Here is a 115,343-nt window from a genome sequence, read left to right on the forward strand (position 1 = left end):
ACCAGGCCTTCGGCGCGGTAGTGATGCCCGTTCTCTAGGATTAGCGTTCCATAGAGTTCTGGGTGGTAGCGACCCGGGCTGCATACCAGCGGGCCGTTTTCGTTGTCTAGCGGTACGGAAGTATCAAACCTGTTTGCGACTAGCTCTAGCGTCTTTGTTGGTGTCTTGACCCAATCGCCTTTGGTATTCACGTAACCGCTGGTCACTCCATATCGGCCTACGCGAGACATTATTTCGCCGCGGTGCGCGTCGTCTGTGCTGGTAGCGCTATGCGATATGCCGCGGGTTTCGTGGTCTGATGAAATGTTATTCACGTGGCGATCCTACATGAATACTCTTTTGAGCTTGGACATAGTTCAGATCAGTTTTGGCAACTTAATCTATATCTGCGCAAGTCATCGGCGGAATTGTTGCCTATGGCGAATGAATGATTGCAGACAATTGCTTGTTAGATGATTACATAACCGAACTATAGGAAATGAATCCGTTTTGTTTATAGGTTCACTAGACCTAAGTAATAGTTTTCCCTTGCTGCAACTGGTACTCAAGTTATATTTTCTGTCTGTCTAGCGGTGTACTCTGAATCTGCTGGATGACCCTCGCATCGCACCTGCAAAAGTGCCTAACAAGGGGGTTTCAGAAGAAGTTTTAGAGCGGAGCAAAATGAGTGAACTTGCAAACGAGGTGACGCAGCGCACAGACGTGACTGCGGTTCCAGACCTGGCTTTGGGCACGTCGAAAATCGGCCCAGTTCGCACGCAGATCCCGATTTACGTAGACCTGCTGCCACCTTGTAACAATGCCTGCCCCGCCGGCGAGAACATCCAAGAGTGGCTGCGCCTTATTAAAGAGGGCAAAGAAGAGGCCGCGTGGCGCCAGCTGGTGCGCGACAACCCCTTCCCGGCCATTCACGGACGCGTTTGCTACCACCCCTGCGAAACCGCGTGCAACCGTGCAGACCTCGATTCTTCGGTCTCTATCCATTCCGTCGAGCGCTATCTGGGAGACCTGGCCATCGAGCGTGGCTGGACGTTCCAGAAGCCTGTGACGCACACGGGTAAGCGAGTGATGGTCGTCGGTGCCGGCCCATCCGGTCTTTCGGCCGCCTACCACCTGGCCAGGCTCGGACACGAGGTCGAGATTTTCGACTCCGGTGAGAAGGTCGGTGGCATGATGCGTTACGGCATCCCGGCCTACCGTCTGCCTCGCGAGATTGTCGACGCCGAAGTCGAGCGCCTCAAGAACCTGGGCATCAAGATCCACCTGAACCACACCGTAACGGACCTGCAGGCCGAGCAGAGCGCGGGCGACTTCGACGCGTCGTTTATCGCGGTAGGTGCTCACCTGTCCAAGCGCGTCGATATTCCGAGCATGGATGCGGAAAAGATGGTGGACGCCGTCGACTTCCTGCGTGATGTGGCCAGTGGCGAGAAGCCCAGGATCGGTCGCCGGGTCGCCGTTTATGGTGGCGGTAACACCGCAATGGACGCCGCCCGCACCGCACGTCGCATGGGCGCTGAAGAGGCCGTCATCATCTACCGACGCAACGAAGAGCACATGCCCGCTCACCGCGAGGAGCTCGAGGAGGCCGAACGCGAGGGCGTCCAGGTGCACTGGTTACGAACCATCAGCGAGGTGGCCGACGACGTCATGGTCGAGGTCATGGAGCTCGACGAGGACGGCCGCCCGCACGGCACCGGCAAATTTGAGAAGCTGCCCGCGGACACCGTCATCATGGCGCTCGGACAGGTTTCCGACACTGCGTTCCTGCACAACATCGACGGCCTCGACTTCGACGGCGACACCCTAAAGGTGAACCCCGTCACACTTATGACCTCCGTGCCCGGCATCTTCGCCGGTGGCGACGCCGTCCCAAGTCAGCGAACCGTCACTGTTGGCACCGGCCACGGCAAGAAGGCCGCCAAGATGATTGACGCCTGGCTGAAGAACGAAGACCGCTACGTCAAAGTGAAGCACCCCGTCGTCGAATTCGATGACCTGCACCTGTGGTATTTCGGTGACCACCCGCGCACCATTCAGCCCGAGCTTGGCACTAAAGAACGCATGGGCTTCGGTGAGGTCGTCGGCAGCCTGACCGAGGAGCAGGCGCACTTCGAGGCCCGCCGCTGCCTTTCTTGCGGTAACTGCTTCGAGTGTGACGGCTGCCTCGGTTCCTGCCCCGAAGACGCCGTCATCAAGCTCGGCAAGGGTCACCGTTACCGCTTTGACTACGACAAATGTACTGGCTGCGCAACCTGCTACGAGCAGTGCCCGGTGCACGCCATCGAGATGATTCCGGAGAATTAAATGAGCGTAAAAAATTCTATTGGCCAAGAAGACCCGGACACCGGCCAGCCGGAGGTTGCCAGCGCGAACACTGATTACGTCATCATGGACGGCAACACCGCCACCGCTGACGTAGCGTTCCGCATCAACGAGCTCTGCTCCATCTACCCGATTACGCCTAGCTCGCCGATGGCAGAGCTGGCCGACGAGTGGTCGGCCAAGGACCGACCAAACATCTGGGGCCAGGTGCCGCACGTCATGGAGATGCAGTCCGAGGGCGGCGCCGCAGGTGCCTACCACGGCGCACTGCAGGCTGGCGCCATGGCTACGACGTTCACCGCGTCGCAGGGTCTGCTGCTGATGATCCCGAACACGTACAAGATCGCCGGCGAGCTGACATCAACCGTTATGCACGTAGCCGCGCGTTCGCTAGCGGCCCAGGGCCTGTCGATCTTCGGCGATCACCAAGACGTCATGGCCGTGCGCCAAACCGGTTGGGCGATGCTGGCCTCCAACTCGGTTCAGGAGTGCCACGACAATGCGCTGATCGCGCAGGCTGCCGCAATGCGTTCCCGCGTGCCGTTCCTGCACTTCTTCGACGGCTTCCGCACCAGCCACGAGCTGAACACCTGCATCAAGTTGAGCGACGAGCAGCTTGCCAAGCTGATCACCGACGACCTGGTGCGCGAACACCGCTCCCGTGCGTTGAGTCCGGCGCACCCGTTTATTAGGGGCACCGCGCAGAACGGTGACGTCTACTTCCAGGGCCGCGAAGCGTCCAACAAGTACTACATCGAAGCCGCGAAGATCGTCCAGGAGGTAATGGATGAGTTTGCCGAGATGACCGGACGCCAGTACCACCTGGTCGACTACATTGGCGATCCGAATGCCGAAGAGGTCGTCGTCATCATGGGTTCCGGCTCAGAAGTAGTGGAGCAGGCGGTCCAACGTCTCAACGAGTCCGGCCGCAAGACCGGCATGCTGATCGTGCGCCTGTTCCGTCCGTTCCCGAGTGAGCAAATCGTCGAAAAGCTGCCGAAGAGCGTCCGCAAAGTCGCCGTTCTCGACCGCACCAAGGAGCCCGGCTCCGAGGGCGAGCCGCTGTTTCTGGACGTCAACACCGCGCTTTCTCAAGCTGTCAGTGCGGGCGAGCGTGACCAGATGCCGCGCGTCATCGGCGGCCGCTACGGCTTGTCCAGCAAGGACTTCACCCCGGCAATGGCCGTCGGCATCTTCGACGAGCTGGCCAAGGAGAACCCGCGTCCGCGCTTCACCATCGGCATCAACGACGACGTGACGCTGCTCTCGCTGGATTACGACCCGAGCATCGACCTGGAAGACGCCGAGACCAAACGAGCAGTGTTCTACGGCATGGGTTCCGACGGCACCGTCGGCGCCAACAAGAACACCATCAAGATCCTCGGTTCCGAGCCGGGCACGTACGCGCAGGGCTACTTCGTCTACGACTCGAAGAAGTCTGGTTCGCGCACCACGAGCCACCTGCGGTTCGGGCCGGACCCGATCAAGGCGCCATACCTGGTTAATAAGGCGGGCTTCATCGGCTGCCACCACTGGAGCATTCTGGAGCGCATCGACGTGCTGGCTTTCGCCTGCAAAAACACGGTGCTGCTCATCAACTGCCCGTTCGACACCGACCAGGTTTGGGATCACCTGCCTGCTCCGATGCAGCGCAAGATCATCGACTTGGACATCGAGTTGTACGCGATCAACGCAAACGAGGTGGCCCGTTCGGTTGGCTTGGGTGGTCGCACGAACACCGTGCTGCAGACCTGCTACTTCGCGATTTCCGGCGTGCTCGAGCCCGATGTGGCGATCAAGAAGATCAAGGACTCGATCACCAAGACGTACCTGCGTAAGTCGCAGAAGATCGTCGACATGAACCACGCTGCCGTCGACAAGGCGCTTGAGCATCTGCACAAGATTGAGGTGCCTGCACAGGTGACGAGCGACAAGGGCTACCTGAAGCCGGTTCCCGACAACGCCCCTGACTTCGTCAAGGAAGTCACCGCCAAGATGCTCGTCGACGACGGCGATTCGCTGCCCGTCAGCGCGCTGCCGGTGGACGGCACTTATCCGTCCGGCACGACGCAGTACGAGAAGCGCAACGTCTCCGACATCATCGCGGTTTGGGACGAAGAGAACTGCATCCAGTGCGGTAACTGCGCGTTCGTCTGCCCGCACGGCGTGCTGCGCGCGAAGTACTACTCGCCCGAGAAGCTGGAGGGCGCGCCCGATAGCTTCGAGTCGATTCCGCTGAACGCCGCAGGCCTGCCCGACACTCGCTACACGCTGCAGGTTTACGCCGAGGACTGCACGGGTTGTGGCCTGTGCGTCGAGGCTTGCCCGGTTCGTCCCATCGGCAAGCCGGACCGCAAGGCGATCAACCTCGAGACCGTGCTGGAGCGCGACGAGCAGCGTGCGAACGTCAAGTTCTTCGAGTCGCTGCCCAGGCCGCGACGCAGCCGCGTGAACTTCGGTACCGTGCGCGGCACCCAGTTCCTGACCCCGCTGTTCGAATTCTCGGGTGCGTGCGCCGGCTGTGGCGAGACGCCGTATCTGAAGCTGCTCACCCAGCTGTTCGGCGACCGTCTGCAGGTGGCCAACGCCACCGGTTGTTCGTCGATTTATGGCGGCAACCTGCCCACCACGCCGTGGGCGAAGGGCGACGACGGGCGCGGCCCGGCCTGGAGCAACTCGTTGTTCGAGGACAACGCCGAATTCGGCCTGGGCATGAGGCTCGCCGCCGACCTGCACACCGACCTGGCTCGCACCAGGCTCGAGGAGGTTCGTGGTCTGATTAACGACGACCAGCTGGTCGACGAGCTGCTTTACGCGCCGCAGCGCACTATGCACGAGCTGCGCAACCAGTACCGTCGCGAACAGCGTCTGGTCAAGATGCTTGAAGAGCTGTCATGCAGCCCAGCGCTGGAAGAAGACACTCGTCGCAACCTCAAAGACCTGCTTTCCGTGGCAGACAACCTGCTGCGTCGATCCGTCTGGATCGTCGGTGGCGACGGTTGGGCATATGACATTGGTTCCGCCGGCGTCGACCACGTCCTGGCTAGCGGGCGTAACGTCAATATCCTGGTGCTCGACACCGAGGTCTACTCGAACACGGGTGGTCAGGCGTCCAAGTCCACGCCGACGGGCGCCGTCGCCAAGTTCGCAACCGCAGGCAAGACCACCGGCAAGAAAGACATGGCGATGCAGGCCGTCGCTTACGGGCACGTTTACGTGGCTCGAGTCGCGATGGGTGCTGACCCTGAGCAGACCTTGAAGGCGTTCCGCGAGGCGGAGGCCTACGACGGCCCGTCCCTGATCATCGCCTACAGCCACTGCATCAGCCACGGATACAACCTGCGCAAAGGCCTGGAGCAGCAACATAAGGCCGTCGCCTCGGGGCACTGGCCGCTGATGCGCTTCAATCCGGTGCTTCGCGAGGAAGGCAAGAACCCGTTCCTGCTCGACTCGATGCGTCCGAGCATTCCGCTGCGCGAATACCGCAAGACGGAGCTGCGCTTCAAGATGCTCGAGGCCTCCGACCCCGAAGAGGCGAACCGTCTGCTGGAGATCGCCCAAGAGCAGGTGATCCGTAGATACGCCGAATACGAGTCCGCTGCCCAGCGTCCGCCGGAGATGTTCTCCCGCGATGCCCGCAAATCAGCCGACACTGAATGATTAAGGAGACGATGATGGCATTCGATCCAGAGGCGCTAAAGGCCGCAATGGAATCTGCCAGGCGCAAGTCTGAACTGGGCGACAACACCACCGACCAGGTGCTGCCGGCTGAGCAGGTGCGGGAGCAGGCAGTCAAGCCGGACGTCGATCTGGCAACCAATTACATGGGCCTGGAGCTACCGGCACCGTTGGTAGCTTCGGCCGGCCCGCTGGGCCAGCACGTCGAGGACATCCAGGCGATGGCTGATGCGGGCGTCGGGGCAGTGGTGCTGTTCTCGCTGTTCGAGGAACAGGTCAAACTCGAGCAGGCTCGTGCGACTGCCGAGATGGAGGTGCACGCAGAGAGTTTTGCTGAGGCGCTTAGCTACTTCCCGACCGAGCCGTCAAACGAGTCCGGCTTGGTGCACAACTACCTAAAGCTGATTCAGCGGGCGTCTTCGGCGATCGACGTTCCGCTGATCGCCAGCCTGAACACCCCGATCTCGGGAGATTCCAGCGACATCAGCAAGCGCATGGTCGACGCCGGTGCCTCGGCAATCGAGCTGAACGTGTACTTCGTGCCGGGAAGCGTCCGCGACCCGCGCGAGGTCGAGGACGCTCAACTGCGCATCCTCGAATCGGTTAAGAACCAGGTTGACGTGCCCGTCGCCATGAAGATGATGCCGTATTTCTCGAGTTTCGGTCACCTCGCCAAGCGCCTGAGCGATGCCGGCGCGGACGGCCTAGTGCTGTTCAATCGCTGGCTCGGCCCGGACATTGAACTGGACAGGCTGGAATATCATCCTGGCTTCGAGCTGAGCACTCCGAACGAAGGCAAGCTGCCGAGGGCGTGGATCTCCGCGCTGCGCGGCGAGGTGGACTGCTCGCTTGCGGGCAGCGGCGGAGTCGAAACGTCCGACGACATCGTCAAGTACATCCTTTCCGGTGCGGACGTGGTGATGACCACCGCGGCGCTCGTGCGTCACGGCGTTGCCTACGCTAGCCAGCTCATCGAAGGTCTGGGGCGTTGGCTCGAGGTGCGCAGGGTAGATCTCGACACCGCTCGCGGGATGCTTTTGTCGCCGCACGGTGAAGAGGCGGACGCATACGCCCGTGCCGGATACGTCTCCGGCCTGGAGCAGGCAAAACGGGTGTACGGAAGGTAATTTTTTCCTTTTAAAAACCCGGTCGGGAAGGGCGTTCCCGACCGGGTTTTGCAGTTTTTGGCGGAAAGACTTTCCTAAAGCTGAAGTTATGTGTCATGCGTAGTCGTGAGGCGCTTATACTGTGAAAGGCATACTTTTGTAGCCTGTTGAGGCCAACTTAGGTATCGTTCATCTATAACCGCGGACTTACTCTTGTAGTCCTCGAGGCGGATCAATAGGCGATCAATCTCGAGGCGGAAAAGACTTAACCTGATAGGTGGTATCTATGGTATTTCAACCTGACATCGCACCGCTTGGCAGCCTTTGGCTTTCAGCGATAGTGGCACTGTTGCCGCTACTGGCAGTGTTCTTCCTACTTGGCGTGCTGCGTATGAAGGCGCACTGGGCTGGCCTGATTGGCGTGGGCGTTGCCCTGCTGGTTGCCGTCCTGGCATTCAAAATGCCCGCGGGCATGGCGATATCTTCGGCGTTCGAGGGCGGCATATTCGGCGTATTCCCGATCACCTGGATCGTGCTGTGCGCTATTTTCCTATTCGAGTTGACGGTTGCCTCCGGTCACCACGACGACCTGATGAAGACGTTCAATGTCATCTCGCCCGACCCGCGCGTGCTGGGCATATTCATCGCGTTCAGCTTCTGCGCGCTGCTCGAGGCCCTCGCGGGCTTCGGCGCCCCGGTTGCGATCTGTGGCGTCATGCTCGTCGCGGTGGGCTTCAAGCCTTGGAAGGCGGCGCTCACCGTCCTGGTCGGCAACACCTTTGCCGTTCCCTACGGCGCGATGGCGACTCCGCTGCTCACCGGTGCAAATCTCACCGACATGGCTGCCCAGCAGCTGTCCATCACAGTTAGCCGCCAGACCAGCGTCCTGGTCTGGATCGTTCCGCTGCTCCTGCTGATCATCATGGACGGCGCCAAGGGCTTGAAGCAGGTCTGGCCGCTGGCCCTCGTGGTCGGTCTGACCTACTCGGTTTGCACGCTGGGTGCCGCTCAGGTGCTGTCGCCCGGGCTGGTGAACATGGTTCCCGCGCTGATCAGCCTCGCCGCAGGCGTCCTGCTGCTGAAGTTCTGGAAGCCATCCGGCACAAACGAGGCCGCGTTGCGACTCACCGGCAGCGAACCTCCGGAAACCACTGAGAAGGTCACCGGCAAGCAGATCGGCTGGGCGCTGTTCCCGTACGTGCTGATCGTGGTGGTTTTCGTCGTCACCCAGATGGTTCCGGTAGTCAAGAACGCCCTTGCCGCGACCAACATCAAGATCAACTGGCCCCTGCTGTGGGATGGCGAGCAGAACCTCGTCATGACCGCGACCGGCACCCCGTCCTCGTCCACGACCTACTCGTTCACTTGGCTTAGTTCACCGGGCACGATCCTCCTGATCACCGCTATCGTCATCGGCCTTTGCTACCGCATGAGCCTCGGCGAAATCTTCAAGGTGTTCAGCACCCAGCTGTACAAGCTGCGCTGGACGTTCCTTACCATCGGCTCGGTGCTCGCGCTGGCCTACGTCATGAACCTGTCCGGCCAGACGCTGACCATCGGCACCTGGATCGCTGGCGCCGGCGCTGTCTTCCCGTTCCTGGCCCCGATCCTCGGCTGGATCGGCACCGCCGTCACCGGTTCGGGCACCTCGGCAACAGCGCTGTTTGCTAACCTGCAGCACACCGCTGCAACGCAGATCGGCGTCAACCCCGCTCTGCTCGTCGCCACCAACACCGTCGGCGGTGCTGTTGGCAAGATGATCAGCCCGCAAACCCTGGCCATCGCTACCGGCGGCGTGGACATGGTGGGCGAAGAGTCTGTCCTGTTGCGCAAGTCGCTTCCGTGGGCCATCGGCCTGCTCGTCGTGCTCTGCCTGCTTGCCGGGCTGCAGTCCCTGCCCGTCCTGGGCTGGATGATTCCTAATGTTGGTTAATTTTTGAAAAATATAGGGAGGTAAATGATGACAAGCACAGTGGGCGATACCGCACAGAAAACTGTTGCTATCTTCGCCACATGTGTCAGCGACATCATGTTCCCGAAGACCGTCGATAACATGGCAACCCTGCTCGAGCGGCTGGGCTGCCGGGTGGTCTTCCCCAAGGAACAGACCTGTTGTGGACAGATGTTTACAAACACCGGTTACTTCGACCGGGCACTGCCATCGGTGAAGACGTTCCTTGACGCATTCGAGGACTACGACTACATCGTCGGCCCGTCGGGCTCCTGCGTAGGTTCCGTACGCGAGCAGCACGAGATGCTGGCTCACGACGCCGGCGACGAACGCATGGCCGCGCGTGCTAAGGAACTGAGCAAGCGTGTCTACGACATAAGCGAGTTCATCGTCAACGAGCTGGGCACCACCGACGTCGGGGCATACTTCCCGCACAAGGTGACCTACCACGCATCCTGCCACTCGATGCGCATCGCTAAGGTGGGCGACGCCCCGCTCAAGCTGCTCAAGGGCGTTAAAGGCCTGGAGTACGTGGAGGTCGAGGACATGACCCAGTGCTGTGGCTTCGGCGGCACCTTCAGCCTGAAGAACCCGGACATCTCGATCGCCATGGCTAAAGACAAGGCCCGCCACGTTGTCGAGACCGGTGCAGAGTACGTCACCAGCCTGGACAACGCTTGTCTGCTGAACTTCGGTGGCGTCATGCACCGCGAAAAGATGCCGGTCAAGACAATCCACATGGTCGATCTGCTCGTGCAGAACGAGACCTCGGCCGCAGGGAGGACAGCATGACAAGCACAGAAGTTGAACGCCTAACCCCGGCTCCGCCGGAGGGCGATCTGATCGACTCGCCGGCCTTCCCGAAGGCCGCTGTTCGCGAGTTGAAGAACGACACCCAGCGCAAGAACCTGCACCACGCGACCCATACCATTCGAAACAAGCGAATCCGTGTGACCGGCGAGCTGGACAACTGGCAGGAGATCCGCCAGGCGGGTTCCGACATAAAGGACCGCGTGGCTCGTCACCTTGACAAGTACCTGCTGGAGTTTGAGAAGAACGCCACCGCGGCAGGCGCCACCGTCCACTGGGCACGCGACGCCGAAGAAGCCAACCGCATCGCCATCGACCTGGTTAAGGCAACCGGCGAGACCGAGGTCACCAAGGTTAAGTCCATGGTGACGCAGGAAACAGACCTCAACGAGGCGCTCGAGGCCGAACGCATCGCGGCTTGGGAGACGGACCTGGCGGAGCTGATCGTTCAGCTCGGCCACGACCGTCCCAGCCACGTTCTGGTTCCGGCTATCCACCGCAACCGCTCCGAGGTTCGCGAGATCTTCCTGCGCGAGATGGGCCAGTACGGCACGCCATGCCCGTCGGATGTCACCGACAATCCGGTCGAGCTGGCTAACGCAGCACGCGTCCACCTGCGCGAGAAGTTCATGCGCACCAAGGTCGGCATTTCCGGTGCCAACTTCGCGATCGCCGAGACTGGTTCGCTGGTCGTCGTCGAATCCGAGGGCAACGGCCGCATGAACCTGACCTTGCCCGAGACCCTGATCTCGCTGGTCGGCATCGAGAAGATCCTGCCGACGTTCCAGGACCTCGAGGTGTTCCTGCAGTCGCTGCCGCGTTCGTCCACCGGCGAGCGCATGGCACCGTACGGCACCGTTTGGACCGGCAGCAAGGAGGGCGACGGCCCGAAGGATGTGCACATCATCCTCATCGACAACGGCCGCACCAATGTCCTCAAGGATCCGCTGGGCCGCAAAGCGCTACGCTGCATCCGCTGCTCGGCCTGCCTGAACATCTGCCCGGTTTACGAGAAGGTCGGCGGCCACGCTTACGGTTCGGTTTACCCGGGCCCGATTGGCGCCATCCTCAACCCGCAGATCCGCGGCATGGAGTCCACCGTCGACCGTTCGCTGCCGTTCGCGTCCACGCTGTGTGGCGCCTGCAATGACGCCTGCCCGGTGAAGATTCCGTTCACCGACATCCTCGTTCACCTGCGCAAGAAGGTCGTCGACGTCAAGCGTTCCGAGCCCGGCTATGGAACCCACGTCGAGCCGAACCTGATGCGTGCAGGTGGCTGGGTGATGGGCAAGGGCTGGCGTCTCGGCCTGGCCGGCAAGCTGTCCGGCATGGCGGGCCACATCATGAGCCCCTTCTTCAAGAAGATCGGTAACTGGCCGATTCCGGGCGTCAGCCGTTGGCTGCGCGCCAGGGACGTCCCGATGCTGCCAAAGCGTTCGGCACGCACCATCTGGGATCAGCGCAAAAAAGGAGGCAAGTAATGAGCATCTCCGCTAAGGAAGAGATCCTGGGCCGCATCCGCAAGGCTCTCGTCGATGTTAAAGACGACAACCCCGAGGAAACCAAGATCGAGTGGCGCTACAAGCAGCCGACTCCGATCGAGGGCGACATGATCGACTACTTCCTCGAGCTGGTCGCCGACTACAAGGCCGACGTCGAGCGCGTGAAGAATGCCGATCTGCCCGCGACTCTTGTCAAGCACCTGAAGGATATCGACGCCAAGTCCGTCATCTTGCCTTCCGGCCTGGAGGAGTCTTGGCGCAAGGCGATCGTCGACGCTGGCTTCGATGTCCGCGAAGACGACAACCTGACCGCCCGTGAGTTGAACGAGATCGACGCCGTCGTGACCGCTGCCGCGGTTGGTGTCGCCAACACCGGAACGTTCGCCATGGATCACCGTCCAGACCAGGGCCGTCGCGCCTTGACGCTGGTTCCCGACGCCCACATCTGCGTGGTTCGCGCCGACCAGGTGGTCTCGAACACCCCGGAGGCGATAGCTCGTCTGAAGCCGTCCGTCGACGACGGTCAGCCGATCACCTTCGTTGCGGGCCCGTCCGCCACCTCCGACATCGAGTTGAGCCGAGTCGAGGGCGTCCACGGCCCCCGTACGCTCCACGTGATCGTCGCCGAATAATTTAATCAACAAATAGCGGTAGCCCAGTGGTTCTTAGACGAGCCGCTGGGCTATTTGCTTTCATTTTGAAAATAGTGGGAACCGAAAAGCTCGACTACGGATCTTTCGGTTCCCGATAAAATCTGACGGATTAACGAGGGCGAAAAAGTTCGTAGTCGGATCTTTTAGTTCCCATTGTCCTGGAAAAAATTAGTGGGAACCGAAAAGCTCGAGGACGGACTTTTCGGTTCCTGCTATTTTACGCAGAGCCTGCATGGACGAAAGTCACAGGGCACTTTGCTTTGCAGTAGTGCTCTAGCCACCTGCTTAGCGACCTGGCAAGGACGCCAGTTGCAGTCGTCCCAGCCGTAACGAAGCGTTACTTTGTTCAACAACTGGTGGTAATTATCGCGTTGCATATCTCGAAATGTGCCAGGTCCTTGATGACCAGCGCGTCCGTCTAATTCAACAATGAGTGGGCCGTAATCGTTGTCTAGTCGGTACAGCCCCCTCGCTTGGCGAGAAGCCGTTGGTAAGTTGTGAGCCTTTTCGACGCGTTCTAAATAGATCTTCTCAAGTTTCGATTCGACGCCAGACTCGTTATCGGAGATGACGTTTTCCAGCTCCTCTCGATGGGGAAAACGAGACCTTTCTGATAGCGCTTTGCGAATAGATTCAAGGGACAAATGTTTATTGACGTGTCGTCCTTGGCTCACCCAGTAGGCCGCTTTCTGCGGCTGAACAGCGCACAGGTCCAGGATCGTTTCGGGTAGGGTTGCAGGCGAAACCCGCTATAGGGATTGGGTAGATTCTTCCGCTTTCTAAAGACGACGCACCCATCGTTTCGCGCTCGCTTAGAGTAGGGAACGAGAATATCTACAGTTCCCGGCGGTTCATCCACCAGCCCCCATGCATGAGCGGCTGCCATGCCGCCCACGAAAGATTCGTCGCCGCCCTTCAGCAAGCCTGCCCATGCCCACGATCGCCAGGACGGATCCGTCCCAAGCAGATATGTGCCGGGCAAAAGTCGCGTCCAGCTTTCTTGACTTATCTTTCTTCTGATTGTGCTCGGTGGGACCCCAAAATTTAGTGCCTGCGGGCGGGAGACGACGCGTGCTTGTTCGGTAGCTAACGTGAGCAGGTCGTCGGGGATGATGGAAGTTGAGTGCATAGGTAAATTGTGGTGCCTAAATAGAGCATTTCAGCTTCCAGGGTTCCGAATCTGTGGATAACTCGGCCAGATATTTTCAGAAAACTTTTTTGGGAACCGAAAAGCTCGACTACGGATCTTTCGGTTCCCGATAAAATTTGACGGATTAACGAGGACGAAAAAGTTCGTAGTCGAACCTTTCTTGCCGCATTAATTTCGGTGACATGTTAAAAGTAAGAGGTTGTGGGAGTTCGGGTCTTTAAAGGAACATAAAGGCGTGGCGAGAGCGAGATCACCAAGCGCCTTTGCGCTTGGTGAGGAGCGGAGACACGTTGCCAGTGACGCAAAGACCCGAATCCCACAGCCTCCGGGAGCTGCCAGACTAACCACTAGTGGGAGCTTCCAGACCAACCACACCCGTACTGGAGAATGGCGGTCTAGTACAGCAGCGCCAGGCGCGGGTTCTCTAGGACTTCGCTGACGTCGGCTAGGAACTGTGAGCCCTGCTCGCCGTCGATCAGCTGGTGGTCGAAGCCGAGCGCCAGCGTTGTCACCCAGCGGGGGACGATCTGCTCGGTGGGGCCTTCACCAATCACCCACGCCTTACGCTTGATGGCGCCCATGGCCAGGATCGCGGACTCGGAACCGTTGATGATCGGGGTGCCCGTGTCGATGCCGAAGACACCCACGTTGGTGATGGTGAACGTGCCGCCAGTGTAGTCGGCGGGCTGTAGCCTGCCGGAACGCGAAATCTCTATGGTGTGCGTCAGCGCGCTCGCCAGCTGAACGAGCGTCATCTTGTCCGCGGCCTTAATGACCGGAACGAGCAGCCCGCGCGGGGTAGCGGCGGCGATGCCGAGGTTGACGTCGTCGTGATAAACGACCTCGCCGGAGGCCGCGTCCCAAGACGCATTCATCTCGGGGTGGTTGCGCATTGCTAGGCAAACCGCCTTGGCGTAGATCAACAGGCTAGAGACGTGCAGATCGCGGAACTCGCGGCGGGCACGAAGTGTGGTGACTAGCTCCTTGGTGGCCGAAACGTCGATGGTGTTGTACTCGGTGACATGAATGTGGCGCGTGATTGAATCGCGCAGGTTGGCGGCCGTGGCCTTGCGCACACCCTTGATTGGCACTCGACGCCCGTCAAGTATCGGCGCGCCCGACACCACACTCTGCGGCTCGGGGGCATAAAACTCGCTCTTGCCGATGCCTGCGGCCAGCTCGACGTCGGCGCGCGAAACCGAGCCGTGCGGGCCGGTGGGGTGGACGGTGAATAAGTCCACGCCGAGGTCGCGGGCGAGCCTGCGCACCAGCGGCTTGGCGAGCACCTTACCTGTCGGCGTAACGTTGACCTTGTGACTGGGTTCGTCTGGCGCCTCGGGAGTCTTCTTGACCTCCGGTTCTGGCTCTTTTTCCTCGGCGGGTCCAGCGCCGGTGTCGTCGTCGATTTCAACGATGACCGTGCCGACGTCAACAGTCTGGCCTACCTCGGCAAGCAGGCGAGAAATCTTTCCCTCGACGGGGCTGGGCAGCTCGACCAGGGATTTGGCGGTTTCGATCTCGACGAGAACGTCATTGACTTTAACCTCGTCGCCCTCCTTGACCAGCCACTGCGTGATGTCTGCTTCCTGCAGCCCCTCGCCGGGGTCGGGCAGTCTGAACTGAAACATGTGGGGCTCCTAGAAATTCATCGTCTCGTCGATAGCAGCCAAGATGCGCTGCGTGTTGGGCAGCCACTCACCCTCAACGTTACTCGGCGGGTAGGGCGTGTCGTAACCGGTGACCCGCAGAATCGGCGATTCCAGCGTGTAAAACAGGCGTTCCTGCAAGGTCGCGGCAAGCTCGGCGCCCGGCCCGTATGTGCGGTAGGCCTCGTGGACGACGATCGCCCGAGACGTCTTCTCGACGCTCGTGCAGATGGTGTGCAGGTCGAGCGGGGAGAGGCTGCGCAGGTTGAGCACTTCGACGCTGCGCCCATTCTCGGCCGCCTTGTCTGCGGCCTCCTGGCAGACGCTGACGGTTGGGCCCCAGGCAAGGAGCGTGACGTCGGTGCCTTCGCGGGAGACGTCCGCCTCCGTCATTTCTAGGCGCGGCGCCTCGGCGTCCACCTCGCCGCGTACGTGGTAGCGACGTTTCGGCTCCATGAAAATCACCGGGTCCGGCGACGCGATGGCCTGCTGGATCATCCAGTAGCCGTCGTCGGGTGTGGCGGGCGTCAGTACCTTGAGCCCGGGTGTATGCGCGAAGTAGCCCTCGACGGATTCGGAGTGATTCTCGATGCTGCCGATGTTGCCGCCGTACGGGAATCGAACGACGACGGGCAGATTCACCCTGCCTTGGCTGCGGAAGCGCAGCTTCGCCAGCTGCTGGGTGATCTGGTCAAAACCGGGGAAGACGAAACCATCGAACTGCAGCTCGACGACGGGCTTTAGGCCACGCATAGCCATGCCGATCGCCGTGCCGACCAAGCCGGCCTCCGAAAGCGGGGAATCCATGACGCGCTCGGCGCCGAATTCGGCCTGCAGGTGCTCGGTGACGCGGAACACGCCGCCCAGCTTGCCGATATCCTCGCCGTAAAGAAGAACTTTTTCGTCGTCGGTCATCGCCTTGCGCAGGCCCGCGTTGATGGCTTTCGCCAGGGTCAAGCGTTGAATGTTGCTCACTTGTCGACCTCCACATCGTCGGTTGCGCTGAGCGCGGTTTCGGCTTGCTGCGCGCGCAGATTTTCGGTCTGTTCGACGTAGACGCGGTCGAACATTTCGGGCAGCTTCGGCGCCTTGATTTCCAGGACGGCCTGGCGGACGGTTTCGGCGAACTCGTCGCAGCGGGCGTCGAGGCGCAGCTGGTCTTCGTCGCTCCAGGCGTTCTCGTGACGCAACCAAAGCTGCACTCTTTTAATCGGGTCTTTGGGCTCCCAGCTCTGGGAGTCCTCGTCAGTGCGGTATTTCGTCGGGTCATCGCTTGTGGTGTGCGCGCCCATGCGGTAGGTGTACGCTTCGATGAAGCTCGGCCCCTCGCCGGCGTGCGCCCTCGCCAGCGCCCAGTCTGTTGCGGTCTGCATGGCGAGCACGTCGTTGCCGTCGACGCGCACGCTCGGAATGCCGAAGCCCCACGCGCGCTGATAAAGCGGTGTGCGTGACTGCCTGGAGACCGGTTCGCTGATCGCCCACTGATTGTTGACGCACACGAAAACCGTCGGCGCCTTGTAGCTCGCGGCGAAGATGTACGCCTCGTTGACGTCGCCCTCGCTGATTGCTCCATCGCCGTGGAAGACGATCGACGCGCCAGGCGAGCCGGGGTTTTCTTTCGCCTGCGCCGTCGCGTACCCGACGCCGTGCAGCGTGTGCGCGCCGATGACCATCGAGTAGTAGTGGAAGCGCAACTCTTCGGCGTCCCAATCGCCCATCTCCGCGCCTTTGAAAATTGCTAGGACGCGCTCGACGGGCAGGCCCATCAGCATCCCGACGCCGTGTTCGCGGTGGCTTGGGAAAACGTGGTCCTTGTCGGTCAGCGCGGACCAAACTCCAACCTGGATCGCCTCTTGGCCCTGCAGGGGAGCCCATAGGCCGATCTGGCCTTTACGCTGAGCCGCGGTGGCCTCGAGGTCGAATCTACGGATCAGAGACATCTTCTCGAGCAGTTCTCTGGCCTGATCGAGGCTGCCGGCGTAGCCGATCTCTTGGTCGCTGTTGCGCTCGCCGTCGGCCGTCAGTAGCTGAAATAGCTCTGCCGATGCGCTTACCGCCTGCTCGGGTAGCTGCGGGCATGTTGTCGAAACCGTCACTAAAGCTCCTAGATGTAGCAACCTACTAAACCGTAGGTTACTTAACCGTAGCTTGTTAGTCGACTGCCTTAAGAAACAATGCTTCGGGCATCTAACTGTGGGGTGTCCACAAAACTAGTGGGGCATATCCACGAAACGGCTCAGGTGACCCTGGAAGCTGGTGACAATTGTGCTTGTGGGGCCGTTACGGTTCTTCGCCACGATCATGTCGGCCTCGCCGACGCGCGGCGAATCCCTGTCGTAGGCGTCCTCGCGGTGCAAAAGTAAGACGATGTCGGCATCCTGCTCCAAAGAACCAGACTCGCGCAGGTCGCTGAGCATCGGTTTGCGGTCTTGACGCATTTCCGGGCCACGGTTCAGCTGGCTGAGCGCGATGACCGGTATCTCTAGCTCTTTAGCGAGCAGTTTGATCTGACGGCTGAACTCCGAGACTTCAAGCTGACGGCTTTCGACGCGTCTGCCTGAGCTCATCAGCTGCATGTAGTCGATGATCACCAGTTTGAGGTCGTGGCGCTGCTTTAGGCGGCGCGCCTTCGCGCGGATCTCCATCATCGTCAGGTTTGGGGAGTCGTCGATGAAGAAGGGGGCGTCCTCGATTGCTCCGAGTTTGCGCTGCAGGCGATCCCAGTCCTCGTTGGTCATGCCGCCGTTGCGGATGCGCTTGAGCTGCACGCTGGCTTCGGCGGATAGCAGCCTCATGACGATCTCCATCTGGCTCATTTCGAGGCTGAAGAACGCGGTGGTCAGCTTGTTCTTGATTGCGGCAGACCTGGCGATGTCCAGCGCGAGCGTCGATTTACCCATTGCAGGGCGAGCGGCGATTATGATCATTTGACCCGCGTGTAGGCCGTTGGTCAGCTCGTCGAGTTCGGCGAAACCCGTGGGCACGCCCGTCATGACGTCGGAGTGTGAGTTGAGTGCCTCGATCTCGTCGAAGGTGGGCTCCAACAAATCTTTTAGCGGCTTGTAGTCTTCCGAACCTGTGCCGTCGGTGACCTTATAAATGGTCTGCTGGGCCTCGTCGACGATTTTGTCCACCTCGCCGGCGCCCTGGTAGCCCAGCTGGGCGATCTTGATGGACGCGTCGACCAGGCGACGAAGCACCGCCTTGTCGTGGACGATCTGGGCGTAGTAGCCTGCGTTGGCCGCCACGGAGATGCTCGCGAGTAGGTCTGCAAGGTACGTGTAGTCGCCAGCGCGGGTCAGCTCGCCCTTCTTCTCGAGCTCTGCGGCGACCGTGACGGCGTCTGCGGGCTCGCCGCGACTGTAAAGATCAATGATGGCGTCGAAAATTAGCTCGTGGGCCGGCTTGTAGAAGTCTCCTGGCTTGACCTTCTCGAGGACGTCGGCGATGGCGTCCTTGCTGGTTAGCATCGCGCCGAGGACTGCCTGCTCCGCTGTGTTGTCTTGGGGAGGGGTGCGCTCCAGGGCGGTTGCGGGTGGTTCCGCGCCCTGATCGGGGTACGCCTCGTCAACTGGCATCTCGTACATGCCCGCCCTCCTTCCGACTCGCAAAACCCATTCTGGCAGAAGGGGCCGACAAAAAAATGGCGGCCCGCGGACCAGCGGTTTTTTGAGTCTGAGCCACCGTAACGCCCAAATAAACAACTTTCAACACGAGTTATCCACAGGGGGTGTGGATAGCTGTGGGTGGTTGTGGAAGCCGCGCTCAAGCTTAAGTGGATAAACATGTGCACTGATAATCGAACAAAAGATTTTTTGGCACTGAAACCCGCTACGACTAGGCGTTATATGCGAGGTGGAAAAAATTTTCACCTTAAATTTCATAATTTGCCCGACACGCCGAGGAAGTGTCTCAGAAAGGGCTGAGGTGTCCAAAAAACCATCTTTTACCCAGGGGGTGTGGATAAGCGATCTAGGGGTGTGCTATAGGGCGACACCTCCTTGTGCTCATAGAAAAAGTTTCCCCGGCCTCTTGACCCCATACCCCCAGGGGGTATAGTTTTAAGTGTGGAAAATATAGCGAAACAAGACGCCTGCTGCGAAGACTGCAAGGTCGTGCCCGGCTATTCAGGCACCAAGGAAGCTCACCTCAAACGGCTCAAGCGCGTCCAAGGCCAGCTGAAGGGTCTCGAGCGCATGATTAACGAGGACAAATACTGCATCGACGTCTTGATTCAAATTTCCGCAGCAACCGGCGCGCTGCAATCGCTGGCGCTGGCCCTGCTTGACGACCACCTCAGCCACTGCGTCGTGAACGCGGCGAAAGAAGGCGGCGAAGAAGCGCAAATCAAGCTGGCCGAAGTTAACGACGCAATAGCGCGGCTCGTCCGTAGATGAAACGTCGGGTATTACCGCCCGGCGAAACGAAAGGAACCCAATGATCACCAACTACAAAATCACCGGCATGACCTGCGGCCACTGCGTCAACGCGGTCACCAGCGAGGTCTCCGAGATCGATGGCGTCACAGATGTGGACGTTCAGCTCGAAGGCGGCAAGATGGCCGTCACTTCCGAGTCCGAGATCGATTTCGAAGCAATCAAGGAAGCCGTTGACGAAGCCGGCGACTACACCGTCGAGCTCGCCTGAATAGGCGCGCGAACAGTTAAAACCAGGAGGATAAATGGCGGCGGAGGATTACAAGGTCATCGACCTTGAAGTCTCCGGCATGACGTGCGCATCTTGCGCGGCCCGGATTCAAAAGAAACTAAACAAAATGGATGGCGTCCAGGCGTCGGTCAACTACGCCACCGAGCGGGCGCACGTGGTGACGTCCGCGGGTGTTGGGGTCAACGACCTAATCGGCGTCGTGCAGAAAACCGGGTACGACGCGCGCATCCCCGATCCGCAGGCCAAGCCCGTCGATAGGGCTGCGCAAATCCGACGCCGCCTGATCGTCGCCGTGATGCTCGGCGTGCCGCTGATCGCCATCTCGATGGTGCCGGTGCTGCAGTTCCCCGGCTGGCAGTGGGCCGCGCTGGCGCTGGCGACGCCCGTCGTCTTCTGGTGCGGGCTCGGGTTTCACCGCTCCGCGCTGGTCAACTTGCGGCACGGCGCCACGACGATGGACACGCTGATTTCTCTGGGAACATTTTCGTCTTACCTGTTCTCGCTTTACGCGCTGGTCTTCGGCGGGGCCGGCATGATCGGCATGAAGCACGAGTGGACGCTCTCGCTCAGCCGTGACCACGCGCTGCAGAACATCTACTTCGAGGCGTCCGCGGCCATCATCATGTTCATCTTGCTCGGGCGATACATCGAGGCCCGCTCGCGTCAGGATGCGTCCGACGCGCTGCGCGCGCTGATGGACGTCGGCGCGAAGGCTGTGACGGTGGTACGCGACGGCAAGCAGGTGGTCGTGCCCATCGAAGCGCTCAACGTCGGCGACGAGTTCGTCGTCAAGCCCGGCGAGCAGGTGGCAACCGACGGTGAGGTCGTCTCCGGCGTTTCCGCAGTGGACAACTCGGTGATCACCGGCGAGTCCGTGCCCGTCGAGGTGCGGCCTGGCTCCAAGGTTGTCGGTTCTGCGGTCAACGCTTCCGGCAGGCTGGTCGTGCGGGCCACGGCCGTCGGTTCTGACACTCAGCTAGCCCAGATCGCCCACCTTGTAGAGGTTGCTCAGACGGGCAAGTCTGCCACGCAGGATCTGGCGAACAAGGTCTCTGGGGTGTTCGTCCCCATCGTGATCGGGCTTTCCCTGCTGACCCTGATCGTTTGGCTGCTGAATGGTGCGGACGCATCGTTCGCGATCGCGTCAGCCGTTTCCGTGCTGATTATTAGCTGCCCATGCGCTCTCGGTCTGGCTACCCCGACAGCGTTGCTGGCCGGTTCGCTGCGCGGCTCAAGGCTGGGCATTCTGATTCGGGGCCCGCAGGCGCTTGAAGAGGCCCGCAAGGTCACCACCATCGTGCTCGACAAGACCGGCACCATCACCACCGGCGTCATGGCCGTTTCGGGCGTGAGCGCCGCCGACGGCGTTGCTCAGTCCGAGCTGATGAAAATAGCCGGCGCGCTGGAGTCCGGTTCGAGTCACCCGATCGCCAAGGCGATCGTCGCCAAGGCCGGCGAGGGTAAACACGCCGACGAGCTGACCGACGTGCCGGGCAGGGGAGTGCGCGGCCTGGTTGATGGCAAGACTGCAGCCGCCGGCAACGCGGCTTTTATGTTCGACCTTGGACTGATTGCGGACGCTTCGCTTCAGGCGCAAGCCGACGAGTTTGCCCAGCGCGGCGCTTCGCTGGTTTTCGTGGCTCACGATTCCCGCGTGCTGGGTGTTATCGGCGTCTCGGACGAGGTCGCCGACGGCTCGGTGAAGGCCATCGATGAGCTGAAGCGGATGGGGTTGAAGACCGTCATGCTTACCGGCGACGGCCAGGCCACGGCCGAGCGGGTCGCGGGTGAGGTTGGCGTCGACGAGGTGCGCGCCCAGGTGCTGCCCGGCGACAAGTTCGACGTCATAAAGGCGCTGCAGGACTCCGGCGATCATGTGGCCATGGTCGGCGACGGCGTCAACGACGCGGCCGCCCTCGCCCAGGCCGACCTGGGTATCTCGATGGGTGGTGGAACCGATGCGGCGATTGCGGCCAGCGATTTGACGCTGATGCGTCACGACCTAGAGCTGGCCGTCGACGCGATAAAGCTGTCGCGGCGCACACAGCGCACGATCATCGGAAACCTGGTGTGGGCGTTCGGATATAACGTCCTGGCCATCCCGATCGCCGCGCTGGGCTACCTGAACCCGATGATCGCCGGCGCAGCCATGGCGTTCAGCTCGGTCTTCGTGGTGACGAACAGTCTGCGGCTGCGCGGGTTCAACCCGTCCAAGGCCTAAAAATTTAACGGGAACCAAAAGGCTCGACTACGAGCTTTTTGGTTCCCGTTATTTGTTTTTGGGTTAGTGGGAACCGGAAAGTCCGACTACGAGCTTTTGGGTTCCGGCTGTTTAGTGGTGGAGAAATGGCCATGTGAATAGTGGAGAAATCCATACCTTCGGGGTGGAGAAATCCGTACTATTTGGTATTGTTTGGGTTATGAAAAGCTACTTGCCGCGTGTTGCGGATAGCCTCGTCGAACAGGCCTTACGCAGCAGTGGCGCCGTTGAGATCCGCGGCACAAGAGCGTGTGGAAAGACCGAGACGGCACGTCAATTTGCGGCGTCGGAAATCCGTCTCGACGCTGGTGACGCAAGAGCCGCACTCGCCGCTACACAACCCGAGACGGCCTTGAGTGGCGATACTCCCAGGCTCATTGACGAGTGGCAGTTAGTTCAGGGGATATGGAACGCAGTCCGTCGCGAGGTTGATGAACGCAGGAGGCCTGGACAGTTTTTGCTGACCGGTTCTGCTGCTCCTGAAGATGATCCGTTCAGACATTCGGGGGCCGGCCGGTTCAGGCGCGTCCTGCTTAGAACGATGAGCTTTTTCGAGTCGGGCCACTCGAGTGGCCAGGTTGGTCTTGGTTCGCTTTTTAAAGACCAGAGCGTTCCCATAGCTGAATCTCAGCTGGGGTTTGGTGAGGTCGTAAACAGGATCGTCAGCGGAGGGTGGCCAGGATGGCTGGGTCTCGAAGCCTCCGATGCTCAAGCGCAGGCTGGCTCATATCTAGATGATATTGCAGAACACGATTTTCCTGATGTCGCCGGTATGCGCCGAGACCCGAGAAGATTTCGCGCTTACCTCAATGCTTTGGCTGGGTTGGTGGCTCAGCCGGCCAGTTTTTCAGCTATAAACCGTAGAATGCAGGACGAGTTTTCTGCGTCTGTTTCCGCGACGGCAGCGGGTGAACTGCACGATTTTGCGTCACGAATGTATCTGGTTGAAGACCAGCCGGCTTGGTCTCCGAAGTTGCGCTCTAAAACCACCGCGGCACAGGCGCCGGTGCGCCATCTGGCTGATCCATCGCTTGCTGCGGCACTGCTGAATGCTGGTACGGAGCGGTTGCTTCTCGATTTGAACACGCTTGGTTTCCTTTTCGAGTCTCAGGTGATTCACGATCTGCGTGTCTACGCGCAGGCTGCGGGGGCGCGTGGCGTCTTCCACTTTCGTGATACCAAGGGCAGGGACGAGATCGACGCCGTTGTCGAAAATGCTGACGGCAGATGGATCGGTTTTGAAGTGAAGCTTGGTGAAGAAAATGTTGATGCTGCCGCAGCTAACTTGCTCCGCGTGTCGGCAAAAATAGCTCGTCAGCCGAGTGCGCTTGTCGTCATTACCCCTATAGGCGTTTCGTATCGCCGCAGTGACGGTGTTCTGGTGGTTCCGCTGACTGTCCTTGGCCCATAAGAGTTGATTAACGGGAACCAAAAGGTTCGACTACGAGCTTTTTGGTTCCGGCTGATTTACGGGGCAGCGATCTGGGCGGCAAGGTGGCCTGCGCCGTAGCCGTTGTCTATGTTGACGACGCCGACGCCCGGCGCGCAGGCGTTCAGCATCGTCAATAGCGCGGAGACGCCGCCGAAGCTGGCGCCGTAACCAACCGACGTCGGCACGGCCACCACAGGGCAGGAAATCAGCCCCGCGATCAGTCCGGGTAGCGCGCCGTCCATGCCTGCGGCGACGACGATCGCCCCGGCCTTGCGGAAGACGTCCAGCTTCGAGAGTGTTCTGTGCAGCCCGGCGATGCCGATGTCCACCACCAGTTCGGCGGGACGCCCGAGGTGGCGGGCGGTCAGCAGGGCCTCGCGGGCAACCGGTAGGTCGGACGTGCCGGCACATGCCACAACCACCAGCTTGCCGGTGGGTTCGGGACGCCTAGGCGGCCAGGCCAAGAAACGCGCAACCTCATCGTGAAAGGCGTCGGGCAGCACCTCCTTGATGGCCTCGGCGCGTTCGTCGTCTGCTCGGGTGAAGATCGTCACCACGTCGGGCTTCTCGGCCACCCGCTGCGCGATCTCGCGAACCTGCTCGACAGATTTACCCTCGCAGTAGACGGCCTCGGGGTATCCCCGGCGATCGGCCCGCTGCCAGTCGAGGTCGGCGATATCGTCGTCGCTCATTTCTTCTCCCTCAAAATTTGCATGGAGAACGCCCCGCGCTGCATGCCCGAAAGGTCTAGCGTCACGTACCTGAACCCCGCTTTTTTGACGCCCTCGACGAGCCCCGCGCGAATCTTCTCGTCTGCGAGCAGGTGGAATTCGTCTAGGGACACCTCGACTCGCGCGATTTCCTCGTGGTGACGCACCCGGCAGTCGCTGAAACCGGCCGCGTAGACTGCCTCCTCTGCGGCCTCGATCCGGCGAAGTTTTTCTTCCGTGATCGGTGTGCCGTGTGGGATTCTCGTCGCCAGGCAGGGCGCCGACGGCTTGTCCGCAACGCTTAGCCCGATTGCCCTGGCCAGCCCGCGGACCCGCTCTTTGGTTAGCCCGGCGTCGGCTAGCGGACGCAGCACCTTGTGCTCGGCTGCAGCCCGCGCGCCCGGCCTGTCCGGGGCTAGCGTGTCGTCGGAGTTCTCGCCGTAGGCGACCGCGTCGAGGTCGAGCTTCGCCACTAGCTCGTCGTCGACGAGGGTGAACATGGCGTTCTTGCACACGTAGCAGCGGTCGGCGTCGTTGGCCACGAAATTGGGGTTGGCGAGCTCGTTGGTTTTGAATTCCACCATCCGAGCGCCGATCTGCTCGGCCGTGCGACGGGCGAGTTCCAGTTCGCTGCGGGGCAGCAGCCCCGAATCGGCGGTGACGGCCACCACGTTTTCGGCACCCAGCGCGTGCACAGCGATCGCCAGCAGCAGCGCCGAATCGACGCCACCGGAATAGGCCACGCCCAGCTTTTTGTAGCCGTTCAGCCTAGCCGTGACCGCCTCAGCGTCGGTGCGCTCGATGCTGCTCAGATGCCAGTTCAGTTTTTCGTTCAACGTTTCGATCACTTCGATTCTGGAACGGGGTTTCCCGCAACTAGCCCCGCCTCGACGATGCTCGCCTGCGCCAGTTGCGCCATCTCCGCCTGCGTTTTTCCGGACTTCCTAGCGGCTTCGGCGAGCGACTCGAACTCGGACGTGGTGTGCAGTATCTGGCCTGCTCTGCTTGCCACCTTGACCGAGATTTCTTGCCCGCCCACCTCGACGTCGTGCCACGAACGATCCAAGACAAAACGCTCCAGCTGGTTGAACCTGACGCCGAGCGTGGAGGTCTGGCTTAGCAGGACGTCGGAGATCGCCTCGGCGTCCGCGGGCCTGCAGAGCGCGTGGACGGTTTGCGCGGGCCGGCCCTTCTTCATCAAAATCGGGGTCAGCCAGGCGTCCAGCGCGCCGGCGTCGAAGAGCGCGTCCATGATGCCGGGCCAAAGCTGCGGGTTCTGATCGTCGACGTTCGCCGCCAGCTCGGTGACCTGCTCGCTCTGCGCGGCCTGGAAGGTCTCGCCGATCAGCACCCGAACGACGTTAGGGTGCCCGGCGAAGTCCTTGCCGCCGGCGCCGATGCCGATGGCGCTGGTCGTCATTAGTGGTAGCTTTTCGCAGCACTCGGCAAGCGCGCGGATCACCGCCAGACCGGTGGGCGTGGCCAGCTCTCCGACCGCGCCCGGAGTGGTAACCGGGGCCGGCTCGTCGTGCGGCAGATCGTGGTGATGAGAGTGCGTGTGTGAACCGTGAGAGTGCGTGTGCTCGTGGCTTTCGTGCTCGTCATGAGAATGATCGTGAGAGTGGCCGTCGTGCGAATGCCAACCTTCTCCGGACGGGCCAGCCGAGGAGGGCCAACCGAGCGCGAGCTGCGCGACGGCGGGTGCGGGGACCGGAATGTCGCCGTGGGCAACCAAAATTCTTCCGCTGCCAAGCGCCACCTCGGACGCGGAAACCTCGCTGACGCCCAGCAGCCGCAGCCCCTCGCAGACGCCGACGACGTCAGCGATGGAGTCCAGCGCGCCCACCTCGTGGAAGTGCACCTCGTCGGGGGAGACCCCGTGCACGTGCCCCTCTGCCTCGGCCAGTCGGGCGAAAACCTTCAGCGCCATCTCGCGGGTTGCCTCGGGGATCGTCGATTCGCTCAGCAGCTTCCTGATTGACGCCCAGCTTCTGTGCGGGGGATCCTCGGCGAGGCGCTCAACGGTGATCTTCAATGATCTCTGCCCGCCACGGTTTACCGTCGCCTGGCTGAACCTGACTGAATTCGGGATCAGCTCGTCGAGCACTTTCTGGATCTTGTCTAGGCTTACTCCAGCATCAATGAGGCTGCCCAGCAGCATGTCTCCGGCAACTCCGGCGGAAATATCGAACCATGCACGAGTCATGAATCAATTGTGCCGCGAAGCCGGTAATGGGCATCCGGTTGCACGGCTTTTCAGCGTTGCGTCGTGGAATAGGCTTGGAGTCATGCCTGAAGGACACGTGATTCACAAATTGGCCCGCGAGCTTACCGACAAATTCGGCGGTAAACAGGTGCGCGTGTCGTCCCCGCAGGGTCGTTTCGCAGACGCTGCAGCCATTCTCGACGGCACCGTTCTAGAGGACGCCGACGCCGTCGGCAAGCACCTGTTTATCAATTTCGAGGCGCGCCAGTGCGTGTGGATTCACCTGGGGCTGATCGGAAAATTCAGGTTCAAGCCGCTTTCGCAGATCGAAAACTACGACACTTTGCGGCTGCTCATCGCCGACTCCAAGATCGGTGCCGAGCTGCGCGGCCCGCAGTGGTGCAGGCTGATCACGCCGGAGGAGAAGCTCGCGGTAATTGCGAGATCCGGCCCCGACCCGCTGCGCGACGACGCAGATCCCGAGCGGGCCTGGAAGAAGGTGCACAACTCCAAGCGCACAATTGCCCAGCTCCTGATGGATCAGGGCGTGTTCGCCGGCGTTGGCAACATCTATCGCGCGGAGGTGCTGTTCCGTCACGGCGTCGACCCGAAACTGCCCGCTAACAAGCTGTCCCGCGAGGTCTTCGATTCGATTTGGGCCGACCTCGCTGCTCTAATGCGCGCAGACGTTCTCACCGGCCAGATCGACACCGTCGATCCCGAGCACTCTCCCGAGGAACAGCACAGGGATCCGCGCGTCGACGAACACGGCGGCGAGGTCTACGTCTACCGCAGGGCGGGGCAGGAGTGCCTGGTTTGCGGCGAACCCATCCAGCTCGAGCTGTATGCGGGTCGCAACTTGTACTGGTGCCCGAAGTGCCAGCCGCAGGCGAGCGGCGGCGAACCTCGCGCTAAACACGGCGGGGCTTGGCATAACTGTGCGCCCAAGGCCTAGTCTTTTATAGGCAAAAATCTTCTAACTAGTTGGTAGTAGCGATGCTGGAGCTCATCAGGGACCCAAAGCAGTGGACTTGGCGGCCTAACTCTCTCCTGCGACGAATCGTGTTGTGCTTCGTCGGCGTAATGATTGTCTCTTCGGGCACGGCCATTTGCCTGCACGGCAAGACGGGCGCGGACCCAGTCACGGCTCTACAGCAGAGTGTCACCGAGGTGACCGGCCTTTCACTGGCCGTGCTCTCTCCGATAATCAACCTGGTCATGCTGATATTGATCATTCCGTTCGACCGCAGAATCTTCGGCCTGGGCACGCTCATGAACGCCTTGCTTTTTGGGGTGTTCGTCACCGTTTTCCTGGACGTGCTGGAGGGCTTTTACACGTTCGAGTATTCGCTTGGTGGGATGCTCGTGCATCTGGTCATCGGCCTGACGCTGTATTGCCTGGGGCTGTCCATCTACATCAGCACGGACATCGGCCAAGGCGCTGCCGACGGGCTAGCCCCCGTGCTCACCAGGAAGTTCAAGAACGTCAGCTACCGCACGTTCCGGATCGGGCAGGACGTGATTTCCGCGCTTATTGCCCTGATCATCCTGCATTTCGATTTATCCCGCAGCTCCGTCGGCGTCGGGACGCTGATAATGAGCCTGTTCATCGGCGTGATCGTCGATTTCTTCAACAGGACGGTCTCCAACTGGTTGATTAGCTATCTGCGGCTATGAAGGTGGAGGAACGCAAGCGAAGTTACAACAAATTGCAAAAACTACACAACCAAGAAAATGTTGTAATTTGTGTGTAATTTTGTCACTTCTTTTTACAAAGTAGTTACAAAATGCCTATCGAGCATCTAATGCGTGGCTACTAGCGACATTTTGTTGTTACCCAGGCCGGGTTTTTAAGCTGGCTAGGTGGCCAAGATTTCTCTCATTTCAGCCTCGCTCAGGCGCACGCCGAAGATCGGCCCGCCCATCTCCAACATCCGGTTGTTGGCAAATGGTGTTACCACCGGGTCGAAGCCCATGTCGTCGACGAGTTCGCTGATAACTTCGGCGGCGTCCGGGAAGTCGGTGGCCACCACCATCGCGCGACGGTCCGGCGCGCCCTTGGGGCGAGGATCGGACGAATAGTCGTGGTAGCTGAGGTGGTTAATGGACTTCGCGATGTGCATCTTGGGGTTGCGCTCGGCCACAGTCTCGCTGGTGCCGCTTGCCACCCCTAGGCCCTCGGGGGCCCAATCGTTCATCGCGTCGAGCACGATCGTGTCGTCCAGCAGCTCATAGTTGAGCTTGCCGGACTGGCTAATGGGCAGAGCCAGCATGACCACGTCCGCCTGGTTTGCGAGGCCCGCGCAGGTGGACATCTTCGCCTGTGGAATCATGTTTTTCAGCATCATCTCGACGGAGATCGGGTCGGCGACGTCGTTAAAAATGACGTTCCAGCCGCCGTCCGCGGCAGCTTTGCCGACAGCCATGCCGAGCTTTCCGGCACCGATGATTCCGAGGGTTCTTGCCATATCTACCAATCCTTTTAGCCGTGCCCGTTCCAGAGTACCCAACTAAAACTTAGGCTCAATTAACTAACGACGCAGGGCGTTTCCTGCCCAGGTCAGGAGCGAGACCTCGCGCTCGCAGCGCTCAATCATGTCCTCGTCGTGGGTGATGACCAGCAGCGTCGAATCGGAGAGCTCGCGGAACAGGTCGTCGAGCAGCTTGGTGGCGGTCTCGTGGTCGAGGTGCTCGGTCGGTTCGTCCAGAATGACCAGCGACGCCTTAGGCTCGGCAACCAAAATCCTGGCAAGCGCTACGCGCTGCGCCTCGCCGCCGGATAGGGTAGCGCCCTCCTCTCCAACGATCCGCTTCGGGTCCAGGTCTAACCCCGCGCGTTCCAGCGCGGTTTTTACCTGTTCGTCGGTTGCGTCCCGGTTGCCGATTTTGACGTTTTCGGCCAGCGTGGTGGCAAAGATGTGTGAATCCTGCGCCAGGTACGAGATGCGTTCGGGTGCCTCGATGCTGCCCTCGTGAGCCGGAATCAGCCCCATGACGGTGGCGGCTAGGGTGGTCTTGCCCAGGCCCGACGGGCCCGTGATCGCCACCTTTTGGCCCGGTTCAATGGTCAGGTTGATGTCGGAAAGTAGCGTCGCGTCATCGGGCCAGCCCACGGCCAAATCGTTGAGTTTGAGGCCCTCTCGGTCGTCGTCGGAATCGAAGTCGCGGTCGCCGACACCAATGTTTTCTGCCTCCAAGACGTCCAACACGCGAGTCAACGAGTTCTTCGCTCGGGTCAGGGTCTGCCCGGCCTTCGCCAGGTCCGCGAACGACTCGTGCAGAGCAAGCGGTGTCAGCGCTAGAACCGCCAGATCGCGAGCCAGCAGTGTGCCGTCGGCGACGGCCTGCCCGCCAATCAGCAGCGCAGCCGCCACCGCGATGCCCGTGGCGAGCAACTGGAATCCTCCGGCGACGCCCTGCGTCCAGGCGCCTCGGCCCTCGGCCTCGGTCAGCTTGGCGTCCGAACGCTCGAGCTTCGCTAACGCCTCTTCGCCGCGTCCGTAAGCGGTCAAGTCTGCGGCGCAGCGAGCGATCTCTCGCACCTGGTTGCCCATCTCTCCGCGCATCGGCACGGCAGCCCTGTCTGCGGCAAGCGTTGCCCGCTGGGCGAGCCAAGGCACCACGATGCCGGAGAAGATCGAGCAAATCAGCAGCACTATGCCGAAAAGCGGGTTGAAAAGCCCCAGCGCGACGCTGGTTCCGATCAGCACGAACGAAGCCGAACAGAACGGTAGAGCCACTCGAACGATTAGGTCCATGATGGCCTCGACGTCCGCGGTGACGCGAACGAGCAGGTCGCCGTGGCGACCGCCGAGCGTGGTTGTGCGGGCGAGCTTGGAGTAGACGATCTGGCGCAGGCTACCCTGCATCCGAAGCGCTAGGTCGTGGCTGACCAGGCGCTCGATGTAGCGCAGCACGCCACGGGCGATTCCGAAGAACCTCACGCCGACGGCTGCCGCGAGCAGATACAGCACCGGCGGGTGCTCGGCCGCGCGGCTCAGCAGCCAGGCGGAAACCGCCATCAGCGAGATGGATGAGGCGGTGGCTCCCGCAGCCAGCATTAGGGCCAGCGCGAAGCGGCCGCGTCCCTTCGGGATCTTCTTAAGCAGGCCGGTGACGAACTGTAGGACGTTTTGTCCCGCAGAGTTTGTGGCGCTCATTTTGCCTCCGTCGCTTGCTTGAGCCCGACCTCAATCACCTGGTCGGCGAGATTCAAAATGGCGTCTCGGTGTGTGACGATCAGTGCGCCAACACCGCTGGAACGCAGCGAGTCGACAACCCTGGCTTCCGTCTTCTGGTCGAGGCCCGCGGTAGGTTCGTCCAGCACCAGCAGGTTCGCTCCGCCCAATTCGATGCGCAGCAGGGCTCTGGCCATCGCAACCCGTCGCCGCTCGCCCGCGGACAAACCTTCGGCGTCGTCACCGACATGGCGAGACAGATCGAGCAGCTCGCCCCCACTGCGGTCTAGCGCGGAACGCATCTGCTCTTCTGTTGCTTCGGGATCCCCGAGCCTGATGTTGTCGGCGATCGTGCCGTTGATCATTCCCGGCTCTTGGGCCACGTAAGCGATCTGCTCGCGCCAGGCGCCCAGGTTGAGCTGAGACAGGGGAGTGTCGTCAACTGTTATTTGTCCGGAAGTTGGCTGCTCGAAGCCTAATAAAAGCGAGAGCGTGGTGGTTTTGCCGCCTCCGGAGCGGCCGACCATGGCGGTCACCTCGCCAGGGCGAAGCGTCATGGAGAAGTTGGTGAGGGAATCCTCATCTGCATTTGGGTAGCGCATTGTGACCTCGTCAAAGACGATCTCCGCGCTAGTCAGGCTTCCGGGAGCCTCGGTGCCAGAGCCAAGCCCGCTTTCAGCGCGCTCTATGTAGTTGAGCGCCGCGTTGGCCGCTGCCGTGCCATTCGCCGAGTCGTGGAATAGCTGGCCTACCATGCGGACGGGCAAAAACACCTCGGGGGCCAGCACGAGGACGAATAGGGAAGTGGTGAGGTCTACGTGTCCGTAGACGACGCGGAAGCCGATGGTCACCGCCACCAGCGCCACCGATAGAGTGGCCAGCAGCTCCAGCACGCCCGACGATAGGAACGCCAGGCGGAGAGTCTTCATCGTCTCTTTTCTGCTGGCGTCTTCAGAGACCTTCAGGCCCTTGGCCTGTGCCTTGGCGCGCCCGAAGACCTGCAGCGTCTGCAGCCCGGAAACCAGATCGGCGAAATGGTTAGCCAAGCGCGACTGAACTTTGAAGCGGCGATTCACCTGGTCTTGAGTTTTCCAGCCGATCAGCGCCATCATGATCGGAATTAGCGGCACCGTGACGACGCAGATCACCGCGGACTGCCAGTCCGCCAGCAAAATGACCGCGACGACGATGATCGGGATGGTCGCAGCCTTGGCGAGCTGGGGGAGGTATTTGGCGAAGTAGCCGTCGAGCGCGTCCAGCTCCTTGGTCAGCAGCGTGATCAGGGTTCCGGATGGGGTGGACGAATCGGCCGGGCGGGAAAGCCGGGCCGCCATGATGTCTCGACGAAGCTGTGACTTCACTTTGGCGCTGGCTCGGTGGCCGAGCCAGGAGTCGAGCCAGGTCAGGGCGCCTCGTGCGGCGAAGACCAGAATCAGCAGGCCCGCGTACCTAGCGATGTCTGGGAGCATCCCCGGCAGGCCCTCTTGGGCTCGGTCGAATGAGCCGCCAACCGCTTTTGCGATCAGCCAGGCTTGAACAATTGCTAATAGCGATGTGCCGATGCCGGTAAGCACAACGGCGACCAGGAAATTCCTGGTCGCCGTTGCGCGTTGCACCAGCCGCTTGTCTAGTGGCGCAGGCATTATCCCGTTATTTTATCCTTTATTTGGATTTTTTAAATTGTGTTTAGAGGGCACGAGCGGGCTCATGGGCCTCTGTGCTTGGCTCCGGCGGCATATGTTCGACGCTGAGGCGCTTACGGAATACGTAGTACGTCCAGCAGATGTACGCCAGAACAATCGGAACCATGATCGCTGCGAAGATGCTCATGAGCTGCAGGGTCTTCGGGGAGCTAGCAGCCACCGTCAGATCCAGCGTGCCCTCGGCTCCCGAGATGAAGCCGAGAGTACCGTACATCTTCACGAAGACCATCGCGAACAGCGTCGCAGTGGTCAGGCCGGTGCAGGTGAATGCCCAGCCTTCGCGACGAGCCTTGTGGGCGAGCATTGCGCCAACCAGCGCCAGCACCGAGACGATGCCAACTGCCCAGCAAGCGATGGTGCCCCAGCCCTCAATCCACGGGTTGTCCGAGGCGGGGTAGAACACGTTGCCGCAGATGACGAACAGAGCCAGCAGCGCAACTGCCACCCAGCCCATCTTGTCGGTGTAGCCGACAGCCTTCTCGTGGACGATGCCCTTGGTCTTCAGCGACAGGAAGACCGCGCCGTGAATGGTGAACAGAACGACCAGCATGACACCGCCGAGCAGTGCGAACGGCGAGAACAGGCTGAGGAAGCTCTGCGTCATGTGCGGCGGGTTGCCAGCAACCGGCATGCCGATGAAGAAGTTGGCGAAGCCGACGCCGAATACTAGCGTGACGATGAACGAGCCGATGGTGCCGCACCAGTCGAAGGTGTCGCGCCAGCGATCGTCGGGGTACATCGCGCGGTACTCGAAGGAGATGCCGCGGATGATCAGGCCAAGCAGGACCAGGAACAGCGGCAGGTATAGGCCGCTGAACAACGATGCGTACCAGCCGGGGAACGCCGCGAAGGTTGCGCCACCAGCGGTGAGCAGCCAAACCTCGTTGCCGTCCCAGGTCGGGCCGATCGAGTTAATCATTACCCTGCGCTCGGTCGGGTGTTTGCCGATCACGGGGTAGAGCATCGCGACGCCGAAGTCGAAGCCTTCGAAGAAGAAGAAACCGACCCACAGTACGGCAATCAGGATGAACCAGAGAATCATCAGAAATGTTGGATCACTCATTGTTTATCTTCCGATCAGTACGCGAAGTAGACGGTTTCGTCATCTTCTTGGGCCCGCTGCGGATGCTTGAACTCTGGCAGTCCCTTTCCGATGACCCTGAAGAATAGCTTCAGCACCACAACGGCGATGACGCCGTAAACCAGCGTGTAGAGGATCGTGCTGAACAGCACCGCCCCTGCGCTCACGTTAGGCGAAACGGCCGTGTAGGTGGGTAGCACGCCGTAGACGATCCACGGCTGACGTCCCATCTCCATCAGGATCCAACCGAACGAGCTGGCGACCAGCGGAAGGAATGGCATTGCGACCATCGAGGCCTTCCACAGCTTGCCCGTGGGGGTAGGACGGTTCTTGCGCAGTGCGACTAGAGCCCAGATCGAAACGACCGCACCCAGCAGGCCGACCATCATGAGTCGGAAGCTGTAGTAGCTAGCCATGACGTTCGGGACGGGGTCAACAGCCGAGGTGTCGAGTGCGTCAGCGTACTTTTCCTGCAACTGGTTGCGGGTGTTGTCAGCCGCGTAGTAGCCGGACTCCTTGAACTGAGCGGTCAGGTCGGTGATGCCCTTGACCTCAGCGGTGGGATCGTTGGTGGCCAGGAAGCTCAGCACGTACGGCACGTCGAGGCTGAAGACTTCCTTCACCTTGGTGGTGCCGTCCACGCGGTCTTGCGTGTAGATGCCGATGATGGAGAACGGCGCGTTGGTCTTGGTTTCGACCAGACCCTCGGATGCGGCGAGCTTCATCGGTTGGTAGTTGGCCTCAACCTGAGCCTGTACGTGGCCCGACAGCGCGGTGAGGATCGACGCGACCAGAACAACCCAGGCGCCGATCTTGGCGGTCTTGCGCCAAGTCTCGTGCTCTGCCGGGAGTGCCGCGGTGCCAGAGGCGTTGGCCTGGTTGCGGATCTTGGCGAGCTTGGCCATCTTCCAGCCCGAAATGCCCAGCAGAATGCCGCCGGCGATCATGAACGATGCGCCGATGACGTGCGGGAACGTGCCTAAGAAGAAGGGGTTGGTGAGCAACGCGGTGAAGTCGGTTAGCTCAGCGCGACCGTTGTTGAAGGTGGCGCCTACCGGGTTCTGCATCCAGGAGTTCGCGGCCAGAATCCAGATCGCGGAGATGCTTGATGCAGCGGCGACCAGGTACATGACGAAGTTGTGTACCTTCGGCGAGAGCTTGTCCCAGCCGAAGATCCAAACGCCGATCATCGTTGATTCGAGGAAGAAGGCGATCAGAGCCTCAAGCGCGAGCGGTGCGCCGAAGATGTCGCCGACGAAGCGGGAGTATTCAGACCAGTTCATGCCGAACTGGAACTCCTGCACGATTCCTGTCACAACGCCTGCCGCGAAGTTGATCAAGAATAACTTGCTGAAAAATTTCGTGAGCCTCAGCCACTCCTCGTTTTTTGTGCGTACCCACATGGTTTCGAGCACGGCGACGAGCCATGTCATGCCGATGGTAACGGGCACAAAGAAGAAGTGGTAGACAGTCGTAATTCCGAACTGCCACCGGGCAATGACTTGTGCGTCCATGCCGTTAGCGTACACCCTTAGGCATAGTTACGACCAGATTTGCATGATACTCCAGGAAGATTTTCGGGTGGATGGGGGGTCTAGTTAAGTAATAAAAATGTTTGTTGTAGTTCGACGGTCGTATTTTCGTTAGAAATGTCTACCGATATTCGTTAACGAGTTTTCAGTTAGCGAAATTAGTTTCTGCTGTCGTGAAATTTTGTCCAGGTGTTCCGCTTCTCGCCCCTAAATGGGCTTGCCTCACATCTCCCTAACAGTGTTAGGCTTTGATCGGTTTTTGGAAGGAAAACAATGTCTGAAGTTAAATCTGCGCCCGCTATCGGCGCTCGCGATCTTGCGCTGATCGCGGTTTTCGCCGGCGTCACCGCCGCTCTCGGCCTAATCCCGCCGATTCCGGTCGGCCCGGTCCCCGTCACCGCACAGTCTCTTGGCATGGTCCTCGCGGGAGCGGTCCTCGGCCCCAAGCGCGGCGTGCTGTCCATGGCGTTGTTCCTGCTGCTCACCGGCGTCGGTCTGCCGCTTCTGTCCGGCGGGAGAGGCGGAATCGGGGCACTGATCGGCCCGAGCTGCGGCTTCTTCGTCGGCTGGATCGTCATCGCCGGGCTCATCGGTTACGCCACCTATCGCGTCGGCCGTCCGTACAGGACATGGGTCGGAATCGTCATCAACGTGCTCGGCAGCCTGGCCCTCTACCTGTTCGGCATCGCCGGTATGATGGCTGTTGGCAAGATGGCGCTTTCCGCCGCCGTCCTCGCCAACCTGCCGTTCCTGCCTGGTGACGCGATCAAGGCCGTTTTGGCCGCGCTGATCGCGGTTGGTGTGCACCGCGCCGTTCCGGACCTTATGCCCGTGAAAGCCAACAATTGATCGAAGTCAGTAACGTAAGCCATCGTTACCCGGCTAGCGAACGCCTCGTCCTGGACAATATAAATGTGCGCCTGGACGAGCAGCGCATCGGAATAGTCGGGCACAATGGCTCGGGCAAATCCACCTTCGCGAGGCTGCTGAACGGTCTTATCGCGCCGAGCGAGGGCACTGTCAATGTCGACGGTTTTGACACCGTCAAACAGGCCAGCCAGGTTCGCCGTCGGGTGGGGTTCTTGTTCACCTCCCCGGATGCGCAGATCATCATGCCCACCGTTGCTGAGGACGTCGCGTTCAGCCTGCGCAAACTCAAACTTTCGAAGGTTGAGAAGGCGCAGCGCGTCCACGACGTCCTCTCTCATTTTGGGTTGGATGGCTACGGCGACCATCCAGCACAACTGATGTCCGGCGGTCAGAAGCAGCTGCTTGCCCTGGCTGCCGTGCTGGTCACCGAGCCGCAACTGATCGTGATGGACGAGCCAACCACGCTGCTCGACATCCGTAATGCGGCTCGAATCAAACGGGTCATTTCGAGGCTGGAGCAGCGCGTAGTTCTGGTGACGCACCACCTCGATCAACTCGCAGATTTCGATCGGGTGCTCGTCTTCGAGGGCGGGCGAATATTCGCCGACGGTAAGCCGGCAGATGCGCTCACAAAGTATCGAGAACTGATGGAATCGCAGCTCGCTGCCGACGAAGAAGCCGAGGCCAACTGGTGAACGAACTCGGCATTTACCGTCCCGGGCACAGCTTCTTGCACAGGCTGCCGGCGGGCGCAAAGCTGGTTGGGCTCTTCGTTCTGGCCGTGGTGATGTGGCTGGTCATCCGAATCTGGTGGTTGGCCCTGGTGCTCCTTGCGCTCGTCGTGGTTCTCTATTTCGGTTGCGGATTCAAAATGAAAACCGTCTGGCGTCAGATCAGGCCGATGGTCTTGATTCTGGCGTTTATGCTTGTGGCGAACTGGATAGCCAGGGATTTTGCCTGGTCGGTTGGTGTCGTCGCCTCAATCTGTGCGCTAGTGCTTGCTGCCGCGTTGGTGACCCTGACCACGAAAACTTTAGACATGGTCGAAACCGTCGTCAGATTTTCTCGCCCGCTTCGTCGCTTCGGCGTCGATCCTGATCGAATCGGACTGGCGATGGCGCTTGGCATTAGATGCGTGCCGCTAGTCGCGGGGCTCGCAAGGCAGGTACGCGAGGCCCAGATCGCTCGCGGAAACTTGAAGAGCATCAGGGCATTCGCGACGCCCCTTTTAGTATCTGCAATCCACTCCGCGGGCGACATGGGGGATGCCCTAATCGCCCGCGGAGTGGACGACTAATATCGTCTGCTAGTTAACCGGGCTCTCGGTCAGGCTAACCGTAATCTGAATCTTTTTGTCCGCCCGCTCAACGGTCAGCTCCGCCTGGTCTCCTGGGTTTGCGGCGGCAATCGTCTGCAGTAAATCCTTGGCGTTTAGCGCCGCTTTTCCGTTCATTTCGACGATCTTGTCGCCGATCTGCAGGCCGGCGTCGTCCGCTGGGGTGCCGGGAATCACTTGCATGACGACAGGCAGATTCTCGGAGCTCAAAGCGACACCCAGGTACGCGGGCTTGCCGACTCGCAGCTTCTCGTCCTCGTTGCCCGCCTGCACCTGGGTGGCGATCTCGCGGACCCGGTTGATGGGCAGGGCAAAGCTGCGTCGATCCTCGATGTTCTTGTCTTCCTCGGTGCCGGCGGTCGTCATGCCGATCACCTGCATGTTCAAATTGAACGTCGGACCGCCGGAATAGCCCGGAACTGCAGCCGTCGACATGCCGTACAGGCCAGTCAGCTCGTCGGTGCCGAAGCCACCGAAACTCGATTCGACGTTCACAGACGAATTCTTGTCCAACAGGACGCCGCCAGTGGCATGCAGCACACCGCCGCCGCGCGAATTACCCACGCTGATCATCTGATCGCCGACGTACGGCTCCTCGCCGGCGACGATTGTTCTCAAACCAGACGCCCCGCGGAGTTTAAGAATCGCCACATCCTCGTATTGGTTGTAGCCGAGCACATCAGCCGAGTACGTGCGTCCGTCTTCCGCCGATCGAACACGGATGTTAGTCGTCTGGCGCACGACGTGATAGTTGGTGGAGACGATGCCGTCGTCACTAAGCACCAGGCCAGTGCCACTGGAAATCTTGGTGGGCAGATCGGCAGAAACGTAAACAACCCCGACGGTCATAGCGGGGGTCACCGCGATGCTGTGCGGGTTCCTGACCGTCGGGTCGGTCGGTATTTCCGCCGGCAGCACCTGCGAGGGCTGAGCGCCCGTGCGGATCGTCGTGGGACGCGGGCCAAACAGCCAGAATGTTGCGCCCGCGGAAAGAAATACCGCGAGCAGGACGATCAGTGCTCCACGGATCGCTGCTCGTGACGGTTTTTTCTCGGGGGCATAGTAAAAGCCGGACGCCACGAAATCTTGTCTGGTGGGGTTCGATTGCGTGGCGTCCGGCATGTCTACCAGTTTAGCGGGCTAGTGGAAACGCACCTGCCTGCCGATGGTTCCAACAAGCTGCTCGATGCGCTTATCGGACTTCTTGTGCTCGAGCTCGGCCTCCAGATCGGAGATGCGCTTGTTCAACCCTAGACGCTCAGTGGTGTGTTCGTTGTGCGGGTTCTCCACGAACTCGTGCAGGTGAGCCAGGCTCTCCTGCAGGTGCGCGACCTCCTGGCTCTGCTTGGCCACCAGGCGTTCGCGGTACCAGTCGCTGGCGAGGATCGTCTCGCGCTTGAACAGGTCGCGGAACTCGGGGCTGGAGAGCTTCCAGCCTTCGGCGGTCTCACCGTTGGCCATGATCTCCAGCAGACCCTTGAGTGGCGGGCAAGCGAGCTCGATGCCACCGTCGTTGAAGTACGACTGCGCGACGCGCTTGTGCGTGGCAACGATGACCTTCATCGATTCGGCGAAGGTGTCCATGTCTTGCAGCTCCGGCTTGAGCATCTCCTCGGTAAACACGACGTTCGGGTGCAGGAAGATACGCCCAAAGTACGTGGTTGAGAAGCGCATGTTCATGCGGTAGCCGAGCCTGCTGGCCAGCACGCGTTCGCCGTTGTGGTCGAAGTCTTCGAGCTTCTCGAGGTAACCGCCCTCAATCAGGTTTTTCGCTTTGCGCTCGTCAGGACGCATGCGGCTGAACAGTTCGGGCACCAGCATCGAAATGTCGTGGGCAACCTGAACCTTCGGGCCGATGTAACCGGCGGAGCTCAGCCAGCCGTCATAGCCGGTCAGCGCATAGCTCAGCAAGGCGTTGTTGAGGTCAACGATCGGCAGCATCGAGTTGAACGGTGCCTTCGTCAGCGCGCCCTCGGAACCAGCGCCCGTCGTGGACGGCGACTTGCCTGTCATCGACGAGATGAACTCCATGAACAGCTCTGGCAGCTCCATGTAGTGCAGCGGGTTGTAGACACACAACGGCGGCACGCCTGGCTCGGCCGGGTTGTTTCGGCGGCCAGCAGCCACAATGTCCACCGGCAGGGGAGCGAACTCATTGACGCTGACCTTGCGGGCAATGGAACTCGCCAGGTGGGCGGCCTCGGTGGCCTCCGGGTTGGCGACGTCGGGGCGCTCCTGCAGGTAGCGCGGGTTCTTCGAGCGGGTGCCGTTCTGCAGCACGCGGGACATATCCGAGCAGGTCCAGAACTCGGGCTCTGCGTCGGGGCCGGCGTCGACGACGCTGCGGATCAAGTCCTGCATCGGCTTGGTGTACTCGCTGAAGTGCTGCGGGTTCTCGAGGATCTCGAGGGCATCTTCGTAGGTGAGCGCCTCGAAGTTCGAGATGAACGTGCCGGGCTGCGACAGGTCGTATTCGGCCTGCTTGTCGTAGCCGCGAACCACCGCGTCGTCGGGACGCTGGAACAGCAGGTGCTCGCAGTTCTTGACGTACTTGCGGGGCAGGTTGTCCTGGTTGTCGAAGTCCCTAGTCGCCGGGCGGTAGGCGGGGGCAACCGTCGAGGCGGTGATGTCGTCCTCAGTCTGCACCTTTACTGCCGGAGAGAAGTCCGGACGCAGGCTGAACAAGCGCCAGGAGCCGTCGGTGTCGAAGCCGACGCGAAGCATGTTAACGATGATTCGCTCGTCGTCCAGCCGAAGCGCGTTGCCTTCGCGGCCGTTGATGACGCCCGCGCCGAAGTGCTTGCGCCAGTCGTCGCCCCATTCCGGCTCGTAGTGGCGCTTGACCGTGAACACCAGTTCCTTGATGTGGCTCGGAATCGAGTTCAGGAAATCGTTGTACTCGTCGTTGAAGATGCTCGACGGGGTCAGCAGTTTGATGACGGAACCGAGCGAGCGCTCCTCGGAGAGGATCGGGCGGTGGTCCTCACCGTTTTGCTTGGGATCTGCGAAGCGGTTCGAGTAGTCACGCTCCAGCAGTTCCTGGACCGCGTCCATGTCCTTTTCCGGATCTGCGGTGTAAGCGGTGCCGGAGACGAACGCGTCAAGCAGCGACTTGGAGATCTCAGACTTGCCACCGCCGGAAACCGTCGCAGGCTTGTGGCAGTCGGTGGAAAGCTGCGAGATGCCGAACAGCTGCCACTGCCTGGAGTCCGAATCGCGGGCCTTCATGTAGACGCGGTAGCCGTTTGGCAGGAAGTAGGTTTTGTCAGCAAGCAGTTTTAGCTCCTGCTTTGCGCCGTTGATGTCTTTCCAGGTGATCAGTTGATCGCGCATGGAGAATTCTGCGCCGCCCGGAACCAGAACGAAGTCGTGGTTTTGACGGTCACGCGCCCAGCCGCCCTGCTGCATTTCGAAACGCTGCGGGTCGCGCTCGACGATCTCCTTCAGCGTGTAATCCTCGGGCGTGAACTTGTCGTGGTGCTCATGCCCCAGGTTGTAGGCCGGGTAGACGCGGGCGCCACCGGAGTGCTCCTCCTCGGCGCAACCGAGCAGGTTGGCGGAGTAGGAAAGCTGCGTCTTGACTTCCTTCTTGCAGTAGCCGAAGTAGTTGTCGGCGACGATGGTCAAGATCACGCCGCGCTCGTCGCGGATACAAACCTTGAACGCCTTGCCGTCGTTGTAGAGGTCGGCGTCGTTCTTGTAGCACTGGCCGTCGCGACGCTGACGCTCGGTGGCGTCGTCGTAGTGCGGCATGCCCAAGCTCTTCTTGGTGACCTTTGTTAGGTGCGGCGCGAGGATGACGCAGCCGGTGTGGCCCGACCAGTTCTGTGGGTCGAGAGCGGCGTCATTCTCGGGCAGATCTGGGTCGCCAGCGTTACCGAAGATGCCTTCGACGAAGTCGAGGTTGCAGACCAGGCCGCCAGGGGCGATGAACCTGGTTTCCATCGTCTTCTCGTGCGAACCGGGAACCGCGGGCACGACGAGCGGACGCAGGTACAGCGAAACGAAGCAGCCCGCAGGGTCTTCCTCGTTGGCGCTGTAGGGAAGCATCATGTCCTCGGCGGGTGGCTGGAATGCCAACTCGAGGAGCTTAGCGAAGACGTGCTTGGCGACGATGATCTTGTCGTCCGGAATGGGCGAGCCGCCTTCGGCGATGTGGAAGACGCCGGCGGTGGTGCGGCGGTCGTTCTTCGGGTTGTGCAGCACGCCGTTGCGTAGGCGGTAGCTGGCGACCTGCTCGGAGTGAAATTCGTCGCCGCCGCGCGGGAGGCTGAGTTCGCGCGCTAGGCCGGGCTGATCTAGCACCAGGGTGCGTCGGGGAATCTGCGGGTGGATGTCCACGTCGGAAAGGTAGGAATCCACGAAATCTTGAATGCGCTTATCTACAGGCGAGAGGTGGTCGGCCATACGTCGGCCCATCTCGCGCTGACGGGCAATGAGCGGTTCAATTAGCGCCAGCTCGTCCTTATCCAGCGTGTTTAGCTGGAAACCGAGCATGGCTAAGCGAAGGCTGATAGCTGAATGAATATTGGTCGACATGGCTCTATTTTTGCCGATTTGCAGAACGTTTGGAAGAGATGGGGAGTAATTGTAAATCTTTTTAAGGTAATGGAAATTTCTCTCTGGTCAAATCATCCGGTGACTTTTGCCGATATTTTGATGCTGATTTGTTACTTTTAGGCCGAAACCCGGCTGATTCTTGATATTTGCAGCATCTTCCTGCCCACCGATTTTTCTACGATGCTCACTAGCTCTTCGGAAACCAGCAAGATCCTGGCTTCGGCCCTATGCGAGACGCCCGCCTGATCCACATACTCCAGCTCCACCCAGGAGTCGGCCGCTTGAGCGGCGTCCAGTCGGTTGCGCAATTCGGTCGCGGGCAGCGGGCCCTCCGTCTCGGTCAAGCGCTGGGCAAGAATTTTCGGGTCGGGTAGATTTCGCCTGGCTCTAGAGAGGCTCGACGTCAGGCGGCCCTCGGTTAAAGATGCGGGTGCTCTCGGCGGTGCCGGTGTGTAGTGGACGCCCGTCGACGACGTTGGCACTGGGGCCAACCCGATCTCTCGTAGCAGCCCGACCACCTCTTCCGGTTCGGCAGTTGCGCCAAGAACTGTCGGCCCGAGCTTCAGCAGCCCAAGCTCTGCAGACTTCTGGTGGTTCAAAATCGTGACGAGTACGTCCTCGTCGTCCACCTGGATAGCGCAGTTGATGGCCGCGACCCGGATCTTTCCGTGGGTTCTGGCTACGTCGTCGATCAACTGCAGCGCCACCGCCGGAACGTCGGTGGCCGAATGCTCCATAAGCCAATCGCGGATCGACTCCGCGCTCCAGCCCGCATCCAACGCCTGACGAATGCTGTTGTTGGTTAACCGCCAGACGCCTGTCGCGCCATGCGATACTCGAGCGGCGAATTTGCCGATCTTTTTGGCGGTGTCCCGGTTCAGGGGAGCGGGCGCCACGAGGCTCAGGTCTGACTGCACGAGCACCTCGTCACCGAAGTCGGCGAACCCAGGGTTCGATTCGGCTGACTTGAGCGGTTCGCACAGCGTGCTCCTGCGCCCGAACGCGAGCAGGCCGAGCCAAGCAGCCTCGTCGATAACTCGCTTGCAGGTTTCCGGCAGATCCGCCGAGCCTCGGGCGGGCATCAACCAGGAGAGTCGAGCCGCGAGCACCTCCGCGGTGATCGCTTGGCCGTCCTCGGCCTCGGTCAGCTGCTGAGCGATCGCGCCACGCAGTTCTCCGGCCTGCGGCTGTCGGCGCTGCGGGTCTAATACGTTTAGGTCTTCGTCGGGCCAATCGAGCATTACGTCCCAGGCGGTCCTCAGCGCCCGCCAGCGCTCCCAGCCGTCGCCGTCTGCCCAGCGCTCGAACTGGGTAGTGGGAATCCAGCGACCCGAGCTGCGGGAAATCAGCTTTCCGGCAGCTGCCAGCGACAGCACGAATTCGCAGGTTTCTGCGTCTCCGATTCGCGACGCCAACGACCTGAAGTCGCGCTTGCCGATAGCCCCGGTGGCAAGTTGGGCAACCTCGTTTTCGTCCAAAAACTCCGCCACCGCAAGAACGTGTGACGTCAGCTCCTGGGCGCTGCCGATCGCCGCCCTATTAATAAGAGGTACAGAAAGCTCGCTGCCCACCCCTGTCGATTTCTCAGGCCATTCGAGTAGATGTGGGCTAACGGAATCGCGGAAGAGCTTGCCTTCGCGGAGTTTCAGCGCAACTTCGCGCGGCAGCACGACGCTCTGGCGGTCGACGGGGCGCAGCAGCCCGGAGACTAGCAACCGCTCGATCGGTGAGCTCGGGTTATCGATGTGCCTGGTCGCGTTGTGGACGACGCCGGTGGGTGGCCCCCAAACCAGGCGGGCAAGTACTTTGTGTTCTGCCTCGCCCATGTTCGCCAACGCTTTCGCGATCTTGTTTTCGGCCATCTGTTCCGTCGACGGCCGAGCCAGTCCGGCTGGGAACGGGCCGAGCACCGAGTTGACCTGTTGGGCTATGCGTGCGGGTTTGCCCCAAACTAGCGCCCGCTCCCGCAAATCCTCTATCGCGGTTTCGACGTCCTTGTCGCTGACGCCAAGGTTTTCCGCGAGAACGTCTGCGTCCCCGGTGGCAGCCAATGCGGTGAGGACTCGAAGCTGCCAAGCGTTCAGACCTTCCATGCCGGCTTGGGTAGCCGCGCGAGTGCAGATGCGCTCCACCAGCTCGTCCATATCGCGCGGGGTGGGCATGGTGAGTTCTGGGCGCAGGCTAAGCAGGTGCTCTAGCTGAATAGTGTTTAGGCTCCGAAGGTAATTTTTGTACGCGTTGCTCATTTCGTCACGGCCTTTCCGTGTTGACACAAAGATGGGGCAGTCGAAAAGCAACCATGAAACCAACTGTAGTTGGCAAGGCCCAAGCCGTTGGTGCCTGCGCAAAGCTTTAGGCCGAAGAGTTGGCGCTACGTTTTCTAAATTTGCGCCTAACGGTTAAATTAACCTCAGTGAGTAAACTTTAATCTTTAAGCCGGAATCGCTCCGGCGCTCGCCTCTAGGGGCGAGGACAGTTTCGGTGGGTTCGCCCGCCGGTTCGAATAAACAGGAGTTGTTGTGCCCAGCGGCAAGGTGCGTTTTTTTGACGCGGCAAAAGGCTTTGGTTTCATTGCCAAGGACGAAGGCGGAGACGTCTACGTCCACGCTTCGGCATTGCCCGAAGGTGTCACTAGCCTGCATCCGGGCCAGCGCGTCGACTTCGGCGTGATTGCTGGCCGACGTGGCGAGCAGGCTCTGTCAGTCGAGATTCTCGACGAGCCGCCTTCGGTGTTGAAGGCGCGTCGCAAGAAGCCCGAACAGATGGCCGTCGTCTTTGAAGACCTATTGAAGATCATGGATCAGACCGGTAACAGCTACCGGCATGGCCGCTATCCTTCGCCCGCGCAGGCGAAGAAACTGGCTCACATGCTTCGCGCTGTGGCAGACGAATTGGAGCTTTAATGGCTGCTGCCCTAGACGAGATAACTTCAGGAGCCATAGATCAGGCTCGTGAGGCCGCCGAAGATACCGCCAAAGATTTTGGCGTCGGGGAGTACCTTGGCGCTTCCGTCGAGGGCGTTCGTCAGGTCACCCACTACTTCGCGTGTGAGCACAGCGGCTATGCGGGTTGGCGATGGGCCGTAACTATGGTCCGCGCCGCCCGCGCCCGTAGGGCCACCGTGAACGAGGTCGTGCTTGTGCCCAGCGACGAGTCCCTTCGCGCGCCTGAATGGGTGCCGTGGGCCGACCGTCTTATGTCGGGCGATATCAAGCCGGGCACTCTGCTGCCAACCCCAGACAACGATCCCCGCCTGGAGCCCGGCTACACGGGCACCGATCTGAACGCGGACGACGACCCGGCGGATTGGGCGCTTTCGCGCACCATCGCGGCGGATCTCGGGCTGGATAAGGAGCGCGTCCTTTCTGCGGAGGGCCGCGCGCAGGCCGCCGAGCGTTGGCTGGCTGGCCGTTCTGGAAAGGACAATCCGGACACCAGGCAGGCTCCTGGCGTGTGTCTGGACTGCGGCTATTGGGTTCGGCTGAGCGGTCAGTTGGGACGCATGTTCGGTGTCTGCACCAACGGTTTCTCCTCCTTTGACGCCACCGCCACCTCGGCCGACCACGGCTGTGGGGGGCATTCGAGCGTTGTCAGCGAGAATCGTTCTACGAAGCTGCCTGAGCCAGTTTTGGACACTATGCACGCTGACCGTGTCATTTTTGACTAAGTTCTGCGTGTTTTAGCTGCGGAAATGTGATTTTTCGACGTCTTCACCAAGTAAGCTTGGCCTTATAATTTAGTTTGCCCGGGCTAGATTTTAGTTTTCGAAATAACCGGATAGCTTAGGCATCGCTAACTGCGGCTGTTAGCGATCAGATGAATGAGGACGGTGGACAAAAGTGTCTGGTGACTTGATCGATACCACAGAGATGTATCTGCGGACGGTTTTCGAGCTGCTCGAAGAGGGCGTCGAGCCGCTGCGCGCCAGAATCGTTGAGCGCCTGAAGCAGTCGGGCCCCACAGTCAGCCAGACAGTCGGACGTCTCGAGCGCGACAACCTGCTGACCGTTGAAAACGACCGTCACCTTCAGTTCACCGAGGTGGGCTGGGAGCGCGCCATCAACGTCATGCGCAAGCACCGACTCGCAGAGGTCGGTCTGGCGAAGCTCGGCATCGAGTGGGAATACCTGCACGACGAAGCCTGCCGCTTGGAGCACGTCATGAGCGACCGTCTGGAGAGGAAGCTGATCGAGCTTCTGGGCGAACCCAGGGTTTCTCCTTACGGCACACCTATTCCACCGATGAGTGGTGACGTAGATCCGGGAGTGTTCCGCGACGGAGTTCTGAAGCTGAGCGACATGCTTAAAGAAGAGCACACGGTTGCCGGAAAGCTCGGCCGCGTGAGCGAGTTCGTGCAGAACGACTCCGCTACGTTGGCAGCGATCAGCAGTGAAACCGGAATGCGCCCTGGGCTGCCGTTCAAGGCCCGCATCGTCAACGACAACCTTGCTCTGGCAGGCCCGAAGGGGCAGGTGCGCATCGCTCCTGAAACGGCCGATGGCATCTGGGTTATCAAGCCGTAAGTCTTCAAACGAGAAAGGGGCACCTTTGGGTGCCTTTTTTTCATGCCTATTCCTTACTCGTTTTCGTGGCTGGAGCTCGTGCTTGAATTTCATCCACTCAGCACGCCAGCTTGCAAGAATGCCCTAACCCCTAGCTGTGAGAAGCCGTATTTTCTAATTGGGTCTAGCCTTTGGAGTATGACTAATTCCGTATTGAGCGAGGAACAGCTAGCCGAGCGCGTCGAGGCGCAGCTGCCACGCGCATTAGAAGATCTGAAGCACGTTGTAAGCATCCCTTCGATCAGCTCGCAGCCTGAACACAACGACGATGTCGAGGCTGTAGCCGATTGGTTGGTCGAACAGTTGAAGGACACCGGCATCGACGAGGTCCGCAAGGTGGTTGAGGGTGGCAAGCCCGCCATTTTGGGTCACTACAAGGTCGACGAGTCATTGCCCACCGTTCTGCTTTACGCTCACTACGACGTCCAGCCCACCGGCGATCTTTCGCTTTGGCACTCCAACCCGTTCAAGCCCGTGGAGCGCAATGGCCGTCTGTTCGGCCGTGGCCCGGCAGACGATAAGGGCTGCCTGACCGCCCACCTGGCTGTGCTGCGCGCATTCGAGGGCAAACCGCCCGTCAACGTCACCGTTTTGTTCGAGGGTGAGGAGGAGATTGGTTCTCCGACCCTGTCCGACATCCTCGAGGCCAACAAGGACGAGCTGCGCGCCGACTTCTACGTCATCGCTGACTGCGGGAACTGGGCGCCTGGTCAGCCCGCATTCACCACCACGCTGCGAGGCGTCGCCGACTGCATCATTGAGGTTCAGACGCTCGATCACGGCCTGCACTCTGGTGAATACGGCGGCCCGCTGCCCGACGCGCTGACCACCCTCTGCCGTCTCCTCGCCACCCTGCACGACGCCGACGGAAACGTCGCGGTCAAGGGTCTCGTCGGCACCGATGAGTGCGAGATCGACTACACCGAGGAGCAGCTGCGCAACGAGTCTCAGGTGCTCGACGGTGTGAAGCTGCTCGGCTCCGGTCCGCTCGGCTCGAGGCTGTGGCTGAAGCCGTCCATTTGCGTCATCGGCATGGACACCACGCCGATTTCCGAGTCCGCGAACCTGCTGCTGCCCACCGCCCGGGCACGCATCAGCGTCCGCGTCGCCCCAGGCGATTCCAGCGAGAACGTGCTGGCTCACGTCAAGGCACACCTCGAGGAGCACAACGAGTGGGACGCCAAGCTGAACGTCTACAGCAATGAAGGTTCCGAGCCCAGCGTGTTGCCGGCTGCCGGCCCGATGTACGACCTGGCTCTGCAAGCCTGGGAGGACGCATTCGGTAAGCGCCCGGTTCCGATGGGCACCGGCGGTTCCATCGGCATGATCGCGGATTTCATGAATGCATTCCCCGAGGCGTTTGTGCTGGGCTGCGGCACTTCTGACCCCGATTCGAGGATGCACGGCATCGACGAATCGCTGACCATCGAAGACTGGAAGAACACCGCACACGCGCTGGCGCTTCTGATCAACCGGATGGCTGTTAAGTAGCCAAATCGCGTAGTGGCTGCGGTGCTTGGCAACGAAAGTTGGGCACCGCGGCCACTATTACGAGTAGAGTTGACTCGTGATGGCTGCTCCACACGTAACTGATGATGTTCCGCACGACGAGTGTGGAGTTTTCGGAATCTTCGCTCCCGACGAGAAAGTCTCAAAGCTGGTCTATCTGGGGCTTTTCGCCCTGCAGCATAGGGGCCAGGAATCCACCGGCATGGCCGTTAGCAACGGCTATCGCACGATGGTTTTCAAGGATATGGGCCTGGTTTCGCAGGTCTTCAACGAATCTGCGCTGAATTCTCTGACCGGCTATCTGGCAATCGGCCACGATCGGTACTCCACCACGGGTTCTTCCGAGTGGTCGAACGCGCAGCCCACTTATCGTGAACTTCCCGGCGACGGCAGGCGCAAGGGCGGTCTGTCTCTAGCCCACAACGGCAATCTCACGAACACGAACGAGCTTTCGGCATGGCTCGAGGAGCGCACGGGTGAGCAGCTGCTCAAGTACGAAATGGATTCCACCAATGACACCCAGTTGGTGACCGCCCTGCTAGCCAGCTACGGCAACGACATTGACGCGGGGCTCGCGGAAGTCTTGCCTAGGCTGGCCGGGGCATTCAGCCTGGTTTTGATGACCGAGAAGAAGCTCTGGGCCGCCCGCGACCGTCACGGTGTTAGGCCCCTCGTCCTGGGTAAGTTCGGGGACGGCTGGGTCCTCGCCTCCGAGACCTGCGCGCTGGACATCATCGGTGCTCAATTCGTGCGCGAGATCGCCCCCGGCGAGATCATTCGCGTCGACGAAGACGGCGTCCACTCCAGCACCTTCGCCAAGCCCGAGCCGAAGGGCTGCATCTTTGAATACGTATATCTCGCCCGCCCCGACTCGGTTATCGCCGACCGCCAGGTTCAGATGGTTCGCGAGCGCATCGGCCGACAGCTGGCCGTCGAGCATCCGGTTGAGGCCGACATGGTGATGGCGACGCCGGCCTCCGGCGTCCCCGGGGCCATCGGCTACGCCAAGCAGTCCGGCATCGAATACGGAACTGGCCTGGTCAAGAACGCCTATATCGGACGCACTTTCATCCAGCCGACCCAGACAATGCGTCAGCTCGGCATCAAGATGAAGCTCAACCCGATCCCCGAGGCCATTAAGGGCAAGCGCCTGGTCATCGTCGACGACTCGATCGTGCGCGGCAACACGCAGCGCGCCATCATCAAAATGCTTCGCCAGGCCGGGGCCAAAGAGGTGCATGTGCGCATCTCCAGCCCGCCCGTCACTTGGCCGTGCTACTACGGCATCGACTTCTCCACCCGCGAGGAACTCATCGCCCCCGATAAGACCACCGAGCAGATCGCGCGCGAGATCGGCGCCGACACCCTCGGTTACGTGAGCCTGGATGGCATGGCCGAGTGCGTCGACCTGCCAAAGAGCCAGCTTTGTGCTGCCTGCTTTAGCGGAAATTATCCGATTCAGATCCCATCACACGCGCCGCAAGCCTGCGGCGATTAACGCCAGGAGAGAAATGAAGAACGCATACGCCCGAGCTGGTGTCGACGTCGAGGCGGGCGAGACCGCAGTCGAGATGATGAAGAAACACGTCGCCAAGGCGAGCCGTCCCGAGGTTATTGGTGGACTCGGCGGGTTCGCCGGGCTTTTCGACGCCTCCAAGCTAGCCGGTTATTCTCACCCCGTGCTCGCCACTAGCACCGACGGCGTCGGCACGAAGGTGGCGATCGCGCAGGCCATGGGCGTCTACGACACCATCGGCTGGGACCTGATCGGCATGCTCGTTGACGACCTAGTCGTCGTTGGTGCCGAGCCGCTGTTCGTCACCGACTACATTTCCTGCGGCAAGCTGATTCCCGAGAAGATCTCGACGATCGTCTCCGGCATCGCCCAGGCTACGCACGCTGCGGGCGCCGCACTTATCGGCGGTGAGACCGCCGAACACCCAGGCTTGATGGGCGAGGACGACTTCGACATTGCGGGTGCTACCACCGGCGTCGTCGAAAAGGACGCGATGCTCGGGCCCGACCGCGTCAAGGTCGGTGACAAGCTGGTGGCTATGGCCTCCTCCGGCCTGCACTCCAACGGCTACTCCCTGGTTCGCGCAGTATTTGACGGCGTCAACCTTGATAAGGAATTCGACGAACTAGGCGGCACACTGGGCGACGAGCTGCTTACTCCGACTCGTGTTTACGCGCTGGACGTTCTGGCCCTGATCGAGGGCGTCGAGGTGCACGCCATGAGCCACGTAACTGGTGGGGGCCTTGCCTCAAACCTGGAGCGCGTGCTGCCCAAGGGAGTCGGCGCCAGGGTGGAGCGCGGAACCTGGGCGCTGCCCGCCATCTTCGAGCTGACCAAGTCCTACGGAAAGCTGAGCCGCGAGGACGTCGAAGCCACCCTCAACGTGGGCGTGGGCATGTTGGCTGCTGTTGCTGCGGAGCAGGCGGACCAGGCCGTCGAGCTGCTCGAAGGCCGCGGCATCGAGTCGTGGATTTGTGGCGAGATCGTCGAAGGTGAACGCGTCGAACTCGTTGGTGACTACAAGATCAGCTGAGCATAATTTTTCAAAAAATTTGTCCAACCCCTTAGATGGCGTTGGATACCTAGGCATGTATTGGGTACTCTAGGAACCACGAAAGATTTATCAGATTCCGCGGCATAGCCGCGAGGGACAAAGCGAGGAGGTCGACCCGATATGGGGCGCGGCCGACAAAAGGCAAAACAGACAAAGGTAGCCCGGAGCTTAAAGTACCGCTCCGTTGAACCCGATCTTGCCTCACTCGAGCGAGAACTACGAGGCGAAAAAGAACCGGTTGAGAACAGCTACGACGACGTACCTCCGCAGTACGCAGACATAGCAGCAAAGTACAACCGGTACTACGACGAGCACGATTCGTACGACGACTGAATCCGCCGGCAAAACCGCTAAGCAAATGTGGGTCCCAGACGATTTTTTGGAAGGCTTCGAGAAGCTTTCCTGGCCGATCGAAGGGGCGCAGTTTGCCGACGGCGAGCCGACGGATAATCCGTTGACGGCAACCTTGGTTAGGCGTAACGCGCCTAGCCAAGATCGTGCGGTCTTGTACATCCACGGCTGGAACGACTACTTCTTTCAGTCGTACATGGCCGATTTTTGGGCAGATCAGGGCTTCGATTTTTACGCCATCGACCTGCGTCGATATGGCCGTAACCTCACGCCTGGCCTGTTCGCGGGCTACATAACCGATCTGCACGATTACTTCACGGAGATCGACGACGCGTACGTGCGCATCCAGGACGAGGGACACTCGAAGATCACGCTGATGGGGCATTCCACCGGTGGTCTGATCGCGAGCCTTTGGGCGTCCGAGGCGCCGCACCTGCTAAATGGCTTGATCCTGAACTCGCCTTGGCTGGATATGGCAGGCACCGACATGCTCTGGTCTGCGCTTTCGCCGCTGGTTTCGTCGGTGGCTTTCTTGCAGCCGACGACGTCGCTGCAGATCACCGACTACGGCATCTATAGACGCACGTTACAAGAGACCGGTGACTGGGGTATCGACCCGAACTACAAGTCCAACGAGGCTTTCGTCGTGCGCTTCGGCTGGGGCAAAGCTATTCTAGCCGGCCACAAGGCCGTCTCGGAGGGGCTGAACATCGACACGCCCGTCCTTTCGATGATGAGCACTAAGTCGATGAGCCAGACGAAGGAATGGGATCCGGAATTTCTGCATGCAGACACCGTGCTGGACGTCGATAATCTGGCTCGGGCCTCAATAAATCTAGGGCAGCTGGTGACCATTTGCCGCATTCAGGATGGCATACACGATCTGGTCCTCTCGACGCTTCCCGTGCGGGAAAAAGTTTTCTCGCACATGAAACATTGGGCGAAAGCGTACCTTTAAAGCATAAAAATATCGGGTGCACGAACCTTGCTTCTGCTCGGTTCAATGCACCCGATAATTAGTTTTCGGTTAATTCAGCTCGCTTAATCCAGGCCGATGCTCTCCAAATTCCACGCCTTGACGTGCAGCTTGGTTTTGCCGGACTCTGAAACGATCCGTAGGCTTCGGTCGCCGTCGATGAATACCAGCGACGAGAAACCACCGGCTCTGACGCATGTGCCGTTGACGATGGTCGAGCGTGATTCCGTCGCGAAGTTGTAGCCGAGGCCAAAAATTTCCCAAAAAGCCAAAGTTTCGACTATCCTGGTCTAGTTGCAATGCGCAACGCGCCTATAGCTCAGTTGGTAGAGCAGTGGACTTTTAATCCATGGGTCCAGGGTTCGAGTCCCTGTGGGCGCACCGGCTTATGTTCTGACGCAAACCCCATCAGAACCTGGGTAGTTGCGGAAAACTATTTCGCCAGCTCGTCGAGCGTAATCCGCGTAAGCATATTTAATTTTCTTCCAGCTTGGCTTCACGTTAAGCCAAGCATGTGGCCCAAATCGGCTCGATTAAGCTTGAATCTCCCCTACGTAAGTTTTAAAAGTAGAAGTAGCTAAAGGTGCCAGCTGAGAACCTGTTTCGAGTGCTTTATTTGCCTACAGCTAGTTTTTGGGCGCGCTGAAAACTTACTCCAAGCAATTCACCTATATCTCTGTAGGGGAGTCCCCGCGAGTATAGTTCGGCTGCTGCATTAGCAAGTTTTTGACTCGCTTCCTTCTGGGCTTCTTCGGCATGGGCTCGCGTTTTTTAGCTTGTCTGGCCACTTCATGTAGCCGTTGAGTAACTAGATGATCGGTGTAATGGTTTGTCGCGTCTTTCTAAGTTTAAGGAAGCTTCATCGATGTTGGATTTTCCGTTTAGGTGAAGACGAGAAGGGCGGTAATTATATGCCACTCAAAGCTTGGCCACAGTAAATACACATCTAAGGGTGGCATAGTCTGACCAGAAAAATGCACGGTGACGTGCCTAACCCAACCAAAGGAAGAACGTGTCATTTGTAGGTCGCGCTTGGCGGTATGTCGCCAGAAAGAGAACAAAGTCGACAATTATCTTTTTGATTTTGTCAGTGCTATTCACAGCACTGATCACTGCTAACGCTGTTAGCAGTGCAGCCAATAAAAGCGGTGCAGAACTTACCGGGAAAGTTGCTCAAGGCTTTACGCTGTCGAACAACTACCAGACCAACATGGGCACTTCTCGTGGTGGCGGTGTCGTCAAAGCTGCCGACATCGAAAAAATCGCAAATGTGCCAGGTGTCGAGCGTCATGTTGAAAGGCAGAACGTTTTCGCAGACCTGGTCGATGCGAAAAACATTCGCCTCGACTCTAAAGACCTAGACCCAGACAAAGAAGAAAAAATTGGTAACGCAGTTCAGGTTTGGGGAACCTCCGATTCAGAGCTAGATAATAATTTCCGCAGCGGAACTATCAATTTGGTGGCGGGGCGTGGCCTAGTCGGTGGCGATAAAAATAAGTCGCTAATTCACGAGGACCTGGCTAAAGCTAACGGTCTAAAGATAGGCGATAAGCTGAAGCTCAAGGGCAATATTTATGACGCAGACAACGTCAAGCAGGCTACGCAAACCGTAGAAACCGAAATTGTTGGCATATTCAGCGGCAGCAACGACGGCAAAATCTCTGTGCGCTTCGAGCATTACGCGAATACGGTTTATACAGACCTGGAAACGTCTAGCCAGATTTATCAGTCCAGCCCATCGGACGCGAATTATCAGGACGCCACATTCTTTGTGGCCAAGGATGCAAAGTTTGACGATGTCGTTAAAAAAGCAGGCGAACAAAGCATCGACTGGAGCAAATTCCAGCTGGCAAATAGCAATCAGTACATGTCAGGAATTACCAACGCTGTGGATGCAGTCAGCTCAACGATGAATTCGGTGACGATCGCGACCGTTGTCTTTGCTGCAATAGTTCTTTCACTGGTGCTGATTTTGTGGCTCAATGACCGCAAGAAAGAAACCGGTGTGCTGCTATCGATCGGGACGAAGAAACTTGGCATAGTGGCGCAATATCTGGTGGAGCTCGTCATAACCGGCGTCTTCGCTTTCGCATTTGCCTGTCTGCTCTCGTCGGTGGTTGCCCAAGGTATTGGCAACTCTGTGCTGTCTTCGGTAAATGAATCCGCAAAACAGCAGTTGGGGTCAGGAATGAATCTGAGTGGCGGCATGGAATCTTCTGCAGCTGCAAAGACTCTTGACGATATATCCGTGGCGCTTGGTGCTCAGACCTTAATTCAGCCAGGATTGATTGGCGTTGGCGTGATTATCATTTGCGTCACGATCGTTTCTGCCGTGATGCTTCGTAAATCGCCGCGCGAATTGTTGGTGAATATCCGATGAGGAACCAATTAACCAAGCTCGCTTGGCTTTCGGTGCGCCGTAGGCCAACTCGAAGCCTGTTGCTTTTTGCGATCATGGCCGTGATCTTTACCGCACTAGTAGCGCAGGTCGGCGCCAGGAACGTGATGGCTGATGTCCGAGGAGCAATCAAGCAAAATGTCGGTGCTGGATTCAGCGCCCACGGCGAAAATCTCGCGCAAGCTGATGCGGATGAAATTGCTAAGCTCGCTGGGGTTAAACAAGCGAGTTACGAGAAACAACATTTGGTCGACGTCGAGGGCGCCAAACCAGTCACCGGTACTGGCGGTGTACAGCTAGATGCCGGCGGTGAGAGCAAAATGTTCCTAACTGGCCTATCTGATGTGATGCTGCGGCCAGAATTTGCCTCAAAGATTTATCGTCTTGAGTCCACCGTGGGCGAAATACCCGAGGATGGCGCGCTCGTACATAAAGATTTCGCCGACCAAAATGGCTTGCAGGTAGGCGACAAGATTCAGGTTGTAAATGACGGCAAGGCTCTGTCTTTGACGCTTACTGCGCTGTTTAGCGGTAAGAACGAAAATCGATCGGGGCTGCCATTTGAGGCCGCCGAAAACCAAATTTTCACCAATCTTGCCGCAGCTAACAGTCTTTCTGCCGATAAGAATTTGAGTGCCGCGAGATATTTGGTTGACCAACCAGACGACCTAGAAAACATCGTGACCGAAGCCCAAAAAATCAACCCAGGCCTGCAGATTGAAAGTAACGGACAACGGTTCAGCCCGGTTCTTGAATCTATCGCCAAGGTGGAAAAGATGCTTGGGGCTCTGGCAATCGGAGCAGGAGCGGTAGGAGTAGCTGTGCTCGGGCTGAGTCTGGTCTTTTGGCTGCGTGGACGGGTTGCAGAGATAGGTGTGATGCTTGCCTTGGGCAGATCGAAATTTAAGATATTCGCGCAGTTCGTCGCCGAGTTGTTCCTGCTATCGCTGCCAGCGAGTTTGCTGGCTGTGCTGATCGGTGGGGCGCTTAGTGGGCTGCTCGCCAAAAGGATCTTCGCTGTCGCTAATGTTCCGCAGCTGGCTGCCAGCGATGTTGGTTTGAAAGTCCTTCCCGTCGCTGCTGCATTGGGCGTGGGTTATTTAATTGCCTTTTTAATTTTGACTTGCGCTAGCGCAATAATTCTTCGCCAGTCGCCGAGGGCGATTCTGGCTAAAATGAGTTAGGAAAAAATATGTCTATTCTTCAGCTTGATAACGTCACATACGCCTTTAAAGGCACCACCTCAAGGATTCTTGATCAGGTAAATGCGTCCTTTGAAAAGGGTAAGTTTTACTCGATTCTGGGAGCCTCCGGGGCAGGCAAGTCCACTCTGTTGAGTCTGCTGGCTGGCCTTGATAGCCCGACAGAGGGACGGATCCTATTTGATGGCCGCGATATTGCCGAAAAAGGCTACAGCCATCACCGCAAGGAACAGATCTCTCTGGTTTTCCAAAATTACAACTTGATCGAGTACCTGACGCCGCTGGAAAATTTGCGTCTGGTCGATGGCAAAGCCAAACCGCAGACGCTTGAGGATCTTGGGTTATCTGCAGATCAGGCGAACCGCAATGTGCTTCAACTATCCGGTGGTCAGCAGCAGCGGGTGGCGATCGGTCGGGCGCTGGTTTCTAAGGCGCCGATCATTCTTGCTGACGAGCCAACTGGCAATCTGGATGAAGAGACAGCAGAGGACGTTACACAAATTCTGCGTAAAGCAGCCCATGACCAAGGGAAATGCGTCATCGTCGTCACCCACTCAAAACAGCTCGCTAATGACACTGACGTAAAACTAAGACTAAAAAAACGCAGACTTTATAAAGAAGATTAGCCGATTCAGGTTGTAGATTGCTGAACGGCATCTTCTAAGGTGAAGCAGTGTTAGGCGGCTCTCAGTAAACTCGATGACTAAAAAAATATTTTGCTGACAAAAAGAGTTTTTGGTCAACAATGAAGTCAATCTGATGATGCGTTTCTTGCTGATGGAGTGTCCAGCTGCCGTCGATAAGATTTTCGATGACCTAAGTGTTTCTGTGGACAGCCGTTATAAAAATCAGATGAACCTAGCCACTTAGAGCGTCGGCTCAATACGAGTCACGCTCTTGGCTTCGTTCCAATCGGGCACATACAGAATGTTCTCTTCGACGTGAACTATCGGGGTGTCCTTTAATCCACGGGTCCAGAGTCGAGTCCGCTATTCGAAGCGGGGCGAGAATCAGCCCGTAGGTGACTGTGGTTTCACAGCAGCTGTAGTTGATCAATAACTACCGTTTCGTTTCGACTTAGGGTGGCATAATTTCGCCCAACCCAGAGCAGTTTCAGATGTAAAGCTATCGATAGTACTGTAGCCTTACAAAGCTCGTCACAAATCTGGGGGTTTCGGTGCATAAAAAACTTTTTGGCGCAATCGGCGCAATAGTCCTTGTTCTTTTCACAATTATCGGGCCGGCAGGGGTCGTTTCTGCTGACGCCGCGACGCCATGGGACGAGATCGTGGCAAAAGCACAAGCATCCGGTGAGGTCGAGGCCGCCATTGACGGCGATGTGACTTTGGCCCCAGACTCTCCTCAACTGGTGGTGAAAGCGGGCAGCACTCTAACGCTGACCGGTGGCGGAACCGTCGTTGGTGCCGGAAAACCCGCAATCAAGGTTGAGAAGGGGGCGAAGCTGAACCTTAATGGTCCGTCCTTCACGAAAGCGCAGTTCTTGGTCGACGGCGAAATGAACTTCACCGCTGGCGCAATCAAAGACACCGCAGTTCGTGGCCCGGTGATCTTCGTTAATGGCGGAACGCTAACAATCGATGGCACTGCGGAATTCTCGGGCAACGACGTTTCGGGCACGGAAGGGGAGATCTCTCCAGAAGGCATAGAGAACGAAAAATATGCTCCTATCACGGCCTATGGCGGCACTGTAAATGTTAAAGGCGGAGTAATCGTCAGCAATAAAGGCGTCCTCAAAGGCGGTGCGATCGGGCTATGGGGTAACGCTGATAATCTTGCGAAGTTGAATATCTCCGGTGGTGAAATTTCAAAGAACCATGCTGAGCACCCTACGAAAAACGCTTTCGGCGGGGCAGTATTTGCTGAAAATGCTGCGATCAGCATAACTGGTGGCAAGATCTCGGAAAACTCAACAGAATATGGTGGCGGCCTGATGCAAATTGGCGGCACCTTCAAGATGAGCGACGGGGTGTTCAGCAAAAATAGCAACGGAGAGTACAACGGCCGTGGCGGTGGTTTGCTGCTAGATGGTGTTTCTACAGAAATTTCTGGCGGAAAATTTACTGAAAATACTGCTAATGGCTTTGGTGGTGGCTTAGTTATCCACGGTGGTGAGGCGACTATCAAAGGCGGAGTGCTGGAGGGAAACACTGCCCTTAAGTCTGGCGGCGGTGTGGCATTTTTAGGTGATGCCAAAGCCACTATTGAGGCGTTAAACGTCACTGGTAATTTCGCTAAAGGTTTCTGGGGCGGTGGCGGAATTTACAACGACGACAAGTCCACCCTGACCATGTTGAATACCGTTGTGAGCGGCAACCAGATAGCCGATAAGACTTTCCTGATAGGTGCGGGCGATCATCCGGTAAGTAAACAAGGCGGTGGTTTGTGGGACTGCCCACATGGTTCCACAGTTTTTAACATCACTAACGGTGTGGCGATTTTTGACAATAAAGCGCCGAACGCCGGCGAAGACAAATCTTATCTCGGTGCTGGTGACGATTTCCTTAGCGTCACGACGCATTTCTCTGGAACTCCAAAAGAGGGGCATCCGGTAAAAATATCTGAGCGGATGTTAGGTGGCGGAGAACGGTTCTGGTATCAGGACGGCTCGGCATATGGTGTTCATGGTAACTGGAGTGCAGAAAATCAGCTTCCGCGCTATATCACAGGTGGGGACAATAAAAGGGTTCCCTTTAATGAAGAAATTAATGAGAATAAGGCTTTTAAATCGGTACCTAGTATTGATGCCAAAGGCTTAGCAAATAAAATAGCCACAGTCCATATCGCTAATAACACTGTGGGTAACGATGTCTCGTTTTCGTCAGCTAGAGCTGGGCTAGGCATCAGCGGTGGAGGTATTACCAACAACGGCAAGTTGATCTTCGGCACCGCGGACACCTGGAAACTCAAGATTAAAAAAGCTTGGGATAGTGACGACCCGAATACGCGTCCTGAAGAGATCGATGTTGATGTTCTAGTCGGTAAGTTCAAGGTCGATCAGGTTCATCTCTCTAAAGACAACGGCTGGACTGCCGAGGTCCTGAACTTCCCGAACCCGGCTACGCTAATCGACGCGAGCACCGGCGAGAAGCTGCCCATCACTTTCAGAGAGTCGGGCGCTGACGGCTATGACCTCGCAGTTGTGGAAGAAGGAGACGACCAGGCCAAGGTCTACACCTTCAACCTCACTAACCGAAAGCTAGTTGAGGTACCTGTCGAGAAGGCCTGGGACGACTTCGATAACAAACACCAGTTGCGCCCCGAATCGATTGATGTTGAGCTCGTCGTTGACGGTAAGGCCTCCGGGCAGAAGCTGACGCTGAACGGTGACAACTCCTGGAAGGGTAAGTTCGAAAAGCTGCCTAAGTATAAAGACGGCAAGGAACTGGACTACTCGGTTCGAGAGGTCTCTGTCGAAAGCTACGAGAGCAAGGTCAGCGGGGACGCCAAGCACGGCTTTGTGATCACCAACAAGGTGATTGAGCCGACCCCTACGCCTACGCCGACGCCGACAACCCCGCCGACGTCGAAGAAGCCTAAGCTTCCTCGGACGGGTAACGCGGGTGAAATGTTCGCCATCACCGCGATTGGGCTAGCTGCTGCAGCGGCTATCGTGCTCAGGCGACGCGGACGCTAACTAAAAACTGTGGGGATGGGCGATGCTCGTCCCCACAAGTTGTTTATTGTGTTGCTTTTCATCCGTAGTCGGATGAAAAGCAACACAATAAATCGATTAACCGCGGGGAACCTTGTATTGGGCTGCCTGAGCCAAAGGCCTGATCGTCAGATGGCCCACCTGCCGCTGGTTGGTGACGTCACAAGCAACAGCTACGCCACCTCTCCTTGGCGAGCTTCGTTACCCTGTGGCACGCCTAGCCGCGCAAAAGACTTTGAAACCAGCCTTGGCTAAAGCTCGGGCAGTCGCCACCCCGATGCCGCTAGAAGCTCCAGTTACAACCGCCCTCTTCTCCACAATTCGATTGTTGTGCCTGGCGGAACCTTCTTGATCAACTACGACGAAAAGCTTCACGTCTGATATCCCGTAACAAATGCTCAAGCGCGAGCTTTGGCTTATTCCCATAGGATAAAAGGAGTCGTTTTGAAAAAATCTTAAGGAGCCGCAGTGCTGCAGATAATCGTTGCCCATGCGATTGCTGCGTTGCTTGCTCCGCTACTCATACGTTTACTGCATGGCAAGGCGTACCTGCTGTTGGCGCTCGTGCCCGCTGCCGGTGCGGTCTGGACAGCCATGCAAACCAGCAATGTGTTAGCGGGCAACTATCCGACGCAGCAATTTTCGTGGCTACCCGCGCTCGGTCTGGACATCACATTCAGGCTAGACACCCTGAGCTGGCTGATGGGGCTGATCGTGGGCGGGGTGGGCGCCCTCATCCTGGTCTACTGCAGCGGATACTTCGCACGCGACGCGCAAGCGATGGGCAGGTTCGCGGGCGTCTTCGTCGCATTCGCCGGCGCCATGTTCGGCCTGGTCACAACCGATAACACGCTGGCCTTGTATCTGTTTTGGGAGCTGACGACGGTGTTCAGCTACCTGCTGATCGGCCACTACCACGACCGTCAGGCTTCGCGTATCGCGGCTGCTCAGGCCATCACGGTGACGACGGCCGGCGGCCTGGCGATGTTGGCCGGTATCATCCTGCTGGGCGTTGCCCCGGGCGGTTCCTTCGCGCTCAGCGAGCTGGTTGCCTCAGCTGCCGACGGCACGCTGGTGGCCGAAAATGGTGTCGGTTTCTGCTCCGCCGCGGTGCTGTGCATTCTGTTCGGAGCGCTGACCAAATCCGCTCAGATTCCTTTCCATTTCTGGCTGCCCGCCGCGATGGCGGCGCCTACGCCGGTCAGTGCCTATCTGCACTCGTCCGCGATGGTGAAGGCCGGCGTCTACCTGATCGCCCGCTTAGCCCCCGGATTCTCGGACCTGGGAGTGTGGCGCTGGAGCATCCTAATCGCCGGGCTCGGCACGATGTTGCTCGGCGGTTACCGCGCGATGCGCCAGTTCGACCTGAAGCTGCTGCTCGCCTTCGGCACAGTCAGCCAGCTCGGCTTCATCATTCTCCTCGTCGGCTTCGGAGACAAGGCAGTGGCGCTTGGCGGCATCACTATGCTGCTGGCCCACGCACTGTTCAAGTCGACACTCTTCATGGTTGTTGGCACCATCGACCACGAGATCGGCACTCGAGACCTGCGCAGACTCTCCGGCCTGGCGAAAATCATGCCGGGCCTGATGGTCATCGCCATCCTGGCGGCCGCGTCGATGGCGGGTCTTCCGCCGACACTCGGCTACCTGGGTAAGGAGGCCTCGCTCGGCGCGCTCTTCGAGGCGGGCACGGTTGGCCAGGCGACGTTCATTGGCGTGGTCGTGGGCTCTATCCTGACGCTCGGATATTCGCTGCGTTTTCTGTGGGGTGCCTTCGTCGATACGCCCGGCATCAAACCGCAGAAGCCCCGAACCATCAGCTGGCTGCTGATCGCCCCGATGGCCTTGACGGCTCTCGGCTGCGTCTCGCTCAGCTTCATGGCTGGGCAGCTGCAAGAAATCCTGTCCGGTCATGCTGCCATATATGAAGGCAATGAGGGTCACTTGGCGCTATGGGCGGGAATTGGCCCGGCGCTGGGTGGAACCGTCGTCATCATCTGCGCAGGCATCTGGCTTTTCGTCGCTAACGGCAGGGCACTCTACGCGGAGGAGCAGCAGCCAATCATCGCCCGTTCCGAGGACCTGTACCGTGGCCTGATTCGTCGACTGAACACGTTCTCCGCAGACATCACCGCGATCGTCCAGCGCGGTTCGCTGCCCAGCTATCTGTCGACGATGTTCAACGTGATGATCGGCAGCGTGCTGCTCGTTCTCCTGCTTACGGCTCCGGTGATGCCAACGAAACTTAGGCTGTGGGACAGCCCCATCCAGGGCATAGTCTGCGCGCTTGCCAGCGTCGCCGCCATCTTCGTCGTGCGCGCCCGGCGACGCATGAAGGCCGTGCTCGTAATGGCGTTCATCGGCTACGCGATCGCTCTTGTCTTCGTGCTGCAGGGCGCCCCGGACTTGGCGCTCACCCAGGTTGTGGTCGAGTCCGTCAGCCTGGTGGTCTTCGTGCTGGTGCTGCGCCGCCTACCAAAATACTTCTCCGATCGGCCCTGGACGACGTCGCGCATCTCGCGAATTCTGTTGGGCACCATCGTCGGTGTGGCGACGGCGCTGCTCGGCTGGTTTGCCGCGTCCGCCCGAATCCACGAGCCGGTGACCGTCGACTATCCGGCTGAGGTCTACGAATACGGCTACGGCCTAAACATCGTGAACGTGACGCTCGTCGACACTCGAGCCTGGGACACCGTCGGCGAGATTTCCGTACTGCTGGCCGCCACCACCGGCGTTATCAGTCTGATTTTCCTGCGGATGCGCCCTAGGCAAGATCTGCGCTCCAACCTGGCCAAAGCCGTGCACTCCAAGAAGATTTGGTCAGCCGGACAAACCGATAAGGTTGCAGCCCTCGCCATGCCCCGTCGCAGGCCGAGCGCCAGGCGCGGACGCGTCTGGTTGGCAGGTTCGCTGACGCTGGCTAGGGTTCGTCGTTCCCTGATCTTCGAAATAGGGGCAAGGCTCATCTTCTTCCCGCTGATGATATTCAGCCTCTATCTGCTGATGGCAGGGCACAACGCGCCAGGCGGCGGGTTCGCCGGCGGTATGGTAGCTGGCATCGCGTTGGTGATTCGCTACCTGGCCGGAGGCCGCTACGAACTGCGATTGGCTTCCCGAGGGAACCGCTCGGGTATTTTCCTCGGCGGGGGCATGACGATCGCAACGGTAGCCGCGCTGGCTCCAGTCTTGTTCGGCGGCACGGTGTTGCAGACCACCGTCTTCGACTTTCAGCTTCCGCTGTGGGGCAACGCGCACATCACGACGGCGCTGTTCTTCGATATTGGCGTCTACCTGATCGTCATCGGTATGGTCGCCGGAGTGCTCGCAAGCTTAGGTGGCGAGATCGACCGCCAAGCAGAGGAGCAGGGCGTGCGACCCAGGGAAGTTGCCTTCGACAACCCGAACAAGCTCGAATCCGAGACCATCGATCTCGTCGATCTGCGCGAGAGTGTGGCTGCCGTCACCGACGAGAAAGCCGCGAAGATCGGGGAGGAAAAATGATAGATACAACCCCGTCTTTAGCGCTTTTGGTGCTGGTCGCCGTGTTGGTAGGAACGGGCGTGACGCTGGTGCTGGAACGTTCGCTTTCGCGCGTGGCAATCGGCGCTTGCCTGCTCACCTACGGCGTAAACGTGATGATCTTGATGGCTGGCGGCCGAGCCGGCGGCCCCCCGATCATCGGTCAGACTGAGGTCGAGGACATGTCCGATCCGCTTCCGCAGGCCATGGTGCTGACGTCCATCGTCATTGGCTTGGCGCTGACGGCCTTCATGCTTGCGATGAGCTACCGCACCTGGCAGCTTAACGGCAACGACGAGGTGCAGGACGACCGCGAGGATCGTCGAATCGCCCTCGCCGCCAACCACGATCGCATCAACGCCCGCACCACCGATGACATCGGTGAGACCACCGCCGAGCGTGCCGACGACTTCTACGACGAGACGTCCGCCGCCGGTAACCACGAGATGCCGGCCAGAGTTAAGGCGAAAGAAAAAGAGAAGGAGAGGCGCGAGAATGCCGATCCGCTCGAAGACCCGAAGGGAGGCGTCCGATGAACTGGGTGCTAGCTCTTCCCGTCCTGGTGCCGTTCGTCGGTGCCGCGATCTCCCTGCTGCTGCCGCGCAACTACCGCGTGCAGCGGGTGGTTGGCATGAGCTCGTTGGGCATCGTGCTGGCCGCTTCGGTCGTGATTCTCTGGCATTCGCGGCTCGGCCCGTTCGTGCTTGACGTCGGTGGCTGGGCCGCCCCGGTCGGTATCAGCCTGGTCGCGGACAGGCTGTCGGCCTTGATGCTGCTGGTCAGCGTGTTCGTGACGCTGTGCGTCATGATCTATTCGTCATCCGAGGTCTTCGAGGACGACCGCGTCCCGCTTTCGGTTTTCTACCCGACGTTCCTGATTCTTTCCGCGGGAGTGTCTAACTCGTTCCTCACCGGTGACCTGTTTAACCTGTACGTCGGATTCGAGATTTTACTGGTTTCCAGTTTCGTGTTGATCATGCTTGGCGGCACCCGAGACCGGCTGCGTTCTGGAACCGTCTACGTGGTCGTCTCGATGATCAGCTCGTCGATTTTCCTGATCGCCCTGGCCATGGTTTACGCGGCCACGGGCACGGTCAACATGGCTCAGTTGGCCATCCGCCTGCCGCAGATCGACTCTGGAACGGCACAGTTGATTCAGGTGATGCTGCTGGTTGCGTTTGGCGTCAAGGCCGCGGTTTTCCCGTTGTCGGCCTGGCTGCCTGACTCTTACCCGACGGCCCCGGCCCCGGTCACGGCCGTGTTCGCTGGCCTGCTCACCAAGGTCGGCATTTACGCCATCATCCGCACGCAAACGATCCTGTTCGGCGACTCGAAGCTGAATCCTTGGCTGCTCGGCATCGGCCTGTTGACGATGATCGTCGGCATTTTGGGCGCCGTCGCGCAGGACGACATCAAACGTCTGCTCAGCTTTACGCTGGTCAGCCACATCGGTTTCATGCTATGGGGTCTCGGCACGGGCACGGTCGACGGCATTTGCGCCGCGATCTTCTACACCGCCCACCACATTATTGTGCAGACCGCGCTGTTCTTGGTTTCCGGAATCATGGAGCGCATGGGCGGCACGACGTCTCTGGTTCGCCTGGGCGGCCTGTTGAAGGCGTGGCCGCTACTGGCGGTTCTGTTCTTGGTGCCCGCGTTCAACCTTGCCGGCATCCCGCCGATGTCTGGCTTTTTGGGCAAGATCGGATTGATCAAGGCCTCGGCCCAGGTCGGCACCCCGACGCATTACCTGATGATCGCGGGCGGTTTGGTCTCGAGCCTGTTGACGCTATTCGCCTTGGCCCGAGCCTGGAACATGTCGTTCTGGCAGCCGCTCTCCGATGACGCGCCGCCGCTCGCCGACAAGATCACGGTGCCGTGGGTGATGCCGTTCGCCACCGGACTGTTGGTTGTCGGTTCGCTGGCGCTGACGGTATTCGCAGCTCCGCTGTATAGCTTCACGACGAATGCCGCTGAGAACCTGACCCAGCGCAACCCATACGTTCGAACGGTTCTGCCCGACTACCAGCGGGGTTCGGGGCAGTCGCAAGATAGCGTCGACGGCCCGGCCCCCGCAGTGACGGCTACAGCGCCGATCAAGAAGCCGAGTGCCTCGCCGACGCCGAGCACTGACGAAACGCGGACTCCGCAGCCGTCGGCGGCTCCCGCAACTCCAATGCAGCCCACGCCCAAGGCTTCGGCCACCACGACAAGGGGTGATGAGTGATGGAACAAGAATCCAAAACCACCGGCACGCTGAAGGCGATCACGCCGCCTAGGCTGCCTAGCTTGAAGGATCCCGGTGCAAGCCTCTTCCACCTGGTTTGGTTGACTCTGATCTGGGCTCTGCTGTGGGGCGATTTTAGTTTCAAGACGCTGTTCGGTGGCCTGATTATGACGCTGCTCGTCATGTACGCGCTGCCGATGCACCGGGCGACCAACGAGAAAATCACGGTTCGCCCCATCGCGTTAGCAAGGCTAATCGTCGTCTTCCTCCTTGACGTGGTTAAGGCGTCCGCGCAAATCACCTACGCGATCCTCACCCGCAAGAAGCTCGAGGCCGCCATCATCCGAGTCCACACCAGGGCAGAATCTGACATTTTCCTGGCCGTCACCAGCGGGTTCACCGCGATGGTGCCGGGCTCGATCGTTATTGACGCACACCGCATGACCGGCATGATGTATGTGCACGTCTTCGACGTCTCTGGTGAAGACGGGCTACAAAAAGCTCACGACACGGTCATAGAGCAGGAGGAGAGGATCCTGCGCGCGCTGGCCAGCGACCAGGTGCTGATTGAGGCGGGTTACGTGCCGAGCGGTTCGATGCGTGCGGGCAGGTTGGAGAAGTCGGCTAAGGACTCGTACGTGCCGCTGAACAGCAAGGAGGCCAGCCGATGATTTATCTGCTCTGGGCGGCCCTGATCATTCTGGGCATCGCTATGGCTCTCGTGCTGATCGCGGTGCTTCGCGGTCCGACGGTCATGGAGCGTGCGATTTCGCTCGACGTGCTGACCAGCGCCATCATCTGCACTTCCGTCGTGATCATGGTCATTCACGGCCGCACCGACCTGACCGTGCTGGTGGCGGTGCTGGCGGCGGTGGGCTTCGTTTCGTCGACGGTGATTGCGCGCTTCGCTCCCGTCGAACGCAAGGAGGAGACGATGTCCCAGGCTGCCGTGATCGGCAAGATGAAGGAGGAGGGTGAGGATGCTTAGCATTTCAGTAATCGCCAAGGGCATCGGCGTCGTACTGGTTTTTCTCGGCGCACTGCTCACGCTGATCACCGCCATTGGTCTGCTCGCGCTTCCCGATCTGCTGGCCAGGATGCACGCCGCCACGAAGCCGCAGGTGCTCGGCCTCATGCTGCTTAGCGTTGGAGGTTCGCTGGTCCTGCAGTCCGCCTCTGTCGCCGGCATTCTGATCTTGATGGTGATTTTTCAGCTCATCACCGCGCCGATTTCCGCGCACATGCTCAGCAACGCGGCGTTCAAGGCCGGCCGCGCGAAGTCTGACGTGCTGGTTGTGGACGAGTTCAGCGAGGACATCGCCCACGCTCAGGAATACGCAAAAACCCAGCAGAAGCGCTAGCCTCTGCCGGGTTTTAGCCAGCTAAAAACTTAGGACTGGTTGAACTTTTCCCACAGCTCGTCGGCAGGGTTCTTGCCGTACGGGCCCTCGGTGGGCACTGGGGAAGCCAGGAACACTCGCTCGTCCTCGGGGCGGGCCTGCTTGGCGGCCTCCTCGCGGGCGTCCTCGGAAACCTCGTACGGGCCTAAAGCCAGCACCGGAGACGGGACGAAACCGCGTCGCGACCTGTCGATCGGAGCCTTCCATGGCTGCACCTGGCTCGGGGCCTCATCTACCTCTTCCTCGTCGGGTAATCCGCGCTGCGGGCCTGCGAAGCTTGGGCCGTAATCCTCCGGGTCGACGCCGTCGCCCGCCTGACCGCTCACGGTCCAGGGCTGGCTGGCAGGCAGAATCTCGTCGTCGGTCTTGGTCTGGACATCGAAGCCGTAGTAGCCGTAAAGCTCGGCCTCTTTGGCGGAATCCAGGTGACGGTCAGGATCGTCGTTCGGGGCGTCCTCCACGAAGCTTTTTTCGTAGGGAACCTGGATCTCGTCTGGACTGATGATCGCGCGTTCTAGCGGAACGAAAGTTTCCTTGGAACCGAAGATTCCGGTCTTCACCGTCACCCAGGTTGGCAGGCCAGTGTTGTCGTCAAGGTAGACCTGCTCGACCTTACCGATTCGGTCGTTGTTTTGATCTACAACTTTGGCGTCAAACAGGTGTTCGTAGCGGTGTCCCTGGTTATTATCTGTCATCGCGGCGATCCTTTCGCATATTCAATATCAAATACTAAAGCCAACTAGGCCAAAGCGCACGCCGATACGCCGGCTTGGAGCCCAGTTCGCACTCCTTAGCGGTCCTTCGGTTCGTCGACGTCGTTGCTGGGGCCGCCATTGCGGAGCAGCCTGACCGTCGGCCAGCGGCGGGTGTGGTCGAGGACGAAACGCAGCTGGTCTTTGTGCATCACGAGCGCGGTGATCGCGAGGGTGGCCAAGCCGACGCAGATGACGCCAAACCAGATCGTCCATTCCGGGCCGAGCGCGTCGCCGAGCCAGCCGACTAACGGGGAGACCAGCGGAGCGACGCCCATGATCATCAGGTTCCACAGCGCCAGCATGCGCCCTCGCATCACTGGCGATGACGCGGTCTGGACGAGCGTGTTGCCCGTCACCAGCGCGGTGATGGTGAACAACCCGATCGGCGCCTGCAGCAGCGCGAAGATCAGGTAGCTGGTTTTGATCGCGGCCAGTGCCGAGAAGACGGTGTAGCCGGCCATGCCGATCAGCACGTATCGGAGCCTGCCGCGCCCCCTTCGGGCCGCAGCCAGCGCTGCGATGAGCGCGCCCGCGCCCATGATTGAGCCGAGCGCCCCGAATTCTCCGGCGCCCTTGCCGTAAAGCGCGGTTGACATGACGGCGTTGGAGATTTGGAAGTTGAAGCCCAGGCCGCCGATCGCGAAGCCGCAGGCCAGCACGACGATGATGTCCGGGCGGCGACGCACGTAGCGCAGACCCGCGATGATGCCTCTGTCTGCCTGCTGAGCCTTCGCTGGCGTCATCTTCTTGGCGTCCAAAAGCAGTAGGCAGATGAACATGCAGACGTAGCTGGCGGTGCCGATGAAGAACACCTGTCCGGTGCCCACGATGGCGATCAGCAAGCCAGCGATGCCTGGGCCAATCAGACGGGCGGAGTTGAACGACGTTGAGTTAAGTGCGATGGCATTGGCTAGCTGATGGCTGGGGACGATCTCGCTGACCATCGATTGCCTGGCCGGGTTGTCGAAAGTAATGGTGATGCCGTCTATGAAGGCAATCAGGTAGATCATCCAAAGCTGCGCGTTGCCGGTCACCACTAGTGTGCCAACCAACGCCGTCGAAATAGCGCCCTCCACCTGCATGACTAGCAGCAGCTTTCGTTTGTCGAAGCGATCGGCCGCTGCTCCACCGAATTGGTTAAGAATCAGGTTCGGGATGAAAGTGACGGCGGTCAAAAAGCCCAACGCGGCCGCCGAATTGTCCGTGAGGATGACCAGCACTAACCAAGACTGCGCGGTCCTAACCATCCAGTTACCGATGTTGCTGGCCAACGAACCGGTGAACCAGATTCGGTAGTTTATGATCGCAAGCGAGCTGAACATCTTGCGCATCGCTCACCTCGATTGTTGATTGATTTATAGGCTTCTCAGAAAATCTGGATCGTCGTCCGGGGCGCCGTAGCGCGGACCTCTGTTCGACGGGGGGTGGCCGTAGCGAGGGCGACCGAAGAATAGCCAGCAGAATGGGCCCAGGACGGGCGCCATGATGACGAACACGGCCCAAAGCCATTTGGGCATGACGCGAACTTTGCCAGCGGGTGCTTGCGCTACCTCGACGGTGCAGTAGATGGTCAACGCCACGACTGCAATCAGCAAAATTACTCGGGCCATGCAGATAGTCTATCGACCCGCGCAACACTATCGCCACCAACCTAAGATGAAGTGTGTGCTTGAAGTCACCGCTGCCGACCAACTATTAACCCGACTGCCCGATGCGCTGGCGGGGGAAGCCTCGCTGGCCCCGCTGGCTGCCGGGCAAACCCCGCCGGAAGCGCTGTTGCTCGACGAACCCATCGACGACGATATCGCGGTGGTGGTCACCACCTCGGGCAGCACGGGCACGCCGAAGGGCGTTGAGTTGAGCGCCGCAGCGCTGCTGGTCTCGGCAGAGGCCACCCGAAAGGCGCTCGGTTCGTTCACCTGGACGTGTGTGCTGCCAACCAGCTACGTCGCCGGTTTGATGGTTTTGGTTCGGGGGCTGGCCGACCGCGAGCACGGAGGGGGAGGGGTCCGATTCGCATCGAAGGACCTATCCGATCTGGCTCCGGACCCTAACTTCCCGAACGCCATCTCCATCGTTCCGACTCAACTGGAGCGGGCGATCCGTGACGCACGGGTGGCCGAGACCCTTGCCCGCTACGAACAGGTGCTGGTCGGCGGCGCCGCGCTTCGCGCCCAGACCCTTGAGGCTGCAGCTGATTTAGGCATCACTGTAACCCGCACGTACGGCATGTCTGAGACCTGTGGGGGCATGGTCTACGATGGGCGTCCGCTCCCCGGGGTCGAGGTGTTGATCGACGAAGGACGGGTGCGGCTGAAGACGCCGAGCGCGTTCAGCCGTTATCGCGGGCTGCCGGAGCTGACCGCGCAAGTGCTCGAGGGGAACATAGTCACCACGAACGATCGTGGGCGTTTCGTCGATGGGCAATTGGAACTATTGGGGCGCTTCGATGACGTCGTAATAAGCGGGGGAGTGAATGTGGACCTCGCCGCGGCACAAGCCGTTGTGGACGAGCTGAGTGCCCAGCCAGCGGTTCTATTTGGGGTGCCCGACGACGAGTGGGGAACAAAAATCCTCATCGCCGATGAGGCCGCCCGGCCGATCGATTGGTGGCGTCAGGAGCTCTCCGGGCGGCTGCAGAAGGCCGCGCTGCCCAAGCAGGTGCTCGCCGGCGCGCTGTCCCGGACTTCATCGGGCAAGGTGGACTTTGCGGCCCTCCGTGAGCGGGCAAATTAATTTTGTCAGTGCGAAGTGGCATGATCTTAAGCAGTTGATTTTTGGAGGGAACGTTGGCTACTGCTGCTGAATGGATCGAGGGCGCCAGGCTACGCACGCTGCCTGCGTCGGTGGCTCCCGTGCTGATGGGTGCGGCTGTTGCGGCTAGCGTCGGGCACCTTTCGTGGCTTCGCACTGTGCTCGCCGCGCTGGTTGCGCTGGCGCTGCAGGTGGCAGTGAATTTCTCCAACGATTATTCCGACGGAGTGCGTGGCACCGACGAGGTGCGTGTCGGCCCGCAGCGGCTGATCGGCTCTGGAGCTGCGACACCCAAACAGGTGCTGCGCGCCGCAATCTACTGTTATCTTTTCGCCTGCGTCGCCGGCCTGGTGCTGGTGGCTCTGAGCGGTGCCTGGTGGCTGCTGGCGGTCGGTGTCGCCTGCGTGCTGGCAGCATGGTTCTACACGGGCGGCAAACATCCCTACGGCTACATGGGCCTGGGCGAGGTTTTCGTCTTCATCTTCTTCGGGCTGGTGGCAACAGCGGGAACCACCTACACGCAGGTTGGGTCGGTGCCCGCTGCCGCCTGGGCCGGCTCTGTGGTCATGGGGCTGTTGGCCTGCGCGGTGCTGGTTTGTAATAACGTGCGCGATCTGCCGCGCGACGCGCAATCCGGCAAGATCACGCTTTCCGTGCGCCTGGGGGATCGCGGCTCGAGGCTCTTCTACGTTGCTCTGGTGATTTTCGCGCTGGTCGCGCTGGGAGTCGTGGTTGCCGCCACCTCGCCGTGGGCCCTCATCGGGCTATTCATTCCTGGCATTCTGCTGCCTGCCTGCCGTCAGATAATGGCGGGAACGACCGGCATGGAGTTAGTGAAGGTGCTCAAGAGGACGAGCGTCGCCGAGCTGACCGCCGGTGCTGGCGTCTTCATCGGCGTGCTGATCGCGATGGTGATATAGTTGCGCGTCCACGTTTTTTCAATTCCGTTACGCAACACCTTCCGGGGCATCAACGTTCGCGAGGGCGTGCTTATCGAGGCCGATGGCAAGTGGGCCGAATGGAGCCCGTTCGTCGAATACGACGACGAAATTGCAGCCCGCTGGCTGCGCGGAACTTTAGATCAACTGACCGAGAACCGCACCCCGGTTCGCGATCGGGTGAGCGTTAACGTGACGATTCCCGAGGTGAGCCCGGATACGGCGTACGAGCTGGTCACCACTTCCGGGTGCAAGACCGCGAAGGTCAAGGTAGCCGGTTTGTCTAGCCTTACCGAGGACGCCGAGCGCGTCCGGGCGGTCCGCCAGGCGATCGGGCCGCAGGGCCATGTCAGGGTTGATGCCAATGGTTCTTGGAGTCTCGAAGAGGCCTTTGAAGCGCTGGAGATCCTGGGCGAGGTGGGGCTCGAATATGCCGAGCAGCCCTGCGCGAGCGTCGAGGATCTAGCTCGGCTACGCAAGGAGCTGGCAAAGAGTGGCTTAGCTGTGTCGATTGCGGCGGACGAGTCGATCCGCCGAGCCGAGGACCCGCTTCGGGTAGCCGCCCTGGACGCGGCTGATGTTGTCGTGTTGAAGGTGCAGCCGCTGGGCGGCACCGCCAAAGTTCTGGAGCTGGCCGAGCAGCTGGCTCCGCGCAAGGTGGTAATTAGTTCTGCGCTCGAGACTTCCGTCGGTATTCACGCCAGCCTGAAAGCGGCTTGCGAACTGCCCGATGCGCCGCTTGCCTGTGGCATCAATACTGTTCGGCTGTTCACCGGTGACGTCGTCCGGAACCCTCTGATCGCCAAGGACGGCGAGCTTGTGTTGGGAGAGACCCCGACGCCCACGGATGAGCTACTGGAAGAGTTCGCCGCCCCCAAGCCTAGGGCTCGGTGGTGGAAGGATCGCCTGCAGCGCTGCCGCGAACGGATTAAGGAGCAAGCGTGAGTTCCTGGGGGCTCAGCCAACACGTCCTGGCCAACTTGATCGCGTCAGGAGTGCGCGATTTCGTGCTCTGCCCGGGCTCGCGTAACACACCTCTTTCTCTGACGCTCGTGCGCTGCGCCCGCGAGGGGCTGGTCAACCTGCACAGACGCATGGATGAGCGGGCTGCGGGCTTTCTGGGGCTCGGTGTGGCGAAGGTGACGGGTGCTTGCGCGCTCGTCGTTACCTCCGGCAGCGCGGTGGGTAATCTGCTGCCTGCTGTCATGGAGGCCCACGCCAGCGGGGTCTGCCTGATCGTGATCTCGGCCGATCGACCGGCCACCCTGCAGGCTTCGCGCAGCAACCAGACCACCAGCCAGTCGGGAATCTTCGGCGCGCACTGCGTGCACACCGCCAATCTCTATTCCAACGACGATTCTCCTGCCGCCTGGGCCAGCCAGACGCGTCGAGCCGTGGTTGCCGGGCTCGGGCTGCGCACCTGCCGCCCTGGGCCGGTGCAGATTAATCTTGGCCTCGACACGCCTTTGACGCCGGAGGAGGGCCCCGGCCTGGCAGCGCTCGTCGCCAGCGCAGATTTTTCACTGCCTGCCTCGCGCGATCCCCATCTCGAGGATCTCGAGTACGTGCCCGGCACGGTGGTGCTTGCCGCCGATGCCTCTGCCGACGTCGGAGCCGCGGCCGCACAGGTCGCTGAAAAAGCATGCCTGCCGTTGCTAGCGGAACCGAGCAGTAACGCCAGGCATAGCTCAAATGCTATTTGGAACTATGTTCCGCAGTTGGCCTCAGGCCGCATCGACGAGATCAATCGGGTGCTCGTTTACGGTCACCCCACGCTTTCAAGGTCGGTTGCGAAGTTACTTTCCAGCGCAGATCAGGTGATCGCGGTGGGGCAGTTCGCCGATTGGCCAGATCCTGGCCTGACAGTCACCGGCGTAGTCGACGCGGTTCGCGTCGAGCCGGATAAGTCCGATTGGCTGTGCAGCTGGCAGAGCCCCGAGCCACAGCCCGAACGCGAGTTAAGCGGCACTTCCGCGGTCGCACAATTTTTGAGCCACGCGGGCCAGAACATCTTCTTCGGGTCGTCAAACTCGATCCGCTACGCGGATAACTGCGCCAATTGGCCCAAAGGAACTTGCTACGCTAACCGCGGTCTGGCCGGTATCGACGGTGCAATCGCAACCGCAGCGGGCATCGCGCTAGCTTCCGGAAAGCCGACGAGTGCGCTCATGGGTGATCTGACCTTCCTCTACGACGCTGGCGCCCTGCTGATCCCGGCGGGCCAGCCCCAGCCAGACTTGCGCGTCGTAGTTCTAGACGACGACGGCGGCGCCATCTTCCGTTCTCTCGAGGTGGGCGCGGCCGAGTTCGCCGACGACTTCACCCAGGCATTCGGGATGCCCCACGGCCACGATCTCGCTGAGATCGCTCGTGGCTACGGCGTCGACGCGCAAAAAGTGGCTACCTTAGACGGGTTGAATAGCGCGCTTTCCAAGCCGATCGATGGCTTGAGCGTCGTCGTGGCGGCTATGCCTCCGGTTGCTTAGCTTTTCCCGCCTCTACCTCGTAAGAGTCCCCGTAGTTCTCGTTTAGCCAGTCGCGTAGCGCGAGCGTGGCGCGGGTGTCGTCTTCGTTGTATTCCAGCAGGCGCACCCGGTAGTGCTCGCGGGTTTTTACGTCGGCTGCGCTCACTGCCATGTCGAACCAACTCTGCGAGTTCAACCCGCTGGGGCTTTCGTCGCGCCAGTGGAAGCCGACGGGCCCGGTGGCCACCGCCTTCAGGCCGAGGCCGTGCGCGCCGAAAAAGTTTTTGTTCATCACCGCGAACAGGTCGAAGAAGCGATTGCGCATGATGCGAACCAGCTTTTTGACCTTCGGGTCGTCGATGCGCTTGGCAACTCTCTTGATGTGGGTGCGCTCGTAGTCGGAGTAGTGGTAGACGAACGAGCCGGGGTGTGCCATCAGGAAGTCGTACAGCCAGGTCAGCGCCTCTGCGGCGAGTTTCGCCTCGGACGCGTCCGTCATATTTTCGAAGGACGCGAAACTGACGTAGTGGCTCTGCGGCTTTGGCGCCTTGCGATCGGTCACCAGGATGCCCCAAAGGTAGATTTTGTCTTCGATGTTTGATTCGATATCCAGGTCTAGCTCGTAGCGGCTGTGCGGTAGTTCGATCGGCCCCTCCGAAGTGCGCTCCAGCTCCACACCCGTCATCATCATCTTGGCGCGTTTTCGTGCCCGCCTTAGCCGCTCGTCTGGGTGGGGACGGTGCTGCACGTTGGGCAAGTATTCGTCGCGCAACACCACTTCGCTGGCGTTTGCCAGATCTTCGATGGTGTTGATGCCAAGCGCGCGCAGCGTGCTGACCTCGCGGGCGTCCAGCGGAGCCTTCTCGATGCGCAGGCTCAGGTCTGCCTTCGGCTGTTGCTGGGCGCAGACCGGCCACCACCTGCATGTCTCACATTCCTCGATGACGATCGGTGACACCATTCGCTTGCCTGTCATCGCTGACTTCGCAACCTTGGTTCGGAAATTGAATTCGTGTTCGTAGCGAGACAGCGCGGTGTGGTAGCGGAACCTTGGATACGGCCTTCTGGAGAAGGTGCGGATCTTCTGCGTGTCGAGGCTGGCCCACGAAATGACAAGCCCGTTCATGGTGGTCCAACTGTGGTTTCCTTGCAGCCTCAGGCTGCCACCCTTTTCGACGAAGCGGTCGCTGCCGACCACGCCGCCCATCGGCAGGCCAGCCCAGCCGAGCTTCTCTATCATCCGCCAATAGTGCGCCAGCTCGAGCAGATCGGCCTCGCGGTTGTAGCGGAACTGGGCGCCCGGCGCCAGCACGATGTTCTTGACGCCCGGCTCAGACAGGTAGTTGATGCGGGTGGGTCTGGGGTTGTCGTTGCGCTCGAGCACCCGGTGGTTGCGGACGATCGCAGGCGCATACCTGGGTTTGCCGTCCTCTTGGTCGACGCAGCGCACCAGCATGTCGGGGCTGCCCATGCGGTGATCTTCTTCGTCGTAGGGCAGCTCGGGCGTGATGATGATCTGCTGGCCGGATTCGGCTGCTAGCTTCGTCGCCTGCAGGCGTAGGGCGTGGTTGGTCATCGTCAGGTTGCGCAGGTCCGCAACGTCCTTTTGTAGGGCAAGGACGTCTAGCACCGCGGTCTTGAATTCCTGGGCGTTTTTGCGGATCATCTCGAGCATCTTCGGGTCTGCGCGCCCGGGAGCCTCCACGTCCTCACCAGGCAGGGGCGTGTTCGGGTCGTACTCGTTCTGCACCTTCACCGGGCAGCTGCCAGCGGCCCGGGGTGGGAGCATGAAGTTTTCGTCTTGGTGAATCAAAGTTTCCAACCGCGGTGCAGGGCGACGATGCCGCCGGTCAGGTTCTTCCACTGCACGTCGGCCCAGCCTGCCTCGCGCATCAGCTTGGTCAGCCCCTGTTGATCCGGCCAGTTGATGATGGATTCCACCAGGTAGTCGTATGCGACGTCGTTGCTGCTGAACCGCTCCAGCGCTGGCATCACGCTGGACAGGTACCAGTGGTAAAGCATGCGGAAGGGCTTCCAGGTTGGCGTGGAGAACTCGGCGATAACCACTCGACCGCCGGGTTTGGTGACGCGCAGCATCTCTTTGAGCGCCGCAGCTGTGTCTTGCACGTTTCGCAGGCCGTAGCTGATGGTGACGGCGTCGAAAGAATCGTCTTTGTAGGGCAGCTGAAGTGCGTTGCCGGCCACGAATGTTACCTCGGGGAAGCGGCGCTTGCCCTCTGAAAGCATGCCCAGCGAAATATCTGTGGGTAGCACCTCGGCGCCCTTGTTGCGGATCGCTTGCGACGACATGCCCGTGCCGCCGGCTAGGTCTAACACCAGATGCGACGAGTTGGGGTCAATGGCCTTGACCGTCTCGCGACGCCAGCGCCTGACTTGGCCAAAGCTCATCAGATCATTCATCAGGTCGTAGCGCCGGGCTACGCCGTCGAACATCGCGGCTACTTCTGCCGTCTTCTTACCTAGATCTGCTCGGGTTGACACTCTATAAAGGTTGCCACAAATTATTTCCTTGTACCTGCTCAAACGCTCAGATCTTTTGCACCCGGTGCTATCGGTGTTGGCAGGTTTGGTGATTGGGGCAAGAATAGGCACATGGCCAAGCGAGAATTGGTGTTGAAAGTCACCGACCTAACAAAGAAGTACGGCGATCACATCATCGTCGACGGTTTCAACCTGAAAGTTCACTCCGGCGAGGCGGTTGCCCTGACCGGCCGCAACGGTTCGGGCAAGTCGACGATTCTGCGTTGCCTGATCGGCGCCGACCGTCCCAGCGACGGGCGAGTGGAGCTCTTCGGTAACAAGGTGAACGAGGCGGACGCGCAGTTCCGCCAAGACGTCGCCACCGTCGTTGACGATCTGGACTTCTTCCCGGACCTCTCGGTGGTGGAACACCTGGACCTCCTGGCCAGGGCCCACGGGCTGGAGGACCCGGACGATCTGGTGGATTCCGTGCTGGAGGAGGTCAACCTCGTCCCGCAGTCCAGCCAGTTGCCGGGCACGTTGTCTAGCGGCCAGCGTCGCAGGTTGGCGCTCGCCACCGCGTTTGTCCGTCCCAAAAAGCTGCTGGTTCTCGACGAGCCGGAGCAGCGTCTGGATGTCGAGGGCGTCGCCTGGCTCGGCCAACGTTTGAAGCATGAGGTTTCCAAGGGCCTTGCGGTCGTCATGGCTAGCCACGAGCCAAGCCTCGTCGAGGCCGTCGGTGCGCGCCTGGTTCGTGTCGGTTCGGACGCGCAGGTCAGTGAGTCTCTGGTGGAGGACGATGCGCTGTGAGTAAACGTCGCAGGAGGAGGCCGCAGGCTAAGCCTGCAAAGCAGCCCGCGATCGTCCAGCCGTCCGCAGCGGAGATTGAGGCCGCTAGGGCAGCAGCCATCGCCGAGTACGAGCCGGGCAGTTTCGAGGATGTCGAGGACTACGAGGTTGGCGTCGCCGACGAGCGTTCGCTGATGCTGCTGATGCGCGACTGGCGCAAGGGTAGGGCGACCCGAAGCATCTGGGACGCCATCACCAATGGCTACAACGTCGTATTCGCGGTTCTGGTCATCGGCGCGATGCTGGTCGGCGGAATCATGGAGGCTCAGAACACAGCGGCCGGCTGCACGACCACCGGCTGTAACACGGCGAAGTCGCTGTTTCCTTGGCTGCTGGTATGCGCCATGACGCTGCTGGCCATCAGCCTTTCAAAGGTTTTCGGCCCGGTGGTCGCGTCTGCGGCCGAGGGGTCTTGGCTGCTCGACGCTCCGATTCGACGCAGCCGTATTCTGCGCAAGCGTCTGGTCGGCGTGCTCGCGCTGTCGTTCTTTGCCGCCGGCGCTTTGACGCTGCTCATCTGCGTGCTGCTCGGCCTGTCGCTGCTATCCGCTGCCATCTGGGGTGTGGCGGCCGGGCTCGGCGCCACCGCAGCGACGGCGTTCGCCGCCTCCCAGCAGGGCAGGGATTCCGCTATTTTGTTCAGCCTGGTTCAGGGTCTGCTGGGCGCCGTTTCGACCGTCGTGCTGCTTGCCGTGATCGCGGTTTCTGTCGGCTGGATCGCCATGCCGCTGGACCCGGAGACGAGCCTCTCGTCGTCGTACGCCATGCTTGGGGTTGCCGCCGTTGTGCTGGTGATCTTCGTGGTGATCGCGTTCGGCAGGTTAAACCGTTTGCGCAGGGCCCGTCTGGTCAGCGGCGGCGATCTGCTATCGGGCATGCAGGGCGCCGCGTTCGCGCTGGACTTCTCGCTGATGCGCGACATCTTGGTTGAACGTAAATACCTGGCGCGCGGCCACGTCAAGCCCAAGCGCGGCAAGGGCATCGGCACCCATGCTGTCGTCTGGCGCGACACCCAGCGTCTGTTGCGCAACCCGATAAACCTGATCGTTTTGCTGGTTTCCGCGGTCATTCCCTACGCCACCGAGGCGCTGGGCATGGGTGTCTTCGGCGTGTTGATCTCGGCGCTGATGATGCTTTTCGTGATGATCCCGTTCTTCGATTCGCTGCGCGTGCTAACCCGCACCAAGGGCCTGGCGAGGGCATTCCCGATCGGTGACAGCGAGCTGCGTAGCTCGGCCACCGTCGTCCCCGCGGTGTTGGCGTTCGGCTGGGCAGTAATGGTCATGCCCGCCTTCCTGCTGTCTGCCGAGACGGTCAGCGCGCAGTCCATCGCGCACTCGTTCCTGCTCGCCCTGATCACTGCGGGCACCGGCTACGTTGCCGCGATCCGCTGGGTGAGCGCTAGGCCGCCGGACTACTCCGCGCCGATGCTTGCCACCGGCATGGGCGCACTACCGACGGGCATGATCGTAAACCTGTTGCGCGGCTTCGACATCGTGGCCGTCACCGTCCTGCCCCTGGTCTTCGGACTCAGCCCGTGGATCAGCGTCGTCATTTTGGTGATCGCATACTTCATCGCGCGCTCGGGAGGAATGAACACCCAGGAGATGATGGAGCGCCAGGCAGAGGCTAAGAAGGAGCTGGAGGAGGCCAAGGCGAATTCGACGGCCGAACGCAAGGTCATTTCCAGGTCCGGACGCAAGCCCGGAACGCCGAGGGGCTACACCATCGGGGAGAAGTAAAAACCGAGCTAACAAAGCAAAAGGCCCGCCAAGCAGCGGGCCTTTTAGCGTGCTTATCAATGGGTGTTGAAACTAGATGTTCTCGCGCAGAGCCGATTTGATCGGGTTTAGCTTGCTCTCCGTCTCGACAAGTTCGCTGTGCGGGCGAGAATCGGCCATGATGCCGCCGCCTGCATACAGGTGCATCTTCGTCGGGTCCTCGTCGTCCACCTGGCCACAGCGCAGCGCGAGCGCCCATTCGCCGTCGCCCTGAGTGTCGATCCAGCCGACGGGTCCGGCGTAGCGGCCGCGATCCATGCGCTCGTTAGCGGCGATGTATTCGCGGGCGACATCCGTCGGGGTGCCACAGACCGCGGCGGTTGGGTGCGCGGCCCTGGCCAGCGAAAGAACGTTGTACTCGGGGTAGGTTACGCCGCCGATGTCGCTTGCAAGGTGTAGCACGTTCGGCAGACGTAGAACGTAGGGCGCCGAGGGCACGTGCATGCCCTGGAAGTACGGCTTCAACTGGCGAACAACGGATTCGACGGCGAGCTCATGCTCGTGCAGATCCTTGCTAGAGCTGATCAGTCTCGCAGCCTGGTTTTCGTCGGAGATGTCCTCGAGTGCCGGGATGGTGCCGGCCAAAATGCGGGAAATGGTCAGCCCGTTGCTACGCATGACGAGCATCTCAGGGGTCGCACCCACCAGGCCGTCAACCATGTAGTTCCAGCAGCTGGCATAGTTACCGGCCAGTTTTAGCAGCGCCCAGCGGGGGTCGAAAGGCTCGTCGCTGTGGGCGTAAGTCTTGCGCGCAAGCACAATCTTTTGCGCGTCCCCGGAGCGGATGAACGCGCGGGCCAGCTTGACCTCCATCATCCACTGGTAGTCGCTCAGAGGGCCCTGCTCGAAGCGCAAATTCTTCGCTGGCTCCGGCGGGTCCTGGACGGGAGGCAGAGTAGGCGTCACCCGGTCGAAGCCGATCTTAGTGAGCCAGAAGATGCCGTCACGGTGACCGACGATGGTCTCGGGAACAATTAGAACCGACTTCTGCTTGGTTGCCGCAGGGTCGAATACGAAAGAGCCGATCGCCAGGGGGCCGATGCCGAACGCGCCTGGCATCTCGGTCTCGTTCTCGATCTTGTCGCGCAGCGTGTTCCACCAGTCTTCGGCCTCTTGCATTGAGTCCGTTTCGATTCTGGTTATCTCGCCGTTTGTGACGAAGCAGTTTTGTCCACGCCCGAAATACATCCCGTTCGGGCTAAGAAACTTTCGTAGCTTGCCCGGATCCTTGATCTGAATGGTTGAAGCGTGAAGCCTTGATGAAGCAGGATTAACAAGCACCTACTGAACAGTAGTGAAAACTCGCGAAAAATCAACAGATTACGAAAAAGTCGATGATCCGTTTATGTATATCTCCTAGTCAAATGGGGCTGTCTGTGTGCACCAAGTTGCTGTCGTCGATTCGGGTAGCGTTTAGCTAAGGTTGGAAAGACTCTTTATATAGCTTTAAGGATGGCGAAGATGAGCGAGCACATCTCAGGGCCAAGGGCATCGAAGCTTGGAGCCGAGCAGGTTAGCGCCGATATGAGCGCGCAGGTCATCGTCGTGGGCGCAGGCCCCGCCGGTTCCGCCACCGCTGCATTCCTGGCACGATACGGCATCGACGTGCTGTTGGTGGAGAAGTCCAAGTTCCCCCGCGACAAGATCTGTGGCGACGGCCTAACCCCGCGCGCGGTTCGAATGCTGAACAGGCTCGGCGTCGACACCAGTGAAGAAGCCGGCTGGACTCATAACGTTGGCCTGCGCGTCTACGGCGGGCGTCCAGAGCCATTCGACATGCCTTGGCCCGAGCTTTCCAGCTTTCCGAACTACGGAATGGTCTGCCGGCGGGAGGTCTTCGACGACATGCTCGCCGGCCTCGCCGTCTCTTACGGTGCCAGGCTGATGACGGAATCCCGCGTCGACGGGCCCATCTACGACAAGGACGGGCGGGTTGTTGGTGTCAAAGCCAACGGCCACGAGCTGCGCGCCCCGATCGTCGTGGGCGCGGACGGTATCTCCGCGAAGCTGGCCACCCGCATGGGCATCAAGCGTAACCCGAAGCGACCGATGGGCGTGGCGGTTCGCGCCTACTACAAGTCGCCGCTCGCCGAATCCGACTGGATGATCAGCCACCTCGAGCTATGGGACGGCAAACCAGGCCACTCTAGCCTGCTGCCCGGCTACGGCTGGATCTTCCCCGCGGGCGACGGCGTCTGCAACGTCGGCCTGGGCATGCTCAACTCGTCTCCCGCCTTCGGTAACACCAACTACAAAGAGTTGATGGGCAAATGGCTGGCCAGCACCGACCCGGAGTGGGGCTTTAGCGAGGACAACCAGCTCTGCGAGATCAAGGGCGCCGGCCTGCCGATGGCGTTCAACCGCAAGCCGCACTACCGCGACGGCGTTCTGTTAGTCGGCGACGCCGGTGGCATGGTTAGCCCGTTCAACGGTGAAGGTATCGACTACGCGATGGAGGCCGCCGAGATCGCCGCCGGCTGCATCGTCGAGGCATTCGGACGAGGCGTCGGCACCGATAATGCCGAGTTGGCGCTTCGTCGATACCCGCAGCTCATGGCCGACCACGTCGGTGGGCACTTCAGGCTCGGGACGATCTTCGCCAGGCTGATCGGCGAACCCAAAATCATGCACCTGTGCGTCAAATACGGCCTGCCTCGGCCCGCGCTGATGAAGCTCGTGCACAAGATGCTCGCCAACCTGACCGTCGACCGCGGCGGAAACTGGGCCGACAAGCTTCTCACATTCCTAGATAAAGCCGTGCCCAGCGCCTAAGCAGTTTCCGCATTATCGCGGCAGATTTGGCTCGTAGTCGAGCCCTTTTTGACGCAATAATTCGGATGACACGTTGCCAGTGACGCAAAGACCCGAATCCCACAACCGACAAAACACAACCAGGCCAACCACCACGTCACCGAAAAACAGCGGTAACCAAAAAGCTCGTAGTCGAACCTTTTGGTTCCCGCTAACTAGAGAATTATTAGCGGGTGCAGAAAAGCTCGAGTACGGACTTTTCGGTTCCCATTGTTTCTGGCGATGGTCGGGTGTTTAGGTTTCTGAATGCCAACACAACTGCCCTTTGGTTGTGGCAAATGTATCAACTTAGGGTTGCCTAAGATATTACTGCAGCTTGCCGAGAAACATCTAAATTGCGGCTACAGTCTTGTTTCGCTGGTGAAATAATATGACCACAGGCGTACTATTGAACCGTTGTGCCCTTTGAGTTGGATGCAATGAAGCTGACCCGAAGGGGTTTCTCCCGGTAGATGCCGGGCAGGGTAGATGAAAGGATGGTCGATGAGTCCATACATCCCCATTGTAGGCATGGTTGTGCTGGCCACTTTGTTTGTCGTAGTCATGATCTACTTGTCGACGAAGGTTGGTCCTGCCCGCTACAACCTCACCAAATACGATTCTTTCGAGTGCGGTCTTGAGCCGACCCCGCAACCGTCCGGCGGCGCAAGGTTCTCGGTTAAGTACTACGTGACCGCCATGCTGTTCATTATTTTCGACATCGAGATCGTCTTCCTCTACCCCTGGGCTGTGTCCTTCGACAAGCTCGGGCTATTTGCGATTATCGAGATGATCTTGTTCGTCGCCGTAGTTTTCGTCGCTTATCTCTACGTCTGGCGCCGTCGTGGCCTGGACTGGGACTAGTCGAGCAGAGAGGTAAACATGGGTTGGGAAGATAAAATCCCCGCTGGCGTGGCTCTGACCACAGTCGAAACCATCGCCGGATGGATGCGCAAAACCTCCTTCTGGCCGCTCACCATGGGCCTGGCCTGCTGCGCAATTGAGATGATGCAGTTCGGCGGCCCGCGTCACGACGGTGCCAGATGGGGCATGGAGGTCTTCCGTGCGTCGCCGCGTCAGGCCGACCTCATGATCGTGGCTGGGCGCGTCCCGCAGAAGCTGGCTCCGGTAGTTCGCCAGATGTGGGATCAGATGCCCAACCCCAAGTGGTCAATCGCGATGGGTGTCTGCGCCAGTTCGGGCGGCATGTTCAACAACTACGCGGTGGTGCAGGGCGTCGACCACATCATTCCGGTTGACATTTACATTCCCGGCTGCCCGCCGCGTCCCGACATGCTGATTGACGCCATCTTCAAGCTGCGCAACAGCGAGGTCTACAAGGCGAAGATGGGCGCGCATCGCGAGAAGGAGATCGCCGATAACGAGGCAGCTGCGCTGGTCGCGCCGGCGCTGATTGAGCAGAAGGGCTTGATGCGATGACCGCCGACCAGAATCCAGCGGCCGAGAACGAAATCGCGCAGCTGAGTCAAGAAGAACAGGCCATTTACGCCACCCACCCGCACCTTCGCGAGCTGTTCGTGGCCAGCGGTCCTGTTACAGACAATCTTTTGGAGGTTCGCAAGGGCGCATATGGTGATGGTTCCGGCCAGTCCGGCGACACCAGCGGCTTCAACGGCCTGGTTCGCCGCGTCGAACTGGGTGGTGCCTGCGTCACCCCGCCGTTCGGTGGCTGGTTCGACGACGTCGCTAACCGCATGGCGGAGCTGGTGCCGAACTTCGCAACCCGCGTCAGCGTTTGGCGTGACCAGATCGTGTTTGTCGTGGATCCGTCGAAGCTCACCGAGCTGGCCAAGCTGTTGCGCGACGACCCGCAGCTGCGCTTCGAGGTCATCATGAACCTGTCCGGCGCGCACTACCCGGGCCTGAAGGGCCGCGAGCTGCACGTGGTCTACCACCTACTGTCCATGACCCACAACCGTCGGATCGGTCTCGAGGTGGAGCTACCCGAGGACAATCCGCACGTCGATTCGCTCGTGCCGGTCTACCCGATGGCCGACTACGACGAGCGCGAAACCTACGACATGTTCGGCATCGTCTTCGACGGCCACCCCGGCCTGACTCGCATCCTGATGCCGGACGACTGGGTGGGCCACCCGCAGCGCAAGGATTACCCGCTGGGCGGCATCCCGATCGAATACAAGGGCGCCGTTGTTCCGCCACCGAATGAGCGCAGGAGCTACCAGGCATGAGTGAAATGAACGAAGACATCTACGCGGCTCCCGGGGAGGCCACCGGCGACGCCACTTACTATGTGAACGGCCACGATTGGGACGACGTCATCGCCTCTCAGTCGGAGCGTGCCGACGAGATTATCGTCGTTAACGTCGGTCCGGTTCACCCGTCGACGCACGGCGTTATGCGTTTTGTGATGGAGCTGGACGGCGAGACCATTCAGTCGATGCGCCCGGGAATCGGATTCCTGCACACAGGCATCGAGAAGAACATGGAGTACCGCACCTGGACGCAGGGCAGCGCGTTCGTCACCCGCATGAACTACGTGTCCGGCATCCACAATGAGGCCGTCTACTCGATGGCCGTGGACAAGCTGCTGGGCATTGACGACAAGATTCCGCGTCGCGGCCAGGACCTGCGTGTTCTGCAGCTCGAGATCAACCGCATCGCGAACCACCTGACCGCCACTGGCGCTAACTGTTTGGAGCTGGGTGCAACTAGCCCGCAGGAGGTCGGCCTTCGCGAGAGGGAGCGCATTCTGGAGTTCGTCGAGGCCACCACGGGCCTTCGCATGAACAACGCATACATCCGTCCGGGCGGAGTTCAGGCGGATCTTCCCGACGACGGCATCGAGCTGCTCGATCAGCTGATCGTCGACATGAAGAACAATCTTCACGAGATCGCCGATTACACGCTGGGCAACCCGATCTTCAAGGCGCGTCTGCAAGGCGCTGGCTATCTCGACTTGACCGGCTGCACCATGATGGGCGCCACCGGCCCGGTGCTGCGCGCCGCTGGCATCCCGTGGGATCTGCGCAAGACGCAGTCGTACCTGACCTACGACCAGTACGATTTCGACGTCTGCTACGAGAACACCTGCGACGCCTACGGCCGTTTCAAGATTCGCTGCGACGAGATGTATCAGTCGATTCGCATCATCGAGCAGGTTCGCGACGCGCTGGTCGAGACCCGCGGCGAACCGTTCCGCGTCGAGGACGAGCGTCTGCACTGGCCGAGCGATCTGACCATCGGCCAGGACGGCCAGGGCAACTCGAACGAGCACATCAAGGAGATCATGGGGCAGTCCATGGAGGCCTTGATTCACCACTTCAAGAAGGTCACTCAGGGCTTCAAGGTGCCCGCCGGCCAGGTTTATGTGGCCATCGAAGGCCCGTCCGGCGAGCTGGGCATGCACGTCGTCTCTGACGGCGGCACGAAACCTTACCGCTCGCACATGCGTGACCCAGGGTTCCACCACGTTCAGGCGCTGCCGCTGATGTGTGAGGGCGGAATGCTCTCCGACATGATCATGGCCGTCGCCTCCATTGACCCGGTTATGGGTGGTGTCGACCGATGAGCGCAAATCCGAAGGAGGAAGTCTTGAGTTCCGAATCCGTGAAGCTCCCGCTTCCGCACGAGTTCAACCCGAACTACAGCGACGAACGTCGCATCGATTACACCAACACCGAAACCAACATCGACGAGTCGACCATTGCTGATATGAAGGCAATCATGGCCCGCTATCCGCAGCCGCGTTCGGCGTTGCTGCCAATGCTGCACCTGGTTCAGTCGGTTGACGGCTACATTTCGGCTGCCGGCGTCGAGCTTTGCGCCGACCTGCTGGGCATTCCTGTGGCCCAGGTCAACGGTGTGGCCACCTTCTACACCCAGTACCACCGCAAGCCCGCCGGCGAATATCACGTCGGCGTCTGCACCACGTCGCTTTGCGCGATCATGGGCGGCGACGTCTTGCTCGGTCAGATGGAACAGAAGCTCGGCATTGAGCCAGGCGAGACCACCCCGGACGGCAAGTTCAGCTTGGAGCGCGTCGAGTGCAACGCGGCTTGTGATTTCGCGCCGGTGATGATGGTCAACTGGGAGTTCATGGACGCCATGACCCCGGAGCTGGCCGACAAGCTCATCGATGACCTGCGTGCCGGCAGGGATGTTCATTCCACTCGTGGCCCGCGCATCCCAACCTTCAAGGAGAACGAGCGAATGCTCGCCGGTTTCTGTGACGGTCTGGCCGATGAGGGCCCGAGCGCTGGGGACGCCTCGCTTCGCGGAGTGAAGCTGGCCAAGGAGAACGGCTGGCGCGCTCCGAGTGCCGCGGAGGTTGCCGCGGCTAAGCCCGCAGATGAGGAGGCTGCCAAGTGAGCGAACTCAAAGTCGACACCCTGACCCCGGTTCTCACTAAGCACTGGGGTGAAGAGGGCAGTTGGAAGCTGGATCACTACGTCGCTAACGGCGGCTATTCGGGTGCCCGCAAGGCTCTGGAGATGGAGCCGGGCGACGTCGTCGAGATGGTCAAGAACGCTGGGCTTCGCGGCCGCGGCGGTGCTGGCTTCCCGACGGGCGTCAAGTGGAGCTTCCTGCCGAAGGACAACCCGAACCCCAAGTATTTAGTTATTAACTGCGACGAGTCGGAGCCTGGCACCTGCAAGGACATGCCGATGCTGATGGCCACCCCGCACACGCTGATCGAGGGTGCCATCATCGCTTGCCGCGCGGTCGGCGCCCACCATGCGTTCGCTTACGTCCGTGGCGAGGTCGCGCACGTAATTCGACGGATGCGCGCAGCGGTTGACGAGGCCTACAAGGCCGGCTACCTGGGCAAGAACATCTTCGGTTCCGGCTACGACCTGGACATCGTGATTCACGCTGGTGCCGGCGCTTACATTTGTGGCGAGGAAACGGCGCTGCTCGATTCTCTGGAGGGGCGCCGCGGCCAGCCGAGGCTGCGTCCGCCATTCCCAGCGGTCGAGGGTCTGTACGCCTGCCCGACGGTGGTCAACAACGCTGAATCCATTTGTTCGCTGCCAGCGATTCTGGAGAACGGCGTCGATTGGTACCGTTCGATGGGTTCGGAGAAGAGCCCCGGCTCGACGATCTACTCGGTTTCGGGCCACGTCAAGTACCCGGGCCAGTACGAGGCCCCGATGGGCATCACCTACGGCAAGCTGCTCGAGTTGGCTGGCGGTATTCGCGACGGTCATCACCTGAAGTTCTTCACGCCGGGCGGTTCGTCCACCCCGATCCTGACCGCCGACGACATCGACACGGTCATGGACTACGAGGGCGTCGTCGCCAAGGGCTCGATCCTCGGCACGAAGGCGCTGCAGACTTACGACGAGACTGTTTCCGTCGTTCGCACTTGCCTGCGTTACACCGAGTTTTATCAGCACGAATCCTGCGGCAAGTGCACACCTTGCCGCGAGGGCAGCTGGTGGCTGGTGCAGACGCTGCGCAACCTCGAGGCCGGTAAGGGCCAAGAGGGGGACGTCGACAAGCTGCTCGATGTTTGCGACAACGTCTCGATGAAGAGCTTCTGCACGCTGGCCGACGGCTTCGTCGCCAACATCACCAGCTCCATTAAGCATTTCCGCTCAGAGTTCGAGGCCGGCTACCACACGCCAGCCTGGGAGCTGTTCCCCTACGAGAAGAGCGTTTACTTCCCGGAACACCGCCGGGAGCAGATCACGGTTGAGGGAGGTTCCAAGTGAGCACCGACGTCAAACCCGAAGTCAAGCCGGAAACAGTCACTTTCACCATCGACGGTTTGCCCATCGAGGTGCCCAAGGGCACGCTGGTGATTAGGGCTGCGGAGGCCAATGGAATTCACATTCCGCGCTTCTGCGACCACCCGCTGCTGGACCCGGTGGCTTGCTGCCGCGCTTGCATGGTTGAGGTTCCGGACGCCGGCAATGGCCGCGCGATGAAGCCGCAGCCCGCTTGTGCGTTGACCGCCATGCCGAACATGGTCATCGAGACCGCCGAAGGTAGCGAGAAGGTGGCCAAGCATCAGACCGGAATGCTCGAGTTCTTGCTCATCAACCACCCGCTCGACTGCCCGATTTGTGACAAGGGCGGCGAGTGCCCGCTGCAGAACCAGGCCATGAGCCATGGGCCGGCGGGGTCGCGTTACGAGGGTGCCAAGCGCACATACCCGAAGCCGGTGCAGATTTCGCCGCTGATTGTGATCGACCGCGAGCGCTGCGTCCTTTGTCAGCGCTGCACAAGGTTTGGGGCACAGATTTCGGGCGACGAGTTCCTCTCGCTGGCCGAGCGTGGCGCGCTTTCGCAGATCTCCAGTTACGAGACGGACCCGTACGAGTCTTATTTTTCGGGCAACATCGTACAGATCTGCCCGGTTGGCGCGCTGACCAGCACCGACTACCGCTTCCAGGCCCGCCCCTTCGACCTGGTATCAACTACCACGACGTGTGAGCACTGCGCTGGCGGTTGCGAGATGCGAACCGACCACAGGCATTATCAGGTGAAGCGCAGGCTGGCCGGCAACAATCCGGAAATCAACGAGGAGTGGCTGGCTGACCGCTGCCGCTTCGCCTTCCACTATGGTCATCAGGCCGACCGCCTGACCACGCCACTGGTTCGCGAGGGCGGCAAGCTTGTTGCGACGAGCTGGCCCGATGCCATCGACCGCGCTGTCTCCGGTCTGAAGTCCGCTGGGGAGGCCGTGGGCGTGCTGACCGGTGGCCGTCTGACCCTGGAGAACGCCTACGCTTACTCGCGTTTCGCTCGCGCAGCGCTCGGCACTAACAACATCGATTTCCGTTCCAGGCCTTATGGCCCAGCCGAGGAGTCTTTCCTGGCCTCGAAGGTGGCGGGACGAAAGCTCGCAGAAAGCGTCCAGTACGCAGACCTGGAGAATGCTAAGAAGGTCGTCCTGGTCTGCTACGAACCAGAGGAAGACACCGGTCCGGTTTTCTTGCGGCTGCGCAAGGCAGTGCGCAAGAAGGGCTTGCAGGTGGTGGCGATTGCCCCGATGCTGAGCCGCGGCAACAAGAAGCTTTCCGCGCAGCTCGTGGCCACTGCGCCCGGCGACGAGACGGCGGCCTTGGCGGGTCTCGAGCTGGACGCCGACACTATCGTTCTTGCCGGCGAACGCGCTGGAGAGGTACACGGTTTGATGGCTGAGCTGGCCAAGGTCGAGGAGCGGGGAGCCCGCCTGGCCTGGATTCCGCGTCGAGCCGGTGAGTTGGGTGCCATCGAGGCCGGCTGCCTGCCGAGCTTGCTGCCAGGTGGTCGCTTAGTCGATGACGCACAGGCCCGAGTCGATCTGCAGGCGGCTTGGGGAGTTAACCTTCCCGCCGAGCCCGGCTTGGACGCTAAGCAGATGGTTGAGCAGGCCGCCTCCGGTGAGCTAAAGGCCCTGGTTACTGCCGGCCTGGAGGCCGCTGACATGCCCGATCCGCTGTTGGCGAAGGTGGCTTTCAAGCAGGCATTCGTGGTCAGCTTTGAGCAGCGGGCCTCCGACGTTACTGATAGCGCAGACGTGGTTTTCCCGGTTGCGCTGGTTGAAGATCAGTCGGGCACGTTCGTCAGCTGGGAGCACCGATTCAACCCGGTCAATCAGGTGATCGACAAGCGCGTCACACCGATGACTGATGTGCGCTCGCTGGCCGCTCTGGCCGACGCAATGGGCTCGGAGCTTGGGTTCCGTTCCCCGGCGCAGGCCCGCGCAAGCTTCGACGAGATCGCCGATTGGACTTCCACCGAGACCCGCTCGGTGGCGGCCGACAGCATAGAGAACCGCGGTAGCGGCCCGCTGAAGTTGGCCGTCTGGCACTACATGATCGACGATTCGCGTGCGGTCGATGGGGCTATCGGCCTGATCGAGTCTGCCCCGAAGGCGGTCGTAAAAATGTCAGTGGCCACTGCTAATAAATATGGTGTAAAGGCAGCCGATCAGGTTGTCGTCTCAAACGAGCACGGTTCTTACCGGGCGCCGGCGGTGATCGTTGACGGCATGGTCGACGACGTCGTCTGGCTGCCCGCCAACACTGGCGTTCGGGTGAGTGAGGCGCTGCAGGCTGGTGCCGGCGATCGGGTGCAACTATCTTTGGCAGGAGGTGCGGCATGAGTCACGATCTGAACCCACTTAAAGATCCGCTGTGGCTCGTGATCGTTAAGGTCGTTGCGGTTTTTGTGCTGCTTTTGACCTGGACGATCTTCAACGTTTGGTTTGAGCGTCGAGTCATTGGCCGGATGCAGAACCGTCGTGGCCCGACGATGAACGGTCCGCTCGGTTTGGGGCAGGCCCTTGGCGACGGCATGAAGCTGATCTTCAAGGAGGACTTCCGCCCGGCTCGTACCGACGCGTTCGTCTTCTCGATCGCCCCGATGCTGACCGCAGTTGCGGCGTTCACCGTGTGGACGGTCATTCCGTTGGGCGGCAACGTCACGATCTTCGGCGTCGACACCAGGCTTCAGGTGACGGATCTTCCGGTCAGCATCCTGTTCATCCTGGCGGTCGCCGCGGTTGGTTTCTACGGCGTCGTGCTGGCAGGTTGGGCGTCGAACGGCACCTACTCGCTGCTCGGTTCGATGCGCGCCACCGCGCAGGTTATTAGCTACGAGGTCTGCATGGGCCTGTCGCTGATCCCGGTGTTCATCCTGTCGCAGTCCGCATCGACGGGTGACATCGTCAAGGCTCAGCAGGCCACCTGGCTACCGCTTCCCGGCGGCGTCCCGGATCTGCCCAGCTGGTACTTCCTGCTGCTCGTCCCGAGCTTCATCATCTTCTTGATTTCGATGGTGGGCGAGTGCAACCGTCTGCCGTTCGACTTCGCCGAGTGTGAATCAGAAATCGTTAGTGGTCACCTAACCGACTACTCGGGTTTCCGCTACGCGCTGTACTTCCTCGCCGAATACATCAACATGGCGACGACCTCGGCCATCTGCGCCACCGTCTTCCTGGGCGGCTACACGGCGCCCTGGCCGCTGAACAACATCGCCTGGCTGAACGACGGCTGGTTCACGCTGGTTTGGTTCATCTTGAAGGTTCAGGTTTTGATCTTCGGTTTCGTCTGGGTTCGTGGTTCGCTGCCGCGTTACCGCTACGACAAGTTCATGGCCCTGGGCTGGAAGGTGCTGATTCCGGTCGCCCTGGTTTGGACGATGCTGGTTGCGCTGTTCCGCACGGCTGGCCACGAGAACTGGTTCACTTCGCCGGCGTTCCTGATCACCGTCGCGGTCATCTTCGTCGCGATTCTCGCAGTCGTTTGGTTCTCCGGTTCCGAAAAGGCCCCGGAGCCCACCGCGCTGGAGAAGGCGGAGGCCAGGAAGTCGCTGCCGGGTGCCTATCCGACACCGGTGCTCAGTGATGATCTGATCAACGCCATCAACGCGTCCGCCTCGGCTAAGCAGATTGGGGCAGGCGTCGGCACAGTTAAAGAAGGAGCTGATTCCTAATGGGAGCCTGGTCCGGGTTCGGAATTTCTTTCCGAACAATGTTCCGGAAGTCCTTCACTCAGGGCTACCCGGAAAAAGGTAAAGAGAAGGTCACCGCTCCGCGCTACCACGGCAGGCATCAGCTGAACCGTTGGCCGGATGGCCTGGAGAAGTGTGTCGGCTGTGAGCTGTGCGCGTGGGCCTGCCCCGCGGACGCCATCTACGTCGAGGGCGCCGACAATACCGAGGACGCTCGCTTCAGCCCCGGCGAGAGGTACGGCAGGGTCTATCAGATCAACTACACCCGCTGCATTCTTTGCGGCCTGTGCATCGAGGCCTGCCCGACCCGCGCGTTGACCATGACCAACGACTTCAAGTTCTCCGATCGCACCCGCGAGTTGATGATCTGGACGAAGGATCAGCTCCTTGCCCCGCTGCTGCCGGGCATGGAGGAGCCTCCGCACCCGCGTCGCTTGGGTGACGACGAGAAGGATTACTTCCTGGGTCTGCCGCCGACCGGTGTGCTGGACACCATCGAAAACCGTCGTAAGCAAGCCCAAGGGGGGAGCAAAAAGTGATTGCTCTGGTAACCGGTCAGCAGGTCGCGTTCTGGATTTTCGCGCCGTTGGCCATCGCGCTGGCCCTTGGCATGGCGTTTAGCCGCAAGCCCGTGCATTCCGCGCTTTCGCTGGCCGGAATGATGGTTTGCCTCGGCTGCCTTTACGCCAGCCTAGATGCCCCGTTCCTGTTCGTGGCGCAGATCATCGTCTACACGGGTGCGGTCATGATGCTGTTCGTCTTCACCATGATGGTGATCGGCATTGACTCCCTGGATTCGCTGGTTGAGACGCTGAAGAGTCAGCGGCTGCTGGCCTTCATCGGCGCTTTCGGATTCCTGATCATGGTCGGCTCGGCGCTGATTAACGGCATCGTTCACACCAACCCGGACGGCCTGACGACCGCCAACGCCGCCGAGGGTGGAAACGTTCAGGGCCTGGCCCACCTGGTGTTCACCGATTACGTCTTTGCATTCGAGGCAACCGGCGCACTGCTTATTACTGCTGCGCTGGCCGCCATGATTTTGACGCACGGCGAGCGCTTGACGAAGCCCGAGAGGCAGCGTCAGCGCGCGGACCGCAAGATCCGCGAGTTCGAGACCGAGGGCAAGCATCCTGGTTCTCGTCCTGGCCCCGGTTCTTACGCCCGTCACGACTCGATCGCCTACCCGGGCCTCACGCCCGACGGCAAGATCGCCGAGAAGTCGGTTTCGCCGACGCTCAAGGTTCGTGGTTCAGCAATCGTCGAGGCCGAGGGGCTGTCCACTCCGCACCTGGCCGCTGGACGCGAGATTGCGCAGGCCTGGGACGAACTGGACGGCACTGACATCGCGAAGGATTACTTTGATGCGGCTTTGGAGCGGCCCGAGACTCCCGCCATTGAATCGGAGGAGGATGAGCGATGAGCCCCAACGCATACCTTGTCTTGTCGGTGATTCTTTTCACCATCGGCTTGCTGGCGTTCATGCTGCGTCGCAACGTCTTGATCATGTTCATGTCGATCGAGATGATGCTGAACTCGGCGAACCTGGCGCTGATCACTTTCGCCAACGCCAACGGCGATCTGTCCGGCCAGGTGGCCGCGTTCTTCGTCATGGTCGTGGCGGCTGCGGAAGTCGTGATCGGCTTGGCAATCATCGTAATGATATTTAGAACCCGTCGTTCTGCTTCGGCTGACGATCAGAATCAACTGAGGCATTAGAAGGGGGAACTGGTGAATCCGCTTGAAACTGTCGCAGCGACCGGAGTTTTCACTTCGGCCTGGCTGCTAATAGCTATCCCGCTTGCGGTCTTCGCGATCCTGCTGCTAGTCGGCAAGGCGAGCAACTCGTGGGGCCACTGGCTGGGCACGGCGAGCATCCTTGCCTCGTTCGTGTTGGGCATCGTGATGTTCGCGAAGATGCTTGCTTTGAGCCCGGACGAACGCTCGATCGACCTGCACCTGTTCGATTTCCTGCAGACGGGCCCGCTGAATGTTGACTTCGGCATCCTGCTCGATCCGCTGTCGCTGCTGTTCGTGCTGTTGGTCACTGGCGTCGGTTCGTTGATCTTCATCTACTCCATCGGCTACATGGCCGAGGATTCGAACCGCAGGCGATTCTTCGCTTACCTGAACCTGTTCGTCGCTTCGATGTTGACGCTGGTTCTGGCTAACAACTACCTGCTGCTGTTCTTCGGCTGGGAGGGTGTGGGCCTCGCCTCGTACCTGTTGATCAGCTTCTGGCAGCAGCGCCATACGGCGGCGTTGGCCGGTAAGAAGGCGTTCGTCGCTAACCGCATCGGTGACCTCGGCCTGCTGGTCGGCATGTTCGCGATCTTTTCCCAGATTGGTTCGCTGAACTTCGTCGACGTCGATGCCGCCATCGGTGACGTCAGCGGCAAGTGGGTCACGCTGATCGGCTTCTGCCTGCTGCTGGCCGCCTGTGGTAAGTCCGCCCAGGTTCCGCTGCAGTCCTGGCTGCTGGACGCCATGGAGGGCCCCACACCGGTTTCGGCCCTTATCCACGCGGCGACGATGGTCACCGCCGGCGTTTACTTAATCGTTCGCGCCGGTTCGGTCTACCAGCTCTCCGAGGCCGCGGCCATCGCCGTCTCGATTGTGGGCGCGGTTACCTTGATCTTCGGTGCCTGGATCGGTTCGGCTAAGGACGACATCAAGAAGGTGCTGGCTGGTTCCACGATGAGCCAGATCGGCTACATGATGCTCGCCGCCGCGATCGGCCCGGCCGGTGCGGTATTCGCGATCTTCCACCTGATCACCCACGGCGCTTTCAAGGCCAACATGTTCCTCGGTGCCGGCTCAATCATGCACGGCATGAACGACTCGGTGAATATGCGCGAGTTCGGTGCTCTGGCGAAGGCGATGCCGTGGACGTTCTACACGTTCGCGATTGGCTACCTGGCCATCATCGGTTTCCCGGGGCTGTCGGGCTTCTACTCCAAAGACCACATCATTGTGGTGGCTTGGGAGCGCTCCTGGGTGCTCGGTGCCGTTGCGATGTTCGGCGCCTTCCTCACCGCTTACTACATGACTCGTCTGATGACAATGACCTTCCTGGGCAACAAGCGTTGGCGCGACGATCAACACCCGCACGAGTCGCCAGCAGTCATGGTTGTTCCGCTGGTTATCCTTTCGGCCGCGGCCATCGTCCTGGGTGTTCTGATGAACAGCTGGATTCAGGATTGGCTTGGCCCGGTCACCGGCATGGAGCCCGAGCCCACCTCGCTGCTGCACGTTCCGTGGCAGGGCTGGGCGACTTTGGCCCTGGTAGCGATTGGTGTTGTTCTTGGCTACCTGCTGTTCCGCAATGAGGTGCCTCGTGAGGCCCCTGCAGCTAATCCGCTGGTTGCGGCCGGACGTCGAGACCTCTTCCAGGACGACTTCAACGACCTGGTCCTGGTTCGCGGTGGCGGCGCCGTCGTCAACGTGGTTGGCGCGCTGGATACCATCGCGGTGGACGGTCTGCTGGTCGGCGCTACCTCGGGCCTGAGCAAGGCTGTCGGTAAGGGCTTCAGCAAGCTGCAAAGTGGTTACGTCCGCAACTACGCTATGGCGATGGTGGTCGGCACCGTCGCGGTGGGCGTCGTTTTGATCCTCGGTCGGCTGGCCTAGGGGAGGAGACCAAAGATGACTATTCCGCTACTTACAATTCTCGGGCTGCTGCCCCTGATCGGTGGTCTGCTGGCGTTCCTGTTCGCTGGCCGCTCCGGCAAGATCGTCGCGTTTGTCTTCTCGCTGCTGGTCGCCGTAGTTGGGTTGCTGGCCTTCTTCATGGCCGGTGACACCGACTTGGGTGAACTCCACTCGTGGATCCCGGCGATTGGCGCACACTACGCGCTTGGCTTGGACGGCATGGGCCGCACGATGGTGCTGCTGACCGTTGTTCTGGTCCCGATCGTTCTGCTTTCGCAGTGGAACATCGCCGATCGCGGTTCCCGTGAGCCGCGCGCCGAGGACATCTACGTTCAGCATCCGCGCTGGAGCTCGAACATTTTCGGCGGCCTCGTGCTGATCATGGAGAGCTTCGCGCTCTTCGTCTTCCTGGCCGACGACGTGCTGTTGTTCTACATCTTCTTCGAGGCAACGCTGCTGCCGATGTACTTCCTGATCGTCGGCTGGGGTAGTGACAAGGCCACGAAGGCCGCGATGAAGTTCTTGATCTACTCGCTGGCCGGTGGCCTGGTGATGCTGTTCGGCATCGTCGGCGTGTTCGTCGTGACGTCCGCGCAGGGCTCCCCGAGCTTCCTGATCGAAGACTTCACACTCGAGCCGACGGGTGCTCTTGGCAAGTGGATCTTCGTGGCGTTCTTCATCGCGTTCGCGATCAAGGCCCCGATGGTTCCGGTCCACACCTGGTTGCCCGACACTGCCGAACAGTCCAACCCGGGCGCCACCGCGCTGCTGGTTGGCGTGCTCGACAAGATCGGCACCTTCGGAATGATCAAGCTTTGCTTGACGATGTTCCCGGAGGCCAGCAAGTGGGCAGCTCCGGTGATCCTGGTGTTTGCCGTCATCTCGATCCTTTACGGCGCCGTGCTGGCCATCGCGAGTAGCAACCTGCTTCGCCTGGTTGCCTACACCTCGGTCAGCCACTTTGGCTTCATGGTGTTGGGCATCTTCGCCTTCACTACGACTTCGCTGAACGGCTCGATGTTCTACATGCTCGGCCACGGTGTCAGCTCCGCGCTGCTGTTCCTGGTCGTCGACATGATGATTAAGCGTCGTGGCTGTGCCGAGATCAGAGCTTTCGGTGGCGTCCAGAAGGTCGCCCCGCTGATTGCGGGCGTGTTCCTGCTGGGTGGACTGGCGACGATGGGTCTGCCTGGCACGATGAACTTCGTCGGCGAGTACTCGATCATGGTGGGCGCGTTCACCAGGCATCCGGTTCTGGTTGCGTTTGCGGTGCTCGGCACCGTGCTGGCCGCGGTTTACGTGCTGTGGGCATACCAGCGTGTCTTCACCGGCGAGCCGACGCCGTCGGTCACCAAGTGGGTGCGCACCGACCTGACCGTTTTGGAGCGAGTCACGCTGGCTCCGCTGATCGCCCTGCTGCTGGTGTTTGGTTTCTTCCCGAAGCCGTTCACGCAGTTGGTGCAGCCGGTTGCTGAAAATTCGATGACGAGCGTACAACTAGCCGATCCTTTGGACGGCGCTAACACCGGCTCTGTTGATGGGCCGCGGGGAGGCAAGTAATCATGCAGGGAATGCTTGAGAGTTTCATCCCGGCGGTGCCGCTGCTAGTGATTCTGCTGGGCGGCATCATCTCGATCGTCTTAGAGGCGGTCCTGCCGAGGCTGGCCCGTCCGGTGGCTCAGGCCACCTGGAGCGCCCTGATCATTGTCATAGCGCTTGCCGCGACGATCTACCTGTGGGCGGACGGTTTCGCCGACTTCGGCGCGGTCAACGCTCTGGCCCTCGACCGACCCACTTGGGTGGTCTGGAGCTTGCTGCTGATCTTCGCGCTCGGCTCGGTTGCGCTGTTTGCCGAACGCAAGGTTTATGACGGCCAGACGGCGTTCGCCGCCGCTGCCTCGACACCTCCTGGGTCGCAGGCTGAGCGTTCCGCGATCTCTGCCCGTCAGGAGCACTCCGAGGTGTTCGGCCTCATGCTGTTCTCGCTGTCTGGCATGATGATCTTTGTCGCAGCCAACGACCTGCTAACAATGTTCGTCGGTCTCGAAATCCTTAGCCTGCCGCTGTACGTGCTGTGCAGCCTGGCTCGGCGCCGTCGCCTGCTCAGCCAGGAGTCCTCGTTGAAGTACTTCCTGCTGGGTTCGCTCAGCTCGGCGCTGTTCTTGTACGGCGTCGCCCTGATCTACGGCTACGCGGGCGGCTTCGGTTTGACGAAGATTGGTCTGGCGCAGATGTATGAGCAGCAGTCCCCGTGGCTGTTGCTTGCGGGCCTAGGCCTGGTCTGCGTCGGCGTCACCTTCAAGATGGGCGCTGTTCCGTTCCACAACTGGGTGCCGGACGTATATCAGGGCGCCCCGACCCCTGTCACCGCTTTCATGGCGGTGTGCACCAAAATCGCCGCAGTCTTCGGCCTCACCAGGCTGCTGTACGTCGGTCTGGGCGCGCTGGCTTGGGACTGGCAGGTTCTGCTGGCCGTCATCGCCGTCGCAACCATGTTCATCGGTTCGGCGGTTGCGCTTTGGCAGAACGACGTGAAGCGTCTGTTGGCCTACTCGGCTATCGCTCACGCGGGTTTCATCCTGGTGGGCATGTTGGGTGCTGTGGCCGCGCAGAGCGGTTTGGCGGATGGCCAGGTCGGTTCGTACGCGTCGATGGCGTTCTACCTTGCTGCATACGGCTTCGCCACCCTCGGCGCTTTCGCGATTCTGACGATGGTTCGTCGCGGCTCGCAGGAGGCCACCGGGTTCGACGCCTGGGCTGGCCTTGGGCGTCGCAGCCCGCTGCTGGCGATCTTGATGACGATCTTCCTGCTGTCGATGGCTGGTATCCCGCTAACCGGCGGTTTCGTCGGTAAGCTGCTGGTGTTCACTTCGGCTTGGCGCGGCGGCTTCGAATGGCTGGTGTGCGTCGCGGTGCTGGCTTCGGTGTTGGCAATGGCGTTCTATTTCAAGCTGATCGCCGTCATGTTCGGCCGCGAGCCGGCGCAGGACGACGTAGCGGTGGCCCCGGCAGGCATCGGCACGCAGATGGTGATCTGGATCGGCGTTCTCGGCACCGTGGTGCTGGGTGTTGCGCCCGGTCTGCTGCTGGATCTGCTGGCCTCGTCCACCGACTTGTTGATCCTGCCGCTGCGCTAAAGCGGTTACGTATATTTAGTTAGTACCGGCTAGGCTTTGGCGTAGCCGGTACTAATGGCTTTATGGAAGGAATCTTGTGGGGAATCGAGCAGAGGGCACCCTCGCGGACCGCTTGGAAAGGCAGCTTGGCCTGGTCGAGGAAGGCCTGCGCGACGCGGTTTTAAGCAAGAATCCTTTCGTCACTGAGGCCGCTCGTCACCTGATCGAGGCCGGCGGTAAGCGTTTCAGGCCCGCGATGGTTTTGACTTGCGCCGAGTTTGGCACCGGCTATGACGAAAAAGACTTAATCGACGCCGCTTTGGTTGTTGAGCTGACGCACGTCGCAAGTCTCTACCATGACGACGTCATGGACGAGGCGAAGCTTCGCCGCGCCGTGCCCAGCGCCAACGTGCGCTATGGCAATTCCGTCTCGATCCTCATCGGCGATTTCGTGTTCGCGAAGGCGTCTAGCCTGGTTGCCGGGCTGGGTCCGGACTATGTGCGCCTGCAGGCGGAGTGCTTTGCCGAGCTGGTCACCGGCCAGATCGCCGAGACTGTTGGGCCGGCCGAGGGCACAGACCCCATCGATCACCACCTCGAGGTGTTGGCAGGCAAGACCGGTTCGCTTATTCGCACGTCTGCCGTCTTCGGCGCGATGATCGCCGGCGCAGACCAGAAGATCGTTGATGCTTTGGCTGAGTATGCTTCCGCGGTTGGCCTGGTCTTTCAGCTTTCCGACGATCTGATCGATATCACCTCCGACGTCACGGGTAAGACGCCGGGCACGGATCTGCGCGAGGGCATCCCGACCCTGCCGACGCTGCTGCTGGCTGCATCCGAAGACCCCACAGACATGGCGCTGTTCGAGCGCATCCAGGGCGATCTCTCCGACGACGCCGTGTTGGCCGATGTGCTGGGGCAGTTGCGTCAGAACCACGTCATCGACGATGCCCGCGCCAGCATCGAAAAGATCGCGGATCAGGCCAGGGGCGCCATCAAGGATCTGCCCGAGGGGGAGGCCAAAGACGGGCTGTTGCAGCTTTGCGACGAGGTCGTCACTCGTTCGGCATAACTCCTAGCTTTTTATCGGGCATTAAAAGGTTCATAATCGGTCCTTTTGGTGCCCGTTCTGCTGCAAAAAATTAGTGGAGACAATAAGGTTCGTAGTCGAATTTTTTGGTTCCAGTTGGGTCTGTATGGCGTCGAACCATACTTAATCAGAGCTAGGACGGAATCGGGTTGCCCGATTAACGGTAAACAAATCTTTAACTAATTTTCCAAAAAGGGTTGCGAGAAACCTTGTTATGAGCTTTAATAACTAACGGAAACGTTTCCAGGGAACGCTTCCGTTAGTTGGATGCGAAGTTGCATTCAATCCGTCTAGGTTTCTATGTCCAAAGGGGGACAAATGAAAAAGGCCGTAAAACGGGCATTAACATGCGTGCTGGCTGCAACCACTTCGGTCGCGTTGCTTGCTGGCTGTGGTTCTAAAACACCCGAGGAAAGCTCTGACGCAACTGGCAGCGTCTACTACTTAAGCTTCAAGCCAGAACAAGATGCAGTTTGGCAGAAGATCGGCCAGGAATACACCAAGGAAACTGGCGTTCCGGTCAAGATCGTCACTGCTGCATCTGGCACTTACGAGCAGACTTTGAAGGCAGAAATTGCTAAGAAGGACGCTCCGACTCTCTTCCAGATCAATGGCCCGGTGGGCTACCAGAACTGGAAAGACTACACTGCCGACCTCACTGACACCGATTTCTACAAGGCTTTGATTGACAAGTCGATGGCTGTCACTGACGGTGGCAAGGCGTATGGCGTCCCGTACGTTTCTGAGGGCTACGGCATCATCTACAACCAGGCCATCATGGACAAGTACTTCGCGCTGCCCGGCGCTAAGGCAAAGGACACCAGCGAGATCAAGGACTTCGATTCGCTGAAGGCCGTCGTCGAGGACATGCAGGCCAAGAAGGACCAGCTCGGCATCGAGGGCGTCTTCGCTTCGACGTCGCTGAAGCCCGGCGAGGATTGGCGTTGGCAGACCCACCTGGCAAACCTGCCGATCCACTACGAGTACGCGGATAACAACACCGACAACATGGACGAGGTTGAGTTCAAGTACGACGAAAATTTCAAGAAGATCTTCGATCTTTATCTGAACAACTCGACGATCGATCCGAAGCTGGCCAGCTCAAAGGCTGTCTCCGATTCGATGGCTGAGTTTGCCCTCGGCAAGGCTGCAATGGTTCAGAACGGCAACTGGGCTTTCTCGCAGGTTTCCGAGGTTGCCGGCAACACCGTCACCGCCGAGAACATCAAGATGATGCCGATCTACACCGGCATGCCGAACGATTCCGAGCAGGGCATCGCAATCGGAACCGAGAACTTCTTCTCCATCAACTCTCAGGCTTCTGAGGCAGACCAGAAGGCGTCCATAGACTTCGTCAACTGGCTGATCAAGTCGGAGAAGGGCAAGAACTACATGGTTCAAGAGCTCGGCTTCATCCCGCCATTCGACACTTTCAGCGACGCCGAGCGTCCTGACGATCCGCTGGCCAAGGAGGTCACCCGCTACCTGACCGATTCCAAGCTGAAGAACGTCACCTGGGACTTCACGACCTTCCCGTCGCAGCAGTTCAAGGATGATTTCGGCGCTGATCTGGCCAGCTACGCGTCCGGCCAGATGGAATGGAAGGACGTCAAGGCGAACTTCGTTTCCAACTGGAAAGCCGAAAAGCAGACTGCTTAGTCTAGCTCCCAAAACGTGGGCCGGGTCGATCGGCCCGGCCCACGTTTTGGGGTAGGGGTAATCATGATTAAGAGTTTGAAAAAATGCGGTCTGGTCTTCACAGGGCCGACGACGCTGGCTTTCGGCATCGCGTTCTTGGCGCCGTTCGCAATTGGTATCTACCTTTCGTTCTGCAAATTCACGACGGTGACTAACGCGTCTTTCGTGGGCGTACAAAACTACATTGACGCGTTCGGCGAGCGCGAGGGTTTCGTGAGCGCCCTGCTTTTCACCGCGTTGATCACTGTTATCGCGGTGGTGACGGTGAACATTTTCGCGTTCGGCATCGCCTATCTGCTGACGCTTAAACTACGCGGCACTAATTTCTTCCGAACCGTGTTCTTCATGCCGAACCTGATTGGTGGAATCGTCCTGGGCTACACCTGGCAGACCATCATCAATGCGGTTCTTCGCCACTGGAACACGACGCTGGTGACCGACACTAAGTACGGTTTCATCGGCCTGATTCTGTTGCTGAATTGGCAGATGGTCGGCTACATGATGATCATCTATATCGCTGGTTTGCAGGCCGTTCCGCCGGAGCTGACCGAGGCCGCGTCCATCGACGGCGCTAATCGCTGGCAGGTGCTGCGGCACGTCACGCTGCCGATGATTATGCCGTCCATCACGATCTGCACCTTCTTGACGTTGTCTAATTCTTTCAAGCTCTACGATCAGAACTTGGCATTGACGAACGGTGCTCCGGGCCATTCTACGGAGATGGCGGCGCTGAACATCGTCAACACTTTCTTTGCCCGTAACGGCTTCAGCGGTGTTGGCCAGGCGAAGGCCATTATCTTCTTCCTGCTGGTGTCGGGCATCGCGTTCCTGCAGCTTCGTGCCACTCAGAGCAAGGAGGTAGAGGCGTGAGCAAGGTCAAGAAAGCGGCGAAGCCCGCTGAGTCCAGGGTCAAGAGCCCTGCTGCTAAGGCGCTGATTTATGTCGCGCTCGGTTTGCTGACGGCCGTATTCCTCGGTCCGCTGCTGTTCATCTTGATGAACTCGTTTAAGGGCAGATTCTTCATCTCGGATCAGCCGTTCGATCTGCCTCTAGATGAGCTTTGGGTCGGGCTGACTAACTACACTCAGGGCCTGATCGCCACCAACTTCTTCTCGGCAATGGGTTGGTCGTTCTTCATCACGATCTGCTCGGTGATCGTCATAGTGTTCTTCTGCGCGATGACCGCCTACTACATCGCCCGAGTCAAGACGTGGTGGACGAAGGCCCTGTACCTGATGTTCGTCTTTTCGATGGTTATTCCGTTCCAGGCGGTCATGTTCCCTACGGTTCAGATCGCGGACATCCTGCACTTGTCTAACCCGGTCGGCATGATTTTGCTGTACCTGGGCTTCGGCGCGGGCCTGTCGGTGTTCATTTTCACTGGTTTCGTTAAGTCCATTCCGCTGGAGATCGAGGAAGCTTCGATGATCGACGGCTGTGGGCCTCTAAAGAACTACTTCCTTGTGGTGTTGCCTATGCTTAAGCCGGTGACAATCACCGTGGCGATTTTGAACGCCATGTGGGTGTGGAATGACTACCTGCTGCCGTATTTGGTAATCGGTTTGTCTACGCCTTACAAAACCATTCCGGTTGTGGTTCAACAGCTAGTTGGTTCGCATGGCTCTAATGACATGGGTGCGCTGATGGCGATGCTGGTGCTGGCGATCATTCCGATTGTCATTTTCTACCTAGCTTGCCAGAAGTACATCATTGAGGGCGTCGTAGCTGGTGCTGTGAAAGGCTGAAAAGTGACAGATAACAGGGTTGCCGGCATGCTTTTGCCGATTTTCTCCTTGCCGGGCAAGTACGGCATCGGGAGGATGGGCGAGCAGGCTATGAGGTTCGTGGATCAGCTGGCCGAAAGCCGCCAGTCCATCTGGCAGATTCTGCCGCTGGGGCCGACGGGCTTTGGGGACTCGCCTTATTCCAGCTTCTCGACGCATGCCGGCAACCCCTACTTCATCGATCTGGATCGGCTGGTTTCGGCCGGACTGATCGACCAGAGCGAGCTGGATATCGATTGGGGCAGCGACGACGGGCGCGTCGACTACGGCCTGGTGCACGCCAACAACGGGCTGATTCTTCGCAAGGCGTTCGAGCGTTCGGACGACCTAGCCGACCCGAGCTTCCTGGAGTTCTGCGAGCTCAACCCGTGGCTGGGAGACTACGCCGATTACCTTGTGATTAAGGATGCCCACGGCCAGCAGTCTTGGGATCACTGGCCGCAGCCGCTTCGTCGCAGGGATCCTCGTGCATTGGCTGAGTTCCGAGCAGACCATGAGCGCGAAATCGCGTTCGAGAAGTGGGTGCAATGGGTTTTCTTCACGCAGTGGAACGAGCTGCACGACTACGCGAACAGCAGGGGCGTCAAAATTTTCGGCGACCTGCCCATCTATGTGTCCTACGATTCCGCAGACACCTGGGCCAACCCGGAACTGTTCAACCTGGACGACGAACTGTTGCCCATCACGGTGGCCGGCTGCCCGCCCGATAGCTTCTCGGCCACCGGCCAGCTCTGGGGCAACCCGATCTACGATTGGGCCGAACACGAGCGCACAAAGTTCGCCTGGTGGGTGCAGCGGCTCTCGTACCAGATGCGACGCGTCGACATTCTGCGCATCGACCACTTCCGCGGTCTCGAGTCTTACTACGAGGTGCCTGCCGGCAGCGAGGATGCCCGCTTTGGCGAGTGGCGCAAGGGGCCAGGCATGAAGTTTTTCGCGGCGGTGCGCGCCCAGCTGGGCGATCTGCCGTTGGTGTTGGAAGACCTGGGCTACCTGACCGACGAGGTGGAACAGCTGCGCGAGCAGACCGGATATCCGGGCATGAAGCCGCTGCAGTTCGCGTTCGATACCCGCGAGGACGCCGACTATCTGCCGCACAGCTTCACCAAGAACTGTGTCTGCTACACCGGCACGCACGATAACGACACTCTCGTCGGGTGGCTGGACGGAATCAGGCCCGAGGACCTCGAGATGGCCAGGGTGTACGTCAACGAGCTGGGCAACGACGTCGAACGTTTCTGTTGGTCGCTGATAACCTGTGCAATGACGTCGGTTGCGGACACCACGATCATCCCGGTGGCTGATTATCTGTGTCTAGGTAGTCAAGCACGAATTAACACGCCCGCCAGCTCAGAGAATAATTGGCAGTGGCGGTTGAAGGATGGCGAGCTCACCGACGAGGTGTTGGCGAGAATAGCTACCATGGTTGGGGTGGCAGAACGGGGCTGATTTAGGTGGTAGCTAATCGTCCGACTATCAAGGACGTGGCTAAGCAGGCCGGGGTTGGTGTGGTCACTGTTTCGCGCGCCTTGAACGACAAGGAGGGCGTCTCCGACCAGACTCGCGAGCGCATTAAGGCTGTTGCCGATGAGATGGGGTATCGGGCTAACCGGTATGCCAGGTTTTTGAAGCTAGCCAACAATAAGAACATCGCGTTGATGATTAAGGGCATCGATAACCCGTTCTTCCAGCAGATGCTGGACACCATGGAGACGGCCACCCGTAGCCGCGATTATTTGTTGTCGATCGTCAAGGTGCCGCACTGGTCCGACGAGATCGAGGAGGCGGCGAAGCTGGTCAACGAGGATGTTGTCAGCGGAATTATTTTCCTTGGTGGTAATTTCACGCACGAGACCAACCTCTTCAAGAAACTCAACGTGCCGTTCGTGCTTTCTACGATGAGCAGGGTGGAGGACGTGCCCGAGGACGTCTATTCTTCCGTGGCGGTTGACGACTTCGCCGAGGCGAAGAAGGCGGTTGGAAGGCTGATCGAGCTTGGGCACCGCAAGATCGCACTTGTGGGTGGCGACTCGCTGGACACCTCCGTGGCGAGGCTACGCACCGAGGGATACAATGCGGCGCTGGCCGAGGCCGGCATCAAGCATGATCTGAAGTTGGTGCCGCATTCGGATATCGGCAGGAAGTCTCCTTATAGCTATCAATATGGTTTTGACGTCACCAACAAACTTTTGGATGAGCACGGTGACGTCACCGCGATTTTCGCCATTGCCGACGTAATCGCCATTGGTGCGTTGAAGGCAGCGCAGGGCAGAGGAATGAGCGTGCCCGAGGAGCTTTCGATCGTCGGGTTTGATGGCATTCCGGTCACTGATTTCATTACGCCGTCGCTGAGCACGATCGTTCAACCTGCTAGGCAGATTGCTCAGCTGAGCTGCGAGTTGTTGTTCGACAGCATGGAGGGTAAGCCGACTCGTCACGAGCTGGTGTCGGCGCAGTTCAAGGAGGGCGGCAGCATTGCCCCGCCTAGGGGTCAGCGATGAGCGGTAGTTTCGCCCCGGACACTCCGCTTTATAGCGCGCTGTCGTGGATCTCGTCGCTGGTGGTAATCAGTCTGTGCTGGGCCCTCACCGGTTCGGTTGTGGTGACTGGCGGCGCGGCCCTGGTCGGAGCGTTCGCCGCGTGCATGAGCCTGATCGGAGGCGGCAAGGTCTTCAGAACTTTTTTCCGCTCGTTCGGTAAGGCATTTTTGCCAGCCACTCTGGCTTGGCTTTTCGACCTGGTGGTTGGCGGGTTGATTGCTTGGGAGCTGCTTGTCGTGAGCAGGATTTCGGTTGGCGCGCTGCGCTACGCGATTGTTGTGGTGCTGTTTTTGGCTTTGGGCCTGTTGGCGATTGTGAATGTCTGGTTCTGGCCGGTTTTGGCTCGTAGGGCGCTCGAGGATCGTCCTGCCGGGGTTGGCTATCTGCCCACGCTGGCGAAGGCGTCGCTGCTGGCCGGGTTTCGTTACCTGCCTAAGACGGTGGTTGGCGTGGTGATTTTTGTGGTGCCGGTGTTGCTGGCCCTGCAGTCGCCGAGGCTCGGGGCGACGGTGGCCTTGGTGTTCGCGGTGTTCGGTATGGCGTTCTGCTGCTACCTGGTGACGCTGCTGCTGAGAAAAGAACTGGACGTCCAGATAGAGGACTAGTCAGGCTTCGGGGTTGGGTCGCGAATTAACTGGAAAGAAAAGGTTCGTAGTCGAGCCAAAAAGGACGTATTGATCCGGTTTTCGCCGCGATTCGCCCGGCTCGAGTGAAAAGATCGTTAGTGATGAGTAATTCAACTAAGCAAGATAGCGAAGACTCCGACGAAGACAATGGCATTGCGTTGGGCCTCGTCTTCGGCGTTATGGGTGGAGTGGTCGCCGGATTGCTGACCGGCGACCTTGCGCTGTGGATCGCCATCGGGGTGGGCCTTGGTTTAGCCGTAGGTGCCGGATTAGGTGGCAAAAAATCTTCCAATGGTGCTTTTCATCCGCAGTCGGATAAAAAGCACCACGATAACGTTTCTGCCTAGGTTTTTTGAGCCTACTTGAACAGGTCCCAGACGCTGAATGTGGTTTTCTTGTAGATCGAGTTCTTCACCGAGCGCTTCGGATTCTTGATGAACCCCATGCCCTTGCGCCCGTACCCGGGAATCACTGCGCGCTTTATCGCCCGCTTCGAGCGCCCAGTCGTGCGGGCTTTCAAAGAACGAGTCAAAGAAGGTTTGCGCATCCCGAATTTCATAACCCCAGCCTAGAACCAAACAGCTTCGAAAGTTTTGCTAAAAGATGTTGAACCAGGGCGTCTTATTCAGCTTCGGGCGAACCTTCTTTTGGGGCTGTAGCTGTTTCTCGGCAAGCTCGGCGACCTCGTCCCAGGGCAGGTGCTTGCGAATTATTGCGCATCGGCGACGATGATCCTTCTCTTGTTTTGCGGCATCCGCAGCCGCCTTGATCTTGGAAGCCTTTTGCCCGAGCGCCTCATTGATCCAAAGCAGCGCTTGATCGCAAAGTAGCCGGTTATACGCCGTCCTCGCCGAACGGTTCGGAGTTTCACGGGAATATTGGCCCTTGCCCTTCGTCGCCTGGGTGTTAAACCAATTCTCCATGTGCTCACGTTGGGAGCTGTACCAAACGCCGCTATAGCCGCCGTCCGAATATGCCTCAGAGATAGGCAAATGATCGGGGAGCGTCGCAAATACCTTTATTGCGTCAGTTTTGGTTCGACTACGAACCAAAACTGACACGTTAAGTCTTCTAGTCAGTTTTCGTGCGGTTCTCGACTATCTTTTCCGCCGCGCGCGTCAGCGCGGGGTAGTCGCCGCCGGGACCGGTCGCGAAGTAAGCCGGCGCGTCCTGGATCGGGCCTTGCTCGGGGGAATACCACAGCGGCCGGTAGAAGCCGCCAGCGTTACGCAGAATCTGGATCCCAGCGGCCACGTCCCAGGGGCTTGTGCTCGCGTTAAGGACGGCGTCCGTCCAACCCGCGGCCACGTGGCACAGCCCGAGCGCGCCTGAGCCCGTGCGGCGGAGCGATGAAAAGTTCTCGACCAGGTCAGCGAAAATCTCGCCGGCTAACTCCCCGTCGGCCTGGTAATCAGCCGCGGTCGGATATCCGGTGATCAACGTGGCCGCGCCTGCCGGCAGGGCATCCTTAGCCACCAGCTTTTCACCGTTCAGCCAGGCGTCCTCGGCATCTGCCGAAAACAGCTCGTCGGAGATCGGGTTGTAAATCGCCCCGGCGACCAGCTTGCCGTTCACGGCCGCACCCACACTCGTGCAAAAGAACGCCATACCTTGGACGAAATTAGTGGTGCCATCGATCGGGTCGATGTAGAACGTCACATCGCCGTCGCCAGCGGCACCGAACTCTTCGCCAACCACCCGGGCACCGGGCCAGCGGCTAGTCAAAAAATCGGTGATCGCGGCCTCGCAGGCGCGGTCATGCTCGGTGACCTGATCGTGCACGTCACGCTTATATTCGACGTCCATGTTGCTGCGGAAAACCTCCCGCAGCCCTGCCGCGACGCTGGTGGCAGCGCCGCGGCAGACCTCGGCTAACTCGATAGCCTGCTGCATGCTCATCTAATTCTCGGTTTCCTTCAAAACCTCAAGTAGCCCGGCCGGGTCAGCGACGGTCACGTCGGGGGTCGCGAAAACCTTGAACGGTCGTTTCGCTGCGTTCGGCGCTGGCATCAGAACCGATGCGCCCGCGCCCGCCCGGTTGCCGCAGAGCACGTCACGGTCTAGGTGATCACCCACGTACCAGCATTCCTCAACCGGCACTCCGATGCGTTCTGCTCCAATCCAGACCAGGCGCGGGTCGGGCTTACGCACGCCGACCTCGTCAGAGTAAACCTCCGCGGTGAAGTAGCCCAGGATCCCGGCGTCCTTCAGCCAGTCCCGGTGAACCTGCCCTGACAAGGCATTGGAGACGATACCGACGGGGATAGTGCGCTCCTTGCACCATTCCAGCAGCTCCACGGTGCCCGGACGCATCACACGGTTTTCCGTCAGGCTCGCTATCAGGTAGCAGATCCTGTCGGCGTGTTGGGCGAGCTTGGGATGCAGGGAAGCGGGCCAGTCGGCGCCCAGATAGTCCAGCACGTACTCGGTGTGGGAAAGGTCCCTGCTGTAGAGCGGACGTGCCTGCGCGTTTCGCAGCAGTTTCACTGAGGTCTCGGAGGCGAAAACGTCGATCTCAAGCCGCTGCCTGTCGATGCCGCAGGCGGCCAGCTCGTCGCCGAAAATCTTTTCTAGCTCGTCAGCAACCTTCAGGTGCCAGTCGTCGCTGTAGGTGCTTTCGACGATTACCCCGCCGAAATCAAGTAGTAGGCCGTGTGGCATCATGGTTTTCCTTTCTGCGCCCCAAAAAAGTAGCGCCTAACCATAAAGGTTAGGCACAACCGGGGATTTTTTAGTTATTTAACGGAGGTGCGCCACAGGTCGGTCCAATCCTGGCGGGAGCGCCAGTCGGTGGTGGAACCTGCGTTGTCGAAGAAGAAGATGTCGTCGCGCAGCTCAGCAGCGTTGGAAGGATCCTTCGGCTGGGGGATCGAGGTGTTGGAAGAGTACTTTCCGTCCTTGATCTGCGGGGCGATGCCCTCCTCGGTCATCGCGAAGTGAACGTACAGCTTGGCTGCGTTCTGGTTCTTGCTGCCCTTGGCGATGACGATCGACTTGGGGGCTGCCAAACCAGCCCACGGCTTCATGTCGTCACAGGTGGCTTGGTGGTAGCCCTTCTCCTCGACGTTGCGGAACTTCGAAGATGCTATCAGGCCGATCGGCGGGTCGGCCTGACCGGGAGCCCCAACAGCGGCGGAGACGTCCTCGTTGGAGTTCGTCAAAATCGGGCTGTTGCCTGCCAGGCGCTTGACCCATTCCTTGGTTGCCGACTCGCCAGAAAACTCCTCGTTGAATTGCTCTTTGTAGGCGCTCTTCAGTTCATCCTCGCCGAACTGGCTCATCTGGCTGAACCAGTCGAGCATCTTGTTCGAGCCCGCCGGATCCTCCATGGCGATCTTGTTTGCCCACTTGTCGGTGGTCAGCTCCCAGATGTTCTTAACCGGGCATTCGGTGTAAACCTCGGTGTTGTAGCTGAAGAAGTTCGGGTCGTTGATGAGCACCAGCGGGTCGCGCTGGCTTTCCTCGATGTCGTCAACCAGGTCGCCGGGGATCCATGAGTAGACGTGACCGTTCGGCAGCAGGTTGTTGGTCAGCGCGGGGACGTCCTGAATAGCGATGACGTCGCCCTGCACGTTGCCCGACTGCGCCTCGCGGGTGACCATCTCGAACGCTTCGGCGGCGTCGACCTTAACACCGGTTGCCTTGATGCCGTACTTCTCGGTGAAAGCCTTGGCCATCTTCTCAACTGCGGAGGCGTTATCGTAGATGGTGATCGGGCCTTCCTCCTTGGCGGCGGCAATCAAGTCGTCGAGGTTGAAGTTAGCGTCAACCTGCGACTTGATCGCATCGCCCGACGCGGGGCCCTGTGGGCTAGGGTTGCCGCCAGCGCAACCAGTGACGGTCATCGCTAGGGCTGCGAAACCGGCCGCGAAGCCGATACGCCAGTTGCGTTTACGCATCTTGTTACCTTTCTTGGGAAAGCGACGGAAACTGGCCGCTTTCTATCAGTTAGCTATTCAGTTGTAGGTTTCTCTTTTTAAGAGAAGTCGACCCGTCTGCCGTCTGCATCGAAAATGTGCAGATCCTCGCGGTCGGCCCACGCCACGGTGTCCTGGTTGAAGGCCAGGTTCGGTTTGCGGGTGGAAGTGCCGAAGTAACGGTTGGAGCCGTCGGTCGACTCGATGATCCATGAGCCACCAGTCGGCAGAATGCCGGTCACTCGTACGTCGACACCGAGCGCCCCAGCGGGCATCTCCTCGCGGGAGGAGAAGTGGAGATCTTCGGGACGGATGCCCGCTGACGCCGCAGCAAGGCCATCGGCGCGCAGCCAGTCCTTCAGGCGATTGCCGGGGCCGTCGTCGATACCGGCTTCAACGATGTTGATGGGCGGGGAACCCATGAAGCCTGCGACGAAGCGGTTGGCTGGGCGCTGGTAGATCTCCAGCGGGGTGCCGGACTGCTGAATCATGCCCTCGTTCATGACGACGATCCGGGTTGCCAGAGTCATGGCCTCCCACTGGTCGTGGGTAACGAAGATCATCGTTGCGCCAGTCTCCTGGTGGATCCGCTGGAACTCCGAGCGCATCTCCAGACGCAGGCGGGCGTCCAGGTTACTCAACGGCTCGTCGAGGAGCATGATGTTGCGCTTTGCCGCCAGCGTGCGGGCGATCGCGACGCGCTGCTGCTGGCCGCCGGACATCTCGGAGGGGTAGCGCTCGGCGTACTGCTCGATGGAGAGCTTGCGCATCGCCTCTTGCGCGCGCTTCTTGACCTCGTCGCGGCCGAGTTTCTGGCAGCGCGGCCCGAACTCCACGTTCTCGAAGACCTTCATGTGTGGCCACAGAGCGTATGACTGGAAGACCAGCGACAGCTTGCGGCCCTCGGCCGGCACCCTCGTGCCGGAGGCCACGTCGTCTACGACCTTGCCCTCGATCGTGATCTTTCCGTCGCTGAGGGACTCCAGGCCAGCGATCATGCGCAGCGTGGTTGATTTGCCACAACCCGAGGGGCCGAGCAGACAAATGAACTCGCCCTCGTTGATCTCCATGCTGATGTCGTCGACTGCCGCTTCCTTGGCGCCGGGGTATCTTTTAGTGACATTTTCTAGCGAAATGATGCTCATAATTTTCCTCTACTCAAAAAGACTTTCTAGCTACCCATACCCGAGGACAGGTCGGCCTTGAACAGCTTGCGGGCAGCCCAGGTGCCAACCAGGGCCAGGGCGCAGATGACTACTGTTACCGCGTTTGCCGCCTGGTCGTAACCGGAGTCGATCAGGTTCATCGACATGGTGGTCATCAGCTGGGTGCCTGGCGTCGCCAAGACCATCACGAGCGACAGGCCCTGCACGCCGGAGATGAAGGGCAGCAGGATCGCCGAGGCCAACGCGCTGCGCTGGATAGGCAGGACGATCGTGGCCATTCGCTTCCACCAGCTTGCGCCGAGAACCTGGCCGGCCTCTTCCGGGTCCTTGCCGAGCTGCATCATGGCGGAAACGCCCGAACGCGACGCGAACGGCATCTCGTCCATCATCATGGCGAAGATCAAGATCCAGGCTGTTCCGTAGAGCGCCGGCAGCGGTCCGCGCGGCACGGCGAACATCGAAATATATGCCGACGCGAAGGCGATGCCCGGCACCAGATACGGCGTGAACGTGATGGTGCGCAGCGTAGTGCCTAGCCAGCGCCACGGCGAACGCACTGAGACGTAGCCGACCATCATGCCGAGCACGCCCGAGCCGATCGAGGCGGCGGCCACGAACAGCAGCGTGTTCTTCATCGCCTTCCAGGTGGCCGAGTTGAGCAGCACGCCGTCCTTGAAGTTGGCAAACGGCAGGTTGTGGCCGAGCCAGTACATCGCGGTCAGGTTGTCGAAGCTAAAGTCGCCGGGGGTGCGCATGATCGTCGAAGAAACCAGCACGCCCAGCGGGATGGCCACTGAAACCAGGAACATCAGGCAGGCGAACGCAAACGCGAACGGCTTTAGTCTGCCCAGACGCTGCATCTTCTTGGACATGCCTTTGCCCGAGACGGTAGTGAAGCGTTTCATGTTGCGGACGAACGCGAAGTCGATCCACAACGAGATCGCCCCGATAGTCACCATGACTAGCGCGATCACAGCCGCAGGGCCGGACTGCTGCGTGTTCAGCGACTGGTAGAGGGTCGTGGAAAGCACGTTGAACTGCACCGGCGTGCCCAAAACGTATGCCACACCGAATTCGCCGATTACCTTGGCGACGATCAGCGTCGCGGCCGAGATTGTCGAGGGCCGAAGCAGCGGCAGGTAGATCTTCAACGCCCGCAGGCGTGGCGTCGCACCGAAGATGCGCGCAGACTCGTCCAGGTTCTCGGGAATGTTGGCGATAGCGTTGGTGACCAGCAGAATGACGAACGGCACCAAGTGCAGGATAAAGATGATCGCGATCGGGACGGGGCCGTACGCCAGCCAGTCCGGCGGGGTGAAGCCTAGGCTCTCCAACCAGCCGACGGAGCCGGCGACCTTGCGGTTCTTGAAGATCGTCCGCCAGGCCAGCGCGAACGTCCACGCAGGAATCATGTAGGGGACGATTAGCGCCGTCGAGAACCATTTGCGCCCCGGCAGGTCGCTGCGGGCCAGCAGGAAGGCCACCGGCACACCGATCAGCAGGGCGCCGATGATCGTCACCACGCCGAGGCCGAGCGTGTTGACGAGCGGATGCCAGAACATGATCGGCGAAATGGCAGATCCGAAAACCCGCTCTAGGTAGTAGGTGGTGAAAGAACCGCCCGCGCCGCCGGTGCGGAACTCGTCGCCGTAGCTGGTCTGGACGGACGACAGCAACAGCGAAACCACGGGCGCCAGGATCATCAATGCGAAGAAAGCGAGCAGCACTATCCCCATGATCGTGGCGGGGTGTCGCAGAGCCAGCTTGGTGTGGTAGAGCGTCACGCGATTGCGTTTCAGCGCGGGCATATCAGAAGAACTAGATTTCTTCGGATCCTTTTCCGTAGAACCCAATTTGGCTCTCCTTCGTTTTAGCAAAATACTAAGAACAACCTATCTAGGTTTTCTAACTAAAAGTTTCTTGATGGTTAACAACTCAAAAACTTGGCTTTTTGCAGGCGTGTTTTCGCTAGCAGACGGAGGGCTGCTTGCGGCACCCGCACTCTCGAAGGTATTACTTAACGGCACCTAAAGCTGCGAAAACCGCGTTGTTTTCGCCATTTGATGCAAAAGTGCCCACTGTGCGACCGTAACACGCACAGCGGGCACCCAATTACCAGATGCTGACGCGTTGTTGCGGAGCGAGCCACATCGGGTCAGACGGTTTGACGTTGAACGCTTCGTGGAACGCGTCCAGGTTGCGCACCACCTGGTTGCAGCGAATCTCGGCAGGCGAGTGCGGGTCGATAGCAATCAACTGACGTGCGTGCTCGGGACGCGACTTGCCACACCAAACCTGAGCCCAACTCATGAATAAACGCTGAGCACCTGTCAGCCCGTCGATCGGCTCCGGCTCGGTGCCGCCGCAGGCAATCTGCCACGCCTTGTACGCGATGGCCAGGCCGCCGAGGTCGCCAATGTTCTCCCCCAGTGTCAGCTCGCCGTTCACCTTAACCTCTGGCGCTGCGGCCGGCGACAGCTCGTTGTACTGGGCCACCAGCGACGCCGTGCGCTCTTCGAACGCCTTGCGGTCTTCGTCACTCCACCAATTGCGCAAACGGCCATCGCCGTCGCAGGTGGAACCTTCGTCGTCGAATCCATGGCCGATTTCGTGACCAATCACGGCTCCGATACCGCCATAGTTGACGGCGTCATCAGCCTCCGCATTAAAGAACGGTGGCTGCAAAATGGCCGCCGGGAACACGATCTCGTTGCGCAGAGGATGGTAGTAGGCGTTAACCGTCTGCGGATACATCATCCACTCGTCGGGGTCTACGGGCTTGGACAGCTGCTCGATCATGTAATCGAACTCGAAGCTGCTGGACGCCTGCACGTTCCCGATCAGATCGTCGGGTGAAATCTGCAGCGCGGAGTAGTCGCGCCACTTGTCCGGGTAGCCGATTTTGGCGTGGAACTTGCTCAACTTATCGAGCGCCTCGGAGCGGGTGGCCTCGGTCATCCAATCCAGTTTGCTGATGGAGGAGTGGTAAGCTCTGATCAGGTTATCGACGAGCTCCTGCGCGCGTGCCTTCGTGGCAGCGGGGAAGTGCTCGGCGACGTAAATCTTGCCGATGGCCTCTCCCAGCACGGATTCGACCAGCGAAATGCCGCGCTTCCAGCGCTCGCGCAGTTGCGGAATGCCCTGCAGCTGCTTGCTGTAAAACTCGAAGTTCTGCTCTACAAGATCCTGCGGGCCGACACCGGCCAGGGAATCGATTACACCCCAGCGCGCCCAGGCCCGCCAAGCAGGCAGGTAGACGTCGGTGAGCAGCTCGGAGACATCCGGCAGGAACGTGCGCTGGCAGTTGACGACCTCCGCCACTGCCTCCTTCGGCAGCTCGGCCTCTTTGAGGAACGCGTCCCAATCGAACGCTGGACAGGTGGCGGTGAACTCGTCCCAGGTCTGCAGGTGATACATCTCCACCATGTCGCGGGTGCGCACCTTGTCCCAGTGGTGGGCGGCGATCCTCGTCTCAAGATCCACCACTAGGTCGGCCTGCTCGTCGGCGTCCTCGTAGCCGACCAGCTCGAACATGCGCTCGATGTGCCTACGGTAGTTCGCCACGGTGTCGCCGTGCTCGTCAAGGCGGTAGTACTCCTCGTCGGGCAGTCCAATTCCGCCCTGGCCGACGAAGATCAGGTAGCGGTTGGGGTTGCCGGGGTCGGAGTCGTTTCCTATGCCGAACAGCCCGCCCAGGTCGTAGCGCGCGGCATAACCCAGAAAGCCGGACAGCTTAGAGATAGATGTGATCTCGTCGGCCTTCTTCGCCAGCTCGACGATCGGTTTGACGCCGACGGCCTCGATGCGGTCGGTGTCCATGAACGACGCGTAAAGGTTCGCGATCTTGGAACGTTCGGTGGTCGGGTCGTCGTCCGGGGTGATGCCGGTGACGATCTCCTTCACCGCCTTTTCGGAATCCTCCGACAGTTTCTGGAAGGCTCCCCAGCCGCCCTTGTCCTCGGGGATCTCGGCGGAATCGAGCCACTTTCCGTTTGCGTGGCGAAACAGGTCCTGACTGGCTTTAACTTCGTTATCGATATGATCTAGCTGCAATGCACTCACGCATCCAAGCCTAGCCAGTCCCCAAATTTCTAGTCGATCACCCAGGTGTCTGGGCCGGCAATCGCCTCCGCGAGTTGATCGTCGGTCAACGCAGGCGCCGGCTGCAGCGGGTTCTCGCCCCACGGCCTCGGGCAGCCGATATCCACTTGGGCGCGGCTCAGGTCGTCGAACGTCGGGGCCTCCACCTCGCGCAGGATGCCGGCTACGGAAACGTCCGGACGTTCTGCACTGGACAGCTGACTGAGCTCGAACGCCCTGCTTGGGTTGGCGATGTGCGGATTGTGGCTGATGACGTCCGCGCCCGACGCGTCGGCCAGCCCAATGCCATCGGGTCCAGCGACAACTCCCAGCTTGCCATTGGCGGTGACGGCCGGTTGGCCGTCCTCGAGCCAAATCAGCCCATCGGAGTTGACGTCCTCGAACGCGCCATCGTTGAAGATCGGGCAGTTTTGGTACACCTCAACCAGGCTGGCACCTCGGTGCTTTGCGGCCTTTTCGAGCACCTGAGACATCCGCTTGCGGTCCGACGCCAACACCCTCGCGACGAAAGTCGCCCCGGCCCCAAGCGCTAGCGCAGACGCGTTAACCGGCGGCTCGACCGTGCCCATTGGCGACGTCTTGGTCACCTTCCCGAGCACGCTAGTGGGGGAGAACTGGCCCTTCGTCAGGCCGTAAATCTCGTTGTTGAAAAGCACCACGGTCAGGTTGACGTTGCGCCGCAGCGCGTGAATCAGATGATTGCCGCCGATGGAAAGCGCGTCTCCGTCGCCGGTGATCACGAACACGGCCAGGTCGCTGCGGGTCATCGCCAGCCCGGTGGCTAGCGTCAGCGCGCGCCCATGAATGGTGTGCATGCCGAACGAATCGACGTAGTACGGGAACCTCGACGAGCAGCCGATGCCCGAGATGGTGACGGTGTTTTCCTTGCGTATGCCCAGGTTCGGCATCAACTGCTGGAAGGCGGAGAGGATCGCGTAATCGCCGCAGCCCGGGCACCAGCGTACGTCCTGGTCGCTGACGAAATCTTTGCGGCTCAGTGGGTTGATGGCCAGCGGCACGCCGGTCAGGCCGTTACTCATTGCTCGCCTCGCATTTTTCTAGCAGGAAGTCGGATAGCTCGCTGGCGGCCAGCGGCAGCCCGCGCACCCGGTTGTAGTTCTCGGCAGCAACCAGATATTTCGCGCGCAAGATCATGCAAAGCTGGCCCAGATTCACCTCGGCCACCACAACTTTCTTGTAGCTGTGTAGCACGTCGCCGAGGTTGGCCGGCAGCGGGTTCAGCGAATCCAGATGAATGTGCGCGATCTTGCCGGCCCTAGCCCGCACGATCTCGACGGCCGTGGCTATCGCGCCCCACGTCGAACCCCAGCCGACCACTGCCACATCCGCGCCGTCCGGGTCGTCGACGTAGGCGTCCGGCACCTCGATGCGGGCTATCTTCTCCGCCCTGGTGCGCACCATCTCGTCGTGGTTGGCGGGGGCATAGGAAATGTCGCCGGTTTCGTGGTCCTTCTCGATGCCGCCGATTCGATGCTCCGTGCCGGCCACGCCGGGCAGGGCCCACGCGCGGGCCAGTTTTTCGTCGCGCAGATAGGGCAGGAATTTTTTGTCCTGGTTGTTGTTTTCCGTAGCAAAATTTGGCTCGATGCTGGGCAGATCAGCGGGGCTCGGATAGCGCCACGGCTGGGTGCCATTGGCGAGGTAGGCATC

The 115,343-nt window shown here is 60.1% G+C and carries 97 protein-coding genes, 1 tRNA gene and 1 pseudogene (2 of these 99 cut by a window edge); 64 read left to right on the forward strand and 35 right to left on the reverse strand.

Annotated features, from left to right (window positions below; translation table 11 throughout):
• Nucleotides 1-314, reverse strand: the start of a protein-coding gene (malQ, locus tag G556_RS0100270; RefSeq protein ID WP_028821331.1) for a 4-alpha-glucanotransferase. The gene continues 1,618 nt to the left of window position 1, outside the view; 314 of the gene's 1,932 nt are visible here — the first part of the coding sequence; the start codon lies at nucleotides 312-314; its stop codon lies off the left edge, out of view.
• 349 nt (nucleotides 315-663) lie between these two features.
• Here malQ (G556_RS0100270) and G556_RS09635 point away from each other — a divergent pair, with 349 nt between their 5' ends.
• From G556_RS09635 to G556_RS0100305, 7 genes are all read left to right on the forward strand, one after another.
• Complete coding sequence (locus G556_RS09635) at nucleotides 664-2,307, forward strand: NAD(P)-binding protein (RefSeq protein ID WP_036915316.1); 1,644 nt, start codon at nucleotides 664-666, stop codon at nucleotides 2,305-2,307.
• Between the two features lie 84 nt (nucleotides 2,308-2,391).
• Nucleotides 2,392-5,985: a pyruvate:ferredoxin (flavodoxin) oxidoreductase gene (gene nifJ / locus G556_RS0100280; protein WP_036915483.1), complete on the forward strand. Its 3,594-nt coding sequence runs from the start codon at nucleotides 2,392-2,394 to the stop codon at nucleotides 5,983-5,985.
• Between the two features lie 14 nt (nucleotides 5,986-5,999).
• Complete coding sequence (locus tag G556_RS0100285; protein WP_081675486.1) at nucleotides 6,000-7,130, forward strand: dihydroorotate dehydrogenase-like protein; 1,131 nt, start codon at nucleotides 6,000-6,002, stop codon at nucleotides 7,128-7,130.
• Nucleotides 7,131-7,395: 265 nt separating this feature from the next.
• Nucleotides 7,396-9,042, forward strand: coding sequence for an L-lactate permease (locus tag G556_RS0100290; RefSeq protein WP_028821334.1), 1,647 nt, complete (start codon nucleotides 7,396-7,398; stop codon nucleotides 9,040-9,042).
• 27 nt (nucleotides 9,043-9,069) lie between these two features.
• Nucleotides 9,070-9,852 (forward strand): (Fe-S)-binding protein, encoded by a 783-nt coding sequence (locus tag G556_RS0100295; protein ID WP_028821335.1) that lies wholly within the window; start codon nucleotides 9,070-9,072, stop codon nucleotides 9,850-9,852.
• A complete protein-coding gene (locus G556_RS0100300) occupies nucleotides 9,849-11,351 on the forward strand; it encodes a lactate utilization protein B (protein WP_028821336.1) in 1,503 nt (500 codons plus the stop codon). Before G556_RS0100295 ends, G556_RS0100300 begins: the two co-directional genes overlap by 4 nt.
• Nucleotides 11,351-12,004 carry a LutC/YkgG family protein gene (locus tag G556_RS0100305; RefSeq protein ID WP_016456874.1) on the forward strand — a complete coding sequence of 218 codons (654 nt, stop codon included), beginning with the start codon at nucleotides 11,351-11,353 and terminating at the stop codon, nucleotides 12,002-12,004. Before G556_RS0100300 ends, G556_RS0100305 begins: the two co-directional genes overlap by 1 nt.
• Nucleotides 12,005-12,695: 691 nt before the next feature.
• Here the strand turns inward: G556_RS0100305 and G556_RS11340 are convergent.
• The 5 genes from G556_RS11340 to dnaB all read right to left on the reverse strand — a co-directional run bounded on the left by G556_RS11340 (nucleotide 12,696) and on the right by dnaB (nucleotide 18,399).
• Entirely contained in the window at nucleotides 12,696-13,154 is a 459-nt protein-coding gene (locus G556_RS11340) for a type IV toxin-antitoxin system AbiEi family antitoxin domain-containing protein (protein WP_155941700.1), read from the reverse strand.
• A 416-nt stretch (nucleotides 13,155-13,570) separates the two neighbouring features.
• Nucleotides 13,571-14,803, reverse strand: coding sequence for a dihydrolipoamide acetyltransferase family protein (locus G556_RS0100310; protein WP_028821337.1), 1,233 nt, complete (start codon nucleotides 14,801-14,803; stop codon nucleotides 13,571-13,573).
• Between the two features lie 9 nt (nucleotides 14,804-14,812).
• Nucleotides 14,813-15,796, reverse strand: a complete 984-nt coding sequence (locus G556_RS0100315; RefSeq protein WP_028821338.1) for an alpha-ketoacid dehydrogenase subunit beta — start codon at nucleotides 15,794-15,796, stop codon at nucleotides 14,813-14,815.
• On the reverse strand, nucleotides 15,793-16,917 hold the full coding sequence (locus G556_RS0100320) for a thiamine pyrophosphate-dependent enzyme (RefSeq protein WP_028821339.1): 1,125 nt from the start codon (nucleotides 16,915-16,917) through the stop codon (nucleotides 15,793-15,795). The genes G556_RS0100315 and G556_RS0100320 overlap by 4 nt, the downstream gene beginning before the upstream one ends.
• A 114-nt stretch (nucleotides 16,918-17,031) precedes the next feature.
• Nucleotides 17,032-18,399 carry a replicative DNA helicase gene (gene dnaB, locus G556_RS0100325; RefSeq protein ID WP_051176563.1) on the reverse strand — a complete coding sequence of 456 codons (1,368 nt, stop codon included), beginning with the start codon at nucleotides 18,397-18,399 and terminating at the stop codon, nucleotides 17,032-17,034.
• A 489-nt stretch (nucleotides 18,400-18,888) separates the two neighbouring features.
• On the opposite strand from dnaB, the gene G556_RS0100330 reads away from it, so the two are divergent.
• The 4 genes from G556_RS0100330 to G556_RS0100345 all read left to right on the forward strand — a co-directional run bounded on the left by G556_RS0100330 (nucleotide 18,889) and on the right by G556_RS0100345 (nucleotide 23,160).
• Nucleotides 18,889-19,218 carry a metal-sensitive transcriptional regulator gene (locus G556_RS0100330; protein WP_024111286.1) on the forward strand — a complete coding sequence of 110 codons (330 nt, stop codon included), beginning with the start codon at nucleotides 18,889-18,891 and terminating at the stop codon, nucleotides 19,216-19,218.
• A gap of 40 nt (nucleotides 19,219-19,258) precedes the next feature.
• A complete protein-coding gene (locus G556_RS0100335; RefSeq protein WP_016456868.1) occupies nucleotides 19,259-19,468 on the forward strand; it encodes a heavy-metal-associated domain-containing protein in 210 nt (69 codons plus the stop codon).
• Between the two features lie 34 nt (nucleotides 19,469-19,502).
• Nucleotides 19,503-21,710 (forward strand): heavy metal translocating P-type ATPase, encoded by a 2,208-nt coding sequence (locus tag G556_RS0100340; protein ID WP_028821342.1) that lies wholly within the window; start codon nucleotides 19,503-19,505, stop codon nucleotides 21,708-21,710.
• Between the two features lie 199 nt (nucleotides 21,711-21,909).
• Nucleotides 21,910-23,160, forward strand: coding sequence for an ATP-binding protein (locus tag G556_RS0100345; protein WP_028821343.1), 1,251 nt, complete (start codon nucleotides 21,910-21,912; stop codon nucleotides 23,158-23,160).
• A 56-nt stretch (nucleotides 23,161-23,216) separates the two neighbouring features.
• Here the strand turns inward: G556_RS0100345 and larB are convergent, their stop codons facing one another.
• The 3 genes from larB to larC are packed head-to-tail and all read right to left on the reverse strand — an operon-like array spanning nucleotide 23,217 to nucleotide 26,097.
• Entirely contained in the window at nucleotides 23,217-23,873 is a 657-nt protein-coding gene (larB, locus tag G556_RS0100350) for a nickel pincer cofactor biosynthesis protein LarB (RefSeq protein ID WP_028821344.1), read from the reverse strand.
• Entirely contained in the window at nucleotides 23,870-24,739 is an 870-nt protein-coding gene (gene larE / locus G556_RS0100355; protein WP_028821345.1) for an ATP-dependent sacrificial sulfur transferase LarE, read from the reverse strand. Before larE ends, larB begins: the two co-directional genes overlap by 4 nt.
• On the reverse strand, nucleotides 24,736-26,097 hold the full coding sequence (larC, locus tag G556_RS0100360) for a nickel pincer cofactor biosynthesis protein LarC (RefSeq protein ID WP_028821346.1): 1,362 nt from the start codon (nucleotides 26,095-26,097) through the stop codon (nucleotides 24,736-24,738). The genes larE and larC overlap by 4 nt, the downstream gene beginning before the upstream one ends.
• Before the next feature lie 82 nt (nucleotides 26,098-26,179).
• Here larC and G556_RS0100365 point away from each other — a divergent pair, with 82 nt between their 5' ends.
• A complete protein-coding gene (locus G556_RS0100365; protein WP_028821347.1) occupies nucleotides 26,180-27,052 on the forward strand; it encodes an Fpg/Nei family DNA glycosylase in 873 nt (290 codons plus the stop codon).
• 41 nt (nucleotides 27,053-27,093) lie between these two features.
• Entirely contained in the window at nucleotides 27,094-27,774 is a 681-nt protein-coding gene (locus G556_RS0100370) for a YczE/YyaS/YitT family protein (RefSeq protein ID WP_028821348.1), read from the forward strand.
• Between the two features lie 182 nt (nucleotides 27,775-27,956).
• On the opposite strand, the gene G556_RS0100375 is transcribed toward G556_RS0100370, so the two are convergent.
• From G556_RS0100375 to G556_RS0100395, 5 genes are all read right to left on the reverse strand, one after another.
• The gene (locus G556_RS0100375) at nucleotides 27,957-28,565 is read right to left on the reverse strand and encodes an NADPH-dependent F420 reductase (RefSeq protein ID WP_028821349.1); all 609 of its coding nucleotides are present in this window, start codon (nucleotides 28,563-28,565) and stop codon (nucleotides 27,957-27,959) included.
• Nucleotides 28,566-28,628: 63 nt separating this feature from the next.
• Nucleotides 28,629-30,257: a thiol reductant ABC exporter subunit CydC gene (cydC, locus tag G556_RS09640; RefSeq protein ID WP_051176493.1), complete on the reverse strand. Its 1,629-nt coding sequence runs from the start codon at nucleotides 30,255-30,257 to the stop codon at nucleotides 28,629-28,631.
• On the reverse strand, nucleotides 30,254-31,918 hold the full coding sequence (gene cydD / locus G556_RS0100385) for a thiol reductant ABC exporter subunit CydD (RefSeq protein WP_081675455.1): 1,665 nt from the start codon (nucleotides 31,916-31,918) through the stop codon (nucleotides 30,254-30,256). The genes cydC and cydD overlap by 4 nt, the downstream gene beginning before the upstream one ends.
• Nucleotides 31,919-31,961: 43 nt before the next feature.
• Nucleotides 31,962-33,041, reverse strand: a complete 1,080-nt coding sequence (gene cydB / locus G556_RS0100390; RefSeq protein WP_028821351.1) for a cytochrome d ubiquinol oxidase subunit II — start codon at nucleotides 33,039-33,041, stop codon at nucleotides 31,962-31,964.
• Nucleotides 33,042-33,055: 14 nt separating this feature from the next.
• Nucleotides 33,056-34,573 carry a cytochrome ubiquinol oxidase subunit I gene (locus G556_RS0100395; protein WP_028821352.1) on the reverse strand — a complete coding sequence of 506 codons (1,518 nt, stop codon included), beginning with the start codon at nucleotides 34,571-34,573 and terminating at the stop codon, nucleotides 33,056-33,058.
• A gap of 291 nt (nucleotides 34,574-34,864) precedes the next feature.
• On the opposite strand from G556_RS0100395, the gene G556_RS0100400 reads away from it, so the two are divergent.
• From G556_RS0100400 to G556_RS0100410, 3 genes are read left to right on the forward strand one after another with little or no spacing between them, the layout of a single operon-like run.
• Nucleotides 34,865-35,440, forward strand: coding sequence for a biotin transporter BioY (locus G556_RS0100400; RefSeq protein ID WP_028821353.1), 576 nt, complete (start codon nucleotides 34,865-34,867; stop codon nucleotides 35,438-35,440).
• The gene (locus G556_RS0100405) at nucleotides 35,437-36,156 is read left to right on the forward strand and encodes an energy-coupling factor ABC transporter ATP-binding protein (protein WP_028821354.1); all 720 of its coding nucleotides are present in this window, start codon (nucleotides 35,437-35,439) and stop codon (nucleotides 36,154-36,156) included. Before G556_RS0100400 ends, G556_RS0100405 begins: the two co-directional genes overlap by 4 nt.
• Nucleotides 36,153-36,758: an energy-coupling factor transporter transmembrane component T family protein gene (locus G556_RS0100410; RefSeq protein ID WP_028821355.1), complete on the forward strand. Its 606-nt coding sequence runs from the start codon at nucleotides 36,153-36,155 to the stop codon at nucleotides 36,756-36,758. The genes G556_RS0100405 and G556_RS0100410 overlap by 4 nt, the downstream gene beginning before the upstream one ends.
• Before the next feature lie 9 nt (nucleotides 36,759-36,767).
• Here the strand turns inward: G556_RS0100410 and G556_RS0100415 are convergent, their stop codons facing one another.
• From G556_RS0100415 to G556_RS0100425, 3 genes are all read right to left on the reverse strand, one after another.
• Complete coding sequence (locus G556_RS0100415; protein WP_028821356.1) at nucleotides 36,768-37,919, reverse strand: S1C family serine protease; 1,152 nt, start codon at nucleotides 37,917-37,919, stop codon at nucleotides 36,768-36,770.
• Between the two features lie 18 nt (nucleotides 37,920-37,937).
• On the reverse strand, nucleotides 37,938-41,336 hold the full coding sequence (locus tag G556_RS0100420; RefSeq protein ID WP_028821357.1) for a PPi-type phosphoenolpyruvate carboxykinase family protein: 3,399 nt from the start codon (nucleotides 41,334-41,336) through the stop codon (nucleotides 37,938-37,940).
• Between the two features lie 137 nt (nucleotides 41,337-41,473).
• The gene (locus G556_RS0100425) at nucleotides 41,474-43,603 is read right to left on the reverse strand and encodes a helicase-associated domain-containing protein (protein WP_028821358.1); all 2,130 of its coding nucleotides are present in this window, start codon (nucleotides 43,601-43,603) and stop codon (nucleotides 41,474-41,476) included.
• A 273-nt stretch (nucleotides 43,604-43,876) separates the two neighbouring features.
• Here G556_RS0100425 and G556_RS0100430 point away from each other — a divergent pair, with 273 nt between their 5' ends.
• The 8 genes from G556_RS0100430 (at nucleotide 43,877) to G556_RS0100465 (ending at nucleotide 51,307) form a co-directional block, all read left to right on the forward strand.
• Nucleotides 43,877-44,260, forward strand: a complete 384-nt coding sequence (locus G556_RS0100430) for a cold-shock protein (RefSeq protein WP_028821359.1) — start codon at nucleotides 43,877-43,879, stop codon at nucleotides 44,258-44,260.
• Entirely contained in the window at nucleotides 44,260-45,024 is a 765-nt protein-coding gene (locus tag G556_RS0100435; protein WP_051176494.1) for a DUF3027 domain-containing protein, read from the forward strand. The genes G556_RS0100430 and G556_RS0100435 overlap by 1 nt, the downstream gene beginning before the upstream one ends.
• Before the next feature lie 172 nt (nucleotides 45,025-45,196).
• A complete protein-coding gene (locus tag G556_RS0100440; RefSeq protein ID WP_028821361.1) occupies nucleotides 45,197-45,880 on the forward strand; it encodes a metal-dependent transcriptional regulator in 684 nt (227 codons plus the stop codon).
• 177 nt (nucleotides 45,881-46,057) lie between these two features.
• Nucleotides 46,058-47,410, forward strand: a complete 1,353-nt coding sequence (locus G556_RS0100445) for a dipeptidase (RefSeq protein WP_028821362.1) — start codon at nucleotides 46,058-46,060, stop codon at nucleotides 47,408-47,410.
• Between the two features lie 79 nt (nucleotides 47,411-47,489).
• On the forward strand, nucleotides 47,490-48,926 hold the full coding sequence (gene purF, locus G556_RS0100450; protein WP_028821363.1) for an amidophosphoribosyltransferase: 1,437 nt from the start codon (nucleotides 47,490-47,492) through the stop codon (nucleotides 48,924-48,926).
• A gap of 13 nt (nucleotides 48,927-48,939) precedes the next feature.
• Nucleotides 48,940-49,977, forward strand: coding sequence for a phosphoribosylformylglycinamidine cyclo-ligase (gene purM / locus G556_RS0100455; RefSeq protein WP_028821364.1), 1,038 nt, complete (start codon nucleotides 48,940-48,942; stop codon nucleotides 49,975-49,977).
• A 141-nt stretch (nucleotides 49,978-50,118) separates the two neighbouring features.
• Nucleotides 50,119-50,331: a DUF3073 domain-containing protein gene (locus tag G556_RS0100460; RefSeq protein ID WP_016456843.1), complete on the forward strand. Its 213-nt coding sequence runs from the start codon at nucleotides 50,119-50,121 to the stop codon at nucleotides 50,329-50,331.
• 25 nt (nucleotides 50,332-50,356) lie between these two features.
• Nucleotides 50,357-51,307: an alpha/beta hydrolase gene (locus G556_RS0100465; RefSeq protein WP_028821365.1), complete on the forward strand. Its 951-nt coding sequence runs from the start codon at nucleotides 50,357-50,359 to the stop codon at nucleotides 51,305-51,307.
• Nucleotides 51,308-51,390: 83 nt separating this feature from the next.
• On the opposite strand, the gene G556_RS0100470 is transcribed toward G556_RS0100465, so the two are convergent.
• Nucleotides 51,391-51,597: a hypothetical protein gene (locus G556_RS0100470; RefSeq protein ID WP_028821366.1), complete on the reverse strand. Its 207-nt coding sequence runs from the start codon at nucleotides 51,595-51,597 to the stop codon at nucleotides 51,391-51,393.
• Nucleotides 51,598-51,633: 36 nt separating this feature from the next.
• Here G556_RS0100470 and G556_RS0100475 point away from each other — a divergent pair.
• The 5 genes from G556_RS0100475 (at nucleotide 51,634) to G556_RS09650 (ending at nucleotide 58,580) form a co-directional block, all read left to right on the forward strand.
• A tRNA-Lys gene (locus G556_RS0100475) sits at nucleotides 51,634-51,706 on the forward strand.
• A 709-nt stretch (nucleotides 51,707-52,415) separates the two neighbouring features.
• Nucleotides 52,416-53,705, forward strand: coding sequence for an ABC transporter permease (locus G556_RS0100480; RefSeq protein ID WP_233418154.1), 1,290 nt, complete (start codon nucleotides 52,416-52,418; stop codon nucleotides 53,703-53,705).
• Nucleotides 53,702-54,907 (forward strand): ABC transporter permease, encoded by a 1,206-nt coding sequence (locus G556_RS0100485; RefSeq protein ID WP_028821368.1) that lies wholly within the window; start codon nucleotides 53,702-53,704, stop codon nucleotides 54,905-54,907. Before G556_RS0100480 ends, G556_RS0100485 begins: the two co-directional genes overlap by 4 nt.
• 8 nt (nucleotides 54,908-54,915) lie before the next feature.
• A complete protein-coding gene (locus G556_RS0100490; protein ID WP_028821369.1) occupies nucleotides 54,916-55,551 on the forward strand; it encodes an ABC transporter ATP-binding protein in 636 nt (211 codons plus the stop codon).
• 551 nt (nucleotides 55,552-56,102) lie between these two features.
• Nucleotides 56,103-58,580: a Cna B-type domain-containing protein gene (locus G556_RS09650; protein ID WP_051176496.1), complete on the forward strand. Its 2,478-nt coding sequence runs from the start codon at nucleotides 56,103-56,105 to the stop codon at nucleotides 58,578-58,580.
• Between the two features lie 147 nt (nucleotides 58,581-58,727).
• On the opposite strand, the pseudogene G556_RS11815 reads toward G556_RS09650, so the two are convergent.
• A pseudogene (locus G556_RS11815) lies at nucleotides 58,728-58,916 on the reverse strand (SDR family NAD(P)-dependent oxidoreductase); the annotation flags it as partial.
• 150 nt (nucleotides 58,917-59,066) lie between these two features.
• Here G556_RS11815 and G556_RS0100510 point away from each other — a divergent pair.
• The 6 genes from G556_RS0100510 to mnhG are packed head-to-tail and all read left to right on the forward strand — an operon-like array spanning nucleotide 59,067 to nucleotide 65,705.
• On the forward strand, nucleotides 59,067-62,099 hold the full coding sequence (locus tag G556_RS0100510) for a Na+/H+ antiporter subunit A (protein ID WP_028821371.1): 3,033 nt from the start codon (nucleotides 59,067-59,069) through the stop codon (nucleotides 62,097-62,099).
• Complete coding sequence (locus G556_RS0100515; protein ID WP_028821372.1) at nucleotides 62,096-62,653, forward strand: Na(+)/H(+) antiporter subunit C; 558 nt, start codon at nucleotides 62,096-62,098, stop codon at nucleotides 62,651-62,653. The genes G556_RS0100510 and G556_RS0100515 overlap by 4 nt, the downstream gene beginning before the upstream one ends.
• Nucleotides 62,650-64,344: a Na+/H+ antiporter subunit D gene (locus tag G556_RS0100520; protein WP_028821373.1), complete on the forward strand. Its 1,695-nt coding sequence runs from the start codon at nucleotides 62,650-62,652 to the stop codon at nucleotides 64,342-64,344. Before G556_RS0100515 ends, G556_RS0100520 begins: the two co-directional genes overlap by 4 nt.
• On the forward strand, nucleotides 64,344-65,015 hold the full coding sequence (locus G556_RS09655) for a Na+/H+ antiporter subunit E (RefSeq protein WP_051176497.1): 672 nt from the start codon (nucleotides 64,344-64,346) through the stop codon (nucleotides 65,013-65,015). Before G556_RS0100520 ends, G556_RS09655 begins: the two co-directional genes overlap by 1 nt.
• Nucleotides 65,012-65,332, forward strand: a complete 321-nt coding sequence (locus tag G556_RS09660) for an MrpF/PhaF family protein (protein ID WP_051176498.1) — start codon at nucleotides 65,012-65,014, stop codon at nucleotides 65,330-65,332. The genes G556_RS09655 and G556_RS09660 overlap by 4 nt, the downstream gene beginning before the upstream one ends.
• Nucleotides 65,325-65,705 carry a monovalent cation/H(+) antiporter subunit G gene (mnhG, locus tag G556_RS0100535; protein ID WP_028821374.1) on the forward strand — a complete coding sequence of 127 codons (381 nt, stop codon included), beginning with the start codon at nucleotides 65,325-65,327 and terminating at the stop codon, nucleotides 65,703-65,705. The genes G556_RS09660 and mnhG overlap by 8 nt, the downstream gene beginning before the upstream one ends.
• Nucleotides 65,706-65,734: 29 nt before the next feature.
• On the opposite strand, the gene G556_RS10875 is transcribed toward mnhG, so the two are convergent.
• The 3 genes from G556_RS10875 to G556_RS0100550 all read right to left on the reverse strand — a co-directional run bounded on the left by G556_RS10875 (nucleotide 65,735) and on the right by G556_RS0100550 (nucleotide 68,109).
• On the reverse strand, nucleotides 65,735-66,439 hold the full coding sequence (locus G556_RS10875) for a PRC-barrel domain-containing protein (protein WP_051176499.1): 705 nt from the start codon (nucleotides 66,437-66,439) through the stop codon (nucleotides 65,735-65,737).
• A gap of 95 nt (nucleotides 66,440-66,534) precedes the next feature.
• Entirely contained in the window at nucleotides 66,535-67,830 is a 1,296-nt protein-coding gene (locus tag G556_RS09670) for an MFS transporter (protein ID WP_051176500.1), read from the reverse strand.
• Between the two features lie 24 nt (nucleotides 67,831-67,854).
• Nucleotides 67,855-68,109 carry a PLD nuclease N-terminal domain-containing protein gene (locus G556_RS0100550; RefSeq protein WP_016456824.1) on the reverse strand — a complete coding sequence of 85 codons (255 nt, stop codon included), beginning with the start codon at nucleotides 68,107-68,109 and terminating at the stop codon, nucleotides 67,855-67,857.
• 55 nt (nucleotides 68,110-68,164) lie between these two features.
• Here G556_RS0100550 and G556_RS0100555 point away from each other — a divergent pair, with 55 nt between their 5' ends.
• The 4 genes from G556_RS0100555 to menD are packed head-to-tail and all read left to right on the forward strand — an operon-like array spanning nucleotide 68,165 to nucleotide 72,677.
• A complete protein-coding gene (locus G556_RS0100555) occupies nucleotides 68,165-69,235 on the forward strand; it encodes an AMP-binding protein (protein WP_028821375.1) in 1,071 nt (356 codons plus the stop codon).
• A 53-nt stretch (nucleotides 69,236-69,288) separates the two neighbouring features.
• Nucleotides 69,289-70,173, forward strand: a complete 885-nt coding sequence (locus tag G556_RS0100560; protein ID WP_028821376.1) for a 1,4-dihydroxy-2-naphthoate polyprenyltransferase — start codon at nucleotides 69,289-69,291, stop codon at nucleotides 70,171-70,173.
• A complete protein-coding gene (locus tag G556_RS0100565; RefSeq protein ID WP_028821377.1) occupies nucleotides 70,174-71,136 on the forward strand; it encodes an o-succinylbenzoate synthase in 963 nt (320 codons plus the stop codon). It abuts the gene before it with no gap.
• Nucleotides 71,133-72,677, forward strand: coding sequence for a 2-succinyl-5-enolpyruvyl-6-hydroxy-3-cyclohexene-1-carboxylic-acid synthase (gene menD, locus G556_RS09675; RefSeq protein WP_081675457.1), 1,545 nt, complete (start codon nucleotides 71,133-71,135; stop codon nucleotides 72,675-72,677). Before G556_RS0100565 ends, menD begins: the two co-directional genes overlap by 4 nt.
• Here the strand turns inward: menD and G556_RS0100575 are convergent.
• Both G556_RS0100575 and G556_RS0100580 read right to left on the reverse strand, forming a co-directional pair.
• A complete protein-coding gene (locus G556_RS0100575; RefSeq protein ID WP_036915324.1) occupies nucleotides 72,658-74,445 on the reverse strand; it encodes a TM0106 family RecB-like putative nuclease in 1,788 nt (595 codons plus the stop codon). The two genes, menD and G556_RS0100575, sit on opposite strands and share 20 nt — an antisense overlap.
• Nucleotides 74,446-74,465: 20 nt before the next feature.
• Nucleotides 74,466-75,200 (reverse strand): demethylmenaquinone methyltransferase, encoded by a 735-nt coding sequence (locus G556_RS0100580; RefSeq protein WP_267878588.1) that lies wholly within the window; start codon nucleotides 75,198-75,200, stop codon nucleotides 74,466-74,468.
• Between the two features lie 69 nt (nucleotides 75,201-75,269).
• On the opposite strand from G556_RS0100580, the gene G556_RS0100585 reads away from it, so the two are divergent.
• Together G556_RS0100585 and G556_RS09680 are read left to right on the forward strand one after the other, a co-directional pair.
• A complete protein-coding gene (locus G556_RS0100585) occupies nucleotides 75,270-75,947 on the forward strand; it encodes an ABC transporter ATP-binding protein (RefSeq protein ID WP_028821380.1) in 678 nt (225 codons plus the stop codon).
• The gene (locus G556_RS09680) at nucleotides 75,944-77,728 is read left to right on the forward strand and encodes a DUF6297 family protein (protein ID WP_051176503.1); all 1,785 of its coding nucleotides are present in this window, start codon (nucleotides 75,944-75,946) and stop codon (nucleotides 77,726-77,728) included. Before G556_RS0100585 ends, G556_RS09680 begins: the two co-directional genes overlap by 4 nt.
• Before the next feature lie 72 nt (nucleotides 77,729-77,800).
• Here G556_RS09680 and G556_RS0100595 read toward each other — a convergent pair whose 3' ends face one another.
• A complete protein-coding gene (locus G556_RS0100595) occupies nucleotides 77,801-79,048 on the reverse strand; it encodes an isochorismate synthase (protein WP_028821381.1) in 1,248 nt (415 codons plus the stop codon).
• 180 nt (nucleotides 79,049-79,228) lie between these two features.
• Here G556_RS0100595 and G556_RS0100600 point away from each other — a divergent pair, with 180 nt between their 5' ends.
• The 23 genes from G556_RS0100600 (at nucleotide 79,229) to G556_RS09695 (ending at nucleotide 104,835) form a co-directional block, all read left to right on the forward strand.
• Nucleotides 79,229-80,539 (forward strand): geranylgeranyl reductase family protein, encoded by a 1,311-nt coding sequence (locus G556_RS0100600; protein WP_051176569.1) that lies wholly within the window; start codon nucleotides 79,229-79,231, stop codon nucleotides 80,537-80,539.
• A gap of 522 nt (nucleotides 80,540-81,061) precedes the next feature.
• Complete coding sequence (locus G556_RS0100605; RefSeq protein ID WP_028821383.1) at nucleotides 81,062-81,421, forward strand: NADH-quinone oxidoreductase subunit A; 360 nt, start codon at nucleotides 81,062-81,064, stop codon at nucleotides 81,419-81,421.
• An 18-nt stretch (nucleotides 81,422-81,439) separates the two neighbouring features.
• Nucleotides 81,440-81,997, forward strand: coding sequence for an NADH-quinone oxidoreductase subunit B (locus tag G556_RS0100610; RefSeq protein ID WP_016456812.1), 558 nt, complete (start codon nucleotides 81,440-81,442; stop codon nucleotides 81,995-81,997).
• Nucleotides 81,994-82,767: an NADH-quinone oxidoreductase subunit C gene (locus G556_RS0100615; RefSeq protein ID WP_016456811.1), complete on the forward strand. Its 774-nt coding sequence runs from the start codon at nucleotides 81,994-81,996 to the stop codon at nucleotides 82,765-82,767. Before G556_RS0100610 ends, G556_RS0100615 begins: the two co-directional genes overlap by 4 nt.
• Nucleotides 82,764-84,107, forward strand: a complete 1,344-nt coding sequence (locus tag G556_RS0100620) for an NADH-quinone oxidoreductase subunit D (protein ID WP_155941702.1) — start codon at nucleotides 82,764-82,766, stop codon at nucleotides 84,105-84,107. Before G556_RS0100615 ends, G556_RS0100620 begins: the two co-directional genes overlap by 4 nt.
• A complete protein-coding gene (nuoE, locus tag G556_RS0100625; RefSeq protein ID WP_051176504.1) occupies nucleotides 84,104-84,907 on the forward strand; it encodes an NADH-quinone oxidoreductase subunit NuoE in 804 nt (267 codons plus the stop codon). Before G556_RS0100620 ends, nuoE begins: the two co-directional genes overlap by 4 nt.
• The gene (gene nuoF / locus G556_RS0100630) at nucleotides 84,904-86,253 is read left to right on the forward strand and encodes an NADH-quinone oxidoreductase subunit NuoF (protein ID WP_028821386.1); all 1,350 of its coding nucleotides are present in this window, start codon (nucleotides 84,904-84,906) and stop codon (nucleotides 86,251-86,253) included. Before nuoE ends, nuoF begins: the two co-directional genes overlap by 4 nt.
• Nucleotides 86,250-88,634 carry an NADH-quinone oxidoreductase subunit G gene (locus G556_RS0100635; protein ID WP_028821387.1) on the forward strand — a complete coding sequence of 795 codons (2,385 nt, stop codon included), beginning with the start codon at nucleotides 86,250-86,252 and terminating at the stop codon, nucleotides 88,632-88,634. Before nuoF ends, G556_RS0100635 begins: the two co-directional genes overlap by 4 nt.
• Before the next feature lie 8 nt (nucleotides 88,635-88,642).
• On the forward strand, nucleotides 88,643-89,965 hold the full coding sequence (gene nuoH, locus G556_RS09685) for an NADH-quinone oxidoreductase subunit NuoH (RefSeq protein WP_051176570.1): 1,323 nt from the start codon (nucleotides 88,643-88,645) through the stop codon (nucleotides 89,963-89,965).
• Nucleotides 89,965-90,522: an NADH-quinone oxidoreductase subunit NuoI gene (gene nuoI / locus G556_RS09690; protein WP_024111596.1), complete on the forward strand. Its 558-nt coding sequence runs from the start codon at nucleotides 89,965-89,967 to the stop codon at nucleotides 90,520-90,522. Before nuoH ends, nuoI begins: the two co-directional genes overlap by 1 nt.
• Nucleotides 90,519-91,406, forward strand: coding sequence for an NADH-quinone oxidoreductase subunit J (locus G556_RS0100650; RefSeq protein ID WP_028821388.1), 888 nt, complete (start codon nucleotides 90,519-90,521; stop codon nucleotides 91,404-91,406). The genes nuoI and G556_RS0100650 overlap by 4 nt, the downstream gene beginning before the upstream one ends.
• Nucleotides 91,403-91,702, forward strand: a complete 300-nt coding sequence (gene nuoK / locus G556_RS0100655) for an NADH-quinone oxidoreductase subunit NuoK (RefSeq protein WP_028821389.1) — start codon at nucleotides 91,403-91,405, stop codon at nucleotides 91,700-91,702. Before G556_RS0100650 ends, nuoK begins: the two co-directional genes overlap by 4 nt.
• Nucleotides 91,703-91,714: 12 nt before the next feature.
• The gene (gene nuoL / locus G556_RS0100660) at nucleotides 91,715-93,613 is read left to right on the forward strand and encodes an NADH-quinone oxidoreductase subunit L (protein ID WP_028821390.1); all 1,899 of its coding nucleotides are present in this window, start codon (nucleotides 91,715-91,717) and stop codon (nucleotides 93,611-93,613) included.
• Between the two features lie 15 nt (nucleotides 93,614-93,628).
• Complete coding sequence (locus tag G556_RS0100665; RefSeq protein ID WP_028821391.1) at nucleotides 93,629-95,194, forward strand: NADH-quinone oxidoreductase subunit M; 1,566 nt, start codon at nucleotides 93,629-93,631, stop codon at nucleotides 95,192-95,194.
• 2 nt (nucleotides 95,195-95,196) lie between these two features.
• Entirely contained in the window at nucleotides 95,197-96,771 is a 1,575-nt protein-coding gene (gene nuoN, locus G556_RS0100670; protein ID WP_028821392.1) for an NADH-quinone oxidoreductase subunit NuoN, read from the forward strand.
• A 76-nt stretch (nucleotides 96,772-96,847) separates the two neighbouring features.
• Nucleotides 96,848-97,822, forward strand: coding sequence for a polyprenyl synthetase family protein (locus tag G556_RS0100675; protein ID WP_028821393.1), 975 nt, complete (start codon nucleotides 96,848-96,850; stop codon nucleotides 97,820-97,822).
• Nucleotides 97,823-98,158: 336 nt separating this feature from the next.
• Nucleotides 98,159-99,499 (forward strand): ABC transporter substrate-binding protein, encoded by a 1,341-nt coding sequence (locus G556_RS0100680; protein WP_028821394.1) that lies wholly within the window; start codon nucleotides 98,159-98,161, stop codon nucleotides 99,497-99,499.
• A gap of 63 nt (nucleotides 99,500-99,562) precedes the next feature.
• Nucleotides 99,563-100,408: a carbohydrate ABC transporter permease gene (locus G556_RS0100685; protein WP_028821395.1), complete on the forward strand. Its 846-nt coding sequence runs from the start codon at nucleotides 99,563-99,565 to the stop codon at nucleotides 100,406-100,408.
• Nucleotides 100,405-101,283, forward strand: coding sequence for a carbohydrate ABC transporter permease (locus G556_RS0100690; protein ID WP_028821396.1), 879 nt, complete (start codon nucleotides 100,405-100,407; stop codon nucleotides 101,281-101,283). Before G556_RS0100685 ends, G556_RS0100690 begins: the two co-directional genes overlap by 4 nt.
• A 3-nt stretch (nucleotides 101,284-101,286) precedes the next feature.
• Nucleotides 101,287-102,771, forward strand: a complete 1,485-nt coding sequence (gene malQ, locus G556_RS0100695; RefSeq protein WP_028821397.1) for a 4-alpha-glucanotransferase — start codon at nucleotides 101,287-101,289, stop codon at nucleotides 102,769-102,771.
• Between the two features lie 5 nt (nucleotides 102,772-102,776).
• Complete coding sequence (locus G556_RS0100700) at nucleotides 102,777-103,823, forward strand: LacI family DNA-binding transcriptional regulator (protein ID WP_028821398.1); 1,047 nt, start codon at nucleotides 102,777-102,779, stop codon at nucleotides 103,821-103,823.
• Nucleotides 103,820-104,467 (forward strand): DUF624 domain-containing protein, encoded by a 648-nt coding sequence (locus G556_RS0100705; protein WP_028821399.1) that lies wholly within the window; start codon nucleotides 103,820-103,822, stop codon nucleotides 104,465-104,467. Before G556_RS0100700 ends, G556_RS0100705 begins: the two co-directional genes overlap by 4 nt.
• 122 nt (nucleotides 104,468-104,589) lie before the next feature.
• Complete coding sequence (locus tag G556_RS09695) at nucleotides 104,590-104,835, forward strand: hypothetical protein (protein ID WP_155941703.1); 246 nt, start codon at nucleotides 104,590-104,592, stop codon at nucleotides 104,833-104,835.
• A gap of 11 nt (nucleotides 104,836-104,846) precedes the next feature.
• Here the strand turns inward: G556_RS09695 and G556_RS0100715 are convergent, their stop codons facing one another.
• From G556_RS0100715 to G556_RS0100760, 10 genes are all read right to left on the reverse strand, one after another.
• Complete coding sequence (locus tag G556_RS0100715; RefSeq protein ID WP_028821400.1) at nucleotides 104,847-105,047, reverse strand: hypothetical protein; 201 nt, start codon at nucleotides 105,045-105,047, stop codon at nucleotides 104,847-104,849.
• A gap of 37 nt (nucleotides 105,048-105,084) precedes the next feature.
• On the reverse strand, nucleotides 105,085-105,549 hold the full coding sequence (locus G556_RS0100720) for a hypothetical protein (protein WP_155941704.1): 465 nt from the start codon (nucleotides 105,547-105,549) through the stop codon (nucleotides 105,085-105,087).
• Between the two features lie 10 nt (nucleotides 105,550-105,559).
• Nucleotides 105,560-106,387, reverse strand: coding sequence for an inositol monophosphatase family protein (locus G556_RS0100725; protein WP_028821402.1), 828 nt, complete (start codon nucleotides 106,385-106,387; stop codon nucleotides 105,560-105,562).
• Nucleotides 106,388-107,149: an HAD family hydrolase gene (locus G556_RS0100730; protein WP_162139737.1), complete on the reverse strand. Its 762-nt coding sequence runs from the start codon at nucleotides 107,147-107,149 to the stop codon at nucleotides 106,388-106,390. It lies immediately after the preceding gene.
• 74 nt (nucleotides 107,150-107,223) lie between these two features.
• Complete coding sequence (locus tag G556_RS0100735) at nucleotides 107,224-108,387, reverse strand: ABC transporter substrate-binding protein (RefSeq protein ID WP_028821404.1); 1,164 nt, start codon at nucleotides 108,385-108,387, stop codon at nucleotides 107,224-107,226.
• Between the two features lie 77 nt (nucleotides 108,388-108,464).
• Nucleotides 108,465-109,550, reverse strand: coding sequence for an ABC transporter ATP-binding protein (locus G556_RS0100740; RefSeq protein WP_028821405.1), 1,086 nt, complete (start codon nucleotides 109,548-109,550; stop codon nucleotides 108,465-108,467).
• Between the two features lie 26 nt (nucleotides 109,551-109,576).
• Nucleotides 109,577-111,424, reverse strand: coding sequence for an ABC transporter permease (locus G556_RS0100745; protein WP_028821406.1), 1,848 nt, complete (start codon nucleotides 111,422-111,424; stop codon nucleotides 109,577-109,579).
• Between the two features lie 259 nt (nucleotides 111,425-111,683).
• Nucleotides 111,684-113,633 carry a M13 family metallopeptidase gene (locus G556_RS0100750; protein ID WP_081675459.1) on the reverse strand — a complete coding sequence of 650 codons (1,950 nt, stop codon included), beginning with the start codon at nucleotides 113,631-113,633 and terminating at the stop codon, nucleotides 111,684-111,686.
• 29 nt (nucleotides 113,634-113,662) lie between these two features.
• The gene (locus tag G556_RS0100755) at nucleotides 113,663-114,712 is read right to left on the reverse strand and encodes a 2-oxoacid:ferredoxin oxidoreductase subunit beta (protein WP_028821408.1); all 1,050 of its coding nucleotides are present in this window, start codon (nucleotides 114,710-114,712) and stop codon (nucleotides 113,663-113,665) included.
• Nucleotides 114,705-115,343, reverse strand: partial view of a 2-oxoacid:acceptor oxidoreductase subunit alpha gene (locus G556_RS0100760; RefSeq protein WP_028821409.1) — the final stretch only. 1,224 nt of this gene lie beyond the right edge of the window; 639 of the gene's 1,863 nt are visible here — the last part of the coding sequence; the start codon falls outside the window, past its right edge; its stop codon occupies nucleotides 114,705-114,707. Before G556_RS0100760 ends, G556_RS0100755 begins: the two co-directional genes overlap by 8 nt.

Origin of the sequence: Propionimicrobium lymphophilum DSM 4903 (genome assembly GCF_000423485.1) — a bacterium.
In the GTDB taxonomy this organism is placed as follows: Bacteria; Actinomycetota; Actinomycetes; order Propionibacteriales; family Propionibacteriaceae; genus Propionimicrobium; species Propionimicrobium lymphophilum.

Coding starts and splice junctions, on each gene's coding strand:
- G556_RS09635 (WP_036915316.1), top strand. CDS start 664: ATGAGTGAACTTGCAAACGAGGTGACGCAGCGCACAGACGTGACTGCG.
- nifJ (WP_036915483.1), top strand. CDS start 2,392: ATGGACGGCAACACCGCCACCGCTGACGTAGCGTTCCGCATCAACGAG.
- G556_RS0100285 (WP_081675486.1), top strand. CDS start 6,000: ATGGCATTCGATCCAGAGGCGCTAAAGGCCGCAATGGAATCTGCCAGG.
- G556_RS0100290 (WP_028821334.1), top strand. CDS start 7,396: ATGGTATTTCAACCTGACATCGCACCGCTTGGCAGCCTTTGGCTTTCA.
- G556_RS0100295 (WP_028821335.1), top strand. CDS start 9,070: ATGACAAGCACAGTGGGCGATACCGCACAGAAAACTGTTGCTATCTTC.
- G556_RS0100300 (WP_028821336.1), top strand. CDS start 9,849: ATGACAAGCACAGAAGTTGAACGCCTAACCCCGGCTCCGCCGGAGGGC.
- G556_RS0100305 (WP_016456874.1), top strand. CDS start 11,351: ATGAGCATCTCCGCTAAGGAAGAGATCCTGGGCCGCATCCGCAAGGCT.
- G556_RS11340 (WP_155941700.1), bottom strand. CDS start 13,154: ATGCACTCAACTTCCATCATCCCCGACGACCTGCTCACGTTAGCTACC.
- G556_RS0100310 (WP_028821337.1), bottom strand. CDS start 14,803: ATGTTTCAGTTCAGACTGCCCGACCCCGGCGAGGGGCTGCAGGAAGCA.
- dnaB (WP_051176563.1), bottom strand. CDS start 18,399: ATGCCAGTTGACGAGGCGTACCCCGATCAGGGCGCGGAACCACCCGCA.
- G556_RS0100335 (WP_016456868.1), top strand. CDS start 19,259: ATGATCACCAACTACAAAATCACCGGCATGACCTGCGGCCACTGCGTC.
- G556_RS0100340 (WP_028821342.1), top strand. CDS start 19,503: ATGGCGGCGGAGGATTACAAGGTCATCGACCTTGAAGTCTCCGGCATG.
- G556_RS0100345 (WP_028821343.1), top strand. CDS start 21,910: ATGAAAAGCTACTTGCCGCGTGTTGCGGATAGCCTCGTCGAACAGGCC.
- larB (WP_028821344.1), bottom strand. CDS start 23,873: ATGAGCGACGACGATATCGCCGACCTCGACTGGCAGCGGGCCGATCGC.
- larC (WP_028821346.1), bottom strand. CDS start 26,097: ATGACTCGTGCATGGTTCGATATTTCCGCCGGAGTTGCCGGAGACATG.
- G556_RS0100365 (WP_028821347.1), top strand. CDS start 26,180: ATGCCTGAAGGACACGTGATTCACAAATTGGCCCGCGAGCTTACCGAC.
- G556_RS0100370 (WP_028821348.1), top strand. CDS start 27,094: ATGCTGGAGCTCATCAGGGACCCAAAGCAGTGGACTTGGCGGCCTAAC.
- G556_RS0100375 (WP_028821349.1), bottom strand. CDS start 28,565: ATGGCAAGAACCCTCGGAATCATCGGTGCCGGAAAGCTCGGCATGGCT.
- cydC (WP_051176493.1), bottom strand. CDS start 30,257: ATGAGCGCCACAAACTCTGCGGGACAAAACGTCCTACAGTTCGTCACC.
- cydD (WP_081675455.1), bottom strand. CDS start 31,918: ATGCCTGCGCCACTAGACAAGCGGCTGGTGCAACGCGCAACGGCGACC.
- cydB (WP_028821351.1), bottom strand. CDS start 33,041: ATGAGTGATCCAACATTTCTGATGATTCTCTGGTTCATCCTGATTGCC.
- G556_RS0100395 (WP_028821352.1), bottom strand. CDS start 34,573: ATGGACGCACAAGTCATTGCCCGGTGGCAGTTCGGAATTACGACTGTC.
- G556_RS0100400 (WP_028821353.1), top strand. CDS start 34,865: ATGTCTGAAGTTAAATCTGCGCCCGCTATCGGCGCTCGCGATCTTGCG.
- G556_RS0100415 (WP_028821356.1), bottom strand. CDS start 37,919: ATGCCGGACGCCACGCAATCGAACCCCACCAGACAAGATTTCGTGGCG.
- G556_RS0100420 (WP_028821357.1), bottom strand. CDS start 41,336: ATGTCGACCAATATTCATTCAGCTATCAGCCTTCGCTTAGCCATGCTC.
- G556_RS0100425 (WP_028821358.1), bottom strand. CDS start 43,603: ATGAGCAACGCGTACAAAAATTACCTTCGGAGCCTAAACACTATTCAG.
- G556_RS0100435 (WP_051176494.1), top strand. CDS start 44,260: ATGGCTGCTGCCCTAGACGAGATAACTTCAGGAGCCATAGATCAGGCT.
- G556_RS0100445 (WP_028821362.1), top strand. CDS start 46,058: ATGACTAATTCCGTATTGAGCGAGGAACAGCTAGCCGAGCGCGTCGAG.
- purF (WP_028821363.1), top strand. CDS start 47,490: ATGGCTGCTCCACACGTAACTGATGATGTTCCGCACGACGAGTGTGGA.
- purM (WP_028821364.1), top strand. CDS start 48,940: ATGAAGAACGCATACGCCCGAGCTGGTGTCGACGTCGAGGCGGGCGAG.
- G556_RS0100460 (WP_016456843.1), top strand. CDS start 50,119: ATGGGGCGCGGCCGACAAAAGGCAAAACAGACAAAGGTAGCCCGGAGC.
- G556_RS0100465 (WP_028821365.1), top strand. CDS start 50,357: ATGTGGGTCCCAGACGATTTTTTGGAAGGCTTCGAGAAGCTTTCCTGG.
- G556_RS0100485 (WP_028821368.1), top strand. CDS start 53,702: ATGAGGAACCAATTAACCAAGCTCGCTTGGCTTTCGGTGCGCCGTAGG.
- G556_RS0100490 (WP_028821369.1), top strand. CDS start 54,916: ATGTCTATTCTTCAGCTTGATAACGTCACATACGCCTTTAAAGGCACC.
- G556_RS0100515 (WP_028821372.1), top strand. CDS start 62,096: ATGATAGATACAACCCCGTCTTTAGCGCTTTTGGTGCTGGTCGCCGTG.
- G556_RS0100520 (WP_028821373.1), top strand. CDS start 62,650: ATGAACTGGGTGCTAGCTCTTCCCGTCCTGGTGCCGTTCGTCGGTGCC.
- G556_RS09655 (WP_051176497.1), top strand. CDS start 64,344: ATGGAACAAGAATCCAAAACCACCGGCACGCTGAAGGCGATCACGCCG.
- G556_RS09660 (WP_051176498.1), top strand. CDS start 65,012: ATGATTTATCTGCTCTGGGCGGCCCTGATCATTCTGGGCATCGCTATG.
- mnhG (WP_028821374.1), top strand. CDS start 65,325: ATGCTTAGCATTTCAGTAATCGCCAAGGGCATCGGCGTCGTACTGGTT.
- G556_RS10875 (WP_051176499.1), bottom strand. CDS start 66,439: ATGACAGATAATAACCAGGGACACCGCTACGAACACCTGTTTGACGCC.
- G556_RS09670 (WP_051176500.1), bottom strand. CDS start 67,830: ATGCGCAAGATGTTCAGCTCGCTTGCGATCATAAACTACCGAATCTGG.
- G556_RS0100550 (WP_016456824.1), bottom strand. CDS start 68,109: ATGGCCCGAGTAATTTTGCTGATTGCAGTCGTGGCGTTGACCATCTAC.
- G556_RS0100575 (WP_036915324.1), bottom strand. CDS start 74,445: ATGCTCCCACCCCGGGCCGCTGGCAGCTGCCCGGTGAAGGTGCAGAAC.
- G556_RS0100585 (WP_028821380.1), top strand. CDS start 75,270: ATGGCCAAGCGAGAATTGGTGTTGAAAGTCACCGACCTAACAAAGAAG.
- G556_RS0100600 (WP_051176569.1), top strand. CDS start 79,229: ATGAGCGAGCACATCTCAGGGCCAAGGGCATCGAAGCTTGGAGCCGAG.
- G556_RS0100605 (WP_028821383.1), top strand. CDS start 81,062: ATGAGTCCATACATCCCCATTGTAGGCATGGTTGTGCTGGCCACTTTG.
- G556_RS0100610 (WP_016456812.1), top strand. CDS start 81,440: ATGGGTTGGGAAGATAAAATCCCCGCTGGCGTGGCTCTGACCACAGTC.
- G556_RS0100615 (WP_016456811.1), top strand. CDS start 81,994: ATGACCGCCGACCAGAATCCAGCGGCCGAGAACGAAATCGCGCAGCTG.
- G556_RS0100620 (WP_155941702.1), top strand. CDS start 82,764: ATGAGTGAAATGAACGAAGACATCTACGCGGCTCCCGGGGAGGCCACC.
- nuoE (WP_051176504.1), top strand. CDS start 84,104: ATGAGCGCAAATCCGAAGGAGGAAGTCTTGAGTTCCGAATCCGTGAAG.
- nuoI (WP_024111596.1), top strand. CDS start 89,965: ATGGGAGCCTGGTCCGGGTTCGGAATTTCTTTCCGAACAATGTTCCGG.
- nuoK (WP_028821389.1), top strand. CDS start 91,403: ATGAGCCCCAACGCATACCTTGTCTTGTCGGTGATTCTTTTCACCATC.
- G556_RS0100665 (WP_028821391.1), top strand. CDS start 93,629: ATGACTATTCCGCTACTTACAATTCTCGGGCTGCTGCCCCTGATCGGT.
- nuoN (WP_028821392.1), top strand. CDS start 95,197: ATGCAGGGAATGCTTGAGAGTTTCATCCCGGCGGTGCCGCTGCTAGTG.
- G556_RS0100680 (WP_028821394.1), top strand. CDS start 98,159: ATGAAAAAGGCCGTAAAACGGGCATTAACATGCGTGCTGGCTGCAACC.
- G556_RS0100685 (WP_028821395.1), top strand. CDS start 99,563: ATGATTAAGAGTTTGAAAAAATGCGGTCTGGTCTTCACAGGGCCGACG.
- G556_RS0100705 (WP_028821399.1), top strand. CDS start 103,820: ATGAGCGGTAGTTTCGCCCCGGACACTCCGCTTTATAGCGCGCTGTCG.
- G556_RS09695 (WP_155941703.1), top strand. CDS start 104,590: ATGAGTAATTCAACTAAGCAAGATAGCGAAGACTCCGACGAAGACAAT.
- G556_RS0100715 (WP_028821400.1), bottom strand. CDS start 105,047: ATGAAATTCGGGATGCGCAAACCTTCTTTGACTCGTTCTTTGAAAGCC.
- G556_RS0100725 (WP_028821402.1), bottom strand. CDS start 106,387: ATGAGCATGCAGCAGGCTATCGAGTTAGCCGAGGTCTGCCGCGGCGCT.
- G556_RS0100730 (WP_162139737.1), bottom strand. CDS start 107,149: ATGCCACACGGCCTACTACTTGATTTCGGCGGGGTAATCGTCGAAAGC.
- G556_RS0100735 (WP_028821404.1), bottom strand. CDS start 108,387: ATGCGTAAACGCAACTGGCGTATCGGCTTCGCGGCCGGTTTCGCAGCC.
- G556_RS0100740 (WP_028821405.1), bottom strand. CDS start 109,550: ATGAGCATCATTTCGCTAGAAAATGTCACTAAAAGATACCCCGGCGCC.
- G556_RS0100755 (WP_028821408.1), bottom strand. CDS start 114,712: ATGAGTAACGGCCTGACCGGCGTGCCGCTGGCCATCAACCCACTGAGC.